General features: G+C 45.3%; 89 protein-coding genes and 2 tRNA genes (1 of these 91 running past the window's edge). 55 read left to right on the forward strand and 36 right to left on the reverse strand.

From position 1 onward, the window contains the following. Positions 1 to 545 precede the first annotated feature (545 nt). The 9 genes from GYX26_RS03215 to GYX26_RS03255 all read right to left on the reverse strand — a co-directional run bounded on the left by GYX26_RS03215 (position 546) and on the right by GYX26_RS03255 (position 9,238). Positions 546 to 1,145 carry a nitroreductase family protein gene (locus tag GYX26_RS03215; RefSeq protein ID WP_100090892.1) on the reverse strand — a complete coding sequence of 200 codons (600 nt, stop codon included), beginning with the start codon at positions 1,143 to 1,145 and terminating at the stop codon, positions 546 to 548. Between the two features lie 365 nt (positions 1,146 to 1,510). Then, positions 1,511 to 1,813 (reverse strand): AzlD family protein, encoded by a 303-nt coding sequence (locus tag GYX26_RS03220; RefSeq protein ID WP_174828022.1) that lies wholly within the window; start codon positions 1,811 to 1,813, stop codon positions 1,511 to 1,513. Further along, the gene (locus GYX26_RS03225; RefSeq protein WP_174828247.1) at positions 1,806 to 2,498 is read right to left on the reverse strand and encodes an AzlC family ABC transporter permease; all 693 of its coding nucleotides are present in this window, start codon (positions 2,496 to 2,498) and stop codon (positions 1,806 to 1,808) included. Before GYX26_RS03225 ends, GYX26_RS03220 begins: the two co-directional genes overlap by 8 nt. A 924-nt stretch (positions 2,499 to 3,422) precedes the next feature. Beyond that, on the reverse strand, positions 3,423 to 4,079 hold the full coding sequence (locus GYX26_RS03230) for a YiiX/YebB-like N1pC/P60 family cysteine hydrolase (protein ID WP_174828023.1): 657 nt from the start codon (positions 4,077 to 4,079) through the stop codon (positions 3,423 to 3,425). 101 nt (positions 4,080 to 4,180) lie between these two features. After that, positions 4,181 to 4,639 carry a hypothetical protein gene (locus GYX26_RS03235; RefSeq protein WP_174828024.1) on the reverse strand — a complete coding sequence of 153 codons (459 nt, stop codon included), beginning with the start codon at positions 4,637 to 4,639 and terminating at the stop codon, positions 4,181 to 4,183. 197 nt (positions 4,640 to 4,836) lie between these two features. Beyond that, on the reverse strand, positions 4,837 to 5,676 hold the full coding sequence (locus GYX26_RS03240; RefSeq protein WP_174828026.1) for a MurR/RpiR family transcriptional regulator: 840 nt from the start codon (positions 5,674 to 5,676) through the stop codon (positions 4,837 to 4,839). 246 nt (positions 5,677 to 5,922) lie between these two features. Continuing rightward, on the reverse strand, positions 5,923 to 6,915 hold the full coding sequence (locus GYX26_RS03245) for a nucleoside hydrolase (RefSeq protein WP_174828028.1): 993 nt from the start codon (positions 6,913 to 6,915) through the stop codon (positions 5,923 to 5,925). Positions 6,916 to 6,994: 79 nt separating this feature from the next. Next, entirely contained in the window at positions 6,995 to 8,386 is a 1,392-nt protein-coding gene (locus GYX26_RS03250; RefSeq protein ID WP_174828030.1) for an MFS transporter, read from the reverse strand. A gap of 51 nt (positions 8,387 to 8,437) precedes the next feature. Continuing rightward, positions 8,438 to 9,238, reverse strand: a complete 801-nt coding sequence (locus tag GYX26_RS03255; protein ID WP_174828031.1) for an inner membrane protein YpjD — start codon at positions 9,236 to 9,238, stop codon at positions 8,438 to 8,440. A 223-nt stretch (positions 9,239 to 9,461) separates the two neighbouring features. On the opposite strand from GYX26_RS03255, the gene ffh reads away from it, so the two are divergent. The 5 genes from ffh (at position 9,462) to hpaC (ending at position 15,764) form a co-directional block, all read left to right on the forward strand. Then, on the forward strand, positions 9,462 to 10,820 hold the full coding sequence (gene ffh, locus GYX26_RS03260; RefSeq protein WP_174828033.1) for a signal recognition particle protein: 1,359 nt from the start codon (positions 9,462 to 9,464) through the stop codon (positions 10,818 to 10,820). A 190-nt stretch (positions 10,821 to 11,010) separates the two neighbouring features. Continuing rightward, positions 11,011 to 11,262, forward strand: coding sequence for an SEC-C metal-binding domain-containing protein (locus tag GYX26_RS03265; RefSeq protein ID WP_174828035.1), 252 nt, complete (start codon positions 11,011 to 11,013; stop codon positions 11,260 to 11,262). A 356-nt stretch (positions 11,263 to 11,618) separates the two neighbouring features. Continuing rightward, complete coding sequence (locus GYX26_RS03270; RefSeq protein WP_174828037.1) at positions 11,619 to 14,465, forward strand: valine--tRNA ligase; 2,847 nt, start codon at positions 11,619 to 11,621, stop codon at positions 14,463 to 14,465. A 314-nt stretch (positions 14,466 to 14,779) separates the two neighbouring features. Next, positions 14,780 to 15,232 carry a homoprotocatechuate degradation operon regulator HpaR gene (hpaR, locus tag GYX26_RS03275; protein WP_100090903.1) on the forward strand — a complete coding sequence of 151 codons (453 nt, stop codon included), beginning with the start codon at positions 14,780 to 14,782 and terminating at the stop codon, positions 15,230 to 15,232. Position 15,233: 1 nt separating this feature from the next. After that, positions 15,234 to 15,764, forward strand: a complete 531-nt coding sequence (gene hpaC / locus GYX26_RS03280) for a 4-hydroxyphenylacetate 3-monooxygenase, reductase component (RefSeq protein ID WP_174828039.1) — start codon at positions 15,234 to 15,236, stop codon at positions 15,762 to 15,764. A gap of 97 nt (positions 15,765 to 15,861) precedes the next feature. Here the strand turns inward: hpaC and fba are convergent, their stop codons facing one another. The 4 genes from fba to GYX26_RS03300 all read right to left on the reverse strand — a co-directional run bounded on the left by fba (position 15,862) and on the right by GYX26_RS03300 (position 20,690). Further along, on the reverse strand, positions 15,862 to 16,926 hold the full coding sequence (gene fba, locus GYX26_RS03285) for a class II fructose-bisphosphate aldolase (protein ID WP_100090905.1): 1,065 nt from the start codon (positions 16,924 to 16,926) through the stop codon (positions 15,862 to 15,864). Between the two features lie 128 nt (positions 16,927 to 17,054). Next, positions 17,055 to 17,990, reverse strand: a complete 936-nt coding sequence (locus GYX26_RS03290; RefSeq protein ID WP_174828041.1) for an ABC transporter ATP-binding protein — start codon at positions 17,988 to 17,990, stop codon at positions 17,055 to 17,057. Continuing rightward, entirely contained in the window at positions 17,984 to 19,519 is a 1,536-nt protein-coding gene (locus tag GYX26_RS03295; RefSeq protein WP_174828248.1) for an iron ABC transporter permease, read from the reverse strand. The genes GYX26_RS03290 and GYX26_RS03295 overlap by 7 nt, the downstream gene beginning before the upstream one ends. A gap of 163 nt (positions 19,520 to 19,682) precedes the next feature. Beyond that, the gene (locus tag GYX26_RS03300) at positions 19,683 to 20,690 is read right to left on the reverse strand and encodes a thiamine ABC transporter substrate binding subunit (RefSeq protein ID WP_174828043.1); all 1,008 of its coding nucleotides are present in this window, start codon (positions 20,688 to 20,690) and stop codon (positions 19,683 to 19,685) included. A 94-nt stretch (positions 20,691 to 20,784) separates the two neighbouring features. Between GYX26_RS03300 and GYX26_RS03305 the strand changes: the two genes are divergently transcribed. From GYX26_RS03305 to GYX26_RS03330, 6 genes are all read left to right on the forward strand, one after another. Continuing rightward, complete coding sequence (locus GYX26_RS03305; protein ID WP_174828045.1) at positions 20,785 to 21,429, forward strand: pyrimidine 5'-nucleotidase; 645 nt, start codon at positions 20,785 to 20,787, stop codon at positions 21,427 to 21,429. Positions 21,430 to 21,499: 70 nt separating this feature from the next. Beyond that, positions 21,500 to 21,769, forward strand: coding sequence for a spore cortex protein (locus GYX26_RS03310; RefSeq protein ID WP_100113107.1), 270 nt, complete (start codon positions 21,500 to 21,502; stop codon positions 21,767 to 21,769). A gap of 82 nt (positions 21,770 to 21,851) precedes the next feature. Continuing rightward, complete coding sequence (gene glmU / locus GYX26_RS03315; RefSeq protein ID WP_174828047.1) at positions 21,852 to 23,222, forward strand: bifunctional UDP-N-acetylglucosamine diphosphorylase/glucosamine-1-phosphate N-acetyltransferase GlmU; 1,371 nt, start codon at positions 21,852 to 21,854, stop codon at positions 23,220 to 23,222. Between the two features lie 345 nt (positions 23,223 to 23,567). After that, the gene (locus GYX26_RS03320) at positions 23,568 to 23,810 is read left to right on the forward strand and encodes a FeoA domain-containing protein (RefSeq protein WP_174828049.1); all 243 of its coding nucleotides are present in this window, start codon (positions 23,568 to 23,570) and stop codon (positions 23,808 to 23,810) included. Continuing rightward, positions 23,807 to 26,131: a Fe(2+) transporter permease subunit FeoB gene (gene feoB / locus GYX26_RS03325; protein ID WP_174828051.1), complete on the forward strand. Its 2,325-nt coding sequence runs from the start codon at positions 23,807 to 23,809 to the stop codon at positions 26,129 to 26,131. The genes GYX26_RS03320 and feoB overlap by 4 nt, the downstream gene beginning before the upstream one ends. 415 nt (positions 26,132 to 26,546) lie before the next feature. After that, positions 26,547 to 26,852: a hypothetical protein gene (locus GYX26_RS03330; protein ID WP_174828053.1), complete on the forward strand. Its 306-nt coding sequence runs from the start codon at positions 26,547 to 26,549 to the stop codon at positions 26,850 to 26,852. Positions 26,853 to 26,941: 89 nt separating this feature from the next. On the opposite strand, the gene GYX26_RS11530 is transcribed toward GYX26_RS03330, so the two are convergent. Continuing rightward, the gene (locus tag GYX26_RS11530) at positions 26,942 to 27,070 is read right to left on the reverse strand and encodes a hypothetical protein (protein ID WP_255453836.1); all 129 of its coding nucleotides are present in this window, start codon (positions 27,068 to 27,070) and stop codon (positions 26,942 to 26,944) included. Next, positions 27,064 to 27,261, reverse strand: a complete 198-nt coding sequence (mobC, locus tag GYX26_RS03335) for a plasmid mobilization relaxosome protein MobC (protein WP_194240686.1) — start codon at positions 27,259 to 27,261, stop codon at positions 27,064 to 27,066. Before mobC ends, GYX26_RS11530 begins: the two co-directional genes overlap by 7 nt. Before the next feature lie 424 nt (positions 27,262 to 27,685). Between mobC and GYX26_RS03340 the strand changes: the two genes are divergently transcribed. From GYX26_RS03340 to GYX26_RS03360, 6 genes are all read left to right on the forward strand, one after another. Continuing rightward, positions 27,686 to 28,087, forward strand: coding sequence for a FeoC-like transcriptional regulator (locus GYX26_RS03340; RefSeq protein ID WP_174828054.1), 402 nt, complete (start codon positions 27,686 to 27,688; stop codon positions 28,085 to 28,087). A 256-nt stretch (positions 28,088 to 28,343) separates the two neighbouring features. Then, complete coding sequence (locus GYX26_RS11535) at positions 28,344 to 28,475, forward strand: hypothetical protein (protein WP_255453837.1); 132 nt, start codon at positions 28,344 to 28,346, stop codon at positions 28,473 to 28,475. 14 nt (positions 28,476 to 28,489) lie between these two features. After that, positions 28,490 to 30,331, forward strand: coding sequence for a glutamine--fructose-6-phosphate transaminase (isomerizing) (gene glmS, locus GYX26_RS03345; protein ID WP_174828056.1), 1,842 nt, complete (start codon positions 28,490 to 28,492; stop codon positions 30,329 to 30,331). Positions 30,332 to 30,826: 495 nt separating this feature from the next. Then, the gene (locus GYX26_RS03350; protein ID WP_174828058.1) at positions 30,827 to 35,902 is read left to right on the forward strand and encodes an AAA domain-containing protein; all 5,076 of its coding nucleotides are present in this window, start codon (positions 30,827 to 30,829) and stop codon (positions 35,900 to 35,902) included. A 15-nt stretch (positions 35,903 to 35,917) separates the two neighbouring features. Next, positions 35,918 to 37,318, forward strand: coding sequence for a hypothetical protein (locus GYX26_RS03355; RefSeq protein WP_174828060.1), 1,401 nt, complete (start codon positions 35,918 to 35,920; stop codon positions 37,316 to 37,318). Positions 37,319 to 37,438: 120 nt separating this feature from the next. Continuing rightward, positions 37,439 to 37,879: a hypothetical protein gene (locus GYX26_RS03360; protein ID WP_174828062.1), complete on the forward strand. Its 441-nt coding sequence runs from the start codon at positions 37,439 to 37,441 to the stop codon at positions 37,877 to 37,879. Between the two features lie 47 nt (positions 37,880 to 37,926). Here GYX26_RS03360 and GYX26_RS03365 read toward each other — a convergent pair whose 3' ends face one another. Continuing rightward, positions 37,927 to 39,009, reverse strand: a complete 1,083-nt coding sequence (locus GYX26_RS03365) for an ADP-ribosylglycohydrolase family protein (RefSeq protein WP_174828063.1) — start codon at positions 39,007 to 39,009, stop codon at positions 37,927 to 37,929. A 449-nt stretch (positions 39,010 to 39,458) separates the two neighbouring features. Here GYX26_RS03365 and GYX26_RS03370 point away from each other — a divergent pair, with 449 nt between their 5' ends. Both GYX26_RS03370 and GYX26_RS03375 read left to right on the forward strand, forming a co-directional pair. Then, positions 39,459 to 39,872: a ChuX/HutX family heme-like substrate-binding protein gene (locus GYX26_RS03370; protein WP_174828065.1), complete on the forward strand. Its 414-nt coding sequence runs from the start codon at positions 39,459 to 39,461 to the stop codon at positions 39,870 to 39,872. Positions 39,873 to 39,882: 10 nt separating this feature from the next. Beyond that, positions 39,883 to 40,527, forward strand: coding sequence for an NAD(P)H-binding protein (locus GYX26_RS03375; RefSeq protein WP_174828067.1), 645 nt, complete (start codon positions 39,883 to 39,885; stop codon positions 40,525 to 40,527). Between the two features lie 117 nt (positions 40,528 to 40,644). Here the strand turns inward: GYX26_RS03375 and GYX26_RS03380 are convergent, their stop codons facing one another. Next, a complete protein-coding gene (locus GYX26_RS03380) occupies positions 40,645 to 40,980 on the reverse strand; it encodes a zinc ribbon domain-containing protein YjdM (protein ID WP_174828069.1) in 336 nt (111 codons plus the stop codon). Positions 40,981 to 41,366: 386 nt separating this feature from the next. Beyond that, positions 41,367 to 42,758, reverse strand: coding sequence for an NAD-dependent succinate-semialdehyde dehydrogenase (locus GYX26_RS03385; protein WP_174828071.1), 1,392 nt, complete (start codon positions 42,756 to 42,758; stop codon positions 41,367 to 41,369). A gap of 478 nt (positions 42,759 to 43,236) precedes the next feature. On the opposite strand from GYX26_RS03385, the gene GYX26_RS03390 reads away from it, so the two are divergent. Beyond that, positions 43,237 to 43,788 carry a flavodoxin family protein gene (locus tag GYX26_RS03390; RefSeq protein ID WP_174828073.1) on the forward strand — a complete coding sequence of 184 codons (552 nt, stop codon included), beginning with the start codon at positions 43,237 to 43,239 and terminating at the stop codon, positions 43,786 to 43,788. 111 nt (positions 43,789 to 43,899) lie between these two features. Here the strand turns inward: GYX26_RS03390 and GYX26_RS03395 are convergent, their stop codons facing one another. Then, a complete protein-coding gene (locus tag GYX26_RS03395) occupies positions 43,900 to 44,880 on the reverse strand; it encodes a TerC family protein (protein WP_304944910.1) in 981 nt (326 codons plus the stop codon). Positions 44,881 to 45,191: 311 nt separating this feature from the next. Here GYX26_RS03395 and GYX26_RS03400 point away from each other — a divergent pair, with 311 nt between their 5' ends. Continuing rightward, positions 45,192 to 45,365 carry an urea transporter gene (locus tag GYX26_RS03400; protein ID WP_144235420.1) on the forward strand — a complete coding sequence of 58 codons (174 nt, stop codon included), beginning with the start codon at positions 45,192 to 45,194 and terminating at the stop codon, positions 45,363 to 45,365. 342 nt (positions 45,366 to 45,707) lie between these two features. Here the strand turns inward: GYX26_RS03400 and GYX26_RS03405 are convergent, their stop codons facing one another. After that, positions 45,708 to 46,160: a hypothetical protein gene (locus tag GYX26_RS03405; protein WP_174828075.1), complete on the reverse strand. Its 453-nt coding sequence runs from the start codon at positions 46,158 to 46,160 to the stop codon at positions 45,708 to 45,710. A 604-nt stretch (positions 46,161 to 46,764) separates the two neighbouring features. Between GYX26_RS03405 and GYX26_RS03410 the strand changes: the two genes are divergently transcribed. Together GYX26_RS03410 and GYX26_RS03415 are read left to right on the forward strand one after the other, a co-directional pair. Next, positions 46,765 to 46,914 (forward strand): hypothetical protein, encoded by a 150-nt coding sequence (locus GYX26_RS03410; RefSeq protein ID WP_174828077.1) that lies wholly within the window; start codon positions 46,765 to 46,767, stop codon positions 46,912 to 46,914. Positions 46,915 to 47,220: 306 nt separating this feature from the next. Beyond that, on the forward strand, positions 47,221 to 48,186 hold the full coding sequence (locus tag GYX26_RS03415) for an urea transporter (protein ID WP_174828079.1): 966 nt from the start codon (positions 47,221 to 47,223) through the stop codon (positions 48,184 to 48,186). Positions 48,187 to 48,354: 168 nt separating this feature from the next. Here GYX26_RS03415 and rpmE read toward each other — a convergent pair whose 3' ends face one another. Both rpmE and cysS read right to left on the reverse strand, forming a co-directional pair. Next, on the reverse strand, positions 48,355 to 48,570 hold the full coding sequence (gene rpmE, locus GYX26_RS03420; protein WP_100090964.1) for a 50S ribosomal protein L31: 216 nt from the start codon (positions 48,568 to 48,570) through the stop codon (positions 48,355 to 48,357). Positions 48,571 to 48,820: 250 nt separating this feature from the next. Further along, positions 48,821 to 50,230: a cysteine--tRNA ligase gene (gene cysS / locus GYX26_RS03425; RefSeq protein WP_174828081.1), complete on the reverse strand. Its 1,410-nt coding sequence runs from the start codon at positions 50,228 to 50,230 to the stop codon at positions 48,821 to 48,823. 314 nt (positions 50,231 to 50,544) lie between these two features. On the opposite strand from cysS, the gene GYX26_RS03430 reads away from it, so the two are divergent. Further along, positions 50,545 to 51,240 carry an OmpA family protein gene (locus GYX26_RS03430; RefSeq protein ID WP_174828083.1) on the forward strand — a complete coding sequence of 232 codons (696 nt, stop codon included), beginning with the start codon at positions 50,545 to 50,547 and terminating at the stop codon, positions 51,238 to 51,240. An 874-nt stretch (positions 51,241 to 52,114) separates the two neighbouring features. Then, positions 52,115 to 52,360: a hypothetical protein gene (locus tag GYX26_RS03435; RefSeq protein ID WP_100090960.1), complete on the forward strand. Its 246-nt coding sequence runs from the start codon at positions 52,115 to 52,117 to the stop codon at positions 52,358 to 52,360. Positions 52,361 to 52,479: 119 nt separating this feature from the next. On the opposite strand, the gene yidC is transcribed toward GYX26_RS03435, so the two are convergent. Genes yidC through rpmH form a run of 4 tightly spaced genes read right to left on the reverse strand, consistent with a single transcriptional unit; the run spans position 52,480 to position 54,862 of the window. Further along, positions 52,480 to 54,132: a membrane protein insertase YidC gene (gene yidC, locus GYX26_RS03440; RefSeq protein ID WP_174828085.1), complete on the reverse strand. Its 1,653-nt coding sequence runs from the start codon at positions 54,130 to 54,132 to the stop codon at positions 52,480 to 52,482. Between the two features lie 21 nt (positions 54,133 to 54,153). Beyond that, positions 54,154 to 54,363 (reverse strand): membrane protein insertion efficiency factor YidD, encoded by a 210-nt coding sequence (yidD, locus tag GYX26_RS03445; protein WP_100090958.1) that lies wholly within the window; start codon positions 54,361 to 54,363, stop codon positions 54,154 to 54,156. Next, the gene (rnpA, locus tag GYX26_RS03450) at positions 54,360 to 54,719 is read right to left on the reverse strand and encodes a ribonuclease P protein component (protein ID WP_100090957.1); all 360 of its coding nucleotides are present in this window, start codon (positions 54,717 to 54,719) and stop codon (positions 54,360 to 54,362) included. The genes yidD and rnpA overlap by 4 nt, the downstream gene beginning before the upstream one ends. An 8-nt stretch (positions 54,720 to 54,727) precedes the next feature. Continuing rightward, positions 54,728 to 54,862, reverse strand: coding sequence for a 50S ribosomal protein L34 (rpmH, locus tag GYX26_RS03455; protein ID WP_004283944.1), 135 nt, complete (start codon positions 54,860 to 54,862; stop codon positions 54,728 to 54,730). 222 nt (positions 54,863 to 55,084) lie between these two features. Here rpmH and dnaA point away from each other — a divergent pair, with 222 nt between their 5' ends. From dnaA to GYX26_RS03480, 5 genes are all read left to right on the forward strand, one after another. Beyond that, positions 55,085 to 56,713 carry a chromosomal replication initiator protein DnaA gene (gene dnaA / locus GYX26_RS03460; RefSeq protein ID WP_174828087.1) on the forward strand — a complete coding sequence of 543 codons (1,629 nt, stop codon included), beginning with the start codon at positions 55,085 to 55,087 and terminating at the stop codon, positions 56,711 to 56,713. A gap of 15 nt (positions 56,714 to 56,728) precedes the next feature. Next, positions 56,729 to 57,832, forward strand: a complete 1,104-nt coding sequence (dnaN, locus tag GYX26_RS03465) for a DNA polymerase III subunit beta (RefSeq protein ID WP_174828089.1) — start codon at positions 56,729 to 56,731, stop codon at positions 57,830 to 57,832. A gap of 315 nt (positions 57,833 to 58,147) precedes the next feature. After that, entirely contained in the window at positions 58,148 to 60,538 is a 2,391-nt protein-coding gene (gyrB, locus tag GYX26_RS03470; protein WP_174828091.1) for a DNA topoisomerase (ATP-hydrolyzing) subunit B, read from the forward strand. 134 nt (positions 60,539 to 60,672) lie between these two features. Next, entirely contained in the window at positions 60,673 to 62,418 is a 1,746-nt protein-coding gene (locus tag GYX26_RS03475; protein WP_174828093.1) for a hypothetical protein, read from the forward strand. Continuing rightward, a complete protein-coding gene (locus tag GYX26_RS03480; protein ID WP_174828095.1) occupies positions 62,402 to 64,105 on the forward strand; it encodes a hypothetical protein in 1,704 nt (567 codons plus the stop codon). The genes GYX26_RS03475 and GYX26_RS03480 overlap by 17 nt, the downstream gene beginning before the upstream one ends. Before the next feature lie 198 nt (positions 64,106 to 64,303). Here GYX26_RS03480 and GYX26_RS03485 read toward each other — a convergent pair whose 3' ends face one another. The 3 genes from GYX26_RS03485 to GYX26_RS03495 form a co-directional block, all read right to left on the reverse strand. Beyond that, positions 64,304 to 65,530, reverse strand: coding sequence for an RtcB family protein (locus GYX26_RS03485; RefSeq protein ID WP_174828097.1), 1,227 nt, complete (start codon positions 65,528 to 65,530; stop codon positions 64,304 to 64,306). A gap of 50 nt (positions 65,531 to 65,580) precedes the next feature. After that, positions 65,581 to 67,155 (reverse strand): slipin family protein, encoded by a 1,575-nt coding sequence (locus tag GYX26_RS11375; protein ID WP_238791224.1) that lies wholly within the window; start codon positions 67,153 to 67,155, stop codon positions 65,581 to 65,583. 279 nt (positions 67,156 to 67,434) lie between these two features. After that, positions 67,435 to 67,507 (reverse strand) — tRNA-Trp (locus GYX26_RS03495). Positions 67,508 to 67,827: 320 nt separating this feature from the next. Between GYX26_RS03495 and rtcR the strand changes: the two genes are divergently transcribed. Further along, entirely contained in the window at positions 67,828 to 69,456 is a 1,629-nt protein-coding gene (gene rtcR, locus GYX26_RS03500; RefSeq protein ID WP_174828099.1) for an RNA repair transcriptional activator RtcR, read from the forward strand. 130 nt (positions 69,457 to 69,586) lie between these two features. Here rtcR and galU read toward each other — a convergent pair whose 3' ends face one another. The 4 genes from galU to ampD form a co-directional block, all read right to left on the reverse strand. After that, positions 69,587 to 70,459 (reverse strand): UTP--glucose-1-phosphate uridylyltransferase GalU, encoded by an 873-nt coding sequence (galU, locus tag GYX26_RS03505; protein ID WP_100101232.1) that lies wholly within the window; start codon positions 70,457 to 70,459, stop codon positions 69,587 to 69,589. 5 nt (positions 70,460 to 70,464) lie between these two features. Continuing rightward, a complete protein-coding gene (ligA, locus tag GYX26_RS03510) occupies positions 70,465 to 72,885 on the reverse strand; it encodes an NAD-dependent DNA ligase LigA (protein WP_174828101.1) in 2,421 nt (806 codons plus the stop codon). Positions 72,886 to 72,976: 91 nt separating this feature from the next. Then, positions 72,977 to 74,239 carry a cell division protein ZipA C-terminal FtsZ-binding domain-containing protein gene (locus GYX26_RS03515; protein ID WP_174828252.1) on the reverse strand — a complete coding sequence of 421 codons (1,263 nt, stop codon included), beginning with the start codon at positions 74,237 to 74,239 and terminating at the stop codon, positions 72,977 to 72,979. Positions 74,240 to 74,345: 106 nt separating this feature from the next. Further along, positions 74,346 to 74,930: a 1,6-anhydro-N-acetylmuramyl-L-alanine amidase AmpD gene (gene ampD / locus GYX26_RS03520; protein ID WP_174828103.1), complete on the reverse strand. Its 585-nt coding sequence runs from the start codon at positions 74,928 to 74,930 to the stop codon at positions 74,346 to 74,348. A gap of 256 nt (positions 74,931 to 75,186) precedes the next feature. Here ampD and GYX26_RS03525 point away from each other — a divergent pair. The 4 genes from GYX26_RS03525 (at position 75,187) to GYX26_RS03540 (ending at position 79,317) form a co-directional block, all read left to right on the forward strand. Further along, positions 75,187 to 75,262 (forward strand) — tRNA-Phe (locus tag GYX26_RS03525). A gap of 314 nt (positions 75,263 to 75,576) precedes the next feature. Continuing rightward, positions 75,577 to 76,398, forward strand: coding sequence for a hypothetical protein (locus GYX26_RS03530; protein ID WP_174828105.1), 822 nt, complete (start codon positions 75,577 to 75,579; stop codon positions 76,396 to 76,398). A gap of 340 nt (positions 76,399 to 76,738) precedes the next feature. Beyond that, positions 76,739 to 77,059, forward strand: coding sequence for a helix-turn-helix domain-containing protein (locus tag GYX26_RS03535; protein ID WP_174828107.1), 321 nt, complete (start codon positions 76,739 to 76,741; stop codon positions 77,057 to 77,059). Positions 77,060 to 77,451: 392 nt separating this feature from the next. Further along, a complete protein-coding gene (locus GYX26_RS03540; protein WP_174828109.1) occupies positions 77,452 to 79,317 on the forward strand; it encodes an AMP-binding protein in 1,866 nt (621 codons plus the stop codon). A 73-nt stretch (positions 79,318 to 79,390) separates the two neighbouring features. On the opposite strand, the gene GYX26_RS03545 is transcribed toward GYX26_RS03540, so the two are convergent. After that, positions 79,391 to 81,505: a condensation domain-containing protein gene (locus GYX26_RS03545; RefSeq protein WP_202984274.1), complete on the reverse strand. Its 2,115-nt coding sequence runs from the start codon at positions 81,503 to 81,505 to the stop codon at positions 79,391 to 79,393. Positions 81,506 to 81,938: 433 nt separating this feature from the next. Between GYX26_RS03545 and GYX26_RS03550 the strand changes: the two genes are divergently transcribed. From GYX26_RS03550 to GYX26_RS03570, 5 genes are all read left to right on the forward strand, one after another. Then, entirely contained in the window at positions 81,939 to 82,880 is a 942-nt protein-coding gene (locus tag GYX26_RS03550) for an ABC transporter permease (RefSeq protein ID WP_174828111.1), read from the forward strand. Then, on the forward strand, positions 82,880 to 83,824 hold the full coding sequence (locus GYX26_RS03555) for an iron chelate uptake ABC transporter family permease subunit (protein WP_174828113.1): 945 nt from the start codon (positions 82,880 to 82,882) through the stop codon (positions 83,822 to 83,824). Before GYX26_RS03550 ends, GYX26_RS03555 begins: the two co-directional genes overlap by 1 nt. Continuing rightward, a complete protein-coding gene (locus GYX26_RS03560) occupies positions 83,821 to 84,597 on the forward strand; it encodes an ABC transporter ATP-binding protein (RefSeq protein ID WP_174828115.1) in 777 nt (258 codons plus the stop codon). Before GYX26_RS03555 ends, GYX26_RS03560 begins: the two co-directional genes overlap by 4 nt. Continuing rightward, positions 84,594 to 85,583, forward strand: coding sequence for a siderophore ABC transporter substrate-binding protein (locus GYX26_RS03565; RefSeq protein WP_304944911.1), 990 nt, complete (start codon positions 84,594 to 84,596; stop codon positions 85,581 to 85,583). The genes GYX26_RS03560 and GYX26_RS03565 overlap by 4 nt, the downstream gene beginning before the upstream one ends. Positions 85,584 to 85,689: 106 nt before the next feature. Continuing rightward, positions 85,690 to 87,954: a TonB-dependent siderophore receptor gene (locus GYX26_RS03570; RefSeq protein WP_174828117.1), complete on the forward strand. Its 2,265-nt coding sequence runs from the start codon at positions 85,690 to 85,692 to the stop codon at positions 87,952 to 87,954. A 55-nt stretch (positions 87,955 to 88,009) separates the two neighbouring features. Here the strand turns inward: GYX26_RS03570 and basC are convergent, their stop codons facing one another. Both basC and GYX26_RS03580 read right to left on the reverse strand, forming a co-directional pair. Beyond that, entirely contained in the window at positions 88,010 to 89,326 is a 1,317-nt protein-coding gene (gene basC, locus GYX26_RS03575) for a putative histamine N-monooxygenase (RefSeq protein WP_202984275.1), read from the reverse strand. Between the two features lie 62 nt (positions 89,327 to 89,388). Next, positions 89,389 to 92,232, reverse strand: a complete 2,844-nt coding sequence (locus tag GYX26_RS03580; protein WP_202984276.1) for a condensation domain-containing protein — start codon at positions 92,230 to 92,232, stop codon at positions 89,389 to 89,391. Positions 92,233 to 92,463: 231 nt separating this feature from the next. Here GYX26_RS03580 and GYX26_RS03585 point away from each other — a divergent pair, with 231 nt between their 5' ends. The 15 genes from GYX26_RS03585 to GYX26_RS03645 form a co-directional block, all read left to right on the forward strand. Then, positions 92,464 to 94,077 (forward strand): (2,3-dihydroxybenzoyl)adenylate synthase, encoded by a 1,614-nt coding sequence (locus GYX26_RS03585; RefSeq protein ID WP_174828121.1) that lies wholly within the window; start codon positions 92,464 to 92,466, stop codon positions 94,075 to 94,077. A gap of 36 nt (positions 94,078 to 94,113) precedes the next feature. Further along, positions 94,114 to 94,989 (forward strand): isochorismatase family protein, encoded by an 876-nt coding sequence (locus tag GYX26_RS03590; protein ID WP_174828124.1) that lies wholly within the window; start codon positions 94,114 to 94,116, stop codon positions 94,987 to 94,989. 54 nt (positions 94,990 to 95,043) lie between these two features. Continuing rightward, the gene (locus GYX26_RS03595) at positions 95,044 to 96,651 is read left to right on the forward strand and encodes an ABC transporter ATP-binding protein (protein WP_174828126.1); all 1,608 of its coding nucleotides are present in this window, start codon (positions 95,044 to 95,046) and stop codon (positions 96,649 to 96,651) included. Then, on the forward strand, positions 96,648 to 98,231 hold the full coding sequence (locus tag GYX26_RS03600; RefSeq protein ID WP_174828128.1) for an ABC transporter ATP-binding protein: 1,584 nt from the start codon (positions 96,648 to 96,650) through the stop codon (positions 98,229 to 98,231). Before GYX26_RS03595 ends, GYX26_RS03600 begins: the two co-directional genes overlap by 4 nt. Before the next feature lie 26 nt (positions 98,232 to 98,257). Further along, complete coding sequence (locus GYX26_RS03605) at positions 98,258 to 99,049, forward strand: 4'-phosphopantetheinyl transferase (protein WP_174828130.1); 792 nt, start codon at positions 98,258 to 98,260, stop codon at positions 99,047 to 99,049. Positions 99,050 to 99,213: 164 nt separating this feature from the next. Continuing rightward, positions 99,214 to 100,368 carry an isochorismate synthase MenF gene (locus tag GYX26_RS03610; RefSeq protein WP_174828132.1) on the forward strand — a complete coding sequence of 385 codons (1,155 nt, stop codon included), beginning with the start codon at positions 99,214 to 99,216 and terminating at the stop codon, positions 100,366 to 100,368. Between the two features lie 22 nt (positions 100,369 to 100,390). After that, the gene (locus GYX26_RS03615) at positions 100,391 to 101,158 is read left to right on the forward strand and encodes an SDR family NAD(P)-dependent oxidoreductase (protein ID WP_174828134.1); all 768 of its coding nucleotides are present in this window, start codon (positions 100,391 to 100,393) and stop codon (positions 101,156 to 101,158) included. A 552-nt stretch (positions 101,159 to 101,710) separates the two neighbouring features. Beyond that, a complete protein-coding gene (locus GYX26_RS11380; protein ID WP_370520840.1) occupies positions 101,711 to 102,307 on the forward strand; it encodes a Fic family protein in 597 nt (198 codons plus the stop codon). A 206-nt stretch (positions 102,308 to 102,513) separates the two neighbouring features. Further along, entirely contained in the window at positions 102,514 to 102,675 is a 162-nt protein-coding gene (locus tag GYX26_RS11645; RefSeq protein WP_370520841.1) for a hypothetical protein, read from the forward strand. Positions 102,676 to 102,908: 233 nt separating this feature from the next. After that, on the forward strand, positions 102,909 to 103,838 hold the full coding sequence (locus GYX26_RS03625) for a DMT family transporter (protein ID WP_174828136.1): 930 nt from the start codon (positions 102,909 to 102,911) through the stop codon (positions 103,836 to 103,838). A 102-nt stretch (positions 103,839 to 103,940) separates the two neighbouring features. After that, a complete protein-coding gene (locus GYX26_RS11540) occupies positions 103,941 to 104,063 on the forward strand; it encodes a hypothetical protein (RefSeq protein ID WP_255453838.1) in 123 nt (40 codons plus the stop codon). A gap of 549 nt (positions 104,064 to 104,612) precedes the next feature. Then, positions 104,613 to 106,148, forward strand: a complete 1,536-nt coding sequence (locus tag GYX26_RS03630; protein WP_174828138.1) for a site-specific DNA-methyltransferase — start codon at positions 104,613 to 104,615, stop codon at positions 106,146 to 106,148. 29 nt (positions 106,149 to 106,177) lie between these two features. Beyond that, positions 106,178 to 108,889 (forward strand): DEAD/DEAH box helicase, encoded by a 2,712-nt coding sequence (locus GYX26_RS03635; protein WP_174828140.1) that lies wholly within the window; start codon positions 106,178 to 106,180, stop codon positions 108,887 to 108,889. Between the two features lie 1,053 nt (positions 108,890 to 109,942). Continuing rightward, entirely contained in the window at positions 109,943 to 114,841 is a 4,899-nt protein-coding gene (locus GYX26_RS03640; RefSeq protein ID WP_174828142.1) for an ESPR-type extended signal peptide-containing protein, read from the forward strand. Positions 114,842 to 115,219: 378 nt separating this feature from the next. Continuing rightward, a protein-coding gene (locus GYX26_RS03645; protein ID WP_174828144.1) for a hypothetical protein crosses the window boundary here: on the forward strand, positions 115,220 to 115,343 show its 5' portion. It continues 14 nt past the right edge of the window; 124 of the gene's 138 nt are visible here — the first part of the coding sequence; it begins with the start codon at positions 115,220 to 115,222; the stop codon falls past the right edge of the window.

The following is a 115,343-nucleotide window of genomic DNA, read 5'->3' on the forward strand; positions in this document are numbered from 1 at the left end:
ATTTACCAACAGAGCAAGTTTCTTGATGTGCATTTTATGCTTATTGAATGTTAATGTTGGTAAATTCTAGCTACATCATGTGCTGATTTCAACTTGGGTTATGTTTGATGGATAGCGGTATACGACTGAGTGATGTGCGGATTAATGCTGAAATTCGGGTAGATAAAGGCTAAATTGAGCAAAAATATATACTAGTTATTTGGTTTTATTAAAAATAATTTTGTTGCAATTTAAGAATTATTGACATTAAAAAATACAGCATTAAGGGAAACGATTATGAGGTGATCTGGTTTTTTATGTCTATTTTTATTAAAAACACATAAATATATTGTTTATTTATGCTGTATTTTGGTATTTTTTATTTATATAATTTAAAATTAGCAATATTATTGTTTATTGCATGTAAGGAAGTAACATTTACACCTGAACGTAGAAAAACAGGTACAAAACCGGCCAGATTGAGCATCAATCCGGCCGGTGTTATGAAAAGATTTTAGTCTGTACAGATGCAATTTTTGCTTGTACGCTTTCTATACTGGCAGTAGTTAATAAAATACTTTAAAGCGCTCGGTGTCATCAATAAAGGTTTTTTCGGGGAAAGGTGCTTCATTGGAACCAAAAGGCATCATGGCACGCAATTTCCAGTTATCCGGTATCTGCCACTCTTTGGCGGCAGCAGCATCCGGCAGTGGATTGTAGTGTTGTAAACTGGCGCCGATACCGGCATTGGCTAGAGCCGACCAGACAGCAAACTGGGCAATGCCACTCCCCTGTTCCGACCAGATGGGAAACTGCTCGGTATAGCTGGGAAATTGCTGTTGCAGGCTGGCAATGGTTTGCTGGTCTTCATAAAACAATACTGTACCGATGCCGGCAGCAAAGCTGTTGATTTTGGCTTCGGTGGGGGCAAATTTGTCGGCTGGAACGATGGCGCGTAATTCTTGCATGACAATTTGCCAGAATTTTTGACTTTGCTGGCCAAACAGAATCACTACGCGTGAGCTTTGTGAATTGAAAGCTGATGGTGATAGCTTAACGGCCTGTTCTATCAAGGCGGTTATTTCTTCCTGTGCCTGAGAGACATTTCTGCCCAGTGTATATTGGGTACGACGTTTTTCAATGGCTTCTATCAATGCGTTGTTCATTTTATTTCCTTTATCATTTTGTAATTAAATTATTAATTTGAATCAAACATACATTGCTATATTAACGGAAAAATTTCAACTTACCCAGCCCTGTCTGTCAGTACAACAGATTTCAATTTTTGATATTTAATTAATTTTATTGCTTTGTAAACAATATGTAATAAACAAGAATAACTGAGATTTGCCGCTATGGCGGCGGTTTTAGCTGGTGGTTACACAGCATTTCCTCACAGGAATTGATTTTTTTAATTGCGCTGAACTGGCAAAATATATATAGCAAACAGGCTGTTTTTAATATATTTTTTATAAAAATTACTGTTTTTTAATTAGGTAAGTTATTCCGGCAAGGATTATGGCTGTCAGTTTTAGTATGGCAGATAGTGGCGCAAAAAGGCGGTAATGGCGATACTGAATATTACTGTTGGCAATAGGGAAAAGCGCCATGCCAGTAATATGGTGATGATTACCGATAACAGATTGGCCGGATGAGTAGTAGCAAATGCTGGTGCAATAACTGCAATCAGTACACAGCCGGGAATGGATTCAAGTACTCTGATCAGGCGCGGCCCCAGTGCGCGCTTGCGCAGTAGCAGATAACCGCTGACTCTGGTTACATAAGTAACCAGTGCCATGGCCAGAATAGTGAGGACAGCAGGTAAATCAATCATAAGCAGCTATCATAAATGCTACAGCCAAACCAGCTAGCATACCTAGCAGAACGTACCATGCACCGGGCAGAAAACAGTAGCTGGCAATAGCGACCAGTAAACTAACCAGCCACGGAATGGCCATTTTACAACCTTTCCACATACCTTTAAGTAACACCAAAAATACCGCGACAAAGGCCATATCAAAGCCGTAGTGAGTAACATCGCCAATTATTGGGCCGATAAGCGCACCTATTGTTGTAAATCCTATCCAGACCAGATACAGGCCAAAACTTGTACCAAGATAAAAGTAATAGCTGAATTTCTGCGCAGGTGAGCTTTTGGCATCGGTGAACGCCAGTGCCCAGCTTTCATCACACATAAAAAACAGCGCAGGCAAAACTTTGCGTTTGGGTAAGTCTTTTAAATAAGGTGTCAGTGCGGCACTCATTAAAATATGGCGGCTGTTTACCAGCAGTGTCATTAGGGCTATCAGAAATAGATGTGGCGGTGATGTCCATAAGTTGACGGCAACAAATTCGGAACCACCGGCAAAGTTTACTGCGGTAAGCAGTGAAATTTGACCAGTACTCATGCCCTTCTGGATTGCCTGAGCGCCTAAAACCAGTGAAAACGGAATAAAGCTTAGCATAACAGGCAAGGCGCTAATCAAGCCCCTTTTAATCTCCTGTGCAGGTGATGGCATAGCGGATGAAGACACTACTGGGCGCTTTCTTGAATATGGTTTGGCTAGCACTATATTATAAATAATATATTTTCATGGCGTAAACAGAATATGATTGCTTATTACACGTATCAAATATAGTAAAACTGGTTAGAAGCTGTGCCCAGGGTAAGAATTTATCAGCAGCAATATTACTGACACTTTTATATAGCCTGCCAGCCAGTGTATTCAACAGGTGACAAATTTTGAGTATTTGTACAGTTCCATCTATATGGCTACTACAGGTAAATGCCAATGTTTCAGCAGCAGGTGATTTATGTTGCTCTGGCAGATAAAAGCTGCATGGTAATATACTGGAATAGTGGTAATTGCTGCTGGCCATGTCTTTATACTTTATCAATATAAACCAGTTAGTTATATGTACTGAAGAATAAGAAGCTGGACAATGTTTTCTATAACTTTGCGATATGTAATTTATACCTGTCATAATAAATCGTACTGATATATTTTGTCTCTTCCCTGCTGCTGGTATTAGTAATAGGATTTGTTAGGGATTCTTTAAAAATATTATATTGAAACTTATAAATTAGGCTAGCTGGCAGAGATACCAGCAATAATGGTTTGCAGGATAAATTTCTTCATCTTTGCTGAATTATAAACACCAATTATGGGTAACTGAGAGATAAGTAAACTTATAAAAAGAATCAATTTATTTACGGGTATTGTACTTATTGTCTTATCGGCTATTTAGTCTGTTTTGAAGGTTTAAATGATTTATTTGCAATATGTTAAAAATTTCAGGATATATAGCTTATTAAATTGGCTTATGTAGTAAATAAATTGTGAATGACACCCCCTTTATACTGCCCAACAATACCAGTGGTACTTTTTTATTGCTGATTAATTAAAACAGACCAGCATAATTACTGCTGGCCTGTAGGCTGGTTACTGATAGTAATGGACGATATTGAGTAGGTCGGAGCGGGACATATCGCCGGGATTGTTGCCGGGCTGGCCTTCGGGAATAGGAATGCCCATTTTTTTGAAGTGTTCTACCCAGTATTCTGGGAATTTACCGGTATCTTTGGATTTGAAAGTCATGGCACGCAAGGGGAAAACTTCTTGTCCGTGATTGGCTTCTTTGAATATCTGGTAGATTAATTCGGAGCAATAATACTGGTCGTTGTTGATATCAAAGGCATCATCGTATTTTTTACCCACTTTCTGGCGCGCATGAACCAAAGCAGAAGAAATCAATGGCTGGTAAGCTGCTTTTAATCTGCCTACCACGGCACGGGGCTGGCACTGTTTTTTCGGATGCAGATATGCGCGCAGGGGAGTAATTTTTACTTTGGGGTGTGTTGCTTCGATTACATAGTGCTGGCTAGGAGTTTTCTGCCAGACAATGCCCACATGGGTAAAATTATATCCCTCCAGACCGCTGGTAGCTGCCTTGATGGCACTGCTCATACCGCCATCGCAGTCTTCCAGAAAGATAAGATCGCCATTTTGCACGTGAAAGGGTTTCTGGGCATAGACATTCAGACTAAGTAACAGGCTGAAAACAAATGCCAGCAATGACTGGATGTATTTCTGGTTCATATCTGAATCTTATGCTTTTGGTAAATAATGGTTAATTATACAGAATATATCATTATTAGCCAGTGTTAATCCTGCATAGGCAATATGTTCCCTCTTATGCATCAGTCTACGTTTTTACCTCGCTTGCGCTGAAAGATGCGGTAACTGGCAGCAAATGCAGCAATGGCGGCGCCAATCAGTGCACCACCGATAAACATGGAAACCAGATCAACGGTTTTGCCCACATCCAGACTATCCAGGACCTGTTTGGCATTCAGTTTTTGGCCGTTAGGGCTGCTCATGCCTGCTATCATATGACGGTTGTTGCACTTGGGCAGTAAGGCTGTCTGGTCAGCCGGCTGTGGATAGGCTTGTCTAACCGCAGCTTCACACTGCTGAATCTGTGCCGGAGTCACCAGATTAAACCAGCCACCAATATATAAGCCGCCAGCCAGCAGACAGGCGGCAACAATGCCCACCATTACGGCAGAACCTCTCTTCTGCTCTGCTAGCGGTGCAGAAACTTTTCTGTTTTGCTGTTGTTCGGCTTGGCGTTTGATTTGACGGGTTTTGTTACTCATTTGCGCTCATTTCGTTGCGACAAATTTAGGGAAATAGCTGATTACCAAGCATCTAGTTGTATTGGCCAACAATTGGGAAAACTAAAATATGGATAACCAGACAGTCTGATGCTGAATGATACCTGAAGCTGTCTATATTCGGTTAATTGATGTAATGGTTTTGATAAACATCTTGTGGCTGGATTTCGGTGTAGCAATTAGTTTTGCAGGAATTTCAGCTTAACGCCAGCTTTAGTTTTCGCCAGCATTTCGCTGACGTTCTCCCCCAGATACAAGGCAAGGCCAATGGTAAGCATATCGACTACCATTAGCTGTAACAGGCGTGAAATCATCGGTGTATATTTTTCACTGTCTTCAGGGGTAATAACGCTAATTACGCAATCGCAGGCTTGTGCCACCGGTGAGCCGGCGCGGGTAAGGCCGATAATTTTGGCGCCGTTGCCTTTGGCTATTTTGATGGCATCCAGTAAATCGCGTGAGGAACCGGAATGAGAAATGACTACCAGAACATCCTGAGATGACAGAACAGCAGCGGCCATCAACTGTACATGACTATCGGTATAGGCAACAGTAGACAGGCCAAAACGAAACAGTTTGTGCTGTGCATCCATCGCTACGATGCCGGAATTACCAGCACCGTAAAATTCGATGCGGCGAGCTTTGGCCATAAGTTTTACTGCGGTATCCAGATCAGCAGCATTCAGTGACTTACGACTGCCCAGCACGGTGGCAGCGGTGTTGGCGATAACTTTATTCAGCACGTCCTGCATGGAATCAGTGCTATTCAGTTCTTCATGCACATAAGGCATGCCGTCATGGCCAATACTGGCAGACAGATTGAGTTTGAATTCTGAAAGTCCGCTATAGCCCATACTACGACAAAAACGAATAACAGTAGGCTGGCTGACACGGGCTTCTTTGGCAATATTAGCGATAGCAGCATGCACAAACCATTTGCTCTGAGCGAGTACACACTCGGCCACGCGGCGTTCTGCCGAGGATAATTCGGGTAATTTCTGGCTGATTTTGGCTAACATTCTGCTCTCCTGTTTTGTTGGCACAACAAAACAGGAAGAGAAATATATCTGTTAACTGCATGCATAATAAACCTGCTGACTTCTCTTGTATTGCCCTTTTATCCTAATCATGAGTATAAACGAATGCAATATCTTTGGTGCGGATTAGCGGTGCCGACATGGCTATAAAGCCATAAATAGTTATTTTTGTTCTAGAGTTAGGTTTGTCTTTGTATATGTCATTTTCTAAACCAGTTTTCTACCCGCCTAGCAGCGATACTGGCTTAATGCGTTGAATATGATATCAAGCAGACGTTGGTTATCCACACTTTCCATGACATGGACAGGCTGATGAGTTACTTCAGGCATGCCTACAGTGAGTCTTAAGGCACCTTTTTTCCAGCGGCGGCTGCTGGCACGGGTATAGTCGCGCGCAGTGGATACGTCAACAATATAGGGCGAACTGGTAACGATATTGCTGTCTATCAGTTTGGCCACACATAAAACATCATGAATCCAGCAACCGGCAAGATGACGGGTCTGGATGGAATAATCCATCCATGGGCGTGAAGTGCGCACGATAAAGTCGGTTAGCGGATTGGCAAAGCTTTGCAGTTTATCCAAATCCTGATGGGTAAGCATAGTCTGGGTAGTGACATCCAGAGGAGCCAGTGTAATGTTGGCACCGCTTTCAATTACAATTTTGGCTGCTTCAGGGTCGACTGCAAAGTTGGTATCTTTCAAATAGCCGTCCAACTGAAAGACACCGCCCATGATAACGATTTCGGCTACCGAACGGGCAAAATCCGGATATAGTTGAATGGTATGGGCAATATTGGTTAACGGGCCGATGGCTACTACGGTGATTTCTCCGGGATTGCCACACACCAGTTCGCCAATCGCCTGAGCAGCATGAGGTGCGCTGTGGTCGTTGAGTGCGGGCAATGGCGGCAGATTATCCCATAAAGAGAGCAGTCCCTGTTTGCGAACATTATTGTCCAGCTGTTCGCGCCATGGGGCGGCCGGTTCAATCAGTGCCTGTGCCGCACCTTTAACTACCGGTATATCTTTATTCAGCTCTTGCAATAGCTGGCGGGCTACCTGATAGCCGGTATCACGTGGTGTATTACCGGCCACAATGGTAATAAGTTCAAGTTTGATTGAATCTGCGGCCAGTGCCAGCGCCAGTGCCAGACCATCATCAACATTTGCACCTGCAATGCCATTACCGGGATCACAGTCAATCACGATGCGCTTCATAAGTATTACCTATGCGTCAATGGTAACGGAGTCAGTGGCTGACTCCGTTACATATGTTTCAATCAGTTTGTCAAAGCGATTAAATAGCGTCTTCTACCGCATTCAGATCGCGTCCGCGGGTTTCCGGAGCAAAGAATGTGGTGAAGAAACCAATACCGGCCATGGCTGCAAAGTATATGGCAATCGGCCACCATGTTTGATAATGCTTAAGTAATGCTGAGGCTACTAATGATGCTGTGCCACCCGATATGATTCCACCGAGTTCTTTGGCCAGTGCCATTTTGGAATAGCGGTTACGTACGCCAAACAGCTCCACACCATAGGCTGCCTGCACACCGAAAATACCCAGTGAAGCCAGACACATACCGATAACAATAATACTGCCTACGATAAAGGGATCACGGGTTTCCAGAAACATATAGGCCGGAATAGCATACAACATCAGCAAGAAACAAAACCAGCGGTAAACAATACGGCGACCATAACGATCAGACAACCAGCCGGCAAAAGGTATCACAAAGAAACCCAGTAGCGAAGCAATAAATACCGCCGTAGTGGCAACAGTTTTACTAACGTCCAGAGATTTGACTACATAGCCGATGACAAAGCCCTGCGCAAGATAAGATGGGCCGTTTTCACCGATGCGTAAGCCCAGCATCACAAAAAAGGCTTTATTCCGCGCCCACAAAGAAGCTTTACTGGTCGAAGTGTCGGCAGGCGATTGAGTAACAGTTGCAGTTTGTGCTTGTTTTAATTCTTTTTGTTCCTGTTCGAAAACAGGTGTCTCACGTACATGCCGGCGGATAAGGGTTGCAGCAATGGCAATCACAGCACTGAGGATAAATGGGATACGCCAGCCCCAACTAACCACATCTTCATCATCAAGCATTAATACCAGCAGCCATACCGCAGAAGCAATCAGTGTACCACTGTTGGAACCAATGCCGATTATGGAAGCAATCAGACCACGCCGTTTTGGCGGTGCATACTCCCCTAGCATAACCGTAGCACCTGAAAGCTCGGCACCGGCACCAAAGCCCTGTACAAAACGTAACATAACCAGAATCAAGGGAGCCCATATGCCAATGGTGGCATAGCTGGGAATAAAGCCAATCAGAGTGGTGGAAATCCCCATCAGGGCAATGGTGGTTACCAGTACAAATTTCCGTCCTTTACGGTCGCCCAGCCGACCAAAGAAAATGGCACCAATCGGACGGGCTGCAAAGCCAACTGAATAAGTGGCAAAACTGGACAAAAGACCGAGCGTGCTATCTGTTCCAGGAAAAAATACATCTGTGAACACCAGGCCTGCGGCCAGACCATACAGGGCAAAATCCACATATTCCATGGTGGTACCAAGCCAGCAGGAAAGTGTTGCCTTAATAAATTCCAGTCGTCCTTCGGGGGTGGCTAAACGTTGTTCAGCTGCGCTCTGCTTATGGCTGTCAACTGACGATTGTAAGTCACTCATTCAAATATCCTATGGTTACAAATCAGGGTAATACTACTTAGAAACAAAAGGTTAAAACAAAATTTCCAGCACAAACTTGCTGCCTATATAAGCCAGCATCAGGCTGACAAATGACACAATGACCCACCAAGCCACTTTTTTCCCGCGCCAGGCCTGAGTATGGTGTCTGAACAGGATAACCAGATAGATTAGCCACGACAGCACGCCAAACACCGTTTTATGGTTAAAGCGTGCCGGTTCACCAAACACAGCCTCAGAAAATACTGTGCCACTGACAGCCGCAATGGTCAGAAGCACAAATCCCGCCTGTAGGCCCTGAAACATTAATTTTTCAATAGCCAGCAATGGCGGCAGGAATGATTGCTGCGGTACAGTTTTGCGCCGGTGCAAATAATGGTTGCGCACCAGCATCAGCATGGCTAGCAGTGTGGTGATGCCAAATAAGGCATAAGCCAGCAATGCCGACAAAACATGTATCATGAATGCACTATTGTGCATCAGGTAAGCAGTAGGCCGCCCTGGCAACAGCCAAGCAATCAGCAATACCGCTGCTGAACAGGGAAACAGCGCTAGCTGCAACCCCTGCAGTCGATAGCGAAAACTGCCCACCCAATACAGCACTACCATGAGCCAGGTAATGAGATTGAGTGCATGACCAAACCCTACCAGTAGCACCCGTTGCTGTAACATTGGCTGCCACACCACAAAAGTATGCAGCAACAATACCAGCAGCAACAGTAACTGCTCACCTCGCAACGGATAGGGCACATCAGTATGGCGTTGCCAAAACCGCCATGCCAGTACAGAAAGTACGGCATAGGCAAGAATAAGCACCAGCAGCAATAAGCTCATGATTTTTCCGCAGCAATAGCGCGCCAAATTTTGGCGCGCATAGTGTAAAATAGGCAATTATTTATTGTTATGCCTGCTCCAAACTCGGGCAGGCATAGCAACAAGATGCCATTTTATAACCAAATCGCTTCTTATCCTACCCATTTATTGCGTCAATTACTGACAATAGACAATTTTCACCCGATATACACAGGCTGCTTACACATAGCTGGAGATGGTTTCGATGCTAGACAATTTATCAGATCGCTTTAGTAAAATTGCGAAAACCCTGCGCGGACAGGCGCGTTTGAGTGAAGACAATATCAAGGATGCCCTGCGTGAAGTACGTATGGCACTACTGGAAGCAGACGTTGCCCTGCCAGTTGTAAAAAATTTCATGTCTTCTGTAAAAGAACGTGCAGTTGGGCAGGAAGTCATTGGCAGCCTAACGCCGGGGCAGGCATTTATCGGGGTGGTGAATGACGCCCTTACCGAGCTGATGGGTACCGAGAACAGCAGTCTGAATCTGGCCGCGGTACCACCGGCTGTCATTCTGATGGCTGGTTTGCAGGGTGCAGGTAAAACCACCACCGTAGGCAAACTGGCACGGCTGCTGAAAAATGAACAAAAGAAAAAAGTGCTGGTGGTTTCCGCCGACGTGTACCGGCCGGCAGCGATTGAACAGTTAAAATTACTGGCTCAGCAGGTTGAGGTGGATTTTTTTCCGTCTCATGAAGGTGAACAACCGGTTAGCATTGCCCTGAATGCACTGGATCATGCCAAAAAACATTTCTATGATGTGTTGATGGTAGATACGGCTGGCCGGCTGGCTATTGACCAGAAAATGATGGACGAAATCCAGCAGATTCATGCGGCGATTAATCCGGTGGAAACGCTGTTTGTGGTGGATGCCATGCAGGGGCAGGATGCAGTGAACACGGCACAGGCCTTTAATGACACCCTACCCCTAACCGGTGTGGTATTGACCAAGATGGACGGTGATGCCCGCGGTGGTGCCGCCCTATCGGTACGCCATGTAACTGGCAAGCCGATTAAATTCATCGGTGTCGGCGAAAAAATCAATGGTCTGGAACCATTTTACCCAGACCGTCTGGCCTCACGCATTCTTGGCATGGGCGATGTACTCTCGCTCATTGAGGATGTGCAAAAAGGCATTGATGAAAAAACCGCGCAGCAAATGGCGAAAAAGCTGCATAAAGGCAAAGGTTTTGACCTGAATGACTTTAAGGCACAGATTCAGCAAATGCGCAAAATGGGCGGGATTGAATCAATTATGTCTAAACTGCCGGGTGACATGGGACAAATGGCTAAGCAGGTACCGGAAGGCACAGCAGAAAAAGCCATGAACCGGGTAGAAGCCATCATCAATTCGATGACAGCTAAGGAACGCGCCAATCCGCTGCTGATCAAAGCCAGCCGCAAACGCCGCATTGCCAATGGTTCCGGCGTTACCGTGCAGGAAGTGAATAAAATGCTCAAACAGTTTGAGCAGTCACAGAAAATGATGAAATCATTTAGCAAGGGCGGTATGGGTAAACTGATGCGTCTGGCCAAAGGCATAAAAGGTATCATACCGCAATAATCTAAATCATCAACGCACTGCCTGAATTCTTGTTCAGGCAGTTTTTTATTTCTGCTATCGGTACCACCTGAGCAGACGGCTTTAATTCAGTCTGTACAGGCTGATATTTTTATTGTAAATTATTCAGGACAGTTGATTCTTTCTGTTTAATCACTCTGCCTAAAAAGGAGTAATATTATGCGTAAATTTAATGATAAAGGCTTTTTTTGAGCCAACCAGTAAACGTCGTAAAGGTTTCCCATCCGAAACCAGCGTTAAACGCGGATTGGTACGGATTGTTCATGGCGATAAAGTTTTGCATGAAAAGCTGGGTCGCAATGATCGCTGTCCATGCGGTTCCGGCCGCAGCTTTCAAAAAATGTTGCCTAAAAACAGGCTGCTTTCGATGGCAGCAACAGGGATGACTATTTCCGCTGATTTCTGCCACTTGTACTATTACTGATTTAATCAGCTTTTAATTGCTATCTTCCGGTATGCTGCTAGTATTATGAGTATACCGGAAGATTATTAATTGCTTTTGCATAGCTGATTTATGAGCAAATAATCAACAGACACAGCAATCGGGATATGCTGGCATCAATATCAGCCAATCACCGTACTGATATACCCTGCACTTCACTTTTTCAGCGATATTACCGGCAAATCATTACTCATCTGATTTACTTTCACACGCTCACAACGCGTAGTTTGCTGCCATATTATTCAGAATTTAACAAAAGCACATCATCTTAAACCATGCATTAATGCATGAGTTATAATCGAAGTCTTATTTTTTTGATTTTTTCCCAATTCGTAACCATGTTAAATACCCAATATTCTCCGAGTGAAATTGAAACCCGTTTGTATCAGCAATGGGAACAGAGCGGCTATTTCACACCATCACTGGATTTAAGTAAGCCTTCTTTCGCTATTCAGCTACCACCACCCAATGTTACCGGTACGCTGCATATGGGGCATGCGTTTAACCAGACCATCATGGATGGCCTGACCCGCTATCATCGCATGAAAGGCGAAAACGTCTGCTGGATTCCCGGCTCTGACCATGCCGGTATAGCAACCCAGATTGTGGTGGAACGTCAGCTGGCGGTAGAAAATATTTCCCGCCATGATTTGGGTCGGGAAGCGTTTATTGCCAAAATCTGGGACTGGAAAAAATTCTCCGGTGGCACCATTACCGAGCAAATGCGCCGTGTCGGCTGTTCGGTAGACTGGAACCGCGAATACTTCACCATGGACGATGTTCGTGCTGAGGTGGTAACCGAAGTATTTGTACGCCTGTTTGAGCAGGGTTTGATTTATCGCGGTAAACGGCTGGTGAACTGGGACCCTGTATTGGGTACGGCCGTATCTGATCTGGAAGTGGAAAATATCGAGGAAAACGGCCATATGTGGCATATCCGCTATCCACTGGCCGACGACCCGAACAATGCCCTGATTGTGGCCACTACCCGCCCGGAAACCCTGCTTGGTGACGTAGCCGTGGCCGTACATCCTGATGATGAGCGCTATGCCGGCTTTATTGGTAAACAGGTAATCCTGCCATTATCAGGCCGTACCATCCCAGTGATTGCCGATGAATATGTGGATAAAGACTTCGGTACTGGCTGTGTAAAAATCACACCGGCACACGATTTCAACGACTACGAAGTGGGTAAACGCCACCAGACTGTACTGATTAATGTACTGAGTCTGGACGCCAAAATCCTGCCGCAGGCAGAAGTGTACGATTTTCAGGGACAGGCACAGACAGCTATCGACCTGCCGGCAAAATATGCCGGTCTGGATCGTTTTGCTGCACGTAAACAGATGATAGCCGACCTTGAAGCGGAAGGCTTGCTGGTTAAGGTAGAGGAACACAAACTGATGACGCCAAAAGGCGACCGTACCGGCAGTGTGATTGAACCAATGCTCACCAGTCAGTGGTTTGTAGCCATGACCCGCAGTGCCAGCAATGATGTTGCCCATCCGGAACCGGAATCAGAATTCAAAGGTAAAACTTTAACCGAAAAATGTATCCATGCCGTGGAAAGCGGACAGGTACGCTTTATTCCGGAAAACTGGGTAAATACCTATAACCAGTGGATGAACAATATTCAGGACTGGTGTATCTCACGTCAGTTGTGGTGGGGACACCAGATTCCGGCCTGGTATGACCAGTCTGGCCGCGTATATGTTGCACGTAATGAAGCCGAAGCACGTGCACAGGCCGGTGCAGATGCGGTATTAACCCGCGATGAAGATGTGCTGGATACATGGTTTTCTTCCGCACTAGTGCCCTTCTCTACTCTGGGCTGGCCGCAAGACACACCCGAATTGCAGGCGTTTTTGCCATCTCAGGTACTGGTAACCGGCTATGAAATCATTTTCTTCTGGGTAGCACGCATGATTATGATGACTACCCACTTCACTGGTAAAGTACCATTTCATGATGTTTATATTCATGGCATGGTGCGCGACCATGAAGGCAAAAAAATGTCTAAATCCGAAGGCAATGTGATTGACCCGGTAGATTTGATTGATGGCATTGATCTGGAAAAACTGCTGGTAAAACGCACAACTGGCCTGCGCCGGCCAGAAAAAGCACCGCAGGTAATCAAAGCTACACAAAAACTGTTCCCTGACGGCATTCCAGTATTTGGTGCTGATGCACTGCGCTTTACCATGGCCAGCTATGCCAGCCTTGGCCGTAGCATTAATTTTGACTTCAAGCGCGCCGAGGGCTATCGCAACTTCTGCAACAAACTGTGGAATGCCAGCCGCTTTGTGCTGATGAATATTGAAAACCACGATTGCGGACAGGATGAAAGCCAGCCATTAAGCTACAGTTTCGTTGATAAATGGCTGCTGACCCGTCTGCAACAGACAATCACAGCAGTAAGTGAGGCACTGGATACCTACCGCTTCGATATGGCTGCACAAACGCTGTATGAATTTATCTGGAATGAGTATTGCGACTGGTATGTGGAACTGGCCAAAACCCAGCTCCAGCGTGGTGACGAAGCGCAGCAGCGTGCAACTCGGCGTACACTGGTACGGGTATTGGAAGTGGTGTTACGTCTGCTGCACCCGATTATGCCGTTTATTACTGAAGAACTGTGGCAAACCATCGCGCCTTTGGCCAATGCAAAGCATACTGAAAGCATCATGCTGGCAGCATGGCCACAGGCAGACAACAGCCTGACTGATACTGAAGCGGTAAACCAGATGCATTATTTGCAGGAGCTGGTGAATTCCGTACGTAATCTGCGCGGTGAAATGGGGCTGGCCATGAGTGTGAAAGTGCCGCTACTGGTAGAAAGTACAACGGATTTGGGTACATTATTGCCCTATCTGCTGCTTATGGCGCGCCTGAGTGAAGCCAGACAGGTAGCACAATTACCGGAAAGCGATGATGCGCCGGTAGCAGTATGTCAGGGTGCACGCCTGATGCTGAAAGTAGAGGTAGACAAAGCCGCCGAAACCGCCCGTCTGCAAAAAGAAGCAGAAAAGCTACAGAAAAATATCGACAAGATTGCCAATAAACTGGCCAAACCGGGCTATACCGATAAGGCTCCGGCACATCTGGTAGAAAAAGACCGCAGCGAACTGGCACAATTGCAGGACAGAATGGGCAAAATCAATTTGCAGTTGCAAAAATACCGCTGATTAAATTATTCATGTTCTAATAGCATCCACCAGACCATAAGCATATATATAGGTCGGAAACACTGGCAATATGTATATGTCTGCTCAGTCTGGTGGTTTTTTATAGCAGCCAGGAATGTCCTGATAATAAATAATTTTTTTCTTTATAAAACAATATTTTAAATAAAAACAATATATGTAATTTGTATTTAATTTACACATAATTATTTAATTTTATAATAATCTTATGTAAAATTCAGAAATAATGTCTTATTTTTTGGTTTAATATTCCAAAGACATATGAACTGGATATACTGAAAGATTGGAGCAACAAGATGGTAAACACATCTAAATACTCATCCCTCAACATCGTCCTGATTCAGACACGCGAAGCATTACTTTCCCATTTTCGGCCCATGCTGAATGATATTGGTATCACCGACCAGCAATGGCGTATTATCCGTTTACTGGCAGAAAATGGTATTATGGATTTTCAGGAACTGGCCAAACAGGCATGCATTCTGCGCCCAAGCCTGACTGGTATCCTGACGCGGCTGGAAAAACTGGGCTATGCGGTACGCCTAAAACCCTCCAATGATCAGCGACGGGTATTTCTGAAACTGACACCGGTAGGGGAAAAACTGTATGAAGATTTCTGTGTCGCAGTAGATGCACGTTACAAAGTACTGGAACAGCGTTTTACGCAGGAAAAACTGCAACAACTGGGTAAACTATTGAAAGAATTTACCAATATTGCTGTTGATAAAGAAGAAAAAGAAACCAGATAACATGGATCAACCATCCTCAACCATGGCTTTGCAATATCGGGAAGCCATGTCCAAAGTGGCGGCAGCAGTACACGTTGTCACCACAGAAGGCCATGCCGGACGTTATGGCATCACCCTCACTGCTGTCACGTCGGTAACGGACACCCCGCCCACACTATTATTATGTATTAACCGCAATGCCCGCATTCAGCCGATTCTGCGTGCCAATGGGCAGCTATGTGTTAATGTTCTGGCCGCTTCACAACAGGACGTAGCCGAGCACTTTGCCGGCCTGACATCCATTTCGGCAAGCGAGCGCTTTTTGCAGAACGAATGGCAAAATCACCACCATACTACCCAACCACAGTTAGTGGGGGCACTGGCACATTTACACGGCCACATTATCGACAGCCATGATATGGGCAGTCACAGTGTGTTTTACGTAGCGATTGAGCATATCAACGTTAATTCGCAGGAAAATCAGGGATTACTGTATTTTCAGCGGCAATTTGCTCAAACTGCTGCACCAGTGTGTGAAGCAGACTATGTCTGAAGCATTTCCCTGCAAACTGGCTGTTAATATCTGTCGGCACTGATAAACAAAACGGACTGTCCATACTGGTACAGCCCGTTATAGCTGGCTGAAATATTTATTTTACAATCTGTACCAGCTCACCCGCTGCATAGCGGTTAGCCATTTTTTCCAGAGAAACCGGTTTAATCTTGTCTGCATGACCAGCCGCACCAAATGCCACATAGCGGTCGATACACACCTGTTTCATCGCTTTAATGGTTTCAGTAAAGTATTTGCGCGGATCAAATTCTGCCGGATGTGTAGCCAGAAAACGGCGAATCGCACCTGTACTGGCCAGACGTAAATCGGTATCAATATTTACTTTGCGCACACCGTACTTAATTCCTTCCACAATCTCTTCTACCGGCACACCGTAAGTTTCCGGAATATTGCCACCATATTCATTAATAACCTGTAGCCACTCCTGTGGTACCGAGCTGGAACCATGCATCACCAGATGGGTATTGGGCAGGCGTTCGTGAATTTCGCGGATACGGTCGATTCGTAATACATCACCAGTAGGCTTGCGGGTAAATTTATAGGCGCCATGGCTGGTACCGATGGCAATAGCCAGTGCATCTACGCCAGTGTCCTGCACAAAGCGCGCTGCTTCATCCACACTGGTGAGCATCTGCTCATGGCTGAGTTTACCGGCAGCGCCAACACCATCTTCTTCACCGGCTTCACCAGTTTCCAGATTGCCCAGACAACCAATTTCACCTTCAACCGATACCCCACAGGCATGTGCCATACACACAGTTTGACGGGTAACATCCACATTGTATTCATAGGTAGAAGGTGTTTTGGCATCGCTCAGCAGCGAACCGTCCATCATCACTGATGAAAAGCCCAGCTGGATAGAGCGTTGGCAAACTTCTGGTGAAGCACCGTGATCCTGATGCATTACCACTGGAATATGCGGAAATTCTTCAATAGCAGCCAGAATCAGATGACGCAGAAACGGTGCACCAGCATATTTACGCGCGCCAGCACTGGCCTGCACAATCACCGGAGCGTTAACTTCATCGGCCGCTTCCATAATCGCACGCATCTGTTCAAGATTATTGACATTAAACGCCGGCAGGCCATAACTGTTTTCTGCAGCATGGTCGAGCAGTTGGCGCATAGAAACTAAAGCCATGAGATTCTCCGTGGGTACTTGGTAAGAATGGGTAAAAATTCGGCGCAATTATACCATCAAGCATCATGTTTGTAGGCATGTGCACGCACTATTCAGTAAATCCGTGCCTGAATAAATAGTCGTGGGAATTACTGGAAAAAAACGATTCGTTCGCGTTGTACAGTTAATGGCAGCCAGTCACCCGCATTCACGGCCTGATGCAGTGGCAGCCACCAACGCAATACCCCATATTGCGGATGCAGCAGCTGTACATCATACGATCTGGCCGTTAAACACACCTCTGTTACCTGTACCTGCACCCCGTTTTGCGGGTCATATTGCAACGCATTCTGCGGAATATAGCAGGCATCACTGACATTATCGCAGCCCAGCAGACGCGCAGCCCAAGCATCTGCCGGCTGCGCCAGTAATTCAGATTTCTTGCCCTGCTGTACCCAGCGGCCATGCCTGAGCAGACAGATGCAATCGGCCAGTGCAAAGGCTTCCTGCGGGCTATGAGTAACCAGCACCGCCGGACATTTCTGCTGGCGTAGCAAACGCAAGGTTAATTGCTGCAAACTGGCTCGCAGAGTGGTATCCAGTGCTGAAAAAGGCTCATCCAGCAGCAATGCCTGCGGTTGCAGAATCAATGCCCGCGCCAATGCTACCCGTTGCCGTTCTCCGCCGGATAACAGCCCTACCGGCTGAGTAGCTGCTTCAGCCAGCCCCACTTCCGTTAAAAGCTGCTGTGCCTGCTGCCGGGCACATGATTTACTTACCCCATGCATACGCAGGCCAAAAGCCACATTCTGCCAGACATTCAGATGCGGCAATAAAGCATAATCCTGAAACATCAGCCCGATACGGCGCTGTTCCGGCGGTAAAAAAGTAATATCTGTATCATTAATCAATATCTTGCCGCTATCCGGCTTCACCAGACCGGCAGCCATATTCAGCAAAGTTGATTTACCACTGCCGCTTTCACCCAATACCGCCACCAGCTCACCATCGGCCACTTGCAAACTTAAATCCGCTGCCACCACCTTATCAGCAAACTTTTTATTAATCTGTTGCCAGCTCAGCATATGCGTTGTTCCTTTCTGCCCTTACTCCACTCCAGCAAAGCAAAAATCAGCATTGCCAGCAACATCAACAGTAAAGTCAGCACCATAGCACGGTCATAATTATCACGGCCGGCTGTGCTCAGATAATGATAAATCAGCGTAGTTAACGTCTGCCATTCAGGCCGCGACAAAAACAGCGTGGCCGCAAACTCCCCTACACAAGTGGCCGCAGCCAGTGCCAGCCCGCGTTGCATGGCTGGCCGCAACAACGGCAAAATCACATGCAGCAACACCTGTATGCGACTGGCTCCCAATGTTCGCGCGGCCTGTGTATAACTGCGCGGCAGACTGTCCCACGCCGCCAGTATATCCTTGGTAATAAACGGATAGGCGAGCAACGCATAAGTACATACCAGCATACTTAATGATGCCGTCCAGCCCGGGTAGCACAACAACAGTCCAAACGACACACACACCGGCGACACCATAAACGGTAAAAATGTCAGACTGCGCACCCACACCAGCCGCTGCGCCAATGCCGCATGCGTAAAACCCAGCAGCAGGGCTAACACCATCGCCATTACAGTAAAGCGTAAAGTATTCAGCAGTGCCTGCCATGTAGTGCTTTCCAGCAATACCAGCCACGAACTGCCTGCCAGCACGGCACGCCAGCCAACTGCCAGCAGCGGCAGCACACAACAACTCAGCAACAGCAGCAAAGCCAGCAATAGCGCCAGTTTCTGCCGTGCAGTCGGTTGTTGCGCAGGCAGCATCTGCACCATAGCCGTTTGTGTCGTATATTTACTCAGACAGGCATATGCAATACCCGCCAGAAAAGTCGTTGCCAGCGTCCACAGCACCAGCACACCGGCCTGTGCCATATCCAGCTCATAGGCAATCAACTGATAAATCTGCACTTCCAGCGTAATGTAACGCTCACCCCCCAACAATAAAGCCAAACCAAAACCAGAGAAACAGTACAAAAACACCATGCACATACCACCGGCCAGCCACGGCAACATCTGCGGCAACTCAACACGAACAAAACGCTGCCACACCCCTGCACCCAGAGTCTGCGCTGCATACAAACGCGTCGCCGGTACCTGACACAAGCCCTGATAGGCCGCACGCACCATCACCGGCAGATTAAAAAACACATTCCCATACAACAATAACCACGGCGTTTCTTCCCAGCCACGCCACAACAGCCCCTGCGCCCCAAACAGTGCCAGAATACCCACACCAGCCACCAGCGTCGGCATCACAAACGGCAGCATCAGCAAACGCAACACCCAGCTTCGGCCAGCAAACTGCAAACGGGTAACCACCCACGCCACCGGCACACCCAGCAACAAAGTCAGCCCGCTGCTGATAGCGGCCTGCCAAGTTGTCCAGCCCAGTAAACGGCGCAAATACTCATCCTGCCAAACCATACGGAAACTGTCTGCATCCGTTTGTTGCAGCATCGTCCACAACGGCAGCAGCACCACAGCCAGTAAAAACAGCAGCGGCAACAGTAACAGCATTCCCAGCAGCACTTTTTGCGCCATACCACCAGCGTTTGCTTTAATGCCGTTTACCTTCATATGCACCTGTTCATTACCTTTAAATTCACCGTTTATACAATCAAACAGGGCACCACCATGCCCTGTTGTTATTCCCGAATCTAGCAATGGCAAACAGCCCTATTTCAGAGCAGCGCCCAACATCTGCCTAGCGTTGCACCACTTTCACCCACTGTTTCACCCAGCCTTGCTGTTTTGCGGCCATATCAGCCATACTCGGTTGGGCAACAATAGTAGGAATACTCATATGTGCATATACAGGTGGCAGCGTCACCCCTTTCACAGCCGGATAAACCCACATTGATGTAGGTATGGCACTTTGTACCTGATTGCTTTGCAGATATTGCACCAGCTTCGCCGCCAGTACCGGCTGACTGGCATTATTCAGCACCGCAGCACCTTCAATCTGGCGGAATACCGCACCCTTAAAACGCAAATCGCCAGTTGGCGGTGTCTGGTATTTGCCTTTACCATAATACACCTCGGCTACCGGACTGGAAGCATAGCTCACCACCATCGGCCGGCTGCCGCCGTTGAGCGTGAAATCAGTGTAATAAGCCTCACTCCAGCCCTTGGCCACTTTCACCCCGTTCTGGCGCATTTTTGCCCACCACTGCCACGTGCCCTGTTCACCGAGGCCGCCAATATTGGCCAGCAGAAACCCCAGCCCCACCGTTGAAGTGGCCGGGCTAGGCACCACCAGCAAATCCTTGTAAGCCGGGCTAGCCAGCTCTTCCAGCGAACGCGGTAACGGTTTCTTGTGTTTCTGGAACCAGGCCTTATCATAATTAATAGCAATATAGCCATAATCCACGGCCAGCACCTGCGGCAAGTCCACGTTTACCGCGCGGCTGGCCGGCTGGCTGGCAGCAAACAGCTTAAACTGCTGTGCCTTGCTGATATTACTGTTATCCAGACCATACACCGCATCGGCAATCGGTTTGGCACGCGTTAAAATCAGCTTATTGAGCATCTCATTGCCACTGCCAACCTTAATCAGAGTTAACTTAACCTGATTATCCTGCTCAAACTGAGCCAGAACATTTTTCGGCAAAGCAAAAGAATCATGCACTGCCAAACGTACTTCAGGCTGCGCCTGTGCCCATGCGGCCATCAGCATGCATAATGTCCCGATTAACCACTTACCTGCCTTCATCCCAGCCTCCTGCACTTAAAATTATCTATATCCTGTGTACAATCATACCTGTTTTACGTGTACATAGTACAAACCTGACGCCAACTTACAAATCATGACAACCCATTACTGGCTATTCGACCTTGACAATACACTGCATCAGGCGGATGCAGGCATCTTCAGCATTATCAATCAGCACATGACAGCCTATCTGGCTACTAACCTGCACATGGATAGCGCAGCAGCCTCACAACTGCGCCAGCAATACTGGCAGGATTACGGCGCCACACTGGCGGGGCTCAGACTGCACCATTCCCAAATAAACCTGCACGACTTTCTGCTTGCCTGTCATCCACTGGCACAGATTCTGCCTCTGCTACAGCCCATGCCACAGCTACAGTACACATTGGCACACCTGCCCGGACACAAAGTAGTTTTTTCCAATGGCCCCAGCCATTATGTACAGGCACTGGTCAGTGCCATGCAAATCCAGCCACACTTCCATGCCCTGCTTGGCACAGACAACATTGAACTGCACTACAAACCTCACCCCCAAGCCTACCACAACCTGTGCCGGCAACTGCATATCCAGCCACAGCAATGTATTATGGTAGACGATAGTCTGGCCAACCTGAAAACCGCACATACACTGGGTATGCGTACCGTATGGTATGGAAAGCACAGCCATCCCACCCCTGAAACCGATGCCACAGCCTCAGACATGTCCGGCCTGCTGCGCATCGCCTCAGACCTACTGTGAAACGCTATACGCCAGCACACAAATTCTCTACAATAACAGATATAAATCACCAACCACAAAGGACAACGCCATGCGTGCGGGAATCTGTTTATTATGCGGTTTACTGGCTCTCAGTGGCTGTACATGGGAAACCTATCAGGATGCCACCGGCCAGACCAGACTACGCCAGAAATACGAGCCGGGTACACGAGTGGTATATCAGGATGGTACCTACTCGCACAACATGCGTTACAACAGCATGCGTCCCGAACCTCATGTCATGAAACCCAGCGTAGGTGATGCCAACGAAAAACTGCCGGCACATACCCACTGGTCAAACACAGACAACAGTGCCGAATAATCCATATACACCCATACACAGGGCTGCCGGAATCAGACATAAATTCTGGCAGCCCGTTTATACATCTAATACATACTGATTTATGCCTACTACACCCCTTAATATCGTTATCCTCGCTGCCGGCAAAGGCACCCGCATGTACTCCCGCCAGCCCAAAGTGCTGCATGAAATCGGTGGCATCAGCATGCTGGAGCGCGTTATCCACACTGCCCAGAGCCTCCACCCCGACAACATCAGCGTCGTCATCGGCCATGGTAAAGAACTGGTGCGGCAACGCATTCAGGCAGATGTGCACTGGGTTGAGCAAAACCAGCAGCTAGGCACTGGCCATGCGGTAAAAATGGCACTGCCTCATCTGGACAGCAGCGGGCGTACCCTGATTCTGTATGGCGACGTACCCCTGATTGACCAGCAAACCTTACAAGACTTACTCAGCACCGCCGGTGAAGATATTGGCCTGCTGACCGATGTGCTCGACAACCCCACCGGCTACGGCCGCATCATTCGTAAACAGGGCCACGTTGTAGCCATTATCGAAGAAAAAGATGCCAGCACCGCCGAAAAAGCCATCCGCGAAACCAACACCGGCATCTTTGTACTGCCCAACCACAAACTGGCACAATGGCTTAATGCCCTGCAAAACCATAACGCCCAGCAGGAATACTACCTCACCGATGTGATTGCACTGGCACAGCAGGACAACATCCCCGTACATCCGCTACAAGTACGCGCTTCATGGCTGGCGGCAGGTGTAAACAACAAACTGCAACTGGCACAACTGGAACGCATCCTGCAACAGCAGCAGGCCACCGCCCTGCTTCAGGCCGGCGTTACCCTGCGCGACCCGGCACGTTTTGATTTACGCGGCCAGCTCACCCACGGGCAGGACGTAGTTATCGACGTCAACGTCGTGCTCGAAGGCAAGATAGAACTGGGCGACAACGTTACCATTGGTGCCAACTGCGTGATTAAAAACGCCATCATCGGCGCTGGTACCACCATTCACCCCAACTCCCATCTGGATAACTGCATCATTGGCAGCAACGCCCAGATTGGCCCATTTGCCCGTCTGCGTCCACAGGCACAGATTGGCGATGCCGTACACATCGGCAACTTTGTCGAAGTTAAAAACAGCAACATCGGCTATGGCAGCAAAGCCAACCACCTTACCTATCTGGGCGATGCCACCATCGGCGAACACAGCAACATCGGTGCCGGCACCATCACCTGCAACTACGATGGCGTCAACAAATACCGCACCATCATCGGCAATCAGGTACGCATCGGCTCCGGTAACATGCTGGTTGCGCCCATCACCATCGGTGACCGTGCCACCACTGGCGCAGGCAGCACTCTGAGCAGAAACTGTCCGGCCGACAAACTGACACTGGCACGCAGCCGCCAGACCACCCTGCCAGAATGGCAGCGCCCAGAAAAACCGGCCAAAGAATAAACCAGCCCTTACCCGCGCCATCAACCCGTCATGCCGCAGCCGCATAACGGGTTGAAAACCATCTGCCGCACCCACTTTTAACCAGCATTCACAGTAAATTAGCACACACAGCCGCTGCATCATCCTGCTCAAAATTACATAGTCACCACAAACTTAAACATACCCAGATTATAAACTACATAATAATCACACCAATTACCAAAAACTTGACACAAATTCCTAACAGCGCAGCTTCCCTTAGCCATCCATGCATGCAAATTAACAAGCAAAAGTAATATCATGCACAATAAAAATGATTCCCACTAAAAACAACAACACAATACCTATTTCCTAAGGTTTAGCGCAGTGTCAACACTTACCCTCGATCAACTACCGTTTGGGCAACCGGCAGTCATTACCCGCCTATTGCCTGAATCCATGCCATTTCGCCGCCGCCTGTTAGCTATGGGCATCACCCCCGGCAGCCACGTCACCGTTATCCGCACCGCCCCCATGGGCGACCCACTGGAAATCAAAACCCGTGGTTTCTACCTATGTCTGCGGCGTAGCGAAGCAAAAGCCATTAGCGTAGTTGAGGTAACACAATGAAAATTGCATTAATTGGTAATCCCAACAGCGGCAAAAGCACCCTCTTCAACACCCTCACCGGCTCTCGCCAGCAAGTAGGTAACTGGCCGGGCGTCACCGTCGAGCGCAAAACCGGCAGCATCCAGATAAACCAGCAACCAATTGAAATCGTCGACCTGCCCGGCACCTATGCCATCGAAAACCTCGACATAGCCGCCTCACAGGACGAAATGATAGCGCGCGAATTCGTCCTCAACGAACCCGACACCCTGATTATCAACATCATCGACGCCACCAACCTGCAACGCAGCCTCTACCTCACCTTTCAGCTTCTCGACCTGAAACGGCCTATGCTGGTGGTACTCAACATGATGGACGCCCTGCACAACATAGGCGAAAACATCAACATCAGCACCCTTACCCAGCAGCTCGGCTGTCCGGTTATCGCCATTTCTGCCGCCAAAAAAACCGGCCTGTCCGAACTGCAACAGGCCATAACCGCAGCCATTACCCATCCCGTACCGGCTAACCCGCAATTCGACACCCTTGGCAGCAAATACAGCAGCATCATCCGCAACCATCTGGCACAACTGCCCGCAGACAGCGCCGTTCACCAGCTCGACCAGTGGGCACTGATTGAACTGCTACTCAAACAAAATCCCATCCCCCTCAGCGAAGCAGAAAACCACACCTTGCAACAGTGCCGCGATGCCCTGTCCGACTGGTGCAACCACGAAATCGACATCGCACTGGCCAGCGCCCGTTACGATGCCATCGACCAGCTAAGCCGTAGCATTATCGAAAAACCACGCGAAGCCAACCTGTCGCTGTCAGACAAAATCGACCGCATCACCCTTGGGCGCTACAGCGGCATCCCGTTTTTCCTGCTCATCATGTACCTCATGTTCATGGTAGCAGTGAAATTCGGCTCCGTATTCATCGACTTTTTTGACATCCTTTTCGGTACCATATTTGTCGATGGCTTTTCCGCCCTGCTTACCAAAATCAGCGCACCAGAGTGGCTGATTGCCATCCTCGCCAATGGCATCGGCAGCGGGATACAGACCGTCGCCACCTTTATTCCCGTTATCGCCGCCATGTTCCTGTGCCTGTCGTTTCTCGAAGATTCCGGCTATCTGGCGCGTGCCGCCATGGTAGTCGACAGAGGCATGCGCGCCATCGGCCTGCCGGGCAAAGCTTTCGTACCCATGCTGGTAGGCTTCGGCTGCGGCGTGCCTGCCATCATGGGCACACGCACCCTCGACAGCACCCGCGACCGCCTCATGTCCATCAGCATGATTCCCTTCATGTCCTGTGGTGCCAGACTACCGGTATATACCCTCTTTGCCGTTATCTTCTTCCCCCACAACGCCTCCACCGTCGTATTTATCCTTTATCTGCTCGGCATTGGCGTGGCCATCCTCACTGGCCTCATCCTCAAACACACCCTGCTGCCGGGCGCCATAACCCCATTCATCATGGAAATGCCCGCCTACCGCCTGCCTACCCTGCGCGGTATGCTCTACCTCACATGGTCACGCCTCAAAGGCTTTATCTTCCGCGCCGGACAGGCCATCGTCCTCATGGTAACCATCCTCAGCCTGCTCAACTCCCTCGGCAGCGATGGCTCCTTCGGCCACAACGACAGCAGCCAGTCTGTCCTGTCTGTAGCCAGCCAGAAAATCACCCCCGTATTTGCCCCCATGGGCATCAGCGAACACAACTGGCCGGCTACCGTAGGCATATTTACCGGCATCTTTGCCAAAGAAGCCGTTATTGCCACCCTCAACTCCCTGTACTCCATGAAAGCAGAAGAAGATGGCGGCGAAGAACACTTCAATCTGCAAGCCGGCGTCATCAAAGCCCTGCAAACCATTCCCGCCAACATTAAAGAACTGGCCAGCTCCTTCCTCGACCCCCTTGGCTTCAGCGCACTAGATCAGAGTGCCAACAGCATACAGCAGGATATGGACATCAGCGCCAGAACCATTACCAAACTGGAAGCCTCCTTTGGCAGCAGTACCGCAGCCATGGCCTACCTCATATTCATCCTGCTGTACACCCCGTGCGCCGCCGCCCTTGGCACCATCTACCGCGAAGCAGGCGCGCGCTGGATGCTGTTTGTCGCCGGCTGGACATTTCTCACCGGCTGGAGCTGCGCCACCATCTATTATCAGTATCACCAGCTCAGCCACAGCAGCAGCGCCCCCTACTGGATTGGCGGCGTAGCCAGCCTCTTCAGCATCATCGTCTGCGCCATGAAACTCATCGGCAGCCGGTGGCAGACCAGCCAGCTAACTATAAAAACCAGCCTGCGCAGCACAAACAACGGCTGCCACTAAATAGCAAACTATTTTTACCAACTATCAAACAGATTGACACTCAACAGCAGGCCGATGACTATAGCCAGTGGCTAACTAAAAAGTTGAGGCTGCACTGAAAAGCAAAACATGGCATACACATAATAAAGTAATTACCAGTGCTTCGCGTCGCCGAACCGAGTTACTAACTGAGCTGAAAAATGCAAGTCAAATGGACAGATAAGGCATGAGCTGACTTAAACATCATTATGCGCTAATCTTCCGGAAGAACCCAACAGCGGCATTTGATATTGAAGATTTGATTTTGAACGGTGTTCAAAATTAATCACTATATATAGCCTATCATCAATGCTATGCAGCATTTAGGTATGGCCAAGGCCAAAATGGAATTTTTGACTTACCAGAAGGTGCCGCGAATCATCATTGGTAATGGATTATGAATAAACAAGAAACACAGTTGATCGAGATTGAAAAAAAAGCTGATGAGCTTATGCAGGCAATAAATGCTTTTGCATTTGCTCTTCGCCATGAACATCAATTTTTCCCAGATATAACTGTTAGGCTATGTGCTGAGGCTATACACAATATTTCTAATATATCTGCTCTTGTTTATAGCTTAAATCCTGAATTGAGGCCATCATATCTACAAACAACTGATTTCTCTAATGCACTTGAGGAGGTTAAAGAACAATTAACCTGGTGCTTTCCTCCTTGTACAGAAAAGCATGTAGAACAAGAATAATGATGAGCTAGTACAGCTAAGAAAAAGCCCGTTTGTATTTTTTTCGTTGTTTAGCTGTACTAGCTTAAACTTAATCTGACAGACACTACCTACTCATCGGCATTACCTCGCAATAGCTTAGTGCCCTCCCTGCTGCGGTCACGCCCCAGCAAATAATTAACGGATTCAGCTCCGCCACCGTTCCCTCGATTAAAAAACTGAACAATCATAATCAGCATTCAAGATAGCCACGAACGACATTTAATGCCCGGTCTGTGGCTGCCAGATGGGTAATGATAGTAAGGGCATCTAACTGGTTCAGGGCACCAACCTTAACAACTCCGTTAATGTTTCGGGCTATCTGGTTTAGATTGTTCCCGATACCCGCCACCGCTCTAATCAATTCTGAGCGTATTTTTCTAGCTTGCAAATCATCAAATTCCTCCCTTATTAACCTAATAATCAGTTTTTTTATCTCTTTTTTGTTTTGTCATAATGCCGTTCCGGCTACAAAAGGCTTTTATTGTGATCTAGGTGGTATCTCAACAGTGGCCAGCCTGAAGTAACCTCTTTTTTGCTGCACAAAGTTACCAACAATTTAAATGTGGCCAGAGGGTTGAGAGGCCTCCCCTCACAAGGCACTAAGCGATAGCTTTATCTAGCCTTGCTTTACTTATACGTAAATATCATTTTAAAGCTTAATTTTAAATATCAAGCTCGACTTGCCTCTCTTGTACATGCTCCTGACACGCTTTTTTTGAATAGCCTTTTCTGCGCAAGCTACTACCAACTTGTCCATTGTCAGCCAAATGTTAGCAACGCTGGTTTATATCCATTAATGTGTTTGCAATAGTATGGATATTTTTACCCAAACAGATAGTGATATTTCCCATATCACCACTATCTGTTTGCATTCAATAGTCCAACCAACAGAAACCACCCACCAACTCACACCCGCCGAGGATTACCAGAACATGCTTATCACCGCCATTCGCGATTACCTCCTCACCATCGGACAAGCCAGCCTACAGGATTTAGCGCGCCATTTTCAGGTACAGGAAAGCGCCATGGAGCAAATGCTCGCTTTCTGGCTTAGAAAAGGCACCATCCGCCAGCTTACCCCCAGCCAGCCAGCCTGTAGCCAGAACAAATGCAGCGACTGCTTTGCCTGCCCTGACGGCGTAAAAAAAATCTATCAGGCCGTCACCAGCCCACGCACAACCATCCCCATCAACCCGATTAATCGCAGTGCCTGAACACCCCATATTTAAGTCAAAACACATTAGTAAAGTGACAGCATAAATCAATACCAATAACATACAGCCGGAGCAAATACCGGCCAGCACCAGCAGCACAAAAAACAATATAATTGATAAATAAAAATAATTTACCCAAAACACCCAGCACCACAAACCATCAGTACAGTCAAACACCCCCCTCGGCACCAGCCGCCATTAACAAACACTACTGTGCAAACCCGCCATTTCCATTACAATCATCTTCTCAAACAAAATGGAAACAGCATCAACAGGCACCGCGATGCGCATCAGACAGGCTACCACCGCTGCATCTATCCATCACCAGCAACAGCATAAGCCCCGTCTGACCATAACCCCGCATCCGCACCACTCAACCTGCCTGTAGCAAAAGGATAAACCATGTGTGGTATAGTCGGCGCCATTCGCGCTCAGGATAACGTAGTAGAATTTCTTACCAGCGGTCTTGAACGGCTGGAATATCGCGGTTATGACTCCTCAGGCATCGCCGTATGGACACCAGACGGCATCGAACGCGTACGCCGCGTCGGCCGCGTCAAACTCATGGAAGAAGCCGCTCAGGCCGCCGGCCTCAAAGGCTGCCTTGGCATCGGCCATACCCGCTGGGCTACCCACGGTGGCGTTACCGAGCCCAACGCTCACCCGCATATCTCCAACGACCAGATTGCCATCGTCCACAATGGCATCATCGAAAACTTCGAAACCGAACGCAGCCGCCTTCAAGCACTAGGCTATGAATTCACCTCACAAACCGATACCGAAATCATCGCCCACAGCATTCATTACGAATACACCCACACCAGCAGCGGCAACCTGTTTCAGGCCGTACAGACCGCGTGCCAACGCTTTCAGGGTGCCTACGCCATCGGCGTTATCGCCAAAGACAACCCCGACCAGCTCATCGCTGCACGCATGGGCTGCCCCCTGTTGGTAGCGCTGGGTGAAAACGAAAGCTTTATCGCCTCCGACGTCTCCGCCGTTATCGCCTATACCCGCCGTGTCGTCTTCCTCGAAGATGGCGATATCGTCCAGCTATCCACGCAAGGCATCGACACCCTGCGCGACAAACACAACCAGCCGGCAGAGCGCGAAATCAAAATGTCCGAGCTGTCACTAGCCTCTCTCGAACTGGGGCTATACAGCCACTTCATGCAGAAAGAAATCCACGAACAGCCCAAAGCCATCACCGACACCGCCGAAGTATTTCTCGTTGGCGGCTTTGAGCCAGAAAACTTTGGTGCCAGCGCCGCCAGCATCTTCGAGCGCATCCGCAGCATCAAAATCCTTGCCTGCGGCACCTCCTACTATGCCGCCCTTACCGCGCGCTACTGGCTCGAAGCCATCGCCCAGATACCCACCGATGTCGAAATTGCCAGCGAATACCGCTACCGCAAAGTCATCGCCGACTCCGAGCAACTGGTCATCACCATCTCCCAGTCCGGCGAAACCCTCGACACCATGGAAGCACTCAAATACGCCAAATCACTTGGCATACAGCACAGCCTGTCCATCTGCAACGTCATGGAATCAGCCTTGCCGCGTGAAAGCGAGTTGGTACTGTATACTCGTGCCGGTGCCGAAATCGGCGTAGCCTCCACCAAAGCCTTTACCACCCAGCTAGTGGCCTTATTTGGCTTAGCTGTTACACTGGGCAAAATGCGTGAGCTGGTTACCCCCGCAGAAGAAGAACAATACACCAGCGAACTGCGCCTGCTGCCCGGCAGCGTACAGCACGTACTCAACCTCGAACCGCAAATCGCCAGTTGGGCAAACCAGTTTGCTGCCAAAAACAACGCCCTCTTCCTTGGTCGCGGCATCCACTACCCCATCGCCCTTGAAGGCGCACTGAAACTCAAAGAAATCACCTATATCCATGCCGAAGCCTATCCCGCCGGCGAACTCAAGCACGGCCCGCTGGCACTGGTAGACCAGAACATGCCCGTCGTCGTCATTGCGCCCAACGACAGCCTGCTGGAAAAAGTCAAAGCCAACATGCAGGAAGTAGCGGCACGCGGCGGCGAACTCTTCGTCTTCACCGACCTTGACAGCGAATTCACCGCCGGCGCAGGCGTCCACATCATCCGCACCCCGCGCCATATGGGCGTACTCTCCCCAATCGTCCACACCATACCAGTACAGCTATTGGCCTACCACACCGCACTGGCACGCGGCACCGATGTGGATAAACCGCGCAATCTGGCGAAATCGGTGACAGTGGAGTAAAAAATATTATTAAACTTGAAAATTAAAACTAGCTTCGCTTTAATATTTAGATCAAACAATTTCACTTAAATTTCTAATTCCAAACAAATAAGATTAGGCAGCAATAGACTGCTCAATCTTATTTGTTTATTAAAAGCTTTCCCTTTATAAAACCTGGCTTCTTACCTCAGTCAAATCAAAATAAATTTCAAGATTAAAATTTCTTATAAAAAATAAGCGAAACTGTAGTAAAAATGACTCAAATTAATCAAAAAATCAGAACATTCTACAAAGCAAATAATTATCTTTTAAGATTAATTTATAAATTATATTTTTATACATAATTGAAAGTATTATAAAAATTAAATAACAAGGATCTATATGACTAAACACATAATTAGAAATGATTAGCCAAAGCCAAAAATAATTTTATACATATTTATTTACGCAATATTTAATTTATATCAGTTATATAATAATAAATAACAAGTCATGCAATTAAGTAGAGAAAAGTAAATGATAGACCCAAAAAAATGGATTGAAATTTGTCCTGAAGGCTTAGCACTCCATGAAATAAATGCCATTACAAGCATAGAACAAAATTTTATAGACGATGAAAAAAAGTCATCCTCAACGGTAAAATGTAAGGATTTTACAGCCTTGCATCAACAAACCAATTCTATTTTCCCTTGGAAAGGTTATGCAGGTTTTAGGCTTGCTGATCGTAAAAAGGATTATGAATTCGATCTACTAATATTCACTCATTGCAATATACTTGTTATCGAATTAAAAGATTGGCATGGCGAAATAACTAATAAAGGTGGTCATTGGTATCTGAATGATAGAGATATGGGCAATTCACCCGTTACTGTTACCCGTAATAAAACCTATTTCATTAGGGATAAACTTCAAAAGATTAAAGAAAAATTTCACAATGAATATTCATATATTTATGTAGATTATTTAGTAATCATGACTGGAAAGGCAACTTTTACCAAATTACCAGAAGCTGAAAGAAACCATGTCATGCAGTTGGAAAACTTTTTGAAATTAAAAGATGAAGAAGAATTCAGAAAAAAATTTGTCCTCAAAGATAAAACATCTTTTATCGACCCTGCTGATTTAGCTAAAGAATTTTTTAAAGAAAAAACAAAATCACCCAAACCATACCGCAAAAGTGGATATATAGCTGAAGAAGATGCTTTGTTTGTACACCCCAATCATCTTTATAAAGAGTATTTAGCACACTCAGAAGAGATCAAGACCGATTTAGCTTTGATTCGCCGCTGGGATTTTAATCGGATAAATGATAATTCCGCTAAAACACCAGATGGCAGATATAGCATAGTAAGACATGAATATGATGTTTTAGAATATATTAAAATCGCTGATGAAGATTTATTTAATAGTTGTCTCAGTCACAAATTACCACCGATAAAAGAGGACATTACAGCACAATACACTGATATATTCAGTTATTCACCTTCAAATAGAAGTTTTAATATATTTATCGAACAAAATGCTAATAAATTAAATAAAGAAGAAAGACTGCAAATAGTCTATTTATTGCTGAAAAAATTATCCAATTTGCATAAAATAAAAATTGCTCACCGTGATATTAATTATCACAGTATCTGGATAACGGATGCCAAAAAGATTACTTTCTCCAATTTTATTTCGGCTTATTACCCTAAAAAAGGTACTATTGGCAATATTAGAGACATTTTATCAGTTTCAGGCATAAAAGATTTAGCGTTTGAGTATTTTCCCATAACCAAGCCTACTTCTTATGTTCAGGATATACGCTCTGCTACAGTCTTGGCATGGCATATTATCAATGCTAAAAGCATTTCTTCCAATAATATCAAAATATTTGCAGAAGAAATTAAAACTAATAATGATTGGTATGCAGATATTTTCAGAGAAGCCTTATCAGAACATCCTTTTACAGATGGCAAAGCATTTTTTGATGCCTTTGATAAAAAAATTCCTAAACAGAAATACAATTTTACCTTTGATGAAAGCAAATTAGATTATTACAAACATCCTTATCATCATAATCTTGAATATCCGTTGGATACAGACAAAGACTATTTAGTAGATGCTTCTGATAAAGAAGTTTACCTTTCCAATGGAAAGGTAGTAAAAGCATGGCTAAATATCCAGTATCAAAACAATAATGCAGCAGCTCAGATTGTATGGACATTTTTAGAGCGCATCTCCTTCTTAAAAAACCTTGCTCCTGACTATTTACCAACAATTCATGAGTTTGGTATTGCAGCCAAAACATGTAGCTTGTTTATAGTAAGTGACTATATCAAAGGTTACACGTGGGAAGAACTACAACAAGAAAATCTCGAACTAAACCATAAATATGAAATAATTTATAAACTGATACAAGCTATTGAACACCTGCATGGTTTAAATATATATCATGGCGATTTACATCCAAAAAACATTAAGATTTCCGTTGATAGTAATAGCAATGCTAAATTGTATTTACTTGATTTAGTCGATTATACCCCCAACGGTAAAAGTAACCTGAATTATTATTATTCACCACCTACTGCTGAAGAAGCCAGTGAGCGAGAACGGGATAATTTTGCTGTTATGCGTATGGCGTGTGAATTGCTAAATATAATATGGGGAGAAGATTCCGTTCAATTTTCAGAAATTGCTAAAGTAATTAAGCTTGAATGCTCAGATAGAGAAACAGGGTTTATATCACTGGAACGATTTAAAAAAGCATTACAACCCAAAAAAGATATTGAATTTATTGATGTTAAAGGAAAAAATCAAGATAATCATACTCTTCAGATTTTTCCAGAAGAAAATGAATTATTCGTTAGTTTTAACAAATATAAGAATGATATAAAAAACAAAATCTATATTGAATTCTTTGGCATTGGGGGATCTTTTAAAACCGTATTTAACTTAGCTACTAATAATTTCGATTATGCGTTTCGGCCAAAAGAAAAACAAGAACTAACTTCTAAGATAAAGAAAGACAGCAATTTAAGTATACCTTTTGGTCTAAATATTTTAGGAGATGAAAATTATGAATTAGAAAATTTATCCAAAACTTTACTCAATTGGCCTGCATTTACCCAAGTATTATCTACATTCGAACAAACACAGATTGATCTAAAACAACCAAATTCAACTACCTCTTTAACTAGTGATTCAATAAATCCGACAGAGGCTATAGAAGAGTTATCAGTTAACCCTACTTTCAATGCTGATACAAGGCAGCAGTTAAGCACCAGAAATCTATGGACAGCAATAATAAATAAAGAAACTGATTCTTTGCCATATGTGATAGCGGCGATGGAATTTAAAAATAATCAGGCTGACAATAAAACATCTCCCAAAATAGAAGTTGATCACAATAATAAACAATGGTTACTTTTCTATGAAACAGGCAGAAATGAACAGGTATTAGATCATTTTCGCAAAGATGATAGAATAACAGTGATAGTCAAAGACTCCCAAAATAGAGAATTTTCTATAGGCTTACTCAATCTACAATTCAGTACCTCAAATTATCTATGCTTTAATGAAGAACCAAAAAACACTCATATATTAAAAAATAATCCAATTTTGTATCTGCAAAATAATCAAACAGCCGCTTCTCTGAGACGGCGAAAAAAAGCGGTGGAGCGGATTCTGAATGGAGAGAGTGTCATCAATCAATTACCAGAATATTTCGAGGCTGATTGCACCATCCCAAGTACAAGTTATAATATTAAAATAGGTGAAGAAGAATTCCGACTTTATGAACGTGATAATGGACATGGCGGAATTATTAGGTTGAATAATGCCCAACGAGATGCTTTCACCAAACTATTACAAAATGGCCCTTTATCTTTATTGCAAGGCCCTCCTGGAACAGGCAAAACTGAATTTATTGCCGCATTTGTACACTTTCTTTTTACACAACAAAGCGTACAAAAAATTTTACTAGTCAGTCAATCTCATGAGGCAGTTAATACCGCTGCTGAAAGAATTCGCAAGCACTGTCAACGTCTGGAAAAAAATATCAGTATTGTTCGGTTCAGTAACCGTGAGTCTGCTGTTTCCGCTGAATTACAAGATGTATTTTCCCAGAATCTAGTTATTGCGCAACGTGAGATACTTCAAGCCTCACAAATAAAACGCATCTGTGAAATTGGGCAAACACTTGGTATACCTGAAGATTATTTAAAATTGCGAACTGAATTACAATTGGACATCGAAGGACAGGTTCAACGCCTTAATCGTCTAAAAGAATCTAGTTCCAGAAAAAGTGATGATATAGATGAATATAAACGTCTATGTAATAGAATTACTCAGCATATTTGTTCCGCAATCGAAGATTTTACTGATAATAATAAAAATATTTATACCGAGAAAATTACAGTAGATAAAACCATTGTAGATAAAATTTTGCCGACTCTAATCAATAAACTTGATGAACACTTTTGTATTCAGCCTAAATCATCAACTCAAGCTGAAAATTTAATCAATTTAACTTGGTCTATGCAGCAGGCGCTATCAAACGAAAGAGTTAATTATGATGAATTTCTTGCCCGTTCTCGTCAGCTAGTAGTTGGAACCTGTGTTGGCATTGGACAAGGCAATATCGAGATTGATAAAAATATCTATGATTGGGTAATTATAGATGAAGCAGCACGATCAATATCCAGTGAATTGGCTATAGCCATGCAATCGGCTAAACGCATTTTACTTGTAGGTGACCATAAACAGTTACCACCATTGTACTCAGAAGAGCATAAACGAGCTTTGGCACGACATCTTGGTATTTCAGATAGCGAAGAAGAATTCGAACGAATTTTAGGCAGTGATTTTGAACGTGTATTTGAATCGCCTTATGGCCAACATACTTGCGCAACTTTAAAAACTCAATATCGCATGGCGCCAGCAATTGGCAATCTGATATCTGAGTGTTTTTATGAAGGAAAATTAGAAAATGGCAGATTAGCTAAAGAAATACCAGATGTTTATTCATTCGTTCATCAACATTTTTCCAGCTGTGTTACTTGGCTGGATACGAGTAATTTACCAAATTCCTATCATCAGGAAAAAGACGAGCATGGCAGCCTTATTAATGAAACAGAAGCAGATTTAATCATTCAGCATCTTCAATATCTGGCCATGAATGAAGATTTTATTCAAAGTAATATCATACAGGATTGTCTAGAAAAACGAGAGGCTGTAATTGGTATTATTTGTATGTATAGCGAACAAAAAAACTTAATTCGCAAAAAATTTAATGAGAAAAAATGGAGTGACCAATTCAGACAACTGGTTAAAATTGACACAGTAGATAGTTATCAGGGTAAAGAAAATCGCATTATTATGTTATCGATTACTCGCCATGACAAAACCCACAGCACAGGTTTTTTAAAATTACCCAATCGCATTAATGTTGCTCTTTCACGTGCTATGGATAGACTGATAATCGTAGGCGCTACAGCTATGTGGCGTGGAAAAAATACCCATTTGCCTTTAGGTAAAGTGCTGGCTATGATGGAATCCAGTAAAGATAAATTGGCATATTCAATCATTCAAGCCAAAACCAATAATTATTAATCACCGAGGAAAAAAATGAAAGAACAAAAAAATAGCTTAATTTATAATCAGATTGATTTTGTTATAAAGGCTCCACGTTTTCACATCACTTTTTCCTACAGTGATGATAAGAGATTATCTTTTGTGCGAGAATATTTTTTACGTTTACTTGTATTGTGCCCTTGTCGCCCAGAGCAAATTGCTACATATTTCGAATTCTCTCAATATGAAACAGAAAATGCATTAAATGATTTGGCTAATAGAAACTGGATTGAATACCTTGCTGATGGAAATATTGGATTAACTACAGCAGGTAAGAAATTATTCAAATACAGTAGTACTGAACCAAGATTAGTTGATTTACGCACAGAAGAAATTGAAATGTATATGGAATTACTAAATGAAAACTTTATCGAAAAAAAATATACAAGTGATAAAAAAAATGCTATTAATTTAAACATTCCTTCAAATATATTAGCTTTCAGTTCAAAGTATGCAGAACATAATTTTCAGCAGCAGTTTATTGAGTTGAAAGAAGAAGGTAAGATTAAACTGCTTAATAATAATGGGCAACTGTATAAAATTGATGGCATAGAAGTACTTAGCCATAAATATTTTCGTTTCACACAATTTTTTTCTTTGGATAAACATACTGGGAATCAATTATTCCGAAATGATATTCAACATGTAAATCATAGTGAAAAAATAGTCCAACAAGTGACTGATACATTAGAAAAATATAAAAGAACCAATAATTTAAAAGAACTTATCAAAAGTATGAATGATTTAGAAGATTCTGAAACTTTAACAATCATCACTCCTAATTTTAATTTTGAACAATTTAATACCATTAAACAAAAATCACTGCAAAAAAACTATTTCGTGGGACAAACCTATCATCAGAAAATCATCCATGAGCATTTAATGGAATCATTAGAGAAACTTAGAAAAAATATTCCACAATCACCCAAAAAACTATTCTGGTTAGGAGTAGAAAATATATATTGGGGAGCGCAACAAAAATGTCTAGATCAAATAGTTTCTTTTAATCAAAATGAATTTTACAATATAAATAAACAAAAGCATCATTTATATGATTTCCGTCTTTATCTGCCATTGGAAAAATCTAAGTTAAAAAATACAAAAAGATTCTGGTTATCCTATAATGATAATAGCAATGTAAAAAACTCTATTTATGCTTTCAAAGACGGTTTTTTAAATGATAATACTGAAATCATTGTATTAGAAGATCACTTTGCTGTAGTTTGTTATCATGCGCAACTAGATCATTATGACGTTACATTACCTATAGGTTTTACAACTCAACAACCTGAAAAAGTAAAACAAATTTTTCAACTTGTTCAAAGCTATTTAAATGAACCTATTTTCGACAAAGATGAATCCAGTACGACAAAAGACTTTGGCAAAATTTTCTAGAAGTATTATAAGGTTGGATCTTATGCCAGTCTACAGTCATTTTTCTTACTAGGATTAATCAGAAAAAATAAATATTTATGGGCTATAGCGGCTTTTTCATTTCTGTACGGTATGGCCACGGTGAGTAATCTTTTTTATGCTGACTATATTGCCTACAAAAAAGATTACCGGCTGGCTTCTGCTATTGTCAACGATATAGCTACAGAATTGAATGTATCTTTGGAATCGCCAGTAAAAGTCTATTTCTTTGGCGCGCTGGATATCAAACGGGTAAATCGACCCAAAAATTCAGATATGTTCGGTGCTTCATTTCTTAACTGGGATCATGGCAATTCTGGCAGAATTTCTGCATTTATGAATAAGGCAGAAATAGCTAATATTGTGCCCGCACCCTATGATGAGATTAAATCGGATTTAAATGCAGTATATGCAGCACCTATCTGGCCGCAGAAAGGCAGTATTTTGCAGATAAAAGATGTGGTGGTGGTAAAACTGGGGCAGAATGTAGGTTATTGCCCGAATGGTGTTAAAGAAAATACTAATCCTAAACAGTGTTTATAAGTTTATCGACCTGTTTTTTATTATCCTGAGTATTTTGCTGTTTCTGCTTAATACGGCGGTAGCAGCCGTCTGAACCCATGCAGCATAATGATACAGAAAAACAGCAGGTTTCTGCCCAGTATGGGGAGGTAGCCGGGTTGGCGCAGGGTAATGGTTTGTTCGGGGTGGTGTTTTCTGGTGGCCAGCGCGCTGGACAGTTTGCGCAGGTAGTCGATACTCATCGGCCACTCTTTCACACCCGCTAGCCACTGTGCTGGAATGCCTGCCTCGCCCAACTGAATACCGGCAAGCGCACCAGCGATGGCGGCAGTGGTATCGGTATCGCCGCCGGCGTGTATCAGTGCGCTGATGGTTTGTTCATAGCTGCCATAGTAGCGCAGCCACGCGTAGATTACGGCAGGCACGGTGTTGTTGATGTAGCCGGTAATGCCTTTTTTCTCTAGCTGCAAGGCCTGTAGGTAGTCGCTGAGTTCGGCCTGTTGTTGTAGTTTTTGCTGTGCCAGTTGTAATTGGCTGATCAGTTGCCGGCCGTTCAGGCTGGGCATGATGTCGGCAAAAAAGCTGTCAATCGGGGCTGGTGGTTGTTGCCGGCTGGCCTGTCTGGCGGCCATGGCGATAACCCATGCGCCCTCTTCTGCCCGTGGGTCAGTATGGGTGATGATGGTGGCTGCGCGGACTATTTCGCGCATGGTGGCTGGATTATCGGCAAAAAACCAGCCAATCACAGGGGCACGCATAGCTGCGCCATTACCGGCGGAGCGAATACCGCTTTTGGCCGGACTGATGCCCAGACATAATTTGCTACAGGCTTTAAGGGTAGCCATACCCAAACCGGCTGGTAAGGTAAGAAACCAGCGCCGTAGCCGGCTTGCCAGTTGGCGGCTGAAATCATCGGCATTCTGGTGACCGCTTAGCAGGCTCTGCGCCACCATGACTGCGTGCTCGGTATCATCACTGCACAAGCCTGCCCTGCCCCATGGTGTAACTATCAGGCTATGCTGAATTTGGTTACCAAACAAACGAGAGGCTCGTTTGGGTGCCAGTCCTTCCCGTGCCAGCCCTATGGCATCGCCTACGGCGGTGCCAAGTAACAGGCCGGTAATCTGTTGTGCTGATTGTGTTTCTTGCATGGATAGTCCAGACGATCATATCAACAATATACGCTCACCCCAATGCCGGCGCGAAACGGTGGATAGATATACTATCACTTTATGTTAAAAAAATACCTGATTTTATTAATGTAGTTTAGCTGTTTTGGCAGACCTGAGTCCAGATTTGTCTAGCGGGCAAATCCTTCATCTACATGCTTATAACCTCAGAATAGACTTAGCCCAATGATTGCTTTCGTTCAGGCAGATTTCTGGCGTTTTTATGTTCGTTGGTGTGCATCAATAAACTGAATATTGTTGGATGACCTGCCATAAAACTATTATCATATAATAATTATTATTTAATTTTTGCAGCTTTTCATTGATATCTGCGCTATACAATCATGGGAGCTGAGCCGTTTTGATGCAGCCTGTTCTGGCTTGCTGTTTCAGGATAGATGGCTGGTAAAATAAACTAGATGCAGATGGCCATGCCGTATCAGGCTATGATGGCCGAGCTCATTCAGGCAATAGCGGATGCAGTTATCATTGATGGCAGCCAGTTTAATGCAGTGTGGCAGGAAGTGCAGACTGGGAATGAAATGACTTTTCTGCTGCATACGGTGAATATTATTGTGGGATTTTCCAGTGCGTTGCCAGCAGGAAAAAAGGTGCCGGTTATTTTAATCTGCAACATAATCAGGGGTTCAGCGGGCATATCTGCACGCAAAACTGTATATATTGCTTTTGTTGAGTGCAGTTTTATGCTTATGGTCACGGCTGCAATTATTTTTCTAAACTGGCAAGGTGAGATTATGTTCAAGATTTTTGCTGGCCGTGATAAAAAGCGGCCGCTAAAAGCAGAGCGGTTAAGCAGTCTGGCACAACGCTTTGGTGCTGTCTGAGGAAAAGCTGATGAAAACTTTATTGTTGTTTGGGGTAAGCCCGAAAATGGGTACGGGCTATCAGGTACTGCAACTGGCGTTGCAGCAGCCATTGCAGTGGCGCTGTGTTGCGCTGGTACGGGACGCGGATTTTGCCCGACAGTTAAGCCAGCAAGGGGTAGCAACGGTGGTTGGCGATGCCACTGACGAATTCAGTGTCAAGAAAGCCTGCGAGCTGGCTGGTAACCATGCGGTGATTGTATCGACATTAGGCGGCTCGGCAGGTGCACACTATCTGGCACAGCGGCTGATTATTGATACGGCCGAACACTGTGGTATCAAGCAGATGCTGCTGGTTACTTCTCTGGGCTGCGGTGATTCATGGGCTACGATGTCAGCACGGGCAAAAAAGGCTTTCGGACATTCAGTACGGGAAAAATCTCTGGCAGAAGTATGGCTGCAAACCAGTACGCTGAATTATGAAATTCTGCGCCCCGGTGGTTTGGTTAATGGTGCAGTTACCGGTACAGGAAAATGCTTTTATCAGCAGGAAATACATGGTTATATTCACCGTGCGGAGCTGGCAAATGTGATTATGCAAAGAATCAGCGCTGCTGCACTGGATAACTGTGTTTATACAGTGGTTGACCCGGGTTTGCTCACTGCGGATAAATAAACCGTAACCAGCCAGATTGTGGATAACTATACTTATCCACAACCAGAAAAAACTGGCCAGCCCATCTGCAAGTATGACTAAGCAGACAGACTGGCCATTATTTCTCTAAGCTGTTACTCAGGCTTTTTTCACAAAACACGCTTTAAGCATGATTTTCATGCCATCTACTTTGCAATCAATTTCGTGGTCGCCTTCAACCAGACGGATACCTTTGGCTTTGGCGCCTTTTTTCAGCACGGTGCTGCTGCCTTTGAGTTTGAGGTCTTTAATCAGGATAACATCATCGCCATTGGCCAGCGGATTGCCGTTACTGTCTTTAACATTCAGCTCCTGTGTGCTGGTAGTACTGGCAGCATCCCATTCATGTCCACATTCAAGGCAGACAGTAAAGGTGCCATCAAAGTAATTCTGTTCGCTGGCGCATTGTGGGCAGATTGGGGTTGATTCAGACATGGTTAAGCCTCTGCAATGGTAAAAGCGGCGATTGTACCTAATTCTGTAACAACCACCACATTTTTATGTACTTCTTACGCTCTTTTGCAGCATCTGCGCTGCCAATACAGAAATTATGCCTGATTCTGGTATTGGTGCGCTGTTTTTTCTGAGCGTATGGACATTAGCTCGTGTTAATTAGATTTATTTGCTACAACTGATAATCCTGCGCAGCAAATTCGGGGGCATTTTGGGTAACGCCAGCTTAGTGAACCCTTGGCGGTATTGATGGCAACAGGCTGTTTATCGTTGCTATGGCATTAGAGAAAGGGGAGAAATTTGTCTGAAGATAAGATACAAATAACAGGGTGGCCATTTGGCCACCCTGTTACATTATTGTGCGCTGCTTAGAATTCAGCGTCGATATCGGCAATGCTTACCAGTTTGGCATTAACAAATTCTTTTAAGCCCAAATCCAGCAATTCACGTCCGAAGCCGGAACGTTTTACGCCACCAAAGGGTAAATCGGCTTTCACCATGGTGGGGTGATTGATAAATACCATGCCGGTATCAATCTGCTGTGCCAGTTGAGCACCGCGTTCTTCGTCTGCGGTAAAGATGGAACCGCCAAGGCCATAAGGGGTATCGTTGGCAATTTCAATGGCGTGGGCAGCGTCTTTGGCTCGATACACGGAAGAAACCGGGCCAAAGAATTCCCAGTGTCGTGCTGGATTATCCTGCTGAATATTAGTCAGGATAACCGGCCGGAAAAAACAGCCCTGCGCAGGCATGGCCAGCGCAATTTCTTCGGCATGCGCACCCAGTTTAACTGCCTCGTCCAGTTGCTGTTGCAGGCCTGTAACGGCGGAGCGGGAAGACAATGGCGCTAATGTCGTGGCAGCATCCATCGGGTCACCCATGCGCAGTTGCTGGATACCCTCACGATACAGTTTCAGGAAGCGGTCGTATACGCCATCTTCCACGATAATACGCTTGGCACTCACACATACCTGTCCGGCATTCCAGTGACGGCCAAACACTGCCCATTTAGCGGCTTTTTCGATATCGGCATCATTGAGTACGATAAAGGCATCAGCGCCACCCAGTTCCAGCGTGCATTTTTTCAATGCCGCGCCTGCCTGTGCAGCCACAATCGCACCAGCACCTTCCGAACCGGTTAAGGCCACGCCGCGTACGCGCGGGTCGGCAATGATTTTGGCCAATTGGGCATGGGTTGGAAAGAGGTTCTGAAAGGCACCATCCATCAATCCGGCCTGTGAGAGCATGGCAGCCATTTTAGCGGCACACTGGGGAACATTTGAAGCATGTTTCAGCACAACAACATTACCGGCAGCCAGTTGTGGCGCGGCAATACGGGCTATCTGGTAATACGGGAAATTCCACGGCTCTACCGCCAAGATAATGCCCTGCGGAGCAAATTCGATGCGGGCACGATTACCTTTATTGGAAGTAACCGGCAAAACTTCCGGCTGTAGCTGACGCTCGGCATTAACTGCATAATATTCGAAAATCTGCGCAGACAGCTCAGTTTCTGCTTTGGCTTCACTAAACAGCTTACCCATTTCCAGTGTCAGCAGGCGGGCATATTCGTCAATATTGGCACGCAGAATGTCGGCAGCGGTTTGCAGAATACATGCACGCTGGGCAAATGTGGTGGTTTTCCACTGTTGGAAAGCGGCATCAGCACGACTTAATGCTGCTTCCAGTTCAACATCGGTGGTATCAGGAAATGCCATTACCTGTTGCTCGGTATAGGGATTGGTACTAGCGTACGCCATATTATTACCTTTCATGAGTAAGGGTTACACCACGGATACTGCCCTGTCGGCTGACTATTTACGGGCAGATTCTGAGAAAATCTGTTATGTATTACTATCCGGAAATGGTTTTTTTGCCTGATGTGTATGCTACCGCTGCTGCTGATTATCTGTAAGCCGATAAAGGCAGACGGCCATATTATTTATCATACCTGAATACCAATATTTAGGGATGATTTTGTATTTAATTCAGTTTAACAATTATTTACCGTGTTATCAAGCATACAATAAATCAATGAAATATGACTGTGAGGCTGAACATTTTTAATGCATCAAATAAGCTGTCTTCAGGTATGTGAAGATTTCTGCGTTGGGATATTCATGGTTTCCTGCTGGGCAATAATGGATATTTTTGTTTCCTGAAACGCTCTTGCCGTAGCAGCACTTGCCGGCTTAAGCTGTTTTAGTACTTAATCAATCATACATAAGGGATATACAAATGAGTAAACTGGCAATTGTGTTTTTTTCCGGTTACGGCCATACCCGTAAAATAGCTGAAGCAGCGGCAGCAGATACCGGTGCAATACTGGTGGAAATTGATGCTAATGGTGATCTGGATGATGATCAGTGGCAACAGCTGCATACTGCCAAAGGGATTATTTTTGCAGCTCCTACTTATATGGGCAATGTACCATGGCAATTCAAGAAATTTGCCGATGCCACCTCGGCATTATGGGCACAGCGCGCCTGGCAGGATAAAGTATTTGGCGGATTTACCAATAGCGCCAGTTTTAACGGCGATAAGCAGGTAACCCTAATCTGGATGCAAACTCTGGCGGCACAGCATGGTGGTATCTGGGTAAGTCTGGGGCTGTTGCCGGCAAATACCAAAAATGCACAACGTAATGATGTCAATACACTTGGCGGTTCTGTTGGTGCTCTGGTACAGACACCAGCCGACGCCAGTGTGGATGAAATTCCGCGCGGCGATATTGAAACGGTTAAAATTTATGTGGCACGAATAAGTGACATTATTAACAAATTAGGTTGAAGGTATTCAAACCAATCCCGCATATCAGCCCGGTATGCCATTACTTTATACCTGAAAGACAAAGCAATGGCATACCGGGCTGTTTGGATAAGTTAAGTGTAGTGTATTGTTTTAATGAGTATCCGGCTGCTGTCTGGTTTTCCACCATGAAGCAAGTATGGCAATCAGTAAGGCACTAAATACTACTGCCAGTGAAGCAAAAGAAGGAATATGCCACCACTTGGCAACCAGCATTTTGCCGCCGATAAAGGTTAATACCACCGCCAGCCCGTATTTAAGATAGATAAATTTTTCTACCACATTGGCCAGCAAAAAGTACATTGCGCGCAATCCCAGTACCGCAAGAATATTGGAAGTAAAAACAATAAACGGATCGGTGGTTACCGCAAAGACAGCCGGAATGCTGTCAACGGCAAATACCACATCGCTTAATTCAATCACAACCAAAGTAAGCAGCAAGGGAGTAGCCATGCGCTGGCCGTTTTCAACGGTAAAAAACTTCTCCCGATTCAACTGCTCACTTACGCGCATATGCCGGTGTAGCCATTGCACCAGTGGATTATCAGCCAAGCCTTTATCCTCAGCCTTTTCCGGCAGCATCAGCTTAATACCACTATAAAGCAGAAATACGCCAAACAGATACAATACCCACTCAAAACGGCTAACCAGCACCGCACCTAAAGCCACCATAATGGCGCGCAGAACAATCGCCCCCAGTACCCCAAAAAGTAAAACCCGATGCTGATATTCAGCCGGTACCTTGAAATAACTGAATATCAATACAAATACGAAAATATTGTCGACTGATAGCGATTTTTCCAGCACATAGCCCGTGAGAAAATCCATTACCGAATCCGCAGCTACTTCCGAACCAAACGCAGGATTATGTGCCAGTTCAAAATACAGCCAGGCAGCAAATCCCAGAGAAACAGCAATCCATACAGTTGTCCACAGCAGGGCTTCTTTTGTACTAACGCGATGTACACCCTCTTTTTTCAGCGTGAACATATCAATCGCAATCATAACAATCACAATGGCGATAAATACGCCGTAAAATAAGGGGGTACCTACTGAATTCAGTTGTGGTTGCATGCATTCTTCCTGCTAAATATTTTTATCATACAAAATCCGGTGACAAGACTAATTCCAGATTCAACAGTCCTGTGAATGGCACTTTACAGGCCAATAATTGAACAATAGCATAGATAATCCCCCTATTGTCATTAGTTGTGCCGATACAAAAAGTCTGGTTATGCTATGGATACCGATGGTGTGCCCATAATTACGCTGCTGCCAGAACAAACACCGTTTGTATTTTGGATACATATTCTATTATTGTATCCATATTGTTGATGGCAACTTTGGTATCTGGTTAAGGTGAAAATTAATAAAGAGAAATCCACATGAAAATGCCATCGGTACGCCAGCACTGGCATAAGTTAACCAATACCAATCATCTTTGCCAGTGTATTGATGTTATTCTGCGCAGCTACGGGCAGCTTATGTTGCAGACTAATTCTCTTTCCGGGCTGATTTTTTTGGTAGGCGTATTGCTTGGCGGCCATAGTGCCGGCTAGCCGCAGACTGGTTTGGCCTGTTTACTGGCCGTTACCTCTGCCAATGTGGCGGCGTATCTGTATCAGCCTAACCGCAAAGCTTAGCATTAACAATTTTGATTCCTGCCTGCTCGATACTGTCTTAACCCCTTTGTGTGAAAAGGCACTATATTAATGGTTAAAAGTATAATGATTCACACTTTTTAGTTCCCACTGCATACCTGTTGTTGGCAACTGTATTTCTATTTTTAATATCTAAAACACAAGATAAGGCATTGAATAGTATTAATGCATGAAAACAGGGCTTAGTGCCCTGCTGTCGTATTTGCTATCTGATTACACTATCAAGCCAATTATTTCAGTTTATTTTGTTTCACAATCAGAAAGTGAAAGATGCACACTAAATATTTCTTTATCTTTTATATAATAATAATGGTTAACACCATTTGCGAATGACTCTCTGAATTTGACAAGCTCAGGATTGGTACCACAATAAACTTGTTTCAGGTTACTAGTAGTAATTTTTTTAGTCCCGGGCAAATCTAGCTCATCTTTATTTATATCCATGACATATTTATAATTAATCGTATCATTCTCTTTATAGATATCAACCAGATTGGAATTTGAATCAACTTTTTTAGGAAGATACCGCTTAGCATCGCTAATATACGCATCCTGAATTTTACCAAGCTCTGATTTTTCAGTTGATTGTGCTATATCACTACTGGCTTTATTTGCATCTGCTGATTTCGAATTGTCACAGCCAAAGAGCACCAGACTCATTGACATCAGTGTTATTGTCTTTAAAACTTTCATAGTTATTCCGTTTTAGTAAATTATAAAAATATTATTATTATCATTGTTTAAATAAAATAACAAGTTTTTTCATAATATTTCTTTTAATTAATACTTGTATAATTTTCTAAACCTATCGAATTTAATTTAAACTTATATAATACCAATGGATTTTTTTAACTATTTTAAATTCTAATTGATATTTTAATCTGAAATTAAGTTTGAAGAAAACCGCTAGCCTGATCACTACAATGATATTTAACCTGCTGTATTTTGCAGCTGATAAGGTTCTTGGCTTTGCTGGCGTATTTTTATGCAACAGCACGCTGGCAGGAATAATTTTTAGTCAGATATTGGTAATCAACTTACTCTGAATAACTATTTACGCACTGGCAGGCTACGTATTCCTTAAAATAGTACTGCTCAAAGTAGAAAATTCTTTCTAGTAACCCAAAGGGAATTTAAATATAAAAAATGCCTGAACACCAATTTATATCTATTTTATAGGATAGCCAGATTGTACTGTGAGTTATAACTTAATCTCAAAGGTAAAGCTTGAAAATACATACCACCACAAAGTCGGGACTGGTTATCGGCAGTCAATAAGCAAGGTGAGTGTTGGTCAATGGATTTTATGTGTAACAGTAGTCGACATCAATACAGATTCAGAACATTCAATGTGACAGATGGCTTTAATCGTGAGGTGTTAGGCATTGATATTGTGGTTAGTTTACCGGCGGGTAGTACTACCCGTTATCTGCCCAAACTGTGCTGAATATCATGGCTATCCTTTAAAAACAAGGTTAGACAACGGCCACAATTTACCAGATAAATATTTATTAAGCGAAAATCTCATGCATTATTGAATAAGATAACATCACGTAAATATGAATATTGTACCGAGAAGCGTGATTTCCTATGTGAGATATGCAGTAAAGCTGGGAAAACTATATAACCAGCTCACTTAGTTCCAAATAGCACGCATTCTCTTTTATAATTATTTTAAACCTTTATCGTCATGGCTATTGAAGGCAACTTGTCTGACCAGCCAAAGTGAAAAAATAAAAAAGGAGAAATGCGGATGAAAATGCAATTTGTACGCCAGCACTGGCATGAGTTAACCAATACCAACCGGCTTTACCTGTTTATTGATGCTATTCTGCGCAGCTACGGGCAGGTTATGTTGCAGAATAATCCTCTTTCCGGGCTGATTTTTCTGGTAGGTGTGATACTTGGTGGCTATAGTGCGGGCAAGCCACAAATTGGCCTAGCCTGTTTGCTGGCCGTTATCTCTGCCAATGCAGCGGCGTATCTGTATCAGCTTAACCGCAAAGCATGGCAGCAGGGAATTTATGGTTTTAATGCCTGTCTGATTGGTATTGCATTAACTACTTTCTGCGAAAATTCGCTATATTTATGGTGCAGTATCGTGCTGGCCGCCATATTATCGGTATTTATTACACAGGCATTCAATACGATATTACAGCAATGGTGTTTACCCTGCCTGACTATACCTTTTGTACTGACTACATGGCTGTTTTTACTGGCCGCACCATCATTATCTGCGCTCACACTCTATCCGCCACTCGCCACATCTGAGGCACAGATTTCGGGCTATAATCTGCTGCACCTTGTTCCAGATAGTATTCTCGGCATTGCTGAGGTATTTTTATTTAACAGCACGCTAGCCGGAATAATTTTTTTAACAGGGCTAGCAATCAACTCACTCAGAATAGCTATTTACGCGCTGGCCGGTTCTGTACTTGCAATTGGTGTTGCGGTGTTGTACGGCGGTCAGATAGCTATCATTTCTCAGGGACTCTACTCTTTTAATGCTATTTTAACTGCTATTACGCTGGCCACTTTCAGCAGTAATCAGGATGTTAAAACCAGTCTTTATATTGTGTTTGGAATTATACTAACTGTATTTACTCAGGCAGCCTTAGCCACGCTGTTCAAGCCATTTGCCATACCGGTACTGACTATGCCATTTATACTGGTAAGCTGGTTATGGTTATTATTTAATCAGACTCTGAATCAACGTTAATTGCTATCAATAGGATGATGCATTAATCACACAGAAAACTATTTTTGCTGATTAATAGATGCACAGGCAGATACAGCTCATTAGCACAGATTACAAATATCAGATTACCCAATAAAAAAGACTGCCCTCAGGGCAGTCTTTTCAGGTGCAAGATGTTGCAAACTATGATTAACGTTTGAACATATTGCCGTATTTTTGGTTGAATTTGTCCACGCGACCAGTAGAGTCAACAATTTTCTGTTTACCGGTATAGAACGGATGACATGCAGAGCATACTTCAATATTGAAAGTATCTTTTTCCATTGCGGATTTAGTTACAAAAGTATTGCCGCAAGAGCAGGTCACGGTTACGTCGTGGTAGTTTGGTTGAATGCTGTTATTCATAGTATCGTCCTCGGTTGGCGGGTACAGGGGTTGTGCCTGTACCTCTTGAAACGGATGTTTGCAATCGGATAATTATACTCGCATGGGTAAGATTTTCAAGTGAATCAGCACATAGCAGCTACAACATCAAGCCGGCTGACAAACACAAAACAGCAGAAGCTGCCCGATTGATTACATCCTGCTTTTTTCAGTGTAACACTGCTGTCAAGACCTATACATCTGACTAAAGCAGCCGTTTATACAGAACAATTCAGGCACGGCGCCAAGTAGTACCACTGGCACCATCTTCCAGCACAATACCGGCCGCAGTAAGCTCATCGCGAATCCGGTCTGATTCTGCCCAGTTGCGCTCTGAACGTGCCTGTTGTCGTGCGGCAATCAATGCCTCAATTGCCGCGTTATCCAACCCCTGCGCTTTTTCACCTACCTCACCCTGCAAAAAAGCTTCAGGCTCACGTTGCAATAAACCCAGCAAGCCGGCCAGCTCTTTCAGGCATCCCGCCAGTTCAGCATCATGAGTTTTGTTGATTTCATTGGCCAGTTCAAACAGAACAGCTACTGCTTCCACAGTAGCGAAATCATCATTCATGGCTGCATAGAAGCGACGCGTATAATCATTTAATTGCGCATGCACGCTTATGTCTGCTGCCGGCGTATTTTTCAGGGCAGTATACAGACGGGTTAACGCACCTTTGGCATCATCCAGATGAGCATCAGAATAATTTAACGGGCTGCGGTAATGTGCACGCAGAATGAAAAAACGCACGACTTCAGCATCGTATTTTTGCAACACTTCGCGGATAGTGAAGAAGTTTCCAAGAGATTTGGACATTTTTTCATTATCCACACGAATAAAACCATTATGCAACCAATATTTAACATGGCTGGCAAAGTGATTCTGCTCATCACAACAATCCTGTTTTTCGGCACCACAACTCTGGGCAATTTCATTTTCATGGTGCGGAAACTGCAAATCGGCACCACCACCATGTATATCAAATTTTTTGCCCAAAAGAGCCTTGCTCATGGCAGAACATTCGATATGCCATCCCGGGCGACCGCGTCCCCATGGGCTGTCCCACGCAGGTTCATGCGGCTTGGCGGCTTTCCATAACACAAAATCCAGCGGATCACGCTTATGCCCGTCAACATCAACCCGCTCTCCGGCACGCAGATCATCCAGACTTTTTCCACTCAGCTGCCCATAGGGCGGATATTCACGCACTGCATAAAAAACATCGCCGTTATCAGCCACATATGCTTTGCCATTTGCAATGATGTCTTCAATCATGGCTATCATTTGCGCTATATACTGGGTGGCGCGTGGTTCATGGTCTGGCGCAAGTACGCCCAAAGCCGCCGCATCTTCACGCATGGCCTGAATATAGAAATCTGTAAGCTCGGTAATACTGATGCCTCGCTCATTGGCACGAGCAATGATTTTATCGTCTATATCCGTGATATTGCGTACATAATCTAGCTGATAACCCAGTTCACGCAACCAGCGTGCTACCACATCAAATACAATCATTACCCGTGCATGGCCAAGATGACAATAATCATAAACCGTCATACCACACACATACATGCGCACCTGTTGCGGATTAATCGGTGTAAATTCCTGTTTGGTTCTGGTTAAGGTGTTATACAAGCTGAGCATGTCTGTTTCCAAATTAACTGAATGGTAGCACTGTACCCGGGTAATTTATTTGTATAAGGTTAAACTAGCTATTTTCAAGAGCCAGAGAGCCTAAAAGCACGATTACAGTAGTCTGAATTGTAATATAGCGCAGTATAAGTTGTCGTCTAAAGCAGTTTTAAACCAAAAAAATACTTTTTGCATACAGATAGTACTGCTTTTTCTGTTTATGTGTATAACCCTCTAAGCCGGGTGTCTCACTTGCTTTTCTGCTACAGATGACATAAAACATTAATCGTGGGAACCAAAACAAGTTTTAAAGAGAAGGAGTAAGTATGACTATTATGAAACCATTGGCTGCACTGGCAGCCGCTACCACTCTGGCCTTAACCGGCTGCGTTACTGATCCAACTACTGGCCAGTCACATGCCAGCAAAACTGCCGTATATGGCTTAAGCGGTGCTGCCGTGTGCGGCATTGTAGGCGCGATTACGCATAACAGCCGCGGTGCACGCAACGCAGCGCTGGGTTGTGGCGCTGTTGGTGCCGGTATTGGTGCCTATATGGATTATCAGGAAAAACTGTTACGCCAGAAATTGGCCAATACCAATGTTGATGTTCAGCGCGATGGTGATCAGATTAAACTGATTATGCCTGAAAATGTAACTTTTGCTACCAATAGCTCAGAATTAAGCGGCTCCGCTACTTCTTCCCTGTCATCTGTAGCCGAAGTATTGGCTAAATATGTGGAAACCACTATCAGCATCGCTGGTTATACAGACAGCACAGGTAATGACAGCATCAACATTCCTCTGTCACAACGCCGTGCTCAGGCAGTTTCCAGTTTCCTGACTTCACGTGGTGTGGCTTATAACCGTATCAGTGCGACTGGTTATGGTTCGGCCAGTCCGATTGCCAGCAATGCCACAGTTGAAGGCCGTGCGAAAAACCGGCGTGTGGAAATCCGGGTAAATCCGGCACCGCAGGCGCAAACCATGACTACACAGCAAACTACAACCTACGTACAGTAATTGCTGAATCAGGCCTGACTGATTGCAGTGCAATTTAATCAATCAGGCCTGTAAACCAGCAAACCAAATTTTTTCATAGCATATTTATTTATATTTACAACCATGGTAAAATAAATTACATTTATTAACCATCAAATTAATTAAATATGTCAAACCAAACAAACTCTAATATTAGCACCTCTTCTGGTAACACTAGCTCAGTCATGTCTGTAGGCGACTGGTTAATCACGCTTCTTATTTTCTGCATTCCCCTTGTCAATCTAATTATGATGCTAGTATGGGCTTTTGGTGGCAATAGCAATCCTAATCGCGCCAACTTCTGCAAAGCCTATTTAATACTAATGGTAATTGGAATAATCTTATGGTTTGCACTCATGGCAGTATTTGGAAGTATTCTGGCCAGCTCTATACCTGCTAATTAATTCATATTCTTGATAACAAATCAGAAATTCTGATTTGTTATATATGATTTAGCATACCTAATATTAATAACTGAATCAGTTTTAATACATCAAAAATACAAGGTATATAAAAAAGCACTTTTAACTGAAGTGCTTTTTTATTTTAAATCTAAAGTTACCAATAAGACCTGATTAGGCAGACGCTTCTCCTCATAAACTGGCCGAGAACTGGCCGAGTTTCAAAATTTGCAGATGTCTTACTACGGATGCAGTATAAAAATCTGAGTCCCCCAATGCAATCAAATGGCCACATATCATCTAAACTATTCCTGTTTCAGCTAGCGCAGAAGCCGACATCATTAATTACCAGAGCATCTTCAATTAAACCGTCCGTTTTTGTTATTTATAATATAAATACCTGCCTTTATATTATAATTTCATGAAACTTCAAAAATATAATCAAGGTTAATAATATGGCTACAAATTCATACAAATACGATAGAGAGTCTTCAGCACAAACAGCTCCGGTTATGTCAACAGTCGACTGGCTAATCAGCCTGATTATCCTGTGTATTCCTATAATCAATCTAATTATGATGCTAATATGGGCATTTGGTGAAAATGATAATCCTAACCGCTCCAATTTTTGTAAAGCTTCTCTGGTAATCATCACTGTTTGCATGGGACTAGGTGTGTTGTGTGTCATTGCCTACGACTAGCAAACCATAATGACATCCAAATCTGTATGCTGGTGTGAGTCAATAATCTGCAAAGCACTAATCAGGCTTATCTACAAAAAAAGCACTTCAAAATGAAGTGCTTTTTGCTATCAGCTAATTTATACATCCAGTGAACGATGCAGCTTCGCCTGCCGTTCAATGCGTTTGTTGACAAACCATTGCTGTGCCAGAGTCAGAATATTATTCGTCAACCAGTACAGTACCAAACCAGCAGGGAAGAAGAAGAACATCACTGAAAACGCTACCGGCATGATTTTCATCATTTTTGCCTGAACTGGGTCTGTTGGCGGCGGATTCATGAATGTTTGCAGATACATAGTTAGCGCCATCAGCACAGGCAGGATGAAATAAGGGTCTTGACGTCCCAGATCGGTAATCCAGCCAATCCATGGTGCACCGCGCAATTCTACCGAAGCAAACAGCGCCCAATACAAACCAATAAACACCGGAATCTGCAACAGCATTGGCAAACAACCGCCTACCGGATTGATTTTTTCCTTTTTGTACAGCGACATCATTTCCTGCTGCATGCGCATGCGGTCGTTACCGTACTGGTCTTTCAATGCCTGTAGGCGTGGCGCCACAGCACGCATCTTGGCCATCGATTTATACGATGCATGGGTAAGCGGAAACAGAATCGCTTTTACGGTGAGTGTCAGTAGAATAATCGCCCAGCCCCAGTTATGCACCAAACCATGCCACCAATTCAGCAGCCAGAACAAAGGCGAAGAGAACAGCGATACTTTACCGTAGTCTTTAATCATCTGCAGGTGATCAGCAACTTTGGTAATCACTGAATAAATCTGCGGACCAGCATACAGAGAAATACCAAAGCTGCCGGTAGCATTGGCACCAATATCTTTTAACGGCACGCGCACACCAGCCGAATACAGGCCATCACTGCGTTTGCGGATATCAATCCGACAGTCACTGCTGCCACAAACACTGCTACCCTCTTTAGGTTGCAGAATCCATGTGGTCATAAAGTAATGCTGGGTCATGCCGATCCAGCCAGTGTTAGTCTTACGCTGATAATCTGCCTGATCGCGGCCGGAAGCGTAATCACTGTCCAAATCCTTAAAGGCTACTTTTTCAAATTTGCCATTCGGGGTATACAACACCGGGCCAGTATAGGTATGGTCAAAATAACCGCTACCTTCCGGTTCCTTGTCATCACGCAACACACGATAGGCCACATCCATTTGCAGTGGCTGGGCATTGTGATTGGCAATTTCATAACGCAGCCCAATCAGATAGCTGCCTTTGGTGAAGGTGTAAATTTTGCTAACCTGCACGCCATTTTGTTCCGCAGCAGTCAAACGCACATCCAGTTTGTCACCATTAAGCGTGTACTGTTTTTGTGCAGCAGTAAATGTCAGGTTTTTAAACTGATAGTCACCCTGACGGTTTAATAACACCGACTGGGCAATATACTGATGGCCATTAGCACCGTTATCCAGCAACACAAAAGGCTTACTGGCATCACTGGTAGCTTTGTATTTATTGAGTGTGAGCTGGCGTAAATCACCGCTTTTTTCATCAATAATTGCCTTAACGGTATCGGTGGTAACCGTTACCGGATCCGTTTTACTCAATGCACCTTCAGCAGCCACATCGGTAGAAGTAGCATTGCTGGTGGATGATGTTTGTTGTGTTGCAGGCTGATTTTCGGGTTGTGGGTATAACTTTTCCCAACCCAGCAAAATTGCCATGGTCAGCACAAAAAATATCAGTAATCGTTTGAAATCCATAGTGTATTCCGTGTGTGTTCGCTAAGGAAGTGGGTCATGACCGCAACCACCCCATGGATGACAGCGGCAAATGCGCTTTAGCGCCAGCCAGCTACCCCTAAATACCCCGTATTTTTGCAGCGCCAGTACTGCATATTGCGAACAGGTCGGGCTATATCGGCAACGTGGTGGCAGCAGCGGGCTAATGGCATACTGGTAAAACCGGATCAGACCCAGCAATAAATATTTCATTGCGACGTTGTTTTACACCCGTCAGTTGCCACAAGCAACTGCTGTAAAGTTCTGACAACGCCAGCATAATCCTTATGCTGGAAAGGCTGGCGTATGCGAATGATTATATCGACCGGCGGCAATTCATGCCGGTGCAGGCGAAACCATTCCCGTAACACCCGTTTCATGTAATTGCGCCGGTTGGCACGTCTGGCCACTTTTTTGGCAACTATCAGCCCCAGACGCGGGAAACCTAAAGCATTGCGTGCCTGAAATACCTGAATCCAGGCACGGCTTTTTTGGCAACGTAACGCAAAAACGGATGAAAAATCATCCGTTTTTAATAGGCGATATTTTTTGCCAAAATGATAATCCATTCTTGTTCTTACACAGCCAAACGTTTACGACCCTTGGCACGACGGGCAGCCAGTACAGCACGTCCGCCACGGGTTTTGCTGCGAACCAGAAAGCCATGAGTGCGTTTGCGACGGGTAACGGATGGTTGATAAGTACGTTTCATAATTTATTCCCGAATTAACTTTAAATAAAACGTGGCATTACACAACAAGAACAGCACTTTGTCAATCAATATAATCTACAGCAAAGCTTTATGGCAACTGCTTTAACATAAAGTGCAAATCATGGTCAGAAATCTGTTTATTGCGTATAATTAGCATAATAGGCACTTTTTACTTCCAGCCTTTAGCCCGTCCCGATTGACAGACAAATTTAAGCTTCACGCATGACCCTGACAGAATTTTGGCCACAGTGCCTATTGCAATTAAAACAGAGCCTGCCCTCCCAGCAATACCAGATGTGGATTGCTCCGTTAACCGTAGGCGAGGAAAATGGCAATTGGGTAATTTTTGCGCGTAATACCTTTACATTTAATCATATCCGCGAACGTTTCTGGCCATCTGTCGAAAGCGCCAGACAGGCTATCCTGCCGGATGGAAACATACCATTAATTCTGAAAATCGGCCAGGGACAATCCTTGCAGGCGGCCACACATGCAGTACCGCTAAACGTCGCAGCCAGCCCTGCTCCTGCCGCGGTTACGCCACCGGCTACAGCGGTGACTGAGAATCCGCCAGCAGCCAAACCAGAAACAGACGCAGCAACTCCCGAGGTGACACCTAAAACACGTGCCACACCAAAACGGACTGAATCTGCTCAGGACATCATCGCCAAGCGACTGCGTCACAGCCAGTCTAAAAGCGATAGTAGCCCTGCTGACAATGGCGAAAGCAGCAATACCAAACCGGCCAAAGCAGAAAAACACGAAGTGGCTGCACCAGCAACCGCATCAGATTCAGCACATGAAAACAGTAAAAAATCCCGCTATACCGAAACCAATCTGAATCCCGAGCACACTTTCGCTGCTCTGGTACAGGGTAAAGGTAACCGTCTGGCTCATGCCGCCGCCCTGTCTATCGCAGAAAATCCCGGCAACAGCATGTACAACCCGTTTTTCGTCTATGGCAGTACCGGTCTGGGTAAAACCCATCTGGTACAGGCAATTGGCAACCAGCTTTTTGCTACTGATGCCAAAGTAAAAATACGTTATATTCATGCCGATGAATTTATCCGCGGCATTATGAATGCATTCCATGCCAAATCCTTTGATGCCATGCGCCAGCAATATCAGCAGGTAGACTTGCTTATCATGGATGATGTGCAGTTTATTGCCGGCAAAGACCGTACCATGGAAGAGTTTTTTTACGTCTATAATCATTTAATTGACGAAAAAAAACAGGTTATCCTTACCTGTGATACCCTGCCTACCCATATTGATGGCATGGATGACCGCCTGAAATCACGTTTTTCCTGGGGGCTGAGTCTGGAGCTCGAACCGCCAGAACTGGAAATGCGTGTTGCTATTTTGCAGAAAAAAGCCGAGCTGGCACAGGTAAAACTGGAAGACGAAGCCGCGTTTTTTATTGCCAAGCATATCCGCAGCAATGTGCGCGAGCTGGAAGGGGCATTCAAGCGTGTAGTCGCACAAAGCCGTTTTGCCAGCCGTCCGATTGATGTGGGCTTGGCCACAGAAGCATTACAGGATATTCTGGCAGTCAATCACAAACCCATGACTCTGGAACACATCCAGAACACTGTAGCCAAGTTTTATGGCATCACCATTAGTGACATGGTGGGCAAGAAACGTACCCGCACTCTGGCTCGTCCGCGCCAGATGGCCATGACATTAGCAAAAGAACTTACTCCACTTAGTTTACCCGCTATTGGTAGCGGATTTGGTGGCCGCGACCACACAACGGTCATGCACGCGGTAAAAAGCATCTCCAAACTCCGTAAAGATGATGCCGAAACAACCAAAGCGTATGAAACCTTAATGATGATTTTGCGAGATTAAACCAAGGAACAGAATATGCTGATTTTACAAGCAGAACGCGACAGTTTGCTCAAACCGCTGCAAGCCGTAACCGGTATTGTTGAGCGTCGCCACACCTTACCGATACTGTCTAATGTATTGCTGGATAACCATCAGGGGCAAATCAAAATTCTGGCCACCGATCTGGAAATTCAGATTGATACCGTAGGGCCAAAAAGTGAAGCAGAAGATTTTCGCATCACCACCAATGCCAAAAAACTACAAGACATCCTGCGCGCCCTGCCTGCTGGTGCCATAGTGTCACTAGACTGGAACAACAACCGTCTGGTGCTGAAAGCCGGTAAAAGCCGCTTTAATCTGCAAACCCTGCCAGCAGAAGACTTCCCGCTGATGAGCGTTGGCGAAAATGTCGATGCCACCTTTACCCTGCCACAGGAAATGTTCCGCGAAATGCTGTCACAGGTACAGTACAGCATGGCTATTCAGGATATCCGTTATTACCTTAACGGCCTGCTGATGCAAACCGAAGGCAATCAGCTGCGTCTGGTAGCCACTGACGGGCACCGTCTGGCCTATGCTGCCTGCAATATCGAAGCAGATTTGCCTAAAGCCGAAGTGATTCTGCCCCGTAAAACCGTACTGGAGCTGTTTAAGCTGCTCACCTTCCCCGAACAGCCGATAACCATTGAACTTTTGAATAATCAGGTGCGTTTCCGCTGCAATGACACCATTATCGTTTCCAAAGTGGTAGATGGTAAATTCCCGGACTACAACCGTGTTATTCCATTAGATAACGATAAAATCTTCCTAGCCAATCGTAGCGAGCTGTTGGGCGCACTGGAACGGGCAGCCATTCTGGCCAATGAAAAATTCCGCGGTGCCCGCCTGCAAATCCAGCCCGGCCTGCTCAGTGTTACCTGTAACAACAATGAACAGGAAGAAGCACGCGAAGAACTGGAAATTGCCTATCAGGGCGATACACTGGAAGTAGGTTTTAACATCAACTATCTGATGGATGTATTGCGCAATGTACATGCGGAAGACTTGCAGCTAGCTTTTGGCGATGCAAACCGCTCCACCCTGTTTACTATCCCCAACAACCCCAATTTTAAATATATTGTGATGCCAATGCGTATTTAAGCGTTATTCATACAATCACTTAGCTACGGCCGTAAACCAGCCTGCTGTTTTCACAACAGCCTAATCTGGTTTACGGCCGTTTATTATTTACATTCAGCATTATTATCCATAAATAAAAATCAGCCAAAACATCATGTTAAATATAACAACCAGCTGAAAAAAAGCTGGTTTTCTGTTATAATATTCTTTTGGTCAATTGCCCTGAAACAGGCCTGTGAATACTGGCAAACCGGAAGTATGCTTATCATCATATCAAGGCTACAGGCGCATTTTTTAACGGCATGACCACTGCCCCAGATTTAGTAAAGAATTCTTATGACCGATCACAGTTCTGAAGATTACGGTGCCGACAGCATCAAAGTACTAAAAGGTTTAGATGCCGTGCGCAAACGTCCCGGCATGTATATTGGCGACACTCAGGATGGCACCGGCCTGCATCACATGGTATTTGAAGTTCTGGATAATGCCATTGACGAAGCACTGGGTGGTTATTGTGATCACATCACCGTAGCCGTGAATGCCGATAACTCCATCACCATCGAAGACAATGGCCGCGGTATTCCTACCGATATGCATCCGGAAGAACATCGTTCCGCTGCCGAAGTGATTATGACCATACTGCACGCTGGCGGTAAATTTGATAACAACAGTTACAAAATTTCCGGTGGTTTGCATGGTGTAGGCGTCTCTGTAGTCAATGCCCTGTCTGACTGGCTGCGCCTGACTATCTACCGCAATAATAAAGAACACTATGTTGAATTCTGCCGTGGCGATGTCGTAGCACCGCTCGTTGTAGTAGGCGACACCGACAAACAGGGTACACGAGTACAGTTTTTAGCCAGCACCGAAACTTTCGGCAATATCGATTATCACTTCGATATTCTGGCCAAACGCATCCGCGAACTGTCATTTCTGAACAACGGCGTCAGCATCGAACTTTTCGATAAACGCGATGGCAAGCATGAGAATTTTGCTTTTAGCGGCGGTATTGCCGGCTTCGTTCAATACATGAGCCGCAACAAAACAGCCTTGCATGAAAAAGTTTTCTACGCCTCTGGTGAAAAAGATGGCATGAGCGTTGAATGTGCCATGCAATGGAACGACAGCTATCAGGAAAATGTACAGTGCTTCACCAACAATATTCCCCAACGTGATGGTGGCTCCCATCTGACCGCTTTGCGTCAAGTGATGACCCGTACCATCAACAACTACATTGAAGCTAATGAAGTAGCCAAAAAAGCCAAAGTAGACACCAATGGCGATGATATGCGCGAAGGCCTAACCTGCGTATTATCCGTTAAACTGCCCGATCCAAAATTTTCATCCCAAACCAAAGACAAACTGGTTTCCGGCGAAATCGGCCCGGTGGTTAACGAAGTACTAGGCAAAGCCCTGTCCGAATTTCTGGAAGAAAATCCAATAGATGCTAAAATCATCACCGGTAAAATCGTCGATGCAGCACGTGCACGTGAAGCGGCACGTAAAGCACGTGAAATTACCCGGCGCAAAGGGGTAATGGATGGCTTGGGACTGCCGGGCAAACTGGCAGACTGTCAGGAAAAAGACCCAGCTTTATCAGAACTATATCTGGTCGAAGGTGATTCGGCCGGTGGTTCCGCCAAACAGGGGCGTGACCGTAAATTTCAGGCCATTTTACCGCTGAAAGGTAAAATCCTGAATGTAGAAAAAGCCCGCTTTGAAAAAATGCTGGCCAGTCAGGAAGTGGCTACCTTAATCACCGCGCTGGGTGCGGGCATCGGCAAGGAAGAATTCAATCCTGAAAAACTGCGTTACCATCGCATCATCATCATGACCGATGCCGACGTAGACGGTGCACACATTCGTACCCTGCTGCTGACTTTCTTTTACCGGCAAATGCCTGAGCTGGTAGAACGTGGTTATGTTTATATAGCCCAGCCGCCGCTTTACAAGGCCGAACGCGGCAAGCAGGAGCGCTATCTGAAAGACGAGTTTGAAAAAGATCAGTTCCTGCTCACACTGGCACTGGACAAAATACAGCTAATTATTGGCGACAGCACCCTTGAAGGTAATGCTCTGGCTGAAATTGCCAAACAATATATTCTGACACAAAGCATAATTATGCGTGAAAGTCGCATCATTGACAGTGCGGTATTGAACGCCCTGCTCTCCTTGGATGAAAATCTGGATTTAAGTACCGTAGCCAGTGCCGAAAAAGCAGTGCAGACATTAACCACCCTTGTTAATGATGACAATCTCAAACTGGAACGCATCGGTGCTGATGACGAAGTGCAAATGATTAAAATCACCCGTCAATTGCATGGTAATCGAATGGTCAGCTATCTGGAACAAAAATTTGCTGAAAGCCGCGCCTACCAGATTATTCGCCAGACGGCCGCCACCTTAAACGGCATCATTGATGCACCAATTGAAGTGGTTAAAGGTGACAATAGCAACAAAGTTACCGGCTTTGCTCAGGCGCTGGACTTATTGATGACTAACGCCCAGAAAGGACTAAGTATTCAGCGTTATAAAGGGCTGGGCGAGATGAATCCGGAACAGCTATGGGAAACCACCATGGATCCCGCAGTACGCCGGCTGCTGAAAGTCAGAATTGAAGACGCCATGGCTGCGGATGATGTCTTTGTTACCCTGATGGGTGATGAAGTCGAACCACGGCGCGCATTTATCGAAAACAATGCCTTAAATGCACAGGTAGATATTTAAATCCCCTTATCACACCCAAAAGGATGGCTCAGCCATCCTTTTTTTGTTGCCGGTATCATCTGCATACCGATTCTTATAAATAATGATAAAATTTCTCAAGATTAATGAATTATTGATTTTTAAAAGGTTATCGAATGGAAACTATAAAGGATAAATTATTACCTGTAGCAGGGAGCGATACTTTTTTAGAAACTTTTCATCAATTATATCGAGAAAATCTAGAGAAAAAAGATAATTTTATTCAAGAGATTGCATATTTACATAATAATAAATTAGTAGATATAGTACGTGAATTTAATAATTGTAATAACTCAGGTCTAAATCCTATAACTATTTGTCAACTTTTTGGAGAAATTTTGCCTTTGCTTCAAGCAGATATTCAAGATGTATTAAATTGCATAAACCATCTTATATTGAAAACGAACAGCGATTTTTTTGTATTATTTTTTGAATCTCTGGAAGAATTTTGTGCAATGGATATTGCTCGTTGTGATAAGTTATTAGATATTTCTTTAGCAAGCAAGGTTGATGATTATTTTAATCTTTTAGTTTTAGCAATTATTGTTGGTAGTCGCTTGCAACTTAATACCTATGTTGAAAAAGCCATAGAATTACTTAATAATAAAAATAAAGTTATTATAGAAAAATCTTTGTTTAGTTTGAGTAAAATAAATTACCAATCAAATAAAAAATTAATTAATAAAGTCTTCAATGCAGTTAAGACTATGGCCACTAATGGCTCCAATAAATATTATCCCAATATCTTAAAATCAATATTATCTCTTTATATCCAAAAAAGAGATTTGGAGAAGCAAACAATAGAATTATGTTTATTTATTTTTAAAAATGAAGATGAAAGATTAATTCAAACTGCCGCGGAAATATTGCGTGAGACAGAAAATGATTTACCAAAAATTATATATGATATTTTGCTAAACGTGTTATTTAAAGTTAATCCTAAAGATACACTAACGCTCAATTATATAGATTTAATTTTGTGTAATTTATTGGAATACAATAGAGAAAAGGATTTATATATATTTTTAGAAGATTTATTAATAAAAAATAATAATCTATCCATAAAAATATTTCCTTTATTTATACACAAGCTACTAAATAACAAAACAGATATTTTAAATATATTAGTTACACGTTGGTTTCTTTCAAGGAAAATAGTACTTGCAATAGCTGTTGCTGAAATAATAGAGGATTGTAATGCTGAAAAAATTTATTTAGCAAGTGATAAGATACAATTGCAAGGCTTACCTGAAGGAACTTGCTTATTTGTAGCCCGAAAAGCTTGTGGTTGGCTATTTTACAATGAAATAAGCGCCGTGAGTTTTATTGTTTCTTTAATAGATATTGCTACAGATAAAGAACTAGAAGCAATTTCTTCTTTATTATTTAATCCTTTATTTATTTGCTACCCACAAAATATAAAAGAATATTTCGAAGAACTGCTACAGCAGGAAATACCAGAAAAAACTGCAATGGTTATTAATCAATTATTGGCACAGCAAGAATCATTTTTTAAAAATTTAAATGATAATGCTGGTATTTCTGAATTAAAACCCAGTTTGTCTCAAAGAGCTCAGCTCAAGCAACATTTGTCAAAGCTTATGAATGATGCTTATAAAGAAAAAACTGGTAAAAATTCAATATTGCAAATATTTTCTCATCAGACTATTTTATATGGAAATTCTTCTATTTTTTATAGACATAATAATCCTGAAGGTACCAATAAAACCAGAGAAATCAGAAAATTCCAAGAATTTAGCCACAATCTTACTTATCCGGTTTTAGGAGTTTTAGATCCACATACACTTAGCCTTAATTTAGGGACATACAGGACTGAGGATTGCAATGAAATTAATAATTAAAGAGTATTTGGCTTCTTTAAAAGAAAGAAAAGAGCTGGATGTATTATTGCCGGATTTACTATCACAGATGGGATTGATAGTTTTTTCAAAAGCCGGTATTGGAAATCGCCAGTATGGAGTAGATGTAGCTGCTTATGGCAGAATTAATAATGGTGCGGAAAAAATTTATTTATTCTCGATAAAATCTGGCAATCTGGGTAGAAGAGACTGGGATGCAGGCCAACCCACAGATTTAAGGCCTTCATTACAGGAAATACTGGATGTTTATGTACCAACACACATACCCAACGAATATAAAGATAAACCAGTAGAAATATGCCTTTGTTTCGGAGGAGATTTAAATGAAGATGTCAGACTGAATGTAACAAGTTTTATTAAAAACAGTACAGTTGAAGGTAAGATAACTTTTAGTGAATGGAGTGGCGAAAAGCTGGCGCAGTATATCGAGCAATATTTACTAAAAGAAGAGTTATTGCCAAAGCAATATAGGAGCTATTTAAGAAAATCTCTTGCTATGCTAGATGAACCTGAAATTTCTCATACCTATTTTAAACAACTAGTATGTTTGTTAAAGAAAAATACAGAAACACAAAATAATAAAAACACACTGACTTCTGTTAGACAACTTTATATCTCTCTATGGATTCTGTATGTGTGGTGTAGAACCGGTAACAATTTAGAGAGTGCCTATTTATCCAGCGAATTTGCTGTGTTGAACGCTTGGGACATTAGTAAAGAATTACACAAAAATAATGGAAAAGAAAATAAATTCATTATAGAGGTGTTAGTAAAAATAATCAGGCTGCATACACAAATACTTTTTGATTTTATTCTTAAATTAAGGCCACTAATATTTAATTTATATGGCGTTTCCCATGCTATCAATTCTTCTTGTTCTGTAGATGTCAATATTAAGCTTTTTGATATTCTCGGAAGATTGTCCTTAGCTGGACTGTGGATGTATTTTGATTTAGAAAATTTAAAATTATTAAATGCTAGTGAAAAAGAGCTACAATTAGCTGAAAATGGATTATTAAGTATTCAAAACTTACTAAAAAAATTAATATCGAATAATCCCTTATTGTATACCCCATATAAAGATGATCACGCCATTGACATAAGCATGGCAATATTTTTGTTGGCATTAAATAAACAAAATCAGGAATGTATAATAGCATGGTTAATACATATGTCATTCATGATTTCTTTTTTGTTTAGGAGTCATGGATATTATCCAAACAATATCCATGATTATCACAACCTTATAGAACATCCTAAAGAGGCAACAGAAGACTATCGGAAAGAAGTAACCAAAGCTAGTATTCTATATCCCATGCTTGCTTTTTTTGCGGGATTATTTAAGTCGGATGAAATTTATCAAGCTGTCCAAAATATATGTGCAGATTACCTGCCTCACTGTACTTTACAGCTTTGGTATCCTGACCAAGCTTCCGAGCAATATTTTTATAATGACGAACAGCCACATGGTGCAGCTTTTGCTAACTTTTATTTAACAAAACTAGACAAAGAAAATTTTTTACAATTAGTATTAAATGAATGTAATCAAAGCCAAGATTTTTATGAACTTTCAGCCATTAAAGAATCGTGCTGGCCAATTATTATGATTGCCTGTAGATATTATAGGTTACCTTTACCACTGCACTTTTTTAAAGATAAATTTTTATAATTTTGTAGATATGCCACTATCACTATAATATTACTATGTCAAAAGAAAATCCGGCAAGAAATTTCTATAAAAATGTCTGTCCTATTTACTTCTGATTATAAAAAAGATGGCACGGCCATCCTTTTTTATTGCAATGATTATATTCAGTAGCCAGTCTGAGCTGGCTAAATACCTGATACAGCAAAACTAGCTGAATAATCAGCCTTTGACGCAGATAACCTGACGCAATTGATGCCTGATTTCCACCAGCTCCTGCTGTGCCTGCATCACGGCATCGATATCTTTGTACGCCAGTGGAATTTCGTCAATGACTTCTGCATCTTTACGGCACTCTACATGGGCGGTGGCCTGCATCTGGTCGGCAACGGTGAATCTCCTTTTGGCTTCGGCACGGCTCATTACCCGCCCTGCCCCATGCGAACAGGAATGAAAGCTTTCTGTATTACCTAAACCACGCACAATATAACTTTTTGCCCCCATTGAGCCCGGAATAATCCCCAGTTCGCCCTCGCGTGCAGAAACTGCCCCCTTTCGGGTAACAAATACATTCTGGCCAAAGTGCTGTTCTTTCTGCACGTAGTTATGATGGCAGTTTATTGTTTGCAGATGCGTGGTAAATGGCACATCTATCACTTGGCGTAATGCAGCAATGGTGTTGTGCATCATCACTTCACGGTTTAAGCGGGCAAAGTCCTGCGCCCAATGCACAGCTTCCAGATAATCACGACAATATTCCGTTCCTTCAGCAAAATACGCCAGATCGTTATTGGGCAGATAGGTATCAATAAAATACTTTTTCATCTCTTTTTGCGCCAGCTGACTGAAATATTGACCAATGGCATGGCCAATACCACGTGAACCGCTATGCAGCATAATCCATACCTGATCAGTTTCATCCAGACAAACTTCGATAAAATGATTACCGCTGCCCAGTGTACCCAGATGATGCAAGCTATTGGCTTTTAAAAAGCGCGGATATTTGCTGGTGAGTTTTTCAAATCCGGGCAATAACTGCTGCCAGTACTCTTGTACAATCGGTGGCGGATTATGCCAGCTACCTTTATCATATTTTTTATTACCCGGGGTGGAGCCATGCGGTACGGCTTTTTCAATCGCCAGCCGCAATGGCATTAAGTCTTCCGGCAAATCCTGTGCGGTAAGCGACAACTGTACCGCCATCATGCCACAGCCGATATCTACGCCAACCGCAGCCGGAATAACCGCGCCGGTGGTGGGAATCACGCTACCAATGGTAGAACCTCGTCCCAGATGCACATCAGGCATCACTGCAATATGCTTAAAAATAAAGGGCAGTTGTGCGGTTTCAAGCAGTTGTGTTTTGGCGATATCTTCTACTGGTACGCCTTTAGTCCACATTTTTACCGGACGGGTTTTATCTTCTTTTAATACTTCATATTTTTGCATTTTTATCTTTCATTATTTTTCTGTTTAATCAATCAGCATAGGTTAAGCTGCTATTTCGCCTGAATGTTAATCAAACCATGTAATAACTGATCCAGACCACCCACAACTGAAATTTTGTCGATGCGTTCAGCAATGCGTTCCAGTGTTTCCATTTCTTTCAGGCGTAAAGCCACCGGATTGTTTTCCATTACTCTGGCGGTATTCAGCAGGGAACGGGTGGCGGAAGTTTCTTCGCGGCGACGGATTACATTGGCCTGTGCCGCTTTTTCAGCCTCCACTACCTGCGCCAGAATGGTTTTCATGTCGCCCGGCAGAATTATGTCTTTCACGCCTACGCTAATGGTTTCAATTCCATAGCCTGTCATATTCGCCTGCATATGCGCATTGATGACTTCATCAATCACGTCCTTGTTTTCCAGTAATTCATCCAGCGTGCGGGTACCAATTGCTTCGCGTAACGCAAATTGCAATTGCCGGTACAACAGTTCCACAGGCTGGGCAGCTTTGGCAAAAGCAGTTAATACATCGGTATAGCACCAGTTGGCCACCAGATTGATGCGCAGATTTACTTTGTCGCGGGTTAGAATTTCCTGCCCGGAGATTTCGACGGTCTGTAAGCGTGTATCGACGATTTCAACACTGATTTCGCGGTTAAAGCGCCAGTAGGCGGTGATGCCGGCATCCAGTAGCTGCTCTACTTTACCATTTACTTTTAATACACCAACATGATAGGCCGGCACCTGCGCAATCAGCACGCTGCTGTCACCAATCACTTCCTTTTGACGCAATTTAGGCTGTAATAATTGCTGCACCATTTGCTCAGATAGCTGATAGCCAGCAGCCAGCTCGATAGTCTGCATGTGCTGCTTGCAATTATTCTGCCAATATAATCTTTTTGTTCCCGGCGGCAGGATTTCCACCAGTAAATCGTCTTCAAAGCGTAAACCGGCCTGATTGGCACCTACCTGCATCTGCACACAGAATTGCTGCATCTGCTCCGGTGCATTCTGCTCAATCGTGGCGGCCAGCAGGTCATCGATACGGTTGTCCTGTAATTTGAATTTTCCCAGTACAAGCTTATGCTTGAATTCGCACAAGCCAATTACAGATGTGGGCGGAATAATCTGCACAAACTGGTTATCCACAAACAGTGTACCAATTTGTTCGTCCACAAAATAATGCAGTTTTACATTGTCTATACCGGTAATGAGTCTGGCGGTATTTTTGGCCTGTATCAGTTCCAGTGCTACTTCATCCGGCAAGCGGTAGCCCTGCTGCAAAGTGACTTTTTTAATCGATTGTGCTTTATAACTCTGCCAGTACAATGCTTTGGTAGCGGGCATGATAATCTCTACCAGCATGTCTTCTTCATAGCGCAGGGCAATTTCATTATCCGCCACATTGACATAATGACAATATTTTTCTACTAGTTGCGGATAAAAATTTAGCAGTTTTTCGGCGATGTTCGGCTCGATTTCAGTATCGGCCAAATCCACCAGAGAATACGTTATTGCAGAAAAAGGATCCCAGAAAGTATGGCGGCCGGCGGTAACAATGGTATTAATTTCATTCCGTTTATTAATAACAGCCAGCTCACCTTTTTTTACATCGATTATGGTCAACATATTAATTCTCCTGTCTATTGCAGCCAGTAAACAGGATGAACACAATCAAACGGATTAAGTAACGAAATAACAGGGGAAAGATTCATCACCATAACCTAATCACTGCCTGATTATGGTTAATAAATATTTTGCCTGCTATCCGGTTTTTTTACCCAGACAAAAACAACTATAGCTGAGTTTGCCCGGTTAACCGGTTTTTCCTGTGCCTAAGCTTTTACTACTCTGCTTATTCCCATTTACTGACTGGTATTGCTTAATACTACAAGTATTACTATGTGATTTTTGAAACAGGAATCGAACCTGTCACAGATTGGTTTGGTACCAATTGCTCTATCCAGTGAGCTTTTCAAAAATACTCCGTGAAAGGGAGGTGTCTTTTATACTCAGGAATACATGTTGATAATGCAAATGAATTGGCCTTGCGGCGAATCCGGCAGCATTCGCTATGCACCTGACTGCCATATCAGACAGCATGTATTGCAGACACTGGCTTTATTGCAATTACTGTACCAACAGGTAAATTTTTTAGGTAATTTTTATAAACCATTATTTTTCTTAATTAAATAATTAAATTTTAAAATTATTTGCCAGCCATTTATTGCTTAAACCCAACATGATTTTATAAATTTATATATAATTTTATTTATATTTATAAACCAGTAAAATAATCCCATGAACAGGAAAAACGTTGTATTCGGCTTTTTAGGTAATGTGCTTGACCAGCGCGGTAAAGGCAGAAAACGCTGGGGGCGCTGGCGGCCAACGGTTGATGTCTGTAATCATCCGCAACTGCCGGTATCCCGCTTTGAGCTGCTTTATCACGTTAATGATAATGAGTTACTGGCTGAAATTATTCAGGATATTAAAACCATTGCTCCGGATACACAGGTTAATCCGGTTGCAGTGGATATACATGACCCGTGGGATTTTGAGGAGGTATATACCTGTTTACTGGATTTAGCCAAAAGCTATCAATTTGATTATGAACAGGAAAATTATTATTTAAATATTACTACCGGCACGCACGTTATGCAGATTTGCTGGTTTCTGCTGGCAGAATCACGCTTTTATCCGGCCAGACTGCTGCAATTATCGCCGACCAAAGGAGCAGCACGGCATGAAACGGCGCTAACTGAGCCGGCAGAGCATCAACAGCTATGCAGCCGCGGACAAATCAACATCATTGACCTGAATCTGAACCGCTACGACCAGATTCTGACCCGCTTTCAGCAATACGCCGGCCAGGCTACTGAATTACTCAAATCTGGCATTGCCACCAGAAACCCGCATTACAATCAGCTAATTACTGAAATAGAACAGGTAGCCAGCCGCTCCCATGCGCCTATCCTGCTGTGTGGCCCTACCGGCGCCGGTAAGTCATTTCTTGCCCGGCAAATTTACCAGCTTAAGCTGAATAAGCATCAGATAAGCGGCCAGTTTGTGGAAATTAACTGCGCTACTCTGACTGGGGATAATGCCATGTCAACTTTGTTTGGCCATAGCAGAGGTGCTTATACGGGTGCCAGCATGGCTAGAAGCGGCCTGCTCAAACAGGCTGATAACGGCCTTTTGTTTCTGGATGAAATCGGTGAGCTGGGGCTGGATGAACAGGCTATCCTGCTCAAAGCCATTGAAGAAAAACATTTTTATCCATTGGGCTCGGATAAACTGGTTTCCAGCCAGTTTCAATTGATTGCCGGCACCAATAAAGATTTAAAACAGGCAATTGCCTGTGGCGCATTCAGGGAAGACTTATATGCACGGATTAATTTGTGGAGCTATCAATTACCCGGGCTGGCAGAACGCAAAGAAGATATTGAGCCGAATATTGATTTTGAGCTGGCGCGCTATGCACAGGAATATGGCACTATGCCACGCTTTAATCAGCAATCCAGAACCCGCTATGTAAGCTTTGCCACTTCAGCTACCGCACGATGGACGGGCAATTTCCGTGAGCTCACTGCTTCCATTACCCGCATGGCTACACTGGCCACGCAAGGTAATATCACTTTGGCACAGGTTGAAGACGAAATTCGGCGCTTACAGCAACACTGGCAGCAGACAACACCCGCCGATGCGCTGATTCCGGCTGAAATTGATGAATTCGACCGCTATCAGCTAGAAAAGGTGATTGAAGTATGCCGCAAAAGCCGAACCTTATCCGAGGCCGGCCGCTATCTGTTTGCTGTATCACGGGCACAGAAACAGCGTGCCAATGATGCCGACAGGCTGAAAAAATATCTGGCCAAATTTGATTTAAGCTGGGAGCAGATAAAAGATAGTGGGCATCACGTCATTTAGAAGCAGCATAACTGCTTAAACTTGAATATCAGGTGATTTATCTGCAATAACTATCCTTGATAGCTTACCCTGAAATCATAACCACAATAAATCAGACTGCCTGCAAAGCTGTAAGCAGGCAGTCATTCTATTAACACACCATCCGTTGCAACAATTTCTTAAAGTCTTCACCCACCAGAGGGTGCTTCATTCCATACGCCACTGTTGCTTCCAGATAGCCAAGCTTATCGCCACAATCATAGCGTCTGCCGGCAAAAGCATAAGCTATCATCTTCTGCTCGGTGAGCAAGCGGGCAATAGCATCGGTTAACTGAATTTCTCCGCCCGCGCCGCGCGGTAAATTAGTCAGAAAATCAAACACACGGGCAGATAAAATATAGCGCCCTACTACGCCCAGATGCGAAGGTGCTTCATCCGGATGCGGTTTTTCCACAATACTTTTGACATAATCAAAGCTATCTTCGCGGGCAGTTTCCACAATACCGTAAGCACCAGTCTGTTGGGGAGCAACATTTTCTACGCCAAGCACATTGCAACCAGTACGATGATAGACATCCATCATCTGGCTTAATGCGCCGGGCTGGGCATCAATCAGGTCATCTGCCAGCACCACCGCAAAGTTTTCTTTGCCCACAGCGGCACGGCTGCACAGCACCGCGTGTCCCAGCCCCAGTGCCGCCGGCTGGCGGATATACAGACAGGTGACATTAGGTGGCAGAATATCCTGCACAAAATCAAGTAATTTATTCTGATTGCGGTAGGCCAGCTCGGTTTCCAGCTCATACGCCTTATCAAAATGATCTTCGATGCAGCGCTTATTGCGGCCGGTAATAAATACCAGCTCGGTACAGCCGGCAGCCACGGCTTCTTCCACTGCATACTGAATCAGTGGCTTATCCACAATCGGCAGCATTTCTTTCGGGCTGGCTTTGGTAGCCGGTAAAAACCGCGTTCCCATACCTGCTACCGGAAACACACATTTACGGATTGGTTCTGCTTTCATCAGCTCTACTCTTTAATTCCCAACATAGCCATCAACGCAGCCTGATCCAGTATGGTAACACCAAGTGCCTCGGCTTTGGCCAGCTTGCTGCCTGCTTCAGCACCAGCCACGACAAAATCGGTTTTTTTCGACACACTGCCACTAACCTTGCCACCGGCTTCTTCAATATGCTGCTGTGCCACATCCCGCGACCAGTCTGGCAATGTGCCGGTTAAGACAAAAGTTTTACCGGCAACAGCTTCATTGGCTGCCGGCGCATTTTCTTCTGGCTGGCCGGCAAGTAATTGCTCACGTAAAGCAATGGTTTTTTGCAATAATAAGCGGTTTTCCGGCTGAGCGCACCAGTGTTGCCAGCTTTCCGGTAAGGCCTTGTCTGTTAATAGCTGCGCCCAGTCCATGCCCACCAGTTGCCACAGTTTCTGCGCCCGCGTTTCGGTTAAACCTGCGCCGGGCAGGCGTGCCAGTACCCGCTCAGGGGCAAAATACTCACGCAATGGTATACGGCGGGTTTCTGCCTGTGGTTCTACGCCGGCATCCAGCAATTCCTGCAATTGACCAGTCTGATCTTCCTGACTGAAAAAATACGCTACCGAGTGCGCCACAACAGTACCGATATCCGGCAAACAGGCCAGTAATGGCTCAGTAGCCTGAGTTAGCGTGGCCAAATCACCAAACGCCTGTGCCAACTGCCTGGCAGTGCGTTCACCCACATGAAAAATACCCAAAGCGTAGATAAGATTGGCCAGCGGACGCCGGCGGCTGGCATCAATACCGGCCAGAATATTTTCTGCCCAGCGGGAAGGTTGCTGTTTGGCCGCCTTACCGGTAGTGGATAAGGCCAGCTCATCCGCCGCTGCTTCTGCGCTATCCGCTGCTTCCTGCTTGGCCTGCTGTTTCATGGCCAGCAAATCGGCCAGTTGTAAACGGTATACATCGGCAAAGTGATGCACACGCCCCTGTGCGACCAGCAGCTCAATCTGCCGCTCGCCCAGATTTTCAATATCCATCGCCCGGCGTGACGCAAAGTGAATCAGTGCCTGTACCCGCTGTGCCTGACACAGCATGCCACCACTACAGCGTGCTACTGCCTCCCCTTCTTCGCGCACAATCTCATGCCCACAAACCGGACACTGTTGCGGCATACGGAAAGGCGGATACTTTGGCACAGCCTCTGCCGGCGTGAGTAAATCTATCTGTTCTTCCACCATTGGCCGCTGCGCCAGCACCACAGATACAATTTCCGGAATCACGTCGCCGGCACGCCGTACAATGACCGTATCACCCTCTCGCACATCCTTACGCTGAGCTTCACCTTCATTATGCAAAGTTGTATTGGTTACGGTTACGCCGCCAACAAATACCGGTGTTAAACGTGCTACCGGTGTTATCGCGCCTGTACGCCCAACCTGTACATCAATTGCTTCAACTGTGGTGAGCATTTCCTCAGCCGGAAACTTCTGCGCAATGGCAAAGCGTGGTGCCCGTGCCACATAACCAAGCTGTTCCTGCTGTGACAGATTATCCACCTTGATTACCACGCCATCGATGCCAAACGGCAAATCTGCGCGTATCTGATAAATCTGCTCATAAAATGCCAGTACCTTTTTGATATCAGCCTGATAACACAAGGTGTCCTGTGGCGGTATGGTCAAACCCAAACGCGCCAGCAGCGCCAGCTCTTCACTGTGACTATCCGGTACAAAATGCTCGTCCAGTCTGGCAATTCCGTAAGCATAGAAATGCAGGCGCCGGCGCGCAGTAATTTTCGGATCTAGCTGGCGCAAACTGCCGGCCGCTGCATTGCGCGGATTGGCAAATGCTTTCTGATTTTCTGCCTGCTGATGTGCATTAAGCCGCTCAAAATCCGCTTTCAGCATCAGCACTTCACCGCGCACTTCCAGCACGTCGGGCACATTATCGCCATGCAGACGCAAAGGAATATTCACAATCGTGCGTGCGTTTTCTGTTACATCCTCGCCGGTATAGCCATCACCACGGGTTGAAGCCTGTACCAGCAAACCATCACGATAAAGCAAGCTGATGGCCAGACCATCAAATTTCGGTTCTACAATATATTCAGGCTCAGCACCCAGACCATCGCGCACGCGCTTATCAAAAGCATGCATTTCACTATGGTCAAACTGATTATTATCGTTCAGCGGCGAAAACGCGTTATTCAATGACAACATGGGAATCTGATGCACCACAGCAGTGAATTTTTGCTGTGCCCGCCCACCCACACGCATACTGGGACTATCCGGCTGACGCCATTGCGGATACTGCTCTTCCAGCGCCTGTAACTCGCGGAACAGCCGGTCATATTCCGCATCCGGTACAGTAGGCGCATCCAGATCATAATACTCATGTGCATAGCGATTAAGCAGTGCAGTTAAATCAATAAGTTGCTGTTCGCTCACTGTATCCATTCCAGTTATTCCTTCAAGCAGCTAAAAAGAAAATGGCAACCCCCATTCTGCGGCTTGCCATCTCATCATAAAATTAAAAATACAGGCAATATCAGGAAAACAGCCTTTTCGTCAGCTCACTTCCGGGCTTCAGCTCAACCTGCTTCATTTCCTTCTGCCGGTCAACCACATAGCGGCGTACTTCACGCAACCACTCTGTGGATAACTCTTCCACTTTATCGTTGACCAGATCCAGACCTAGCTGACTAGACAGCTTAACGGCCATATCCATAAACTGATCAAAACATTTTTCGCCGTTCGGTATGTGTACTATATCAAATAACATACTGAATCCACGATAATTTTGATTTGCTAACAATGTAGAAGTAAACGGCGAGTTATCCAGCGTTACAATACTGAACAAAGGTTCACCATTACTATCGGCATAGTAGAACGCACCATCATGCCCCAGCTCAAACCCCTGCCGCTCAACCGCAGAGCGCAACTCCATACCACTTACATTAGTGCGTGATACCAGATGAATAGCAATTGTCTGATCAACGCGGGCACACAAGTCATCCAGTGGCCGCGCTATACTCAGGAAAGTATTAATATCCGTTAACAGTAATTGCCCATCCATTTGCTCGGCAAAACGGTTGGCCTGTTCACCAAAATTTGCCAGCTCTTCATGCGTGATCAAGCCACTGCGGCTAATGGCCTGCAAGCCAACCACAAATCCCTGATAATAAACACTGGGAATCGGCTCAGCCACCTGATAACGGTCATCCATGGTACAGCCCACCAGCCGAAAACGTGACCGGCTGCTCAAACGCGGCATGGCGTGCAGCTCTTTGGGCTCATACAAAGCAATATAAGCCAGATAATCAAAGCGCACATCAAACCATGGCAGCGGCTGTTTGGCCATATCGCGCAAGTCTAATAAAGTTTTGCGCCCTTTTACCGGAATAGTTCGTGATAATGATTCCATATCACTGTGTACAGGCGAGCTTTCTGGTGCTGCATCTTCGTTAGCGACAGGCAGCTCCGGTGGTTGCGCAGTGGCCACTGTTTCTTCCTGTATATGGCCATTACTGGCTTCAGGCACGGCTTCCTCACCTGTAGCCACAGATTCAGCCTGCTCGGTAGATGAATCGGCAGCCATACCCGCCTCATTTTCTGGCGGCACAGCTTTTTCATTGAGCACAGACTGTGCCTGAGCGCCATCACGTACAGAATTCACCTGACTGTCCAGTAAAGCATCCTTATTGGCGTGTCCAAACTGTTCACGCAATTGTTTGCGGTATTGGCTTTCCTGATAAATATTATAGACCAGCACTGCCAGAATGAACGCCGCACCCACTACCAACATAATCAATACAGAATCACTCATTACATTCCTACTAGGCAATTTGCGGAAGCCGCAGTTTAATTAACAGCTAAACAGAATTATAACCAAAAATACCCCTGCCGGCAGCCTTAAACTATAGTGGCCACTGATATTTCGTTATCACTGGCAAGCCCCATGCACGCAGCCTGTCCCATTGAAAAAAATGCCCCGGATCAGATTTGCGCCCCGGCGCTATATGCTGATGCCCGGTAATCGCCCGAATCGGATAACGCTCACACAGTGCCAGCAATAATTTATTTAACTGCGTATACTGCGATTCTGTAAACGGCTCAAAATCACAGCCTTCCAGCTCAATCCCGATTGAAAACGCATTACAGCCCTCTCGCTCGTCAAAACGCGATACTCCGGCCTGAAAAGCTGCATCGTCACAGGAAACAAACTGGGTTAATGCCCCGCTGCGCTCCAGCAGAAAGTGGCTTGATACCCGTAAGTTGATAAGCGAACGCATAAAATCATCCGGCTCATCCGCCTTAATCTGATTGGTAAACAGACGCTGCACGGCCTGTTGTCCATATTCAAACGGCGGCAGGGAAATATTATGCAATACCACCAGCGATACTTCAGCCGGCTGCGGGCGCTGGCTGAAATTCGGTGACGGCACATGCGTGCACTGCTGTAACCAGCCGTCGGTCCATAGCGGCTTTTGTTCGCCCTGCATCCTCTTCGCCTTTGTGATAAAAGTGCTTACCTTAATACAGCTTGGTTTAATCGTCCACATTTAGCGAAGAGAGAGGCCACAACCCGGAAAATAAGCTGCGATTAGCCCTAAACAGGTCAAACCAAAATCGTACATAGCACAACAAATAGGCAAAATCAGACTTTTTCCATTAAATAAACAGCCACATATACAATCTTACACATAAAATACTTGCCAAGAGAGTTTATATCTGGTTTAATGCGCACTCTTCCCCGATGGCCAGATAGCTCAGTCGGTAGAGCAACGGACTGAAAATCCGTGTGTCGGCAGTTCGATCCTGCCTCTGGCCACCATTAGTAACCGCTAAATGCGGTTATTTTTTTGTCTGTTAAAAGTATAAAAAGAAATCAGATAATCGCATAAAGTCTAAGATTTAAAATATAAAAAGAATTTTTCCATTTTAATGAAATTAGATTTATAAAAGTTGCTGATGCAATGAAATAACCATCAAATATTTCCCAAAATCAAACTACAATACTCTACCTACATAGTTATTCTGGAATCTGTAAAACAAATATTGTGAAATTTAAAATAAATTTTTAATTTATATCTGGAATAAAATATTTTTTAATTACCTGTCAGTTTGATGCAATTAAGGAATAAAAAAATGAAGAGCAAAGAACAATTAGAACCCATTGATTTTCTGTCTGAAGATAGTCATTCATATTCCATTTTTAAGATTGAAAAACAACTGAATGAGGCTAAAAACGAAAACGATAAAATTATTTATACCTGTGAGGCCATTGGGAAAGAAATAAAATCAGCACCAAAATTTATCTCGTTAGAGGCATTACTTAAAAAATATAATTCATTATATGGAAATAGCCATAAAACAAATAAAAAAATCAAAAAACTAGAATCTTTGCTAAAACCTACAATAAAACAGAATGAATTACTAACAAAAGAATTAAATGCAGCAAAGAGTAAAATTCAAAAACTGGAGGAACAAAAAGATAGTCCAGCACAGGCTGCAATCATTCATAATCTAACTCTTGACAATAAACAATTAGCACTACAAATTCAAAATTTACAGCTAGAATTAAGAACATTAAAAAGAACTAAACCTATTGTGGTAGAAAAAAATATTCGGGCTGAAAAAAAATTAAAGCGTCTGAATAATGCTTCTCTTGAATTAGAAAATGAGAAAAAAGAAGTTGCTAATACGCTCACAAGAAGAGCCAGCAAAGCTGGTAAAGCCAAAAAAAGCCCATACGAAAAAGTTGGTACCAAAGAAGCCATGAAAAAGTATTGGTTACAGGCAAAAGATGGTTTTATACAGCGAGGAGCAAAGCAAAAATTTATAGACGATATGCACGAAAAAGCGCTGACAAATATTTTACCTATGCCCAAAGATGCCAATTTAACCGACAAAACAATTAGAAACTGGATAAAAGATTTTGAGCAGGAAATGGGGAAATCATCAAGCTGATTCTGGAAATCAACACGCTATTTCAGGAAATCAGCATGCTGGTTCATTTAACTGATTCTTCGCGTTAATTAATCTTCTGCCTGTGTTTAACAGCCATAATAAAGGCAAGCAGTATGACAAATAAACCAGTAAAAGCAACTGTATTTTTCACAATCAAGGCTTTAGGTATAGATAGTACATGGGTCAAAACTATCTTAAATCATAAGTTTGATAAAGCACATTTTCTCAAACTTAGCCTGTTGCCTGTATCCAGCCAAGCATGGCTGGCAAATCAATATTACCGGCTGCATCCCTGTCTGATATCACCGCACAAGCTGTCAATAAATGCGGAGGGCAGATAATGAATAATACCTCTACTGCTGCTATTTCAGCCCAAAAACACAGTGATGCAGCCGCTCAGCCACTGCCAGACACCAGTTATGCCACTCAGCGCAGTTTTATCCTGCAATGTTTGCGTGAACAGCCGCATAGTACTTTGGAGCTGCGCGCATTGGGTATCTGTAGTCCGGCATCACGTATTAATGAATTACGCAATCAGGGCTATGTGATTGAGACGACGCGGCGGCATGAATATGATTCTGCCGGTGTGCTACACAGTATTGCTGTGTATACGCTGTTAGCCAATACCAACAGGCACGGCGCGATTAATTACGCTGAATAATCAGAATACCGCAATATGAGGAAGCGTTATACTATGTTTAATGCTTTCTCTATTGCCACTGTATTTCACAAACAGCTCCATAACTGGTTTTGACTGCAAAGCAGTTTCGATAATGTCGGAACTTTAATTCAGACAGGAATTACTGGTTGACTGCATCCGGCTATATCGAAAATCAACTCTTAAACTGCCGGATTGGGGAGATAGCAGCTTGTGTAAGCATCTGCTGGCTGGCGGCTGCAATGGATGTTTCTGATAAAAATTTTTTCTAATCATGCTGTTGCATATAAATGAAAATAATTATTATTATCTTTTAAAAATAGTTAAGCCTGTATAGAATGTTGTCTCTGGTGGATGGTAATCGGTTTCAGTCTATATTTTGGGAGAAAGCTTACATGCAATCTGATACTTCTGAATTACAGCAACAGCAGGTTTTTCAATCTGATGTGAATAATGTATCGGCACAGAATCTGCAAAGTGCGGTGATAGCGGCAGATGAGTTTCGTTTTCTGGAATATATCCAGCACAATCTGTTTGGTGGTGCTCTGGATAAAACGGCGCTGTTTTATGCTGGTGAGGCGATTAGTTATCCACAGGTGGGGCAGAATGTGGCCAGAATCATGCACGCTTTGCGACAAAAAGATTTACAGGCGGGCGCGGTGGTGGCGGTTTGTCTGCCCAAAAGTGCGCAGCATGTTTATGCTGTTTTAGCCTGTGCCCTGCTGGGCATTATCTGGCTACCGGTTGATATGGATGCACCTGAGGCCAGACGCGACTATTTGCTGTCTAACAGTAAGGTTGATGTGCTGATTGCTCAGGCACGGGTAGACGGCCGGCAATGTGTTTTGATTGATGAGGTGCTGGCGGCGCCACTGCCGCAGCAGCCTGAATGCTGCTATCGGCTGGACAGAAGTGCGGCTTATTATTTGTATACTTCTGGCAGTACGGGGACGCCGAAGTGTGTGGTGCTGAATAATCTGGCTACGGCCAATGTGCTCGGGCAGACGATTGGCAGATGGCATGTGCAGCAGGACGATGTACTGATGGCGGTTACGCCCTTTCACCATGATATGTCGGTATTTGATGTTTTTGCGGCGATGGCACTTGGCGCTTCGCTGGTGATTCCCACGCCGGCACAGGTTAAAGATGCGTGTGCATGGGCGCAATTGGTGGCTACTTATGGGATTACGCTTTGGGTAAGTGTGCCGGCAATTGTGGATATGCTATGCAGTGTGGCTCGGGTGGAACAGTTGCAATCGCTGCGTCTGGTAGCACAAGGCGGCGATTATATTAAGCCGGGGCTGATTCAGTATTTACGAGCGCATCTGCCACAGGCGCGTTTGTTTTCGCTGGGCGGCCCTACGGAAACCACTATCTGGAGTATCTGGCATGAAATCACTGCTGCAGATGTGGATGTGATTCCTTATGGCCGGGCTTTGCCACACAATCAATATTATATTCTGGATGAGCAGTTACAGCCGTGTGCGCTGGGTGAAGTCGGCCAGATGTATATGGCGGGGGTGAATTTATCCAATGGTTATTTGCTTGATGGGCAGTTGCTGACCGGCGATTTTGTGTCGCTGCAATGCGATGCGGGAAAAACTGCTTTGCGCATGAGTGATTTGGGCTATGTGCGTGCGGATGGGAATATTATTTTTGCGGGGCGTACTGAGGGTTATCTGAAAATCAAGGGGGTGCGGATTTCAGCCGCGGAGGTGGAAGCGGTGCTGGCTAAATCCGGCTGTTTACAGGATTGTGTGGTGGTGTGCTGTACCCATCCGGTTACTTCTATGCATGAGCTGGTGGCGGTGTATACGCTGCCACAGGGCGAGCAACAGGTGGATATTGGTGCATTAAAGGAAAGCTTAATGGCCAGTCTGCCCAAGTCGCATATTCCCACCAGATGGCTAGCTATTGAGGAGATTCCGCTCACGCGTAATGTGAAAGTAGACAGGAAGCTGGTGCAGCAGATGGCGCAGGAGCGTCTGTATCAGGCTGCGGCCGCAGCGGGGCAAAATCAGGCGGTGGCAGATGATGTTGTGGCTATTTTTCGTGACTGCCGCCCGCAACAGGCAGACGATGCAGGTGATATTTTTGTGCACACTGAGATTCTGACCATCGGTATGCGCCTGAAACAGTTGATGCGGGTAGCCAAGCGGATTGCTGAACAGTTTGATGTGCAGTTAGATGCGCCGGCGCTGGTGCGTTGTAAAACGGTGCAGGATGTGGTGCAGCAGGTGCAGCAGAAGATGCTGAATTAGGTTTGATAGTGCTGGCGCAAATCAAGTACTTAATTTTGGTTTTAAGTACTTGATTTGTTTTACGCGGGAATTTTTACTGGCTGGCACTTGGTGCTGATATCTGTACAGCCAGTTCACTTAATAGCTGCTTCACTTCACGGGCGATGCGCTCAACCACCGCGGTTGGATAGCGGTGTGCCTGATAGGTAATAATCATGCTCAGGTTATGCTGGTTATCAATCTGGTTTTCCATGATTTCAAAGTGCAGCCCAAACATGGATTCGTTGCGCTCGGGTAGTATCTGCCGGTAAGGGATGACGCCTTGCGGGGTGCTGAGCTGGCCGTTGAGGGCGTTGTTGGTATGGATATGGATGTAAACATCAAACATCAGGCCTTGGTTGGCGGGGATGCCGATTGCCTGCTGGATGTGGTTAATCGGGATATCGGCATAGGCCATGGATTCGTTGATTTGTTCGCTGGTATCGGCCAGTAATGAAGCGAAAGATTGCTGCGGGCTGAATTGGATGCGGTGCGCCACCATGGTGGTGAAGTAGCCGACGGTATCGAAATAATTGGGATCGGTACGGCCTGAAGCGGAGGTGCCAATCACGATTTCTTGCAAGTTGCCCTCTTTTTGCAATACGGTGGCAATGGCGGTGTAAAATACGCTGAATATGGAGGTGTAATGTGCTTTGGCAAAGGCGGAAATGTTGTGATGAAAGGCTGAATCAAAGTTAATTTGCAGCCATGCTACCTGTGGGGTGGTATTTTCTGCTGGCGGGGCGGCTGGATTTAGGGTTAAGCCGGTTACTGCGCCTTGCAGCCGGCTGCGCCAGTAGTCCAGATGTTGCTGGTTAATGCCGTTTTGCTGTTGCCTGCGGGCAAATTCGTGAATGCTGGGTACGCTGTTCGGCCATTCTGGTGCTTTTTCTTGCAGCCGCGCCGCATAGGCACGATTTAAATCGGCCATGATGGTATTTAAAGACCATTCATCTATTACCATGTGATGCACCAGAAACGATAAAACGGTGTGGCCGCTGGCGGCTTTGAACAGGCGGATTCTGAGCGGCAGTTCACGGGTAAGATCAAATTTGTAGGCGGCCTCAGTGGCTAAAGTAGCACCTTTGCTGTCGCTACTCGGCCAGAACCATTGATAGTGTTTCAGTTCGGTAACGGGAACGGTGTATTGCAGGGTTTGCTGCTGTGCGGTTTTAAACAGGGTGCGCAGGCCGGCATGGCGGATGATTAAATCATTAAATGCCTGTTGTAATGCTGCTTCATTAACCGGCTGCTGAAATTCAATGGCAAAGGGTAAATTGTAGATGGGGCTGAAATCAAAGGCGCTGTAAGCCTGCCATAAAAAATCCTGTGCCAGTGTTAGGGGTGCCTGCTGCGCAGGCGGTGCTTGAACTGCGGCGGCTACCGGCTGTGTCTGCCGGGCAATAGTGGCCAGTGCACGGGCTGTGGGTGATTTAAAGAAATCATTGAAGTTGAGTTTAATGCCATAGTTGTTCTGTAAGTTGCCAATCACGCGGGTGGCCAGCAGTGAATGGCCGCCAAAATCAAAAAAGTCATCGTCTAGAGTCATGTCTGGTTCGGCCAGTGTGTTTCTGAACTCGGCCAGTATGATGCCGGCCAGTGCTGCTGTGTTGTTATCCTGTGTCTGCTGTGCTGTTGGCGGGTTTAAGCTGCTTAAATCTATGGGGATGAGTTCGAGCCGCTGCTGTGAGCCGCTGAGATTGGTGTAGCTGCTCTGAATTGCTTCGATTATTTCTGCCAGTGTGTATTGTTGCGCCAGCACCGGATGCAGGCGTAAGGCCAGTATGATGCTGTTTTCTGTGCTGATTACGTTTGCCAGAAAAGGCGGGGTGGTTTCCGGCTGCCAGTGTTGCTGAGCCAGTATGGATAATAATTCAGTAACCTGCCCTTGCGGTGCTTGCTCATTCTGCACACAGGCTGTCCAGTCTGCCTCAGGGTATTTGTATAAATCGCCATCTTCGGTAAATTCATAGCGGGTATTCAAATCCATATGCATTTGCAGCAGGCTGTGGATGCTTTTATGTAGTATGGCTGAATCAGGCTGTGGATTCATCTGCCATGCTGCGAGCTGATATTTGACTTGTTCTGGTTCCTGCAATTGTTGCATCCAGATATATTCTTCATGCTCACTGGCTAAAGATGGTGCTGTTGCTGCATCTGTGTTTGACATGTTTTTTAATCCTATCTTGTCCTGTTGAAGACGAATAAGTAGCTGTTAATGAATGCCTGGGTGTTGATGAAACACGAGGAACGATGAATTTTTATTAACAATCGGAGGGATATGGGCTGTTTTCCGGCTACTGCGCCTGAGCATTTTTATTATTTAATGTTACTTTACACTTTGTTTTAAAATATAATACAATTGATTCTCATTTTCATCAATAATAATTGTTCTTAATTTTATTAAATATTTTTGCTCATGCTGATGAAATCGGTATGGGGATGGCATGGATATACAGAGCATACTTATGAGGAGAAGCAATGCGAGGTATGTATCAGCATATGCAGGAGCTAAAGTTATGTTGCTGGCTCCGGTTGTTTCTGGCTGAAGATTTATTGTTGCTGGCATTAATCTGCTGCGCCAATGCTAAGGTGTATCGCTGATGTATCGCGATATGATATTTGCATTTATTATTTTATGCATATTATCTTTGCTGGTGGGCACTGATCCGATTTCATGGACGGGCTTGCTGGCGGGTTCGGATGCCGACTGGCTCACTTTAAAAGCCAGCCGCTTGCCGCGCCTGCTGGCGATTATTCTTACCGGCATGGGGCTTTCTATTGGCGGGGTGATTCTGCAACATATTGTGCGCAATAAGTTTGTGGAGCCGGAAACCGCCGGCGGGCTGGATGCAGCCAAGCTGGGGGTGCTGGTGTCGCTGGTGCTGCTGCCATCGGCGGGTGTGTTAAGCAAGATGCTGGCCGCGCTGGTGTTCTGCTTTGTGGCTGGGCTGATTTATCTTCTGATTATTGCCAGAATCCGCTATCAGCAAATCGTGCTGATTCCGGTGATTGGTCTGATGTATGGCTGTGTATTAAGTGCCGGCGCTGAATTTTATGCTTATAAAAATAATCTTTTGCAAAATGTTCAGGGCTGGCTGCTGGGTGATTTTTCGCGCGTGGTACAGGGGCATTATGAATTGCTGTATGTGCTTGTGCCGGTGATTGTGCTCAGTTATGTGTTTGCACAGCGTTTTACGGTGGTGGGCATGGGGCAGGAAGTGGCTACCAGTCTGGGGGTGAGCTATAAAAGTACGGTGGCGCTGGGGTTGATGCTGGTGTCGGTTACGGTGGCGGCAACGGTGATTACGGTGGGCTCGATTCCTTTTATCGGGCTGGTGATTCCGAATCTGGTGGCGCTTAGATATGGTGAACATTTAGCCAAAACTTTACCTTTGGTGGCTTTGGCCGGGGCGTGTCTGCTGCTGCTGTGTGATGTTAGCGGCCGTTTGATTATTTATCCCTTTGAGGTGCCTGTTGGTCTGACTGCCGGTGCTGTTGGCGGCATTGTTTTTCTGCTGCTGATTTTACGGGGGCTTCGCTAATGAATCGCAGATTCTGGCTGCTTTGCGGCGCTATTCTTGCTCTGGCTGTGTTTTTTATGCTGTTTGATTCCGGCCTTGATATGGAATATGTGCTGCCCAGACGTCTGTTACGGCTGGCCACTATTCTGCTGGCCGGTATGTGTATTGCGGTGTCGTCTGTGGTGTTTCAGACATTAGTTACCAACCGCATTTTAACGCCGGCAATGATGGGCTATGAGGCGGTTTATCTGTTCTGGCAAGTGCTGCTGTTGTTCTTTCTGGGACAAAGTGGTCTGGGCTTGCTGGGGCTTAATGGCAATTTCTTTGCCTCTGTAGGATTAATGCTGCTGTATTCGTGGATGATTCACCATTTTTTGCTGCCACGCGCGCGCAACAATCTGTGGCTGTTGTTGCTATTCGGGCTGGTATTGACGATGGTAATCACCACTTTTACTCAGTTTATTCAGCTCAAAATCAGCCCGGGGGAATTTTCGGTGTTTCAGGGCATTAATTATGCTTCTTTTAATCATTCGGAAACGCAGACGCTGGTCTATGCCGCTATAGCCATGCTGGCGGTGGGCTGGGTGGGCTATCCGTATCTGGCCACGCTGGATGTGATGGCTCTGGGAGAAGAGCAGGCTATTTCGCTAGGGGTGGATTATGCGCGCTATGTACGCTGGGGGTTTGGTTTGATTGCGGTGCTGGTGGCGGTTTCCACCAGTCTGGTGGGGCCTACGGCATTTATGGGGGTATTTATTGCCAATATGGCTTATGCCTTTGCCGGCCATTTTCAGCATAAACGGATTCTGTTATTTGCCGGTGCGGTGGCAGTTGCGGTGTTTCTGATGGCGCAGATTCTGGTGGAACATGTGTTTAATTATAAGACTACGGTGAGTATTTTAATCAATCTGATTTGTGGGATGTATTTTCTGCTGCTTATTGTCCGTCATCGAGGAATGGCATGATTGATATACAGAATGTTTGCAAAATTTATGGCCATAAGCAGGTGCTGAATAATATTAATCTGGCACTGCCGCTGCATCAGGTGACGGCGCTGATTGGCCCCAATGGCGCGGGTAAGTCCACTTTGTTGATGATACTGGCGCGGTTACTGGCGCCTACTTCGGGCAGTATTCTGTTGGATAAGCAGGATATTGGCCGTATCCGCATTGCTGATTATGCCCGTCTGGTGGCTACGCTGCGGCAATCGCCCTGTTTCGGCCTGCGTCTGACGGTAAGGGAGCTGGTGTCCTTCGGCCGTTTTCCGTACGGGCATGGGTTGTTGTCGGCTAAAGACCATCATGTGATAGATGAGGCGCTAGATTTTCTGGGTTTAAGTACGCTGTGTGATGTGTATCTTGATGAGTTAAGCGGCGGGCAGCGACAAATGGCTTTTCTGGCCATGACTATTGCGCAGGAAACACGGATTCTGCTGCTGGATGAGCCTTTAAATAATCTGGATATGAAGCATGCGGTACAAATCATGGTGGCTGTCCGCCGTTTGTGTGAGGAGCAGCGGAAAACGGTGATTATGGTGGTACATGATATTAATTTTACGGCCAATTATGCAGATTATATTGTGGCCTTAAAACAGGGACAGGTAAGTTTCAGTGGCGCTACGCGCGAGGTGATTACTGAAGAGCACCTGAGTGAGCTGTATGGGCTGGATTTTGAAATCAGCCACAATAGGCATGGTTATGTCTGTCAGTATTTTCATTCGTTGAAAGGTGAAACATGAACGGGAAATTCAAGCAATGCGCTGCCAGTCTGCTGGGGCTGATGGCTGTGGTGACGATGGTCACTATGTCTGGCTGCGATAAAAAATCGGCAGCAGCAACTGCCAGCCCAGTGGTGCAAAAGCGCGCGCAGCCGCTGCTTATCCAGCATCAGCTGGGTACGACCACAATTACTGATGTACCGCAGCGTGTGGCGGTAATGGACATGAATGAAGCGGATTTTCTGGATCAGTTAAATGTGCCGTTTGCTGGTATGCCTAAAGATTTTATCCCGCATTTTCTGGATAAATACCAGCAAAATCATGCTGACATTGCCGATCTGGGCGGTATTGTGCAGCCGAATATGGAGCGTATCCATACGCTGAAGCCCGACCTGATTCTGATGACGCCGATTCAGAAAGACCATTATCAGGAGCTGACGCAGATAGCGCCCACGCTTTATTATGAAATCAATTTTAATAACAGTGAGCACGGGCATCTGGCCACGATTAAAAATCACCTGCTGACGCTGGGGAAAATTTTTAACCGTGAAGATTTGGCGCGCAGCAAGGTAGCCGAACTGGATGCGGAAGTGAACAAGGTGCGCGCCATCACTAAAGAGCGGCCGGAAAAGGCACTGGTGGTGCTGTATAACAATGGTGCTTTCAGTAATTACGGGGTGGATTCGCGTTATGGTTTTATTTTCAGTGATCTGGGGGTAAAGCCGGCCAGTGATGATGCCAGTACGAGCTTGCACGGGCAGCCGATTTCCAGTGAATTCATCAAACGCGCCGACCCAGACATTCTTTACATTATCGACCGCACATCGGTTATGCAACATCAGCCAGTTATCACTGCTGCTCAGGTAACCAATCCATTACTGCGCGCCACGAAGGCATGGAAAAATAACCGGGTGATTTTTGTGGATGCTGATGCCTGGTACACCACCGGCGCCAGCCCTACTTCGATGTACCTGCTGATGCAGGATGTGATGAAAGGCTATCAGTAATCACATTTCAATCACTACAGAATAACAATAAGTAGCATCAGTGAATTCAATCCTGCCAATAAACTTTTAATTGTGTTGCATGAATTTGGTTAACAAGGAGACATTTATGGGTAAACACAAGTATCACCAGAGGCAGGATGACCTGCACCCGGTTAGAAACCGGGGCAGCAGTGCCCTGAATCCTGTCGCCTCTGCGCCTAAAGTGCTGCTACTGAGTCTGGCCAGTGCCATGCTGGTTTATACGCCGGCAGGGTATGCCAGACCGGTGGATGATAAAGCCAGACCGGCAGTTAAGAAAGCAGCAGACCCAAGTGCACAATCTGCTGGTGAGGCCAAGCTGGCTGAGGTGGTGGTAGAGGCCAATCAGGGTACTACTTACACCGGGGGCTTTGTGGACAGAAACAGCCGCATCGGTTTTCTTGGTAATAAAAATGCTATGGAAACGCCGTTTAGTACGGTTAGTTATACCGACAAGTTTGTCGAGGATACTCAGGCCAGAAATGTAACTGATGTGATTGCCGCTACTGACCCTGCGGTGTTTACTAATGGTGCTATTGGCGGCTGGAGTGAGAATTACTATATCCGTGGCTTTCAGTCCAGTACCAATGATATGTCGATGAATGGTTTATTTGGTATCGCTCCCTACTACAGGACTGCGCCAGCGATGTTTTCGCGCATTGAGGTGCTGAAAGGGCCTTCAGCGCTGCTGAATGGGATGCCGCCTGCCGGCTCTGTGGCCGGTACGGTTAATCTGGTGCCCAAGCGTGCCGGTAATGAACCACTGCTGCGGGTAACGCCTAGCTATATGTCGGATTCACAATGGGGCGGTGCGATTGATGCCAGCCGCCGCTTCGGGCAGGACAAGCAATTCGGGATTCGGGTTAACGGGGTGTATCAGGATGGTACCGGCTCGGTAAGAAAGCAAAATCTGAAAACTCAGCTCGGCTCGGTGGGGATGGACTGGCGCGGCTACCGAACACGTGTTTCCGCCGATTTTTACATGGCTAATGACAAGGTAGATGGTGTAGTGCGTGGTATCAATCTGGGTAAAAACATGAAAGTGCCCTCCCCGCCCAACCCGAAAACTTTAATCAATCCGGACTGGTCTTATGTCAGTAATAAAGACCGTGGCGCGATGATGCGGGGTGAATATGATATTAGCGACAATATCACTGCCTATGCCGCTTTCGGACGCAGTAAAACCAATTACAAATACAATGGTGCTACCTCGGCCAATTTGCTGGACAACCAAGGCACCATACAGACGGTGATGGCGCAACTGGCATTTGATGTGGATAAGAAATCGGCTGATGTAGGATTGCGGGGGCAGTTTGATACGGGCCCGGTTAATCATCAATGGGTAATCAATACTACCTACTACAAGCATAATCAGCATGATTATGGGGTGAGAAGTATTCCCTCGGCCACATGGATAACCAATATGTATCATCCGGTATGGGGTAAATCAGTACCGTTTGATGTTCCGCCGATTTCTAGAAGCTCGCTGCAACTTAAAAGCTATGGGATAGCGGATATGCTGTCGTTGATGCAGGACAGGCTGCAACTGACTTTAGGTCTGCGCTATCAGGAAGTGAAAAGTGATAATCTGAGCCTGATGGGCAAGCCGGTTTTAACTGCTTATAAAAAACATGCCTTAACGCCGGGTGCGGCGATTTTGTTTAAAGCCACGGAACATATGTCACTTTATGGCAATTATATTCAGGGCTTAACCAAAGGCGATTCGGCTCCCATTACTGCGGCCAATTACCCCACCGTGTTTGCGCCGTATAAAACCAAGCAAACCGAGCTGGGCATCAAATGGGATTATGGCACGCTGTCGCAATCATTAAGTGTGTTTAGCATTAAAAAACCCAGCAGTTATACCGATGTAGCCACCAATATGTTTACTTCCGGCGGTGAGCAGCGCAATCGTGGCATTGAGTGGAGTTTTATTGCCTCGCCGCTTGAAACAGTACGCCTGATGGGTGGTGCCAGCTACATTAAGCCGGAGCTGACCAAGCTGGCCAAGCATGGCAATGAGGGTAATATCGCTACCGGTGTGGCTAAAGTTCAGGGTAAGCTGGGTGCTGAGTGGGATATTGCTGCCGCTGCCGGTATGGTTACTCTGTCTGCCCATGCCACGGCCGTATCCAAGCAATACCTGAATCAGGAAAACAGTTTATCTGTACCCGGCCATACTGTATTTGATATTGGTGCCCGTTATAACGCCAAAGTGTCCGGCCATCCGTTCACGCTGCGGGCAGAGGTTAAGAATGTCACCAACAAAAGCTATTGGGGTATGCCACGTCTGTCCAATCTGTCTTTAGGCGCACCACGGACTTTCCTGCTGTCTGGTTCCTATGATTTCTGATGCATAATCAGCTATTAAAAAATCGCCTGCTGGCGATTTTTTAATAGCTGCGGGATTACTGCGGTAAGCCATACCGCTGAAATGCAGAGTATTCCGGTACCTGATAATGCTGTTTACCCAGCAACTGATTGATAATCACCCCATTTCTGGTGGCGCCCATGCCTAAATCCGGTGAACCGACGCCCTGCTTGGCAATTTCAGCATTCTGGATAAAAATCCGCCCTTTGCCGCCATCACAGCGCACAGCCGTAAAGTCTTCATTAATCAGATAATCATGCTGGTCGTCGGTTTGCAGCACTGTGTCTTTGAGCGCTTCAAACCAGTCTGGCCATTGATGGTGATAGCCGGTAGCAGCAACAATCGCATCGGTTTGAATGGTTTGTTGCTGATTAAGCTGGGTATGCAGGCAGGTCATGTTGATAACGCCGGATGGCCGTACCTCTACCGCTTGCACATCACAATTGGAAAACAGCGTCAGGCCGGCTGGGGCACCGGCGATGGTGCGTTCGTACAGCAAGTCATAAATATCGCCGATAGTAGCAAAGCTGATGCCTTTATACAGTTGCCCCTGACTGGCACTGATTTCCCGCCGTTTCTGCGCCGGCAGCGTCTGGAAATATTGCATATACACCGGCGTAAAACACTCCTGCCCCAGTTTGGAAAATTCCATCGGATGAAAGCCGGCCGAACGGGTAATCCAGCGAATGGACGCACCGGCTTTGATTTGTTCTGGCTGCAAGGCACGGTAAAGCGTCAGCACACATTCAGCAGCACTCTGCCCTGCGCCGACTACGGTAACCTGCCTGCACTGCTGCAACTGCTCCTGCATATGGGTGAATTGGGCAGAATGCTGAATCAGCGGATGACTGGTATTTTTCAGCCATTCAGGCTGATAGGGTTGGGTGCCAATACCAATCGCAATATCCCGACTGCAATACACCTGTTTTTCACCACCGGCAGATTCACTTTCAATAATAAATTTTTCCTGCTGGCAATCGTAGCTTACCGCCGTGACGCAGGCATCGAAATGGCAGGACGGCAACCGGCTGACAGCCCAGCGACAATAATCATCATATTCCTGACGTGGTATCAGGAAACGGTCGTAGTAGCAAAACTGGTACAGGCGCTGATGCTGGTGCAGGTAATTAAGATAGCTGAGGGGATGGCATGGATTGGCCATGGTAACCAGATCGGCCAGAAACGGCACTTGCAGGGTGGTGCCGGGTAATAACAAACCCGCGTGCCAGTGAAAGGTGGGCGCTTTATCCAGAAACACTGCATTGACTTCCGGATGGCTCGACAATAATGCGGCCAGCCCCAGATTAAAGGGCCCAATCCCAACACCGGCCAAATCAGTTTGTTTCATATCCATGTTTATTTTATCCCTAGGTTCAAATAGTTAAATATTGAATTATTTACAGCGGGTAATATTTTTTATGCCGAAGCCATGACGGATTGAAGCAGATGCACCACTTCCTCTATATTGCAACAGCCAATCAACTGGCGCGGGTTTAGCGCCAGCCTGAAAATCTGGTTAATCTGGCCGGTGATTTCTTTTACGTGCGCAGGACGCAGACCCAACTGGCTAAACGGCTGCGAGGTTGTGATAGCCATTGCCGCTTCGATATGCAGCACCTTGCGGTAAATAAGCATTAATTGCTGTCGCTGCCACGCTGCCGCAGTAGCAGGCTGCGTATCAGGATTTAGTGCCGCAGCGGATAGTGCCTGTGGCAGCACTGAATCAATATTATCCAGTCCGCTATCAGCCACCTGCTGACATACATTAACCAGTGCTACCAAAAAATCGCGGATAATGGCATCACTGATGGCCGCCTGAGCATAGTCAACGTTAAACAGCAAAGCACCATCACTTCCGAGCATAAAACGGATATCGATTGCTACCTGCGGTGTCTGGGTAAGGCCGCTTACATAGTGAACCGGGCTGTCTGGTGGCAGGGTTGGCCACGATAGCCCATTGGTAATAACCACCGGTAAAACCGGTGCTTGGCCATGCTGTTCAAACAGCATGCGCGCCAGCTCAACACCGGAAAAGGCTAAATGCTGCAATCCTTCCAGCGTATCGGCCTGTAATTTTCTGGCCTGCTCGATAAATGCCGCTGTCGATGGCCATGTGGCAACGATAAAAGTAGACTGATTGGATAATTCGCCCTCATACAGCGGTAACACCGGTACAGCCACAGACAATAGCGCCGGTATCTGCTGCCAGCGATTCAACACCGCCAGAATCAGCGCCATCAATAAGGAATTTTTAAACAGTCCCTGCTGTGAACCCAGACGACATAATGTCTGAAATGTATGTCTGGGCAGCACCGCACTTTGGCGGCTATAGCTGGAAGTCATCAGGGTGGCCAGCGGCTGTTTCCACGGCAGTTGCGGTATGGAGGTAATCGCTTGCAGCCGCTGCTGCCAGTAGGCAGCAGCCAAGTCATAACGCCGGCTATCCTGCTGCCTGCTTTGAGGCTGAGATGATGCCGCTATCAGTGGTGTAGCAGTGAATAATTCACACATCAGCGCCGCAATTGCGCGCCCATCCAGAATCAGCGCATCAAAACGGGCAAACAGCACAAACTGTTGCGGCGTTAATTGAAACAGGGTGATGTCCCAAGGCGATTCCTGCAAATCAAACAGTGCCTGCTGATAATGCTGCCGCAAAGTAGCAATTTTTTCTGCGGCTAGTGCGGGCTCTTCGCCACACAGATTGATTTCAGTTAAATTAATGATTGCCTGTGGGTTTACCCACTGCACACAGCGTCTGGCATCAATACAGGTTCTCAAACTGGCATGATGCTGCACCATATCGGCCAGTCGCTGCCGGAATACTGGCAAATCGAGTGTTCCGGCATACTCGCGAAACTCCTGCATGGCCACACCACCCAGAGCAAATGCGGTGCTGCGGCCTGATAAATAGGCCTTTTGCAGCGCATTCAGCGGTGTGGTTCCATCGTCAGAGACGGTGAGATTCAAGTGCTGGCTCAATGCCTGTAGCGGCTGGGTAAAGCACTCCGGCTGAGCAATAAGTGCATTTATCAGCGCAAGACAGCGTTCAAACAGCCCGTTTACCCATGTTTGCGGCAATGCATCCAGACGGATATCCCAGTTGATCAGTAAATGATTGTTCAACTGCACAAACTGTGCATCCAAAGCCACCTGCGGCCCTTGAGAAATACACCAGTCCATGCTGCCAAAATATTCATGCACCCGTGATGAAAATAAATTTTTTTCCGGCAAATCCAGCGCAGCGGTAAAAACAACCGGTGCCATCTGCGGCGTAGCATGATGGCGTGACAAATGCCGCATCACATTCACGCCACTGAACTGCCGATAATCCAGACAGTGCCGCCATTCTGCTGCCACACGCTGGCAAAACGCATGCAGACTGGGCGCCTCCGCCATATCAATATTTAACAGCACCATATCAGCAAAATCACCGATGGTTTTATCAATATCGGGCAGAAGCGGCTCTCGCCGGAAAAACGGTACGTTGAGCCGGTAAGCTGCATCATGGGTTACTTTGCCCAGACTGTAGGCAAACAGCCCCAGCATCAGGGCAGAAAAAGTAAGCCGGTGCTGACGGGCAAGCTGGCGCAACTGCTGCGTCTGCCCGGCGTTAAGCGTGGCACTCAGGCGCGCGCTTTGCGCCGCAGCCGTGGCGGAATGGTTTAAAGGCAGAGCAGGAGCGGGAGCAATCGCTGCTATGCGTGCCTGCCACCACTGGCGTGCACGTTGCTGTTGTTGCTGTTCATACTTATCCTGCTGCATGGTGCTGCGCCATGCATAGAAAGACGGCGGTGGTGGCAAAAACACGTTACTGTCTGCATAAAACTGTGCCAAATCTTCCATCAGGATACGAAAGCTGGAAGGGTCAACCGCAATCATATCGGCATCAATATGCAAGCGAAAAGCCTGATTATCCAGAAGACTGATGGAAAAACGCACAGTTTGCCCCTCTTCCAGTTTCAACTGCTGATGCGTCCATTGCTGACGTTTCTGTTCAAGTTTCTGTTGCTGCTGCGCTTCAGACAAATGGAGAAAATCATCTATTTCCAGCACATCCGGCGGCAAGGTATTGCTGATACTTACTTCACCCTCCGCACTCAGTTGCAGGCGTAACAGTTCATGACGCCGGTACAGACACGCGATTGCCAGCCTGAGCCTGGCTACATCAATATGCCTGCCATTGAATTCTGTATACAGATGCGCAGCCACACCACCGAGCATTGCACTATGCGCACGCCCAAACCAACATGCCGACTGCATTGAAGTAAGTTCACCCATTATTTCATTACTCTGTTGACAAATTTACGGTTTTTGACGATGATACATGTAAATGAAAATGATTACCAGTTTCATTATTTAGAAAAAACAGATAACCCGTTAATGAGCGCCACTGAACAGACAGACACAAAAATGATGTTGCAGCTTCAGTTTTGTCTATAAGTCAACATTACTTGTCTGATTCAGCCGGTTTAGCCGACAAAGGCTGAAGAGATGATTACCTATACACGCTGGCCAGAAGATTTAGCCCGCCAATACCGTCAAAAAGGTTACTGGCTGGATCTGCCGTTAACCCGTGTCCTCACAGACACAGCCAAACGGTTACCGCAGTCAACTGCCATCATCTGCGGAGAGCGACACATCAGTTATCAGGCGCTGAATCAGTTTTCCGACAATCTGGCCGCTAGACTGGCAGCACAAGGCCTTGGCATAGGTGATACGGCACTGGTACAGCTACCGAATAGCGCCGAATTCTATATTGTATTTTTTGCCCTGCTGAAAGCCGGTATCGTGCCGCTGAATGCCTTGTACAACCATCGCCAGCATGAACTAACCAGCTTTTTCAGCCAGATTAAACCGCGGCTGCTGATTGCATCACGCAGCCATGAAGTATTCATGCACAATGATTTTCTCAATCAGCTCACCAGCCAGCAACTGGCTCCCGCCCTCACCCTGATGCTGAATGCTGGCAGCGGTGACAGAAATTTAAGCGACTGGTACACCAGCCCCCCTGCCACTGACAGCAATTATGCTGCCACCCGCGCGGATGAAGTGGCCTTTTTCCAGCTTTCCGGTGGCAGCACCGGCACACCGAAACTGATTCCGCGCACCCATAATGATTATGATTACAGCGTGCGTGCCAGTGCCGAAATCTGTGGTTTGAATCAACACACGCGTTTATTGTGCGCCATGCCGGCACCGCATAACTATATGCTGAGCTCGCCCGGTGCACTGGGTGTATTTCACGCCGGCGGCTGTGTGGTCATGGCCGCCAGCCCGGAACCATCAAGCTGCTTTGCCCTGATTGAACAACATCAGCTTACCATGGCCTCACTCGTACCCAGCGCGGTAGCGATGTGGATGCAGCAGCCAGCGGAACAACTGGCCAAAATCCGCTCATTACAGCTAATACAGGTAGGCGGTGCCAGTTTTCCGGAATCCATGGCACGACAGGTGTTAAATGTTTTTGGCTGCCAGTTGCAGCAGGTATTTGGCATGGCTGAAGGACTGGTGAACTATACGCGGCTGGACGACAGCGAAGAAGTGATTATCACCACTCAGGGACGCCCCATCAGCCCGGATGATGAAGTACGGGTAGTAGACGAAAACGGCCGCGATGTGCCTGACGGAGAAACAGGCATGCTGAAAACGCGCGGGCCCTATACTTTCCGTGGCTATTATCAAAGCCCGGAACACAATGCACAGGCTTTTGATACAGAAGGTTTTTATTACTCGGGTGATTTGGTGCAGCGCAACAGCAGCGGCTACCTGAAAGTAGTCGGGCGCATCAAAGACCAGATTAACCGTGGCGGAGAAAAAATTGCCGCCGAAGAAATTGAAAAACTGATTATTACCCATCCCGATGTCACTGCGGCTGCTCTGGTAGCCATCAGTGATGAACGCTTTGGCGAAAAAAGCTGTGCCTTTATCGTGTCACAGAACCAGCACTTGACCGCGCTCAGCCTGAAACGCCATCTGCTCAATCTAGGCATTGCCCATTACAAACTGCCTGATCAGGTTTGCATCGTTGACAGCTTGCCCCTCACCGCCGTAGGCAAAACCGATAAAAAACGTCTGCGTGAAACCTTACAGCAAAGCCCGGCCTGAAATATTCATCATCACCGTGAGAAAAAGAGAAACAGCATGACTATCAAACAAATTACCGATTACCCGATGCCCACACCGGCACAGCTACCACCAAATAAAACCGCATGGGAAGCCGATACCGCACGTGCCGTATTGTTAATCCATGACATGCAAAATTATTTTCTGAATTTCTATCAGCCCGACAGCCCATTAATCCAAACCCTGATTCAGAATTTGCAGGCACTGCGCAACTGGGCGGCACAGCATCAGATTCCGGTGGTATATACCGCGCAGCCGCATCAGCAAAATCCCCAGCAGCGCGCCCTACTGAATGATATGTGGGGTTTAGGTATTACTACTGCGCCGGTTGAAGAACAGAAAATTGTTGCGGCACTGACACCCCGGCCGGAAGACACCGTGCTGACCAAATGGCGCTATAGCGCTTTCCAGCGTACAGATTTACGCACACACATGCACAACTGGCAACGCGATCAACTGATTATTGGCGGCGTCTATGCGCATATCGGCTGCATGGTCACCGCCGCAGAAGCATTTATGCAGGATATACAGGCTTTTTTCGTTGCTGATGCACTGGCTGATTTTTCTGCGCAGCAGCACCAGAACGCCTTAGATTATGTTGCCGGCTGCTGCGGACAAGTCACCACCACAACGGCATTAATGCCAGCAACAAATGCCCTGACCCGCTCATGGCTGACACAGAAAATCCAGACCCTGCTGGAAATGCCGGCAGAACCCATAGACCCCGAAGAAAACCTGATTCTGTACGGACTGGATTCTCTGCGCATCATGCAGTTTGCGGCAGAACTGCAACAACGTGACATCACTATCGGCTTCGAGGCATTAGGGCAGCAACCGTCCCTCAATAACTGGTGGCGCCTGATTGAGGCACAGCAGACGGCCAGCGTAGCCTGATAAACAGCAGCAATGGATGCCTAACCTTGGTTAACAGCCCCAGAGAAACAAAACATGAGTGATTTAAACATCTCCGGCCACAACCACAATACCCGGCCAAATCTTTCGCGTCAGTGGCGTGCGGCCTTACCCGGACTGGCAGGTGGCACACTGGCTGCGGTGGTTGCTGGCATCGCCATGCTGGCCGCACTATGGTTTGTAGTTAAATTTATCGGCCACAGCACCTGGCACTGGCTGGGGTATGCACTGCTGTGCTGGCTTTTGGCCGCTGTGTTTACCGCATGGTCGGCGTGGCTGGCGCATCAGGCAGAAAGCCGCTTTGCAGCCACATTGCGCCGCTGCGTGGCGCAGCATTTAATCCGCCTGCCCATGAATACACTGGCCAGACAGAATGAGCAGACACTGAAACAACTGCTAACCGACGACATCAGCAACCTGCACCATATGCTGGCACACTTACCCGCAGAAATAGCCGTTTTCACCGTAATCCCGCTGTTATCCATCGGCATACTGATTTATTTTATTGGTCTGGCAACACTATGGGTGTTACTGCCCGGTTTCATTGCCTCCCTGTATTATCTCGTTATCATGCCGTACATGACCCGGCGCGATGGTACGGCACGCATGCAGGTGATGCTGGACATCATCAACAAAGCCGATGAGTATGTGCGTGGCATTCCGGTATATCGCATATATGGCCAGCATTCCAGTGCGCTCACTGCTTATACACAGGCCACCGATCGGTTTACCCGCGATATGGTGCACTGGGTAGCCAAAGTGGCCACCCCGGCATCCATTGCCGTAGCTCTGTTACAGGCAGTGGCCACCTTCGCCATTGCCTATTGGGTAAGCCATGCCTATGGCACCACCACACTGGCTGCCACCCTGTTATTCAGTCTGGCCATTGTCACACCAACTTTACGTCTGGGTCATGGAATCGACTACATCAGAGCCGGACGCGCTGCGGCCAAACGTCTGGCCGAATTTTTACAAGAGCCCCTGCTGCCTGCCGGCTACATCCGGCAAATTCAACATCCCCCCACCCTCACCATTCACAACGCCAGCCTGCTACAGGAAGAACGGCCAGTTTGGCATCAACTCAGCTTTACCTTTCCCGCCGGCGCCCTTACCGCCATCACCGGCGCCAGTGGCGCCGGTAAAACCACCTTATTAAATGCCCTTGCCGGACTGGTGTCCCTAACATCGGGTGATATTGAGCTAGGCCAGACCGAAGTAGCTGCTCTGCATGAAGACACACGTCAGCAACTGATTCTACTTATTCCACAAGGCTACGATGTTCTCAACAGCAGCGTGCGCAGCAATCTGGCGCTTACAGCGCCTGAAGCCAGCGACGAGGCCATGCAGCAGGCACTGGCCAAAGCACAGCTAAACATAGACTTATCCACACCAGCCAGCACCCTTTCCGGTGGCGAAAAACAGCGGGTCAATATTGCCCGTGCCTTTCTCAGCACGGCCGAAGTCATCTTACTGGATGAACCAACCAGCGCCCTTGACAACCAGCATGCACAGGCCATTTTTCAGGCACTGTGTGAACTGGCCAAAACCGCGCATAAAACCATCATCGTAGTAACCCATCAGCAGGCACTGGCCAATCAGGCCGATGCGCAACTGGAATTACCCAATTTAAGGAGCGCGGCATGAATACAGCCAGCACCCCAAACCGCCCCCTCTTTGAAGCCATACCTGCCGCCACCAGACCACGCCTGCTTGGCATCAGCATCGGCTGGATACTGGTTGCTGCCGTAGAAGCCTGTGCCTATACCATACTGGCTCTGGCCATAGTGCACCAGCAGTCTTCGCTGTGGGTACTCACCAGTGCCATCAGCGCCATTATCATCACCGTAATGGTTACCCGCAGCGGTTTCCTTACCGGCGTACGGCTGGCCGGTGATTTATTTGCCGCTTTAGGGCATTCCCTGTCCAGTGCCAAGCTCTCCTGGTTTAACGATCAGCGCCGTGCTGTTATCAGCAAAACCGCCGGACAGGAAATTCCCAACTTTATGAGCATTCCGGCGCATCAGCTACAAACTTTTTTACACGCCCCCTGCCTGCCCCTGTTTATCTGCATCGGACTGGCGGTTGTGGCTGATACCGGCATGATGCTGGTGGCACTGACACTGATTGTCCTGTCATTAGCCATACAGCTATGGGCACAATATGCGCTAAACAAAACCGATGCCCAGCGCCATCAGGCCGAGCTGGACAGCGCCACTGCCACCCTCGAACTGGTAGAGCACCTCTCCCTGCTGCGTACAGCGGCCGGACCAGCACATGCCCTCGATTCCATCCAGCAAAACTGGATGCGTCAGGAAAACCTGTTAAGCAGAATCAATCTCAGCGCCGCATGGGCCACCCTGATTGCCACCATAGCCAATGTATTACCCATGGCCGGCATGGCGCTGTACTGCATCCTGTCTGGCCAGAGCAACGAGCGCCTGATACTGGCCGCACTACTCCTGATGGGGCGTGCCGGCGCACCATTAAGCGCACTGGCTACAGCAGGTTTAAGCATCAACGACTTAATCAGCTCACTGCGCCACTTCCAGCAACTCACCAACCCGCCCGTATTGTCGCAAGCTGCCACAACACACACACCACAGCAGCCGCATCTGTCCCTGCATAATCTGGTGTACAACCCCGAATCAGCAGCAGTAAATCTGGATATTCCCGTGGGTAGCCGCGTACACGTGGCCGGCACAAGCGGCAGTGGCAAAAGCACCCTGCTGCAACTGTGCATGCGCTTTGATGATCCGGCACAGGGCGAAATCCGTCTGGACGGCATCTCCCTGCCGCAACTATCCCCTCAGGCACTGGCAGCAAACATGGCTTACGTAGCCCAGAACCCGATTATTTTCACCGGCACACTGGCAGACAATATCCGCATCGGCCGTTTCGATGCCAGCGATGCCGAAATCGAAACCATCGCCCGCCAATGCGCGCTGGGACAAATTATCGACCGCGCAGACGAAGGCATTCATCAAAACGTTGGCCAGCAAGGCTCTGCCCTGTCTGGCGGCGAACAACAACGTGTAGCCATTGCCCGTGCCCTGATTAAACACGCGCCCATACTCATTCTGGATGAAGCCACCTCAGCACTGGATGAAAACACCGAACAACAACTGATTAAAACCATCCTTGCACAATCCCAGACCCTGATTTTTGTCTCCCATCGCAGTGCCGCTCCGTGGCAGCCTACCCAAACTCTGGACTTATCCAGCTAGCGGCTGTGCAAACAACAAGGCGATTTATGACTTTATTATCAAAACAACACGTGTCACTGCATCCACATGGCTATCCGGCCAGCAGAGCGAAAACGGCCGTAGCAGATAATCATCAGCCCGCATTATTCAGCCATCACACCCTTAACATCGGCCACAGCACCATACACCAGATACGCATGCAGCCTATCAGCAGCTCAGCGCTGCATAAGCTTTGCCAGAATTTCAGCATACATCTGCCAGAAACCATTCAACGCAGCAGGCACAAACGCCAGCTAGAATTTGTGGCTGGCAGACTGGCCGCAAAATACGCCTTGCAGCCCCACGGCTACAGCAACTTTACCCTTGAATCAGGCGCACACGGGCAGCCACTTTTTCCACAACAACTACAAGGCAGCATCAGCCACAGCAGCAATCAATGGCAATGTCTGGCCATCGCCAGCGTACACAACAAGCAACCAGCACACAGCTGCTATCTGGGTATTGATATCGAACAGCGGCAGCATCAGCACATCATCCACAACAACAAAACCATACTGGCACTATTTCTCCAGCCACAGGAACTACAACACATAACGGCACACAACATCAGCCTGCCGCAACAGGCATTACTGCTTTTTTCCGCCAAAGAAAGCATCATCAAAGCCTGGTTTCATAAATACCAATCACTTATCGATTTTAGTGCCATTATTTACCAGCCCCGCAGCAGCCAGAATCTGTATTTTCAGATTAAAACATCCAAAAAGCATAAAAAACCGCAAACAGCAAAAGTTTGCTTTACCTGTACACAACAAGAAATAATCACCATAGCATATATTTAAATCCGGCCTGTAGCAGATTTTTCCCGGCACAAACAAAACACATTTATTCACAACATAATAATTGATAATGATAATTATTTGCATTAGTATAGACAAACTCACATACCCTGACTTATCTACATTTTTACTGACAGATAACCCACCCATACCCACAGGTAACCAAAATGACCATCAAAGCATCCAGCGCACACCAACGCCTCCGCTCACACCATCAGGATCAGATTGCCTGTTTTGCCGGCAAAAATCACCACATCAGCGCCCGGCATCTTATCCACAAAATCCACATGCCCATCAACCCCCACACCGCCTACAATCAGCAAATTGCCCGCTGCTTTAACAACATCAAAGCGCAAGGTCATCCCAACCCCATCCTGATCGCAGCCATCCCATTTGACACCACCCAGAACGGCACATTAAATTTTTACAGCGATTTTGACAAAACCGCACCCGCTATCCCCCATAACCACCCGTCTCATATACCCACCACCCTCGTGCACAAAAAAGCACTGGTAGAACGTCAGGCATTCGAGCACAGCGTTCAGCTAGCCTTAAACGCCATGGCCAGCGACAAAATACAAAAAATTGTCCTGTCACAGGCAACAGAATACGAATTCAACCAGCAGCATAATCCAGAGCACATATTCAAGACACTGGTAAAACAAAATCCCGATGCCTATAACTTTCTCATTCCAATAGAAGAAAACCAGTATATTTTCGGCGCCAGCCCCGAATTACTACTGTCACGCCAGCAACAACAGGTACGCAGCAATCCACTGGCCGGTTCACGGCCACGTTCCAGCAGCGCCACACAAAACAGCCACAGCAAAACCGAGCTGTATCAGTCTGCCAAAGACCGGCATGAGCACCAATTCGTTATAGACAACATCCGGCACAAGCTCAGCAGCTATTGCAGCCAATTCAGCGCTTCAGAAACACCCGAAATCCTCACCACCTCCACCATGCTGCACCTGTCTTCCGTATTTCAGGGACAGCTAAAAGACAACGCCCCCGACGCCCTCAATCTGGCCTTGCACCTGCATCCCACACCCGCCGTATGCGGTACCCCAACCACAACAGCCAGACAATTCATCCTCAACCATGAAGGCTATAACCGCCACTACTACAGCGGCCTCAATGGCTGGATGGACGCCAATGGCAATGGCGAATGGGTAGTCACCATCCGCAATGGCCTCCTGAATCACAACACAATCCGCCTGTATGCCGGTGCCGGCATCGTGGCGGGCTCAGATGCAGCCACAGAATGGCTCGAAACCGAAGCCAAAATGCAAACCATGCTCAACGTATTTCAGCAACAATAACCATACTCAGGAGAACACCCGAATGCAGCCAGCCATCATCGTCACCGGCGCAGCACAAGGTATCGGCGCCGCCGTAGTCATCAAACTGCTCCAGCAGAACTATCATGTTATCGGCATCGACAAACAGCCTGCACCAGCAAACTGGCCGGTACAACAAACAATAGCAGCCCAGTATCAGCCTCACTGGCTTGGTGTCAGTCAGGACATCACCGCCATTGAAGAAACCCGCATCCTGCTTAATACCCTTATCGCCCAGTATCACATCACCGGATTGGTTAACGTTGCCGGCATACTCATACTCACCCCACTGCTCAGCGCCACCGAAGCACAATGGCAAACCAGCCTGAATATCAACTTACTGGCACCCATCTTCATCAGCCAGCATTTAGCCCGCCATTTCTGTCAGCAGCAACACGGCAGCATTGTTACCGTCAGCTCCAACAGCGCGCGCATGCCCCGCACCCAGCTAGGCCTGTATGCCACCACCAAAGCTGCCCTCAGCCACTTCTGCCGCAATCTGGCACTGGAAGTCGCCCCGCATGTACGCGTCAACATCGTCTCCCCCGGCTCCACCCTCACCGCCATGCAGCAACAATTGTGGCCAGACAGCAAACCACCGGCCAGCATCATCAATGGCGACCCAAGCCAGTACCGCCTCGGCATCCCCCTCAGAAAACTGGCACAGCCCGCAGACATAGCCAACACCGTATCCTTCCTGCTCTCCGAACAGGCCGCACAAATCACCATGCAGGAAATCGTTGTCGATGGCGGCGCCACACTGGGAGTATAGTCAGAAATTTAGAAGCTGCACCGCAGCAACAAACCCAGCCAATTTCTTCCTGCAACCCTCATTCAAAGGAAAAGCTAAACCATAACCATCTACAGAGCAGACAATTTGAACTTGCCTCAAGCCACGATTCATAACCGCAAAGCGCAGTAATTTTCTACAGAAATCCCCTAAACATCAAAAAAGTATTAAATTTACTTACCAACTTGATGATTAATTACCTGATACAGATGGATAATAATTCCAATGCAACATTCTAGTTGCAACCTAGCATTTATCTTATTGATTTTATAAACATATATTTAAACCCAAACAATATATTTAAAAAATCTCAAAATTTAAACATATTTTCTGGATATGTACACGCTTTAAACATGTACTTAAAACATGTTTAAATTTTAGAGATTAATAAACATGTCTGCCTGAGAATTTGATAAATCCTATAATGCACAGCCATCATTACCACCACGAGCCGAAATTAAAACTAAAGCAATTCTGAAGCAGCGTATTCCAGCACGTACCGCTCTGGCTAAACTCAAACAAATAGCAGAATGGATACCTAATCAAACTATGCTTATTAATGTTCTGCCTATTATGGAAGCACAGGCCAGTTCTGAAATTGAAAATATTGTCACAACCACAGATAAACTTTTTCAGTATATCGGAATGGAATCACAGGCTGATCCAATGACAAAAGAAGCATTGCGATATCGTTCTGCACTGTTTGAAGGAGTGCAATCTTTAACAAAAAGACCATTATGCACTCACACAGCCGTTTTAGTATGTAGCAAAATTAAAGGTAGTGCTATGGATATCCGAAAACTAGATGGCACAGCATTGAGAAACAGCCAGACACATCAGATTATTTACACGCCACCTCACGGCGATGAAATTATTCGTAACAAGCTAGCAAATTGGGAACACTTTATTCACCAAAGCGATCATTTAGACCCCTTAATCATTTTAGCCATTGCTCATTATCAATTTGAAGCAATTTACCCATTTGAGGATAGCAATGGCCGTATTGGACGCGTCTTAACTAGCCTGATACTGAGTGATAAAGGACTACTGACTTCACCGAAGCTTATATCCGAACCAATATATCATTCAAAACAAGGACGCTTATTATCAAGGATTATTAAATGTCACTAAAAATCAGGCGTGGGAAGAATGGATTTTATATATGCTAAAAAGTATCGAATCAGCAGCATTATGGACTATAGCCAAAATTGATCCTATTCGTCGACTACAGCAACATACAATCAAATATATTAAAGACATAAAACCACAAATATACAGTTATGAATTAATTTGTTATTTGAATTACTACCCGTATTATTCATCTGCAACAACGCGGTATTGCCGGTAGGCAGACAGCCTCCAAATATCTTAAAGAATTATGGACTATTGGCGTGCTGAAAGAAATGCAATTTGGAAGAGACAAGCTATTTTTGCATTACAAACTGCTTGATATACTGATACATGATACGAATGATTTTAATGCTTACCTACACTCATAATGTCATACGAATAGCGTATTAGCAGTGGGTATCATTTACATTGAACAAACCATAGATAAAGAAATTACTTTACCCTATGAACAAACATAATCAGATGATATAAATACAACTTATACTCCTTAATCAATTAATACAGACAATATACCAATATTGCTCCTTATAAATATGTGAATCCTGATTTAGTCAGATTGTGGAATATCTGTATAAGGAAATTCAGAGGAAAGAATCAAAAAATGTCTAAATCCATAACCGGAATCTTTTTTGCATTATCAGCAGCCGCGCTAAATGGCTCTATTGGCATGATCAGCAAATTACTGATGTCCAGCGGCCTGAATGCATATGAAATAGCATTCTATAAAACATTGATTGCCACCGTTTTTGTCTCACTACTGCTTATTCGGGTTCCGTTTAATCAGCAGATGCAAATGATTGCTCCCAAAACCGACACTAGCAAAATAGTCTGGTTACATATAGCTTTATGTTCATTGTTTGGGATTTTTACACTGTTTTTCTTTGAAACACTGGCTTATGGTTATGGCTTCGCAGCCAACGTTGTCGTAGTGGTAATGACCTCAGCAGCAATTACGGCACTTTTTTTTGGCTGGTTACTCTTAGGGGAAAAAATCACCATCCCGGCACTAGTGGGCACAGGACTGGCTATTGCTGGCATCAGTGTTATATCCTGGTCAGAAAAAGGTACACTACTATTATTAACTTTTGCCGCTACTGCGGGATTAGGCTATGGGCTTTTCAGTGTGCTGGTAAAAAAGTTCGGATTATCCGGAGGAATTTATCTCACCAGATTATTACTGTTGTTTGGGGTATTTTATCTGGCGTTACCTTATGCATTCACGGTGCACAGTAATCCGCTAAATATGAATTGGCAAACTATTACCGGCCTATCTGCTCTGGCCGTTTTACCAACCATTCTTGGCTTTTACTGCACCACCAAAGCACTCAGTTGCCTATCAGCCGCTCGCGTACAAGTTACCGAATTAGCTGAACCTATTTTTGCAATGATACTGGGCTGGCTGTTTTTACACGAAATCCCAACTGCTGAATTTTTTTCCGGCGCATTACTGATTATTCTGGGGATTTTATTAATTAACGGCATATTCGATTTATTATGCAAAAATATATCTGGCAACTTCGGTTCGCAGTAGATTAAACATTAGCTGACCGTCTTATATATAAATATAAGCGATAGAATAATTACCCAACAACCATAATATGCATTCTTTGCGCGCTGGAACAAATCATTGATCGTGCAGACAAAGGAATTCACCAAAGCGTTGGCCAGCAGGGTTCAGCCCTGTCTGGCGACGAACAACAGCGCGCGTATGCCCCGCACCCAGCTAGGCCTGATGCCACCACCAAAGCTGCCCTAAGCCACTTCTGCCGCAATCTGGCACTGGAAGTCGTCCCACATGTGCGCGTCAACATCATCTCCCCTGCTCCATCCTCACCGCCATGCAGCAACAACTGTGGCCAGACAGCAAACCACCGGCCAGCATCATTGATAGCAACCCGACATCCACCTCAGAAAACTGGCACAGCCCGCAGACATAGCCAACACCATATCTTTACTCCTCTCTGAACAAGCCATATAAATCACCATGCAGATGGTTTTACTATCTAATCACCAGCCTAGCGAAATCATCAAATTCTTCTTCCTTAAAATGCCATACAAAACAATTATTTAATCACAATTAGGTTACTATAGGACGTTTTAGCCTATTTCAAGCCACGATTAATAACTACTAAGCACAATTATTTTTATTTGTTACAATCAGCCAATCACCAATCTAACAACGACCAGTTCCAGCAATAATTTAAGAACAATTATCAAAATTTAAACACAAGACTGACAGCTATTTAATTAAATAGCAGCGCTGTCTTTGATAAAATCCAGCAAAGATTACAACTAAGGATGCTTTATGCCATTTTTACAATGGGTGAATAAAAATCAAGCAGTACAAACCGGTGAACAAGTACCCTATCACTTACTGCACCACCAAAGTACACATGGGGATGTGAAATCCGCACAGGAGAATATGATTATTCAAGGTGATAATCTACAGGCACTTAAAGCACTGCTGCCATTTTATGCAGGCAAAGTAAAGTGTATTTTTATCGACCCACCCTATAACACTCAAACTGCTTTTGAACACTATGATGATAAATTAGAACATTCACAGTGGTTAAGCATGATGTATCCACGATTAGTATTACTGCGAGAATTATTAGCAGAAGATGGCAGTATCTGGGTAACATTGGATGACCGAGAAGCTCATTACTTTAAAGTAATAATGGATGAGATTTTTGGGCGTAATAATTTTGTCGCAAATATTATCTGGCAAAAAAAATATGCAGCTACAAATGATTCTAAGAAATTTTCTGCTCTTCATGATCATGTATTTCTTTATACTAAAAATGGAAATATATGGAGGCCTAATCTTTTAGCTAGAAGTGATGAGTTAAACGCAAAATATGCCAATCCAGACAACGATCCCAGAGGTAACTGGTATTCAACAAATTTGTCGGTGAAAACATATTCAGAAGCGAATGACTACGAGATAATATCTCCAGCAGGTTTATCTTTTCGCCCTCCTCCTACTAGAGCTTGGGTAATATCAAAACAAAAATATGAGGAACTATTAGCAGACAATAGAATTTGGTTTGGAAAAAATGGTAAGTCAAGACCGTATAAAAAAACATTTTTATCTGAAGTACAAGAAGGGGTTGTACCTACTACTCTCTGGAACCACAAATTTGCAGGACATAATATTGGTGCAAAAACAGAAATGCGTACTATGTTTGGAAACCAAAATAATTTATTTAATACACCAAAACCAGAGTTACTTTTAAATAAAATAATACATATTGCCACTAATGAAAACGACCTAATCCTCGATTCTTTCCTTGGTAGCGGCACCACTGCCGCCGTAGCCCATAAAATGAACCGTCGTTATATCGGTATTGAAATGGGTGCCCATGCTATTACTCACTGTTTGCCTCGTCTGGAAAAAGTAATTGAAGGCGAACAAGGGGGTATATCGAAGGAAGTAAACTGGCAGGGGGGAGGTGGATTTTCGTTTTACACCTTAGGTGCGCCTGTGTTTGATGCAGAAGGGCATATTACACCAAATGTACGCTTTAAAGATTTAGCCGCTTATGTCTGGTGGCTTGAAACCCAAACTGCCATGGGTCTGAAACTTGATACACAATTACCATTTATCGGAGAACATGAGGGAGTGGCATATTATTTGTTATACAACGGCATATTGGGTGATCGTCGCCCGAATGGCGGCAATGTTCTTACTTCAGTACTTTTGGCACATTTACTGGCTCTTCATCCTCATACAGGCAAAAAAGTAATTTTCGGCGAAGCTACGCGTCTGGGCGAAGCGCGTTTGAATACTGAACAGATTGAGTTCAAACAGATTCCATATGAATTGCATAACCGTGTTTAAAGAATAAATATCAATTAAAGGATAATAGAATGGCCTTAGCACTGAAAAATTATCAACAACAAGCATTAAATGCGCTCAAAGAGTTTTACATTCATGCACGAGTAAGCAACAGCAAAATAGCCTTTGAAGAAATGGTCAACCATCGACAGGCATTTATCCATGAGCGTACCGAATACATCAACTTTTTTCCAGATAGTTTAAGTGATACTCCCTGTGTATGTTTACGTGTTCCAACAGGTGGTGGCAAAACTTTAATTGCGGCACATAGCATAGCAATAACGGCAAAAAACTATGCTGACAGTAATGCACCTGTGGTATTGTGGTTAGTCCCTTCCGATGTAATCCGTCAGCAAACATTAAAAGCACTGTCTAATGTATCACATCCTTATCGCCAAGCAGTGATGCAAACTTACGGTGATAACATCAAAGTATGTGATTTAGATAATTTGCAAACTATTAATCCATACGATATAGGAAAATTATGTTTAATTATTGTTACTACTATTCAATCATTTAATATCAGCAAAACCGAAAAACGCAATGTTTATGCGTTTTTTGAAGAATTATCCCCACACTTTGCCGGACTCACACCACAGCAGGAACAGGGTATGGAGCGCGTTGATGCAGCAACAATTGAAGCTCAGCCTTATCTAACCCCAAAAGACATCGGGCGGATTAAACACTCATTAGCAAACTGGTTTCATCTGCATCGCCCGATTATTATTCTTGACGAAGCACATAAAAGTCGTACCAAACTATCATTCACAACACTCAAGCGCTTAAACCCACTGTGTCTGGTTGAGCTAACTGCCACCCCCCGCAATAATAATGTGCTGTATTCAGTATCAGCTGCCGAACTTAAAGCTGCGCAGATGATCAAATTACCCATTATATTGACTGAGCACCCTGATGGCTGGCAACCATGTTTGCGTGATGCTGTATTGCAACGCCGTCAATTAGAAACCGAAGCACAGCAAGATGCACAATATATTCGGCCAATTTTATTAATTCAAGCACAACCTAAAGGAGGAGAAGCCACTGTTGATGTAGTACAAGCTTACTTAATCAATGAACTAAATATCAATGAAAAAGAGATTGCTATTTCAACCGGTGCAGTAAAAGAATTAAATAATGTTAATTTATCTGTACCTAATTGTTCGATTCGCTTTGTCATTACCGTAGAAGCATTGCGTGAAGGCTGGGATTGTCCTTTTGCATACGTATTAGCATCGCTGCAAAATATGAATTCAGCAGTGGATGTAGAACAATTATTAGGCCGTGTATTACGCATGCCTTATGCCCAAAAGCGGCCGGTTGAGAGCTTAAACAAGGCCTATGCCCATGTTATTGCCGAATCCACGGCACAGGCCGCCGCCAATTTAAAAGACCGTATGATCAATAATATGGGTTTTAATCGCTGGGAAGCTGATATGGCATTGGCTACTCATCAGCAAGGTAGATTAAATCTGACCCTAGCACAAAATAGTGTACAAATCCCCGCAATTGTCCCTGAAGTAGCGGTCCCCCTAGCACAAGTACCGGATACCACAAATTTTTCTGAAGAAATAAAATCAGCTATACAGGTACATCCCTTAACAAGCGGCGGCGCAACGTTACTGATTAAAAAGGGTTCGAGTACTGAAACCTTCAATCAAGTCGAGCGGTTAATAGTAGGCCAAACACCAAAAAGAAAACAGGTTGAAATACAGCAAGCATTCAATAATGCACGAGCTGAACGCCAAGCTGCACAGGCGCCTGAATGGTATCAAACCTTTGCACTCATACCACAATTAAGCTTATTTGCCGATGACGAATGGCAAGTAGTAGAAAATGAAGTAATTGAAAGCCTGATAGATTTTGATTTACTTAACTATCCATTACATCTGTCCTTCAAAATATGTGAAACAGCCAACTCATATGAAATTGACATGAATATTAAAGAAAGAGAGTTAACCTACCGTCATCTCAGCACCGAACAACTACATTTTAATGAAATGGAAACCGAGATAACCGAAAATGATTTAGTGACGTGGTTAGACCAACAAGTACGGCAACCCAGCATTACACAAAGGAGTATGCGAGCGTATTTGATTAAATTGATAGGCTATCTACAACATAACTGTGGATTTAGCTTTACATCGCTAGTACGATACAAATTTCAATTGGCACAAGCCATACGTGAAGAAATTTGTCGTTTACAGACATTGGCTCGAAAAGAGGCTTTTCAAGGTGAATTATTCGAACGGATGACTGTAGCACCAATACAAACTCAATTCAATCAGTTTGAATTTAAACCAGGCCTATACCCTGTCCGACAAGCATACCGTGGCAGCTACATGTTTATTAAGCACTTTTATGCACAAATTGATGATTTGCGTGAAAAAAATGCTAAAGGGCAAGATACTGAAGAGTTTATTTGTGCACGCTATATTGATATGCACCCCAATGTCAAACAATGGGTAAGAAATATTCCCAAACAGTTTGATACATCGTTTTGGCTGCCTATTGCTTCTGGTTATTTTTACCCTGATTTTATTTGCGAATTACAAGATGGCTCAATTGCTGTTATTGAGTACAAAGGTGGACATTTAGTTACCAATGAAGATAGTAAGGAAAAAGAGAGTATAGGTTTACAATGGGCCAAAAACAGTCATGGACGCCGACGGTTCATCATGGTAAAAGCAAAAGAAAAAGCACTAGATCATTCGATTGATCAACAATTAGCTGAGATTCTTGCCTAATCGATAATGCAGAAAAGCGCTTTAATATAACCAATAAGTAAATATAATTTTGACATATATTAAAGCGCATACATGAATAATGGAAATTGACCAAAAAGTTTAAATTTTTACTCTTGCTGTTGTTCTGATATAGGTTAATTGGATACATCTAATACAATAATGATTCTGGCTAGTTTTATAGATATAGGCAGGCAACCTGTATCCTGTCGGGCAGTTTAGCCCATTATTCTTTTTACTGATGGCAAAAATATCTGGCAGGCTACTGCTCAGGCACAGTTATTTAAAATGGCTGAAGAATTTCTACACTGATTACAGATATTACCCTGATTTACGGCATGATGAATTTATTAGTTCTGTATTTTACAGCAATAACCATGAAAATAGGCGGGCAATACAAGTGTAATTTTATTCTGTTTAATTCGAAATTAATATTATTTCAACTTCATCTTAAATTTACACAGATTCATCTATTTATCTAAAAATTAATTATTTAATTTAATTTTTTATCACAATTTAATAAAAAAATATATTATTTTCTACTTAAAATGGGTAATAGTGTCGCTATGATTACCTTCTGTCCAACTGTTTTCTGTTTTTGTCTGATATTTTCTTTTACTCAGCCAGACCGTTTTATTTCTTATTAATCTTTGCATTAAATATTATCAAGTTTACTTAAACCTTTACAGCAATAAATATATTTTCATTGGTTAATTTTTTTAATAAAAACAATAAATACCCCTTTCAATTTATACCTATATATTAAAAAGCTACAACAATGAGTTAATTATTTTCCTATTATGAAAATATTGATAATTAATAATTAATAATTTATAAGATTTTATTTTTCAAGCGTAATCTTTCAGATTAGCTGCATTTGATCATGTGTAAATGATTAGAAATTTTATACAGGCAGTTTTAATTCTTATTGATTGGCTGTTCATGTATCTGTCGGCCTGCTTGGGCAACTGGCGGATGTAATGAACAGATATGGTTATGTGTAGAAGAGGTTAGGTTTGTTAGTTATTTAATTTTCATCAAGAGTTAGGAAAACCTATGAATAAGGTCTATCGAGTTGTTTGGAATGAACATACGCAAACGTGGGTAGCTGTATCAGAATTGGCAAACAGCAAAACCAAGTCAAATACTGTTTGTGAATTACCACTTGTCAAACGCATATTGAATTTGTCTGGACTGAAAAAAATTGTTAGTCTCTCGCTTACGGCACTGGTACTGCAATTGCAGGCAATTTCTCCGGTGTATGCTGCCAATCTGGCTATTACTGGCACTACTAATGCAAGTACCAATAGCACAGGCGTAGTCTATCGCTACGGCAGCCACGGCAGTATCGTTTTAGCTGGTGATGATGATTTTTGTGGTGCAGACAAAGTTAATGGGCGCAGAGATGTCACCACAGATGGAATCAGTGCCATGGCTGAGTACTTGCGTTTTGCTGAGAATCGCTCCTTTGGTGGTAAAAATCCTTATGGCGTCAGCAACGGTCAGCAAGTATGGACCGGAGACGGTACTACTGGTGGGATTACCACCGGATCATCCGGCTACATGGGTACCCCAACTGGTGGAGACATCAATAGACTTCCTGTAGCTTATGGTGTTTATTCCTTTGCAACCGGTTGCGGCTCTTATGCCACAGGTAATTATTCAACAGCATTCGGTAATAATGCCACGGCCACTGGTGGCGGTGCGCAGGCTTTCGGTGTAGCGGCATTGGCCTCCGGCGCAACTGCTGTTGCAATCGGTGTTGGTGCTCAGGCTACTAACACTGCAAGTTTAGCGCTTGGTTCCGTGGCCACTTCCGATGGTGCAGGAAGTGTGGCGGTTGGTTTCAATAGTGCTGCCCAGAAAGATAATGCTACCGCGTTGGGTGCCAACGCCATGGCAACAGTAGAAAAAGCAGTGGCTCTGGGTAGCGATTCTCTGGCCAATACTAGCTCCGGTATTCAGGGTTATGACCCGGCCGGCACTAATACCGATGCTGTAAATCAGTCTGCAACATGGAAAAGTACCATTGGTGCAGTTGCCATCGGGAATACAAGTATGCAGCTCACCCGCCAGATAACTGGCCTGGCGGCCGGTACTGCCGATACTGATGCGGTTAACGTAGCACAATTAAAAAATCTGGCCAGCTCTACCTCGACAGGTTTATCCAGTTTGTCTACAGCAATCCTTAGAGCAACTGATTTAACCTCAATAAACAACAGCATTAACACCCTACAAAAAGACGCCTTGCAGTGGAATGGTACTGCCTACGATGCCAGCCACGGCACTACCACTGCACAGAAAATTACCAATGTGGCTGCTGGCGATGTCCGCGAAAACTCTACCGATGCCGTTAATGCCGGGCAGCTTTTCAGTCTTTCCAGCTCTACTTCCACCAGTGTGGATTCGCTGTCTACTACTTTACGCAATGCCGGTGATCTGAGTAATGTTAATAACAACATCAGCCTCCTGCAAAAAGACGCCCTGCAATGGAATGGCACTGCCTATGATGCCAGCCATGGCACTACCACTGCGCAGAAAATTACCAATGTGGCTGCTGGTAATGTCACCGCAAACTCTACCGATGCCGTTAATGCCGGACAGCTTTTCAGTCTTTCCAGCTCTACTTCCACCAGTGTGGATTCGCTGTCTACTACTTTACGCAATGCCGGTGACCTGAGTAATGTTAATAACAACATCAGCCTCCTGCAGAAAGACGCCTTGCAGTGGAATGGTACTGCCTACGATGCCAGCCACGGCTCTGCCACTGCACAGAAAATTACCAATGTGGCCGCTGGTAATGTCACCGCAAACTCTACCGATGCCGTTAATGCCGGGCAGCTTTTCAGTCTTTCCAGCTCTACTTCCACCAGTGTGGATTCGCTGTCTACTACTTTACGCAATGCCGGTGACCTGAGTAATGTTAATAACAACATCAACTCTTTAACTAACAGTGTTTCCAATTTGCAGAAAGACGCCCTGCAATGGAATGGCACTGCTTACGATGCCAGCCACGGTACGGCCAATGCGCAGAAAATTGTTAAAGTGGCCGCTGGTGATGTCAGCGAAAACTCTACCGATGCCGTTAATGCCGGACAGCTTTTCAGTCTTTCCAGCTCTACTTCTACCAGTGTGGATTCGCTGTCTACTACTTTACGCAATGCCGGTGACCTGAGTAATGTTAATAACAACATCAACTCTTTAACTAACAGTGTTTCCAACTTGCAGAAAGATGCCCTGCAATGGAATGGTACCGCTTACGATGCCAGCCACGGTACGGCCAATGCGCAGAAAATTATCAAAGTAGCTGCTGGTGATGTCAGCGAAAATTCTACCGATGCCGTTAATGCCGGACAGCTTTTCAGTCTTTCCAGCTCTACTTCCACCAGTGTGGATTCGCTGTCTACCACTTTACGCAATGCCGGTGACCTGAGTAATGTTAATAACAACATCAACTCTTTAACTAACAGTGTTTCCAACTTGCAGAAAGACGCCCTGCAATGGAATGGCACTGCTTATGATGCCAGCCATGGCACTACCACTGCGCAGAAAATTACCAATGTGGCTGCTGGCGATGTCCGCGAAAACTCTACCGATGCCGTTAATGCCGGGCAGCTTTTCAGTCTTTCCAGCTCTACTTCCACCAGTGTGGATTCGCTGTCTACTACTTTACGCAATGCCGGTGACCTGAGTAATGTTAATAACAACATCAGCCTCCTGCAGAAAGACGCCCTGCAATGGAATGGCACTGCCTATGATGCCAGCCATGGCACTACCACTGCGCAGAAAATTACCAATGTGGCTGCTGGCGATGTCCGCGAAAACTCTACCGATGCCGTTAATGCCGGGCAGCTTTTCAGTCTTTCCAGCTCTACTTCCACCAGTGTGGATTCGCTGTCTACTACTTTACGCAATGCCGGTGACCTGAGTAATGTTAATAACAACATCAACTCTTTAACTAACAGTGTTTCCAATTTGCAGAAAGACGCCCTGCAATGGAATGGCACTGCCTATGATGCCAGCCACGGTACTACTACTGCGCAGAAAATTACCAATGTGGCTGCTGGTAATGTCACCGCAAACTCTACCGATGCTGTTAATGGCGGACAATTATATTCTCTGTCCAGCTCTACCGTGACCGGTTTGGCTAATCTGTCTACTGCTTTCAGTGGCAACCTCTCTACTGGTCTGAGCACTGCCAATTCGCGTATTGATATTGTATCCCAGTCTACTACCACTCTGGCTGGTAATCTTGCTACTGCGATTAGCAGCATCAGCACTCTGCAGAAAGACGCCCTGCAGTGGAATGGCACTGCTTATGATGCCAGCCATGGTACGGCCAATGCGCAGAGAATCATTAATGTTGCTAACGGTAATATCGTGGAAAATTCAACTGATGCCATTAATGGCGGACAGCTATACAGCATTTCATCTTCAATCTTCAGCTCAGTATCCAGTAGTGTTGAAAATGTAGTTAATGAAAACAAGATTAATATGGAAGCTGTAAACCGAGATCTCAGAACTGCACAAACAGCCCTTCAGACTGCACAGAATGATATCCAAACGGCTCAGACTGATATCCAGACCTCGAAAAAACTGATTGAGGAATTGCAGAAAAATGCTGTGCATTTCGACGACAATGATACAGGTTCATCCAGCTTCTTCGGGCTGAACCGTGATGCCAGCAATGAAAGAACGATCAGTAATATTGCAAACGGTCGTGTTGATGCTACCTCTAATCAGGCAGTGAATGGCCGTCAGCTCTATGCGCTGTCTACTTCTACTTCGACTAGTCTGTCCAGCTTACAGGATCAGCTGAATCTGGCTGCCGGCAATATACCAGCAGGGTTATCAAGCTCTCTGAGCACATTGCTGACAGACGCCCTGCAATGGAATGGCAATGCTTATGATGCCAGCCATCATTCTGGTAGCCCGCAGAAAATTACTAATCTTGCTGTTGGTGATATTGGTGAACATTCAACAGATGCGGTTAATGGCAGCCAGTTGTGGCAAATGAAAAATGATTTCAAACAGGATTTGCAAAACCTGTCTACTTCTACAGCAAACGCACTGTCTAAAGTGGCAGAAAGTCTGGGCGGTAATGCCGGCTTTGATGATCCAGTTACCCGCGCCGGTACAGGTGGTACCTTCACGCCACCAAATTACATCAGCTCTACTGCTGACGGCACTGAAGTTATTGTCCATAATGTTGGTCATGCGTTAAGCAATCTGTACAACGGTGGCAGCAAGTATGCCAAAGTCAACTCCACCCTGAGTGCCGCTTCGGCAAGTGGCAATAATGCCATTGCTATAGGCGGTGCTGCAGCAGCCAGCGGCAATGCGGCTGTAGCTATCGGTGCAGAAGCCAAAGCCAGTGCCGCAGATGGCGTTGCCATTGGTAATCATGCCAGCGTTACCCAAAGTGGCGGAGTTGCACTGGGTACCAACTCTGTAGCGAATACAGCAGGTGGTATCATGGGCTATATTCCGGCAGGTGCTACAGCGCAGCAGGCTCGCGCCATTCAGGCTACCACCAGTACCGAAGCAGCAGTTTCCGTAGGTGATGCTTCCAAAGGTATTTATCGCCAGATTACCGGTGTAGCCGCTGGTACAGAAGATTCCGATGCCGTGAACGTGGCACAGCTCAAAGGCGTTAATGCCCGTATAGAAAACATCAACCGCTACGTCAACAATGTTAACGACCGTATACAGCACGTAGAACGCCGTGCCTATTCCGGTACGGCACTGGCCATGGCGCTGTCAGGTGCCTATCTGCCACAGCTGAATGCCGGTGAGCAGACTGTCGGCGTGGGTATGGGCTCCTACCATGGTTATACTGCCGTTGGTATTAACTACAAAGCCACAAACAACAGCGGTAAATTCTCATGGGGTGCAGGTGTCTCTACCACCGGTCATGAAACCGGCTTTAATGCAGGTGTCGGCTATAAATGGTAATAGCTGAATAAACATTTTAAGTATCGGGCATACAATCGTATGCCCGATTTTTTTTAATGGAAAAAATAATCACAAAATATTTTAGTAATTAACTGATATCCATCCCGATTGCAATTATTTTGAATCAATAATTTATTGCATTAAAACCAGAAATATTATGTAACCAGCAGATAACAAATTTTCAGGCTGATTTGTCAATACTTTTACTCAGCACTCTTTAATCTTTCCACTCTTGCTGATTCTGAGATAAAAAATTGAAAATCCAGTTCTTTAAATATTTTCAACTGACTAAAAATTTATATGTAAACTACTAATATTAAAATAATCAGTAAAATAGGAAATAAAGGATATATTGAAAAATCATTAGCATATTTAAATATGATTGCTTTTTTGTACGCTAACAGCAAAAGCAACTGCCAACAAGTGCAGCCTGATATAGATGCATATTTGAAGCAGCCACAGGAAGAATCCGGTTCTGGTGAGCAGCACCAGCCACAGGCTG

This window comes from Snodgrassella sp. ESL0253, assembly GCF_013344965.1.
Taxonomy (GTDB): domain Bacteria; phylum Pseudomonadota; class Gammaproteobacteria; order Burkholderiales; family Neisseriaceae; genus Snodgrassella; species Snodgrassella alvi_B.

Excerpts from the sequence above, each read along its gene's own strand:
- GYX26_RS03215 (WP_100090892.1), bottom strand. The coding sequence starts at position 1,145 with ATGAACAACGCATTGATAGAAGCCATTGAAAAACGTCGTACCCAATAT.
- GYX26_RS03220 (WP_174828022.1), bottom strand. The coding sequence starts at position 1,813 with ATGATTGATTTACCTGCTGTCCTCACTATTCTGGCCATGGCACTGGTT.
- GYX26_RS03225 (WP_174828247.1), bottom strand. The coding sequence starts at position 2,498 with ATGCCATCACCTGCACAGGAGATTAAAAGGGGCTTGATTAGCGCCTTG.
- GYX26_RS03230 (WP_174828023.1), bottom strand. The coding sequence starts at position 4,079 with ATGAACCAGAAATACATCCAGTCATTGCTGGCATTTGTTTTCAGCCTG.
- GYX26_RS03235 (WP_174828024.1), bottom strand. The coding sequence starts at position 4,639 with ATGAGTAACAAAACCCGTCAAATCAAACGCCAAGCCGAACAACAGCAA.
- GYX26_RS03240 (WP_174828026.1), bottom strand. The coding sequence starts at position 5,676 with ATGTTAGCCAAAATCAGCCAGAAATTACCCGAATTATCCTCGGCAGAA.
- GYX26_RS03245 (WP_174828028.1), bottom strand. The coding sequence starts at position 6,915 with ATGAAGCGCATCGTGATTGACTGTGATCCCGGTAATGGCATTGCAGGT.
- GYX26_RS03250 (WP_174828030.1), bottom strand. The coding sequence starts at position 8,386 with ATGAGTGACTTACAATCGTCAGTTGACAGCCATAAGCAGAGCGCAGCT.
- GYX26_RS03255 (WP_174828031.1), bottom strand. The coding sequence starts at position 9,238 with ATGAGCTTATTGCTGCTGGTGCTTATTCTTGCCTATGCCGTACTTTCT.
- ffh (WP_174828033.1), top strand. The coding sequence starts at position 9,462 with ATGCTAGACAATTTATCAGATCGCTTTAGTAAAATTGCGAAAACCCTG.
- GYX26_RS03265 (WP_174828035.1), top strand. The coding sequence starts at position 11,011 with ATGATAAAGGCTTTTTTTGAGCCAACCAGTAAACGTCGTAAAGGTTTC.
- GYX26_RS03270 (WP_174828037.1), top strand. The coding sequence starts at position 11,619 with ATGTTAAATACCCAATATTCTCCGAGTGAAATTGAAACCCGTTTGTAT.
- hpaR (WP_100090903.1), top strand. The coding sequence starts at position 14,780 with ATGGTAAACACATCTAAATACTCATCCCTCAACATCGTCCTGATTCAG.
- hpaC (WP_174828039.1), top strand. The coding sequence starts at position 15,234 with ATGGATCAACCATCCTCAACCATGGCTTTGCAATATCGGGAAGCCATG.
- fba (WP_100090905.1), bottom strand. The coding sequence starts at position 16,926 with ATGGCTTTAGTTTCTATGCGCCAACTGCTCGACCATGCTGCAGAAAAC.
- GYX26_RS03290 (WP_174828041.1), bottom strand. The coding sequence starts at position 17,990 with ATGCTGAGCTGGCAACAGATTAATAAAAAGTTTGCTGATAAGGTGGTG.
- GYX26_RS03295 (WP_174828248.1), bottom strand. The coding sequence starts at position 19,519 with ATGGCGCAAAAAGTGCTGCTGGGAATGCTGTTACTGTTGCCGCTGCTG.
- GYX26_RS03300 (WP_174828043.1), bottom strand. The coding sequence starts at position 20,690 with ATGAAGGCAGGTAAGTGGTTAATCGGGACATTATGCATGCTGATGGCC.
- GYX26_RS03305 (WP_174828045.1), top strand. The coding sequence starts at position 20,785 with ATGACAACCCATTACTGGCTATTCGACCTTGACAATACACTGCATCAG.
- GYX26_RS03310 (WP_100113107.1), top strand. The coding sequence starts at position 21,500 with ATGCGTGCGGGAATCTGTTTATTATGCGGTTTACTGGCTCTCAGTGGC.
- glmU (WP_174828047.1), top strand. The coding sequence starts at position 21,852 with ATGCCTACTACACCCCTTAATATCGTTATCCTCGCTGCCGGCAAAGGC.
- feoB (WP_174828051.1), top strand. The coding sequence starts at position 23,807 with ATGAAAATTGCATTAATTGGTAATCCCAACAGCGGCAAAAGCACCCTC.
- GYX26_RS03330 (WP_174828053.1), top strand. The coding sequence starts at position 26,547 with ATGAATAAACAAGAAACACAGTTGATCGAGATTGAAAAAAAAGCTGAT.
- GYX26_RS11530 (WP_255453836.1), bottom strand. The coding sequence starts at position 27,070 with ATGCTGATTATGATTGTTCAGTTTTTTAATCGAGGGAACGGTGGCGGA.
- GYX26_RS03340 (WP_174828054.1), top strand. The coding sequence starts at position 27,686 with ATGGATATTTTTACCCAAACAGATAGTGATATTTCCCATATCACCACT.
- GYX26_RS11535 (WP_255453837.1), top strand. The coding sequence starts at position 28,344 with ATGGAAACAGCATCAACAGGCACCGCGATGCGCATCAGACAGGCTACC.
- glmS (WP_174828056.1), top strand. The coding sequence starts at position 28,490 with ATGTGTGGTATAGTCGGCGCCATTCGCGCTCAGGATAACGTAGTAGAA.
- GYX26_RS03350 (WP_174828058.1), top strand. The coding sequence starts at position 30,827 with ATGATAGACCCAAAAAAATGGATTGAAATTTGTCCTGAAGGCTTAGCA.
- GYX26_RS03355 (WP_174828060.1), top strand. The coding sequence starts at position 35,918 with ATGAAAGAACAAAAAAATAGCTTAATTTATAATCAGATTGATTTTGTT.
- GYX26_RS03365 (WP_174828063.1), bottom strand. The coding sequence starts at position 39,009 with ATGCAAGAAACACAATCAGCACAACAGATTACCGGCCTGTTACTTGGC.
- GYX26_RS03370 (WP_174828065.1), top strand. The coding sequence starts at position 39,459 with ATGCCGTATCAGGCTATGATGGCCGAGCTCATTCAGGCAATAGCGGAT.
- GYX26_RS03375 (WP_174828067.1), top strand. The coding sequence starts at position 39,883 with ATGAAAACTTTATTGTTGTTTGGGGTAAGCCCGAAAATGGGTACGGGC.
- GYX26_RS03380 (WP_174828069.1), bottom strand. The coding sequence starts at position 40,980 with ATGTCTGAATCAACCCCAATCTGCCCACAATGCGCCAGCGAACAGAAT.
- GYX26_RS03385 (WP_174828071.1), bottom strand. The coding sequence starts at position 42,758 with ATGGCGTACGCTAGTACCAATCCCTATACCGAGCAACAGGTAATGGCA.
- GYX26_RS03390 (WP_174828073.1), top strand. The coding sequence starts at position 43,237 with ATGAGTAAACTGGCAATTGTGTTTTTTTCCGGTTACGGCCATACCCGT.
- GYX26_RS03395 (WP_304944910.1), bottom strand. The coding sequence starts at position 44,880 with ATGCAACCACAACTGAATTCAGTAGGTACCCCCTTATTTTACGGCGTA.
- GYX26_RS03400 (WP_144235420.1), top strand. The coding sequence starts at position 45,192 with ATGAAAATGCCATCGGTACGCCAGCACTGGCATAAGTTAACCAATACC.
- GYX26_RS03405 (WP_174828075.1), bottom strand. The coding sequence starts at position 46,160 with ATGAAAGTTTTAAAGACAATAACACTGATGTCAATGAGTCTGGTGCTC.
- GYX26_RS03410 (WP_174828077.1), top strand. The coding sequence starts at position 46,765 with ATGGATTTTATGTGTAACAGTAGTCGACATCAATACAGATTCAGAACA.
- GYX26_RS03415 (WP_174828079.1), top strand. The coding sequence starts at position 47,221 with ATGAAAATGCAATTTGTACGCCAGCACTGGCATGAGTTAACCAATACC.
- rpmE (WP_100090964.1), bottom strand. The coding sequence starts at position 48,570 with ATGAATAACAGCATTCAACCAAACTACCACGACGTAACCGTGACCTGC.
- cysS (WP_174828081.1), bottom strand. The coding sequence starts at position 50,230 with ATGCTCAGCTTGTATAACACCTTAACCAGAACCAAACAGGAATTTACA.
- GYX26_RS03430 (WP_174828083.1), top strand. The coding sequence starts at position 50,545 with ATGACTATTATGAAACCATTGGCTGCACTGGCAGCCGCTACCACTCTG.
- GYX26_RS03435 (WP_100090960.1), top strand. The coding sequence starts at position 52,115 with ATGGCTACAAATTCATACAAATACGATAGAGAGTCTTCAGCACAAACA.
- yidC (WP_174828085.1), bottom strand. The coding sequence starts at position 54,132 with ATGGATTTCAAACGATTACTGATATTTTTTGTGCTGACCATGGCAATT.
- yidD (WP_100090958.1), bottom strand. The coding sequence starts at position 54,363 with ATGAAATATTTATTGCTGGGTCTGATCCGGTTTTACCAGTATGCCATT.
- rnpA (WP_100090957.1), bottom strand. The coding sequence starts at position 54,719 with ATGGATTATCATTTTGGCAAAAAATATCGCCTATTAAAAACGGATGAT.
- rpmH (WP_004283944.1), bottom strand. The coding sequence starts at position 54,862 with ATGAAACGTACTTATCAACCATCCGTTACCCGTCGCAAACGCACTCAT.
- dnaA (WP_174828087.1), top strand. The coding sequence starts at position 55,085 with ATGACCCTGACAGAATTTTGGCCACAGTGCCTATTGCAATTAAAACAG.
- dnaN (WP_174828089.1), top strand. The coding sequence starts at position 56,729 with ATGCTGATTTTACAAGCAGAACGCGACAGTTTGCTCAAACCGCTGCAA.
- gyrB (WP_174828091.1), top strand. The coding sequence starts at position 58,148 with ATGACCGATCACAGTTCTGAAGATTACGGTGCCGACAGCATCAAAGTA.
- GYX26_RS03475 (WP_174828093.1), top strand. The coding sequence starts at position 60,673 with ATGGAAACTATAAAGGATAAATTATTACCTGTAGCAGGGAGCGATACT.
- GYX26_RS03480 (WP_174828095.1), top strand. The coding sequence starts at position 62,402 with ATGAAATTAATAATTAAAGAGTATTTGGCTTCTTTAAAAGAAAGAAAA.
- GYX26_RS03485 (WP_174828097.1), bottom strand. The coding sequence starts at position 65,530 with ATGCAAAAATATGAAGTATTAAAAGAAGATAAAACCCGTCCGGTAAAA.
- GYX26_RS11375 (WP_238791224.1), bottom strand. The coding sequence starts at position 67,155 with ATGTTGACCATAATCGATGTAAAAAAAGGTGAGCTGGCTGTTATTAAT.
- rtcR (WP_174828099.1), top strand. The coding sequence starts at position 67,828 with ATGAACAGGAAAAACGTTGTATTCGGCTTTTTAGGTAATGTGCTTGAC.
- galU (WP_100101232.1), bottom strand. The coding sequence starts at position 70,459 with ATGAAAGCAGAACCAATCCGTAAATGTGTGTTTCCGGTAGCAGGTATG.
- ligA (WP_174828101.1), bottom strand. The coding sequence starts at position 72,885 with ATGGATACAGTGAGCGAACAGCAACTTATTGATTTAACTGCACTGCTT.
- ampD (WP_174828103.1), bottom strand. The coding sequence starts at position 74,930 with ATGCAGGGCGAACAAAAGCCGCTATGGACCGACGGCTGGTTACAGCAG.
- GYX26_RS03530 (WP_174828105.1), top strand. The coding sequence starts at position 75,577 with ATGAAGAGCAAAGAACAATTAGAACCCATTGATTTTCTGTCTGAAGAT.
- GYX26_RS03535 (WP_174828107.1), top strand. The coding sequence starts at position 76,739 with ATGAATAATACCTCTACTGCTGCTATTTCAGCCCAAAAACACAGTGAT.
- GYX26_RS03540 (WP_174828109.1), top strand. The coding sequence starts at position 77,452 with ATGCAATCTGATACTTCTGAATTACAGCAACAGCAGGTTTTTCAATCT.
- GYX26_RS03545 (WP_202984274.1), bottom strand. The coding sequence starts at position 81,505 with ATGTCAAACACAGATGCAGCAACAGCACCATCTTTAGCCAGTGAGCAT.
- GYX26_RS03550 (WP_174828111.1), top strand. The coding sequence starts at position 81,939 with ATGTATCGCGATATGATATTTGCATTTATTATTTTATGCATATTATCT.
- GYX26_RS03555 (WP_174828113.1), top strand. The coding sequence starts at position 82,880 with ATGAATCGCAGATTCTGGCTGCTTTGCGGCGCTATTCTTGCTCTGGCT.
- GYX26_RS03560 (WP_174828115.1), top strand. The coding sequence starts at position 83,821 with ATGATTGATATACAGAATGTTTGCAAAATTTATGGCCATAAGCAGGTG.
- GYX26_RS03565 (WP_304944911.1), top strand. The coding sequence starts at position 84,594 with ATGAACGGGAAATTCAAGCAATGCGCTGCCAGTCTGCTGGGGCTGATG.
- GYX26_RS03570 (WP_174828117.1), top strand. The coding sequence starts at position 85,690 with ATGGGTAAACACAAGTATCACCAGAGGCAGGATGACCTGCACCCGGTT.
- basC (WP_202984275.1), bottom strand. The coding sequence starts at position 89,326 with ATGGATATGAAACAAACTGATTTGGCCGGTGTTGGGATTGGGCCCTTT.
- GYX26_RS03580 (WP_202984276.1), bottom strand. The coding sequence starts at position 92,232 with ATGCAGTCGGCATGTTGGTTTGGGCGTGCGCATAGTGCAATGCTCGGT.
- GYX26_RS03585 (WP_174828121.1), top strand. The coding sequence starts at position 92,464 with ATGATTACCTATACACGCTGGCCAGAAGATTTAGCCCGCCAATACCGT.
- GYX26_RS03590 (WP_174828124.1), top strand. The coding sequence starts at position 94,114 with ATGACTATCAAACAAATTACCGATTACCCGATGCCCACACCGGCACAG.
- GYX26_RS03595 (WP_174828126.1), top strand. The coding sequence starts at position 95,044 with ATGAGTGATTTAAACATCTCCGGCCACAACCACAATACCCGGCCAAAT.
- GYX26_RS03600 (WP_174828128.1), top strand. The coding sequence starts at position 96,648 with ATGAATACAGCCAGCACCCCAAACCGCCCCCTCTTTGAAGCCATACCT.
- GYX26_RS03605 (WP_174828130.1), top strand. The coding sequence starts at position 98,258 with ATGACTTTATTATCAAAACAACACGTGTCACTGCATCCACATGGCTAT.
- GYX26_RS03610 (WP_174828132.1), top strand. The coding sequence starts at position 99,214 with ATGACCATCAAAGCATCCAGCGCACACCAACGCCTCCGCTCACACCAT.
- GYX26_RS03615 (WP_174828134.1), top strand. The coding sequence starts at position 100,391 with ATGCAGCCAGCCATCATCGTCACCGGCGCAGCACAAGGTATCGGCGCC.
- GYX26_RS03625 (WP_174828136.1), top strand. The coding sequence starts at position 102,909 with ATGTCTAAATCCATAACCGGAATCTTTTTTGCATTATCAGCAGCCGCG.
- GYX26_RS03630 (WP_174828138.1), top strand. The coding sequence starts at position 104,613 with ATGCCATTTTTACAATGGGTGAATAAAAATCAAGCAGTACAAACCGGT.
- GYX26_RS03635 (WP_174828140.1), top strand. The coding sequence starts at position 106,178 with ATGGCCTTAGCACTGAAAAATTATCAACAACAAGCATTAAATGCGCTC.
- GYX26_RS03640 (WP_174828142.1), top strand. The coding sequence starts at position 109,943 with ATGAATAAGGTCTATCGAGTTGTTTGGAATGAACATACGCAAACGTGG.